Origin of the sequence: Vreelandella azerica (genome assembly GCF_013112225.1) — a bacterium.
Classification (GTDB): domain Bacteria; phylum Pseudomonadota; class Gammaproteobacteria; order Pseudomonadales; family Halomonadaceae; genus Vreelandella; species Vreelandella azerica.
This window is the reverse complement of the sequence record NZ_JABFHI010000001.1, coordinates 634,387-749,729: the sequence shown is the minus strand read 5'-3', so window position 1 is coordinate 749,729 and position 115,343 is coordinate 634,387. Positions and strand designations below refer to the sequence as shown.

Below are 115,343 nucleotides of genomic sequence, written 5' to 3'. Positions count from 1 at the left end.
TCGATCAGCCGCGCCTTGTTCACCTGGTACGGCAGCTCGGTAATGATGATGTGGTCGCGGCCGGTTTTATCGTCGTGCTCAATGGTGTGGCAGGCGCGCACATAGATGCGCCCACGCCCGGTACGATACGCTTCCAGAATACCCGCACGGCCGTTGATGATACCCGCGGTCGGGAAATCAGGCCCGGGAACGTATTCCATCAGGTCATCCACCGTGAGGGTGTAATCGTCAATCAACGCCAGGCAGGCATCGATGACCTCACGCATGTTATGCGGCGGAATATTGGTCGCCATCCCGACGGCAATCCCAGAGGAGCCGTTGATCAGCAGGTTAGGCACCTTGGTGGGCAGAACATCCGGGATGCGCTCTGTGCCATCGTAGTTATCGACCCAGTCAACGGTTTCCTTTTCCAGATCCGCCAGCAGCTCATGCGCGAGGCGCGACATGCGCACCTCGGTGTAACGCATGGCGGCGGCGCTATCACCGTCGATGGAACCAAAGTTGCCCTGGCCGTCGACCAGTACGTGGCGCATGGAGAAATGCTGCGCCATACGCACTATGGTGTCGTAAACGGCGCTGTCACCGTGCGGGTGATACTTACCAATCACATCACCCACGACACGCGCTGATTTCTTGTACGGTTTGTTCCAGTCATTACCCAGTTCATGCATGGCAAACAGTACGCGCCGATGCACTGGCTTCAGGCCGTCGCGCACGTCTGGCAGCGCGCGGCCGATAATGACACTCATCGCATAGTCGAGGTACGACTGCTTGAGCTCGTCTTCAATATTGACGGGCAAGATTTCTCTGGCGATGTCACCCATGAAAGTCAGATCCTTTGCACTGCTTTGGCGCTGCGATAGTTGAAAGCGCTGAAAAAAACCACCTTACTTAACGTTACAAGGTGGTGCGCAAATACCGCTACATCATACCACTGCAGAAGCAGCAAGGGCAGTCAGTGACATCGCTAGGCTGTGATCAGGCGCTAAAGTCTGATTTATCCAGGGTCAGCGCCTCCAACGCCTCACGCACCTGGCCTTCAATGGGCGCGGCTTTGTTAGCATTGATATCCAGCAGCACAAAGGTCAGATCCGCCCGGGCAACCAAAGCGCTATCGCGACGCCGAATCACCTGATGATGACAAACGGCGCTGCGCTCCCCCACGCTGATAATCCCGGTCAGCACCACCAGATCATCACCCTCCAACGCCGCCTTGCAGTAATCAATATTCAGGTTGACCACCACAAAGGCTTTGCCTGCCCGCCGCAGTTCTTTAATCAAGGCGGGATGATCATCAAAGAATCCCCAGCGGCCCTCTTCCATAAACTCAAGGTAGCGGGCGTTGTTGACATGACCATAGCCGTCAAGGTGATAGCCGCGAACCCGTAAAGCGTGGCGTGAAAGTTTGTCGGACATTTTAGTCTCCTGATCTTGGCTTGTTGAAAAGTGAACCATCACTACAAATCAAACACATGTTTGAAAGCCATTCAATCCTCGCATTGCATAACAGACTTTTACATCAGACCTTCGTGAATCGCGCTGGCAGGCAGGCGCTGCTTTCGCCATAATGAGCCACTTTTCATTTGGGTACAGGCGTCATGTGGTTTAAAAACCTGCTGTTATACCGTCTTCACGGCGACCAGGAGCTTTCACAAGAAGCACTGGAAGAAGCGCTACAAGCGCACAAATCCACGCCGCTGGGCAATGCTGATGCCCGCAGACTGGGCTGGACGGCGCCCGCAGGACGCGCTGGCCACGGTCAGTTGCTACATGAAATGCAGGGCCAACGGTTGATTAGCGCCTTACGCCAGGAACGCCTGCTGCCCGCCTCGGTGGTCAAGGAAGAAGTGGATGAACAGGTCGCAGAAATTGAAGCGGCCGAGGGGCGCAAAGTATCTCGCAAGGAAAAGACCGCCTTGAAAGAGCAGGTGACCGAAAACCTGCTGCCCCAGGCCTTTGTGCGCAGCCAGAAAGTGGATGTCTGGTGGGACACTCGCCATCAGTTGATTGGCGTCAATGTCAGTTCACGCACAAAAGCGGAAGATATTCTGGATCTGCTGCGCGAAACCCTGGGCAGCCTGAAAGTCACGCCACTGGCGGCCAAGACCTTGCCGCTGCGCGCCATGACCACTTGGCTGAACGATGCCAGCACCCGCCCCAACGATATGCAGCTGGGCGATCAGGTTGAGCTCAAAGCCAAGGGTGATGACAGCGTACTGCGCGCGCGCCAGGTAGACCTGGATAGCGACGATATCCAGCAGCTGCTGGCCAGTGACCGTCAAGCCAGCAAGCTGGCGTTAAGCATTGAAGGACGACTAAGCTTTGTCTTACATGAAGATTTGGCGATTAAAGGTCTGCGTTTCAGCGATGCCCTAATCGAAGAGGCCGACAATGCCGATGACGCTGACGATGCGCTTGTTCGTCTGGAAACAGATTTTATCCTGATGGCGCAGGCACTGGCCGAAGATACCAAACGCTTGCTGGCATGGCTGGATGGCGAAGCAACAGCGTCACCTCTTGAGACATCACCTCTCAAGGGATAAACACGGTGCCACCGACTGAAGGGAGCGTTTTACGGATCGCATGACTGATTTCAAACCAACATCCAATACAACATCGAATATGACAACAGGCACGGTCGATCATATCAGTCAGGCGGAAGACCCCTGGGCAGATATTCGTCCCTATATGGATCACGAAGTGGCTGATGTGCTGGCGCGCCTTTCCCGAGATAGCGAACTGCTCAACGCCCTGACCCGCTTTCGCCTGCCGCGCCTGGCCCGCTGGGCGCCGCCGCTGGCGCGGGCACTGGCCAGTCATGCGGTGCGTCGCGAAGTAAAGGACGTTTCAACTGTCTACGACTTCCAGATGCGGATTGCCCATTACATGGAGCGCATGATCCGCACCACCACCGACAGCTTCGAGGTATCCGGGCTAGATAAGCTTGATGGCAACAGCGCCTATCTGTTTATCGGCAATCATAGAGATATTTCACTCGACCCGGCCTTCGTCAACTACGCCCTCTACCTGGCAGGCCGCGATACCGTGCGCATTGCGATTGGCGACAATCTGCTTAAAAAGCCCTATGTCACCGACCTGATGCGCTTAAACAAGAGCTTTATCGTGCCGCGTAGCGCACGGGGCAAGCGCGCCATGCTGGCGGCTTATCAGCAGCTTTCGGCCTATATCCGCCACTCGATTACCGAAGACCAGCATTCCATCTGGATGGCCCAGCGCGAAGGACGTGCCAAAAATGGCATTGACCGCACCGAGCCTGCGATTATCAAGATGTTGACCATGGCGCGTCGCAACGCAGAGCGCCAGGCGGCGTTTGGCGATGCGATTGCAGAGCTGAAGCTGGTGCCCGTATCGATCAGCTATGAATACGACCCCTGCGACCTGCAGAAAGCCCAGGAGCTCCACGACGTCGATCACCAGGGCAGCTACGCCAAGAGCGAGTTTGAGGATATCCAGTCGATTGTTGCCGGCATTACCGGTCACAAAGGCCGGGTGCAGCTACGCTTTGGTACACCTATCGGTACCGACATGGCCACCCCTGACGAAGTGGCAGCGGAAATTGATCGTCAGGTCATTGGTGGATATCGGCTGTTTTCAAGCCATTACCTAGCACTCGACACCTTGGGCGATGCCCCTGAACTGGTGGCCCGCAAGGCGATTACCCGCCAGGATAAAGAGCGTTTCCAGGCGCGCCTGGCCGAGGTACCGGAATATCTCAGGCCTTACTGGCTGGCGCAGTACGCCAACCCGGTCAAACATAAAGCAGGGCGCCTGATGGGGTAAGCCCTATTGAGACACGCAAGATTGCTCGCCGTTAGCTGGCGTTTAGATGCCCTGAAAAGTAAAAAATGCTATTGTCGCGCTTATTATCAATGCGCTTTGCGGCACTACAGGCCAGGCCAAACAAGGAGACCTACCATGTCTGCTTCAGAAATCCAGAAAACGCGTATCATCAACGAACTGCAAGGGTTTATCCGCAAACTGCTCCAGGATCCGAAAATCCTCGAACAGTCGCTGGAGGTAGCACGCAAGGAATTTGCCAATGGCAACTCTCAGGATGTCATGGCGCGTATCGCCAATGAAATTTCTGACACCACCAGTGTGCATATTCCTGAAGACCCCGCCGAGCATTCAGAAGCCGATAAGCTGTTTCTGGCCCTGTTACGCGAAGTCATCATGGAAGAGCAGGCTCTTTACTAGCCCTGTTACTGACTGCTTTCACACTGGTTCCCGGCGAAGCATCGGCCTGCTTCGCCGGGCTTATTTCAGCCTGATTTCAACAGAAGTGTCTTAACCTATGTCACATACTGCCACGCGCAATATTCTGGTCACCAGCGCCCTGCCCTACGCCAACGGCGATATTCACCTTGGTCACTTATTGGAATATATCCAGACGGACATCTGGGTGCGTTTTCAGAAAAGCCGTGGCCAGGCGTGCTACTACGTTTGCGCTGACGATGCTCACGGCACCGCCATCATGTTGCGCGCCGAGCAGGAAGGCATCACTTCCGAAGCGTTGATCGAACGGGTTTCCCGCGATCATCAGGCCGACTTTGCCCGCTTTGGCGTTAGTTTTGATAATTACCATTCCACCCACTCTGTAGAAAACCGCTATTTCAGCGAGCTGATCTACACCCGCCTGCGCGATAAAGGCCATATTGCCACCCGCGATATCGAGCAGATGTTTGACCCGCAGAAAGGGCTGTTTCTGGCGGACCGCTTTATCAAAGGCACCTGCCCGAAATGCCACGCTGAGGATCAATACGGCGATAACTGCGAAAAGTGCGGCGCCACCTACACCCCTGCGGAGTTGATTAACCCGGTTTCAGCGATTTCCGGCGCCACACCCGAAGTGCGCAGTTCCACTCACTACTTTTTCAAGCTGCCGGATTTTGCTGAGTTCCTGCAGCAGTGGGTCAATGACGGCCATGTCCAGCCGCAGATTCGCAACAAGCTGATGGAGTGGTTCGAGTCCGGCTTCAACGAGTGGGATATCTCCCGCGACGCGCCCTATTTCGGCTTTGAGATTCCTGACGCGCCGGGTAAATATTTCTACGTCTGGCTGGATGCTCCGATTGGCTATCTAGCCAGCTTCAAGAATCTTTGCGAGCGCGAAGGGATTGATTTCGATGCCTTCTGGCAGCCCGGCTCTGACGCTGAGGTCTACCACTTCATTGGTAAGGACATCGTCTACTTCCACGCGCTTTTCTGGCCCGCCATGCTTCACGGGGCTGATTTCCGCACCCCAACGGCGGTTAACTGCCACGGCTTTGTGACCGTTGACGGCGCCAAGATGTCGAAATCCCGCGGCACCTTCATCAAGGCAGCCACCTACGCGGATTTCCTAAATCCGGAATATCTGCGCTATTACTTTGCTGCCAAACTGACGTCCAAGGTCGATGACCTGGATCTCAACCTGGATGATTTCGCTGCTCGGGTGAATAGTGACCTCGTGGGCAAAGTGGTCAATATTGCCAGCCGCTGCGCCGGGTTTGTGAAAAAGCTGGGGGATAGCCAGCTCTCGGCTAACTGCGCCGAGCCGCAGATGCTGGCGCGCTTTATCGCCGCCGGTGATGAGATTGCTGACGACTACGAAGCCCGTGAGTTCAGCCGCGCCATGCGCCGGATCATGGAACTCGCCGACGAAGCCAACACCTACATCGCCGATGCCGAACCCTGGGTGTTGGCCAAGCAGGAAGGCCGCGAACAGGAAGTGCTGGATATCTGCTCTGTCGGCATTAACCTGTTCCGCCAGCTGATGGTCTACCTTGCCCCTGTGGTACCCGCCATGGCCGAGCAGGCGCAGGTGTTCCTGAACCTTGAAACACTCGATTGGCACAGCCGCCACTCCACCCTGCTGAGCCATACCATCAACAAGTTCAAACCGCTGATGACCCGCGTTGAGCGTGATCGGATTGATGCCATGATTGAAGCCTCAAAGGAAGATCTTGTGGAAGAACAGAAACTCAAGGATGCCGTGAAAGGCCCGCTGGCCGACGACCCGATTGCCGAGCAGATCAGCTTTGATGACTTTATCAAGGTCGACCTGCGCATTGCCCGGATTGCCAAAGCTCAGTATGTGGAAGGCGCAGACAAACTGTTACAGCTGACCCTGGATCTGGGCGGCGAAACCCGCAATGTATTCTCTGGCATTCGCAGCGCCTATGCACCGGAAGCCCTGGAAGGCCGCCTGACTGTGATGGTCGCCAACCTGGCGCCGCGCAAGATGCGCTTTGGCATGTCAGAAGGCATGGTACTGGCCTCAGCTAACGATGATGGCATCTACCTGCTATCGCCGGATACCGGCGCCGAACCCGGCCAGCGGGTCACCTGAGGTCTCGTGGTGACAGACACACTCGCGCTAATCGAAGCCGTTGATGCCCTGCTGCCCCAGACCCAGTGCGGCAAGTGCGGACAGCCAGGGTGTCGTCCCTACGCAGAGGCCATCGCCGCCGGCGAAGCGCTCAACCGCTGCCCGCCCGGTGGCCAGGCCACCGTTGAGCGTCTGGCCGAGCTGACGGGCCGGCCTGCATTGCCTCTTGAGCAGCCCGCCCAGCCGCCACTGGCAGCCTATATTCGCGAGGCTGAGTGCATCGGCTGCACCAAGTGCATTCAAGCTTGCCCGGTGGATGCCATCCTCGGTGCCTCAAAACGCATGCATACGGTGATCATTGACGAATGCACCGGCTGCGAGCTGTGCGTTGCTCCGTGCCCGGTAGACTGCATCGACCTGCTCCCGCATCCACAGTGGCAAGCGGCTGAAAGCCCAGCCGCACAGGATAACTACCTGGCTCGCCGCGCCGCCAAAGGGCGAGCGCGGTTCACCGCCCGCAACCAGCGCCTGGCCCGAGAGCAGCGCGAGAAACGCCGCGAGCGTCAGAAACGCGCAATTCAACAGCACTCGCGTGCATCACGCAGCGCTGTCACTACCGAGCAGCGCCAGCGGCAAATGGCAGTAAAGGCGGCTGAACAGGCCCTCAAGCGGGTGCAACAGCAGCTGGAGAGTGCCCAGCGCCGCGAGGATGCCCAAGCCGAAGCTACCGCACGGGCACAGCTTCCTGATGCCGAGCGAATGCTGGATGAGGCAAGACGCACACTGGAACAGACTGCCAAGGAATAATATGAACGCTGACAAACGCTACCAGATATTTGCACGGTTGCGGGCTGAGAACCCCCACCCGACCACCGAGCTTAACTGGTCATCACCGTTTGAACTGCTGGCAGCGGTTCTGCTCTCGGCCCAGGCGACTGATGTCGGGGTCAATAAAGCCACAGCGCGGCTGTTTCCGGTAGCCAATACGCCACAGGCGATTATTGATCTGGGCATTGATGGTCTGAAAGACCATATCAAGACCATTGGCCTTTACAACACCAAGGCTGAAAACCTGATGAAGACCTGTCACCTGCTGGTCAGTCAGCATGGCGGCGAGGTTCCCAGGACGCGTAAGGCGCTTGAAGCCCTACCCGGCGTTGGACGTAAAACCGCCAACGTGATTCTCAATACCGCCTTTGGCCAGCCGACCATGGCGGTTGATACGCATATTTTCCGGGTATCCAATCGCACCGGCATCGCCAAGGGCAAGGATGTGGTTGAGGTCGAAAAAAGCTGATTCGCCATGTGCCTCGGGAATTCAAGCAGGATGCCCATCACTGGCTGATCCTGCACGGCCGCTATACCTGCGTGGCCCGCAAACCGCGCTGCGGCAGCTGCATCATTGCAGATCTGTGTGAGTTCAAGGAAAAAACTGAGCTAGACGCCTAGCAGCGCCTGATAAGGAGCCTGCCACTGGGGCCATTCCCAGCGCTCGGTGGAAAGCGATGACGGACGTGTTGCCGGGTCCGTCAGCCAGGTCTGCAACCTGTGCTTCAAGCCTTCTACACTGCCGTCATAGCGATACTCGGGCGGATAGAGTTCCGGAAAGCACAACCGATCCGGTACCAGGGGCAATACACCGCGCTGGGCGGCTTCCATAATGGCCAACCCCTGAAATTCATGCCAGGTGGTCGACACGACAATCCCCCTTCATTCAACAGCGCTTTATAGTCACTTTCCGGCTGAGCCCCCAGGCAATGATATGCGTGTCGAGCCGCTCTCTGGCCTGCTCAAACACCTCGGGCGACTGGCGGAACTGCTTCCCCATGACGGCCAGCTCAAAAGGTATATCCTGATCACTAAGGGCGTACAGCGCAGTAAAAAAATCCTGCGGGTTCTTATCGTATTCCCAACGGTGGTTCCAGATAATGCGAGTTGGCTTGTTAATATTAGGCGCCTTGCAAGATAACGGGCAGATCGGCACGGGCAGAATATGCGCGTTGCTCCTCAGCGTTTCCAGACGCGCAGCGGCAGGCAGATTTTCAGGCATCTTTTTCAAAAAGGCGCGCGCACCGTCGACAAAGGAGTCCCGATTATAAACGCTGTTAAATACCACCTCATCCGCCGCCAACGCCGAATAAAGGTTAACCATCCTGGCTTCTACCAAGGACACCTGTTGGGCAGATTCCGGGTAAGCAAACTGATTTTCATGGAAGTACACCACCTTTCTGGCACTGCCCAGGCCAGGGTAAAGGCCGATCAGCGTGGCAAGATCCACCATTGACGTCGCTAACACCAGATCATAGGGCTGATTGAGCCTTGCATGCTCCTTGAGCGCCCAGGTCAGCGGGTTACCACGCACTCGCCAGCTGAAATGTCGCGGCGGCAAGGTAAGCGTCGTCCACTCGGCATCGGTATGCGCCACCACCTGTTCGGCCCAGAATTGATGGCTTACTGCCGCATAGGCAGACAGCAATAACGCACGCATGGGGGATTCTCCCGGGTAATCAGTGCAGCAGTTAGCGATGAGGTGACGGCAGCTACTTTAGCAGCATTCGGCCAAGGTCGTCTTTGCCTTATCTGAGGCTACCCATACACTTGAAGCAAAAGGCGATAGAATCAGCCTGGAGCGCTAACATCAATAACAACGTTACTCAGTATCTCGGGAGAGTCACATGGCCAATATCCTGGTAGTCGATGACGAGCCCAACATTGTTCTGTCGCTGGAATTTCTGATGGAACAGGCAGGCTACAAAGTCACGACGGCAGAGGACGGCGAGCAAGCCCTCGCGTGCGTGGAAAGCACCCCACCAGATTTGATTCTGCTGGATATCAGCCTGCCGGGTATCAGCGGCTTTGACGTCCTTGAGCAGCTTCGCGCTCAGGCGGCAACCGAACGTTTACCCATCATCATGCTGACCGCCCATGGCCGTGAGGTCGAGCGCGAAAAAGGCATGGCCATGGGCGCTGATGACTACGTTACAAAACCTTTTTCCACCCAGGCACTGGTTGAGAAAGTGCGCCAGTTGATTGGCGAGGAGGCCTCATGAATCGGCGCGGGCTGCCCAAGCGCCAGCGCCTGATCGGCCTGTGGCTGTTGCTTAGCGGTATCAGTTTTCTGGGTGGCGCCATTTTTGCGGCCCTGCTGGATGCTCAGCTGGCCCCACAAGGCTGGCAGCGCTGGGTGCTGTGGCTGGGCAGTTTTTCCGGGGGCGCCACCATCTTTCTGGTCGGCCTGTTGCTTGAACGGATGCTCTTTACACCCTTGCGTCACCTACAGGTTCAGCTGGCCAGGCTGGTGGCCAACCCAGATGCCCGCGATGAACACCCGCCGGAAGGCTGGCTGAAAGGCCTCGGGCCCGATCTGCGCCGGGTACACGAAAGCTGGCAGGCTGATCGCAGCCGTTTGGCCACTGCCCACACTGAAGGCGCGCGCAGTGCCGCGCGTATCCGCCAGGAGTTGGAAACTCTGCTGCAGGTACTTGAAACCCCCTTGCTGCTGTGTGACCAGCATCGCCGCGTCATGCTGTTCAACCAGGCCGCCGAAGATTTTTTCCATGATCAGGATGGCCTGGGGTTGGGTAAACGCCTGGAAGCCCTGGTGCCCAGCCCCAGCCTGCAACAGGCCCTGTCTCAACTGCCTCAGGATGGCTCGCCCCGTGAACTACTGGCCCCTTGCGATGAACGCTGGCTGAAAATCTTGCTGCGCCGGGTGCCGGGCAGCGAGGGCGAGACCCTACTAACCTTCACTGATGCCACCGCCTCCTGGTCAAACGAAATGGGCGTGCGCGCCGACCTGGCGGCCATGCTGACGCCCTTGCGCCAGCACACTGCCAGCCTGATCAGTGCCGCCGACGCGCTGATTCAGCTTCGCCAACAGGGCGACCGCAGCGCCGAGCTGTGCGAGCGTCTGGAAGGGGTGATTCAGTCTGAAGGCACCACCCTGGGCGATAACGTCGCCCGTATCGGCCAATTGCTGGATGACATGCAGCATCAGGGCGAGCGCCTGTCACCCATGTGGTCGAACGACTTCTGGCAGGCTCTGGATGAACGGCTTGACCCGGAGCACCGTCTGATCACGCCGATTGGCATGCCCGCCTGGTTCAAGGGCGATGCACCAGCGCTGATTGCCCTGATGGCCTCGCTGATCCAGCACCTCAGCGCCTATTTGCCCGAAAGCGGTTTTGAGGGCGAGGTTTGCCTGGGCAATAAACGGGTCTATCTGGATTTCATCTGGAAAGGTGACCCTCTTCCGGAGCGCGAATTGGCCGAATGGCACCGTCAGCGCCTGGAGGTGCTACCGCTCTCCCCCACTGTTGCTGATGTACTGCGCCAACACGCCAGTGATACCTGGAGCCTCGCCGATGAAGACAGCGGCTATGCGCGCATTCGTTTACCCCTGCCCGCCACCGAGCGGGTTGGTGCGCCCCGTGAGGCGATGCCGCCACGGCCGGAATTCCACGATTTCGGGATTGCTGACCTGCCGCACCCGGATGAAGCACTGGCCAATCGGGCATTGCGCAGCCTGGAGGTGGTTGCCTTTGATACCGAAACTACCGGCCTTGAGCTGCGCCGGGGAGACACTGTCATCAGTGTTGGTGCCTGCCGGGTAGTGAATGCCCGCCTGCTGGCCAGCGAAACCTTCGATTACAAGGTTGATCCCAAACGGCCTATCCCCGCCGCCAGCACGGCCATTCACGGCCTGACCGATGCTGACGTGGCAGGCGCCCCGCCGCTGGATATTATCCTCAACCGCTTCCGCCAGTACGTGGGTGATGCGGTGCTGCTGGCCCATAATGCGTCTTTTGATATGCTGGCGATCAGCCATCACGGCGTCGATTTTGACCTGCCAGTGCTCGACACGCTGCTGATTTCCCGGGCACTCGATGAAGCGATTGACGGCCACGACCTCGACAGTCTGGCCGAGCGCTACCACTTGGCCTTCCCCCGGCACCCGGCATACCGCCCTTGGGGATGCCCGGGTCACCGCAGAACTGTGGCTAGCACTATTGCCACGCCTGGAGGCGCGCGGTATCGATACCCTGGAAAAACTGCTTGCCCTGCAGGCCAATGCCTTTGATAAAGCCGATGGAAGTGCCTGATGAAGCCCTTTGCTCAAAGCTCCCGACGTAATGAGCGCCTTATGGCGTTAACATTGCTGATGGTGGTGCTATTCAGCCCACCGCTGTTGATAGCGGTGGACCGCCTACCCGGCTGGGCCAGCCTTACCCTATACCTTTCATTGCCTGGGCCGGTGTGATTGGCCTGACCGCCTGGCTGATGGAAGGCAGCAAAGGGCACTAACGCCATGCGCACTGACCTTGTCATCCTCGGCGCTGCATTCAGCTATCTCGCACTGCTGTTTGTGGTTGCTGCCTGGGGCGACAGGCGAGCCGAACAAGGTAAGTCTATCATCGGCTCCTCCAGCGTCTATGCCCTTTCAATTGCGGTTTACTGCACCGCCTGGACATTTTACGGCAGCGTTGGGCGGGCAGCGGAGTACGGCCCAAGTTTCCTGCTGATCTACCTGGGGCCCACCCTGGCCATGCTCACCGCTCCCTTTCTGTTGCGCAAGATGGTGCGGATTGCCGCGCGCCAGCGTATCACCTCCATTGCAGACTTTATCAGCGCCCGTTACGGGAAAAGTTCTGTCCTGGGGGCACTGGTCGCCCTGATGGCATTGATTACCATCACGCCGTATATTGCCCTCCAGCTCAAGGCCATCACGGTCAGCCACTGTGCTGATCAACTACCCCAATTCGCCGGACGCCAGCCTGGCGAATGAAGGTTTCTGGTTAGATAAATCACTGTGGGTAGCGCTGGTGCTGGCGGTGTTTATCATCCTGTTTGGCACCCGCCATCTGGACGCCAGCGAACGCCATGAAGGCATGGTGGCAGCGATTGCGCTGGAATCCCTGGTCAAGCTGGTGGCCTTCATGAGTGTCGGCGTTTTTGTGGTGTTTGTACTGTTTGCCGGCCTACAGGATCTGTTTCAACAGGTCGCGCTTAGCCCTGATCTGGCGGATACTCTGCGTCTGGATCAAGTGCCCGGCGGTACCACTGGCTGGGTAGGCATGCTGATTCTGGCCTTTCTGGCGTTTCTTACCCTGCCCCGCCAGTTCCAGGTGCTGGTGGTGGAAAACGTCGATGAACATCACCTAACACGGGCCAGTTGGTTGTTTCCTCTTTACCTGTTGTTGATCAACCTGTTTGTGGTACCGATAGCCTTGGCGGGCCTGCTGCTTGGCGATGTGGCCGACGACCCGGATAGCTTTGTACTGACCCTGCCGCTTTCAGCGGGTGCTGAAGGCTTGCCGCTGTTTGTGTTTATCGGCGGGCTATCAGCCGCCACCGGCATGGTGATTGTCGAAACCATTGCTCTATCTACCATGGTCAGCAACCAACTGATCATGCCGCTGTTGCTGCGTTTCAGGTTTCTGCACGCCAGCCAGCCCGGTCAACTGGCGGGCTGGCTGCTGGGCATTCGCCGGGTTGCCATCGTACTGCTGTTGCTGCTGGGTTATCTGTATCACGCCTTGATGGGGGATGCCTACAGCCTGGTGACCATAGGGCTTGTCTCCTTTGCTGGCGTGGCGCAGTTTGCGCCCGCCTTGCTGATTGGCCTTTACTGGCGCGGTGCCTCACGCCTGGGTGCCATGCTTGGGCTGATCGCTGGGTTTGGCGTCTGGGGGTATACCCTGCTGTTGCCCGGCTTTGCGCAATCCGGCTGGTGGGACATGGCGCTGATTGAACAGGGGCCCTGGGGCATTGAATGGCTCAAGCCCTATGCGCTGTTTGGCCTGCAGGGCTGGGATATCTATACCCATGCGCTGCTGTGGAGCATGCTGGCCAACGTCGGTCTGCTGGTCGGCGCGTCGCTGTTCAGCCGTCCCACGCCGCTGGAACAGACCCAGGCGGCGCTGTTCACCGAAGCCATGCACCCCAACCTGCAAGGCACCACTCTGTGGCGGGGGCAAACCACTCAGGGCGAGCTGCGTGACCTGCTGGCGCGCTATCTGGGCGCAGCGGCCAACCAGCGGGTATTTGCGGATATCGCTGAATCCCAGGACGCTGCCGACCAGATTGCCTCCCACGCGCTGGTGACCCGTGCGGAACAGGCCCTGGCCGGTTCGCTGGGCAGCGCCTCCGCCAGAGTGCTGATCAATTCAGTGGTACGTGGCGAAGCGCTGGATCTTGAAGGGTTACTGAGCATTCTCGACACCACCTCGCAAACCCTGGAATATAACCGCCGCCTGGAACAGAAATCTGATGAGCTGGCGCGCATTGGCGAAGAATTACGCAGTGCCAACGAACGCCTGCGCGAACTTGACCGACTCAAGGATGAATTTGTTGCCATGGTCAGCCATGAACTGCGCACACCGCTGACCTCGATTCGCGCCTTTGCCGAGATACTGCGTGACGGTGACAATCTGCCTGAACACAAACGCCAGCATTTTCTTGGCGTTATCGTCCATGAAAGCCAGCGTCTTTCACGCCTGATAGAGGAAATTCTCGACCTGGCCCGGCTGGAGAGCGGCCGCTTGACGCTCGACCCCAAGCCGCTTGACCTGGCCCAGGTGGCCCAGCGCAGCGTGGATGCCATTTCCCGCCTGCAGGAAAACCGTGGCATCGCCCTCGATAGCGCCATAGACGTTGAACCCGCCATCATTATTGGTGATGAAGACCGTCTGGAGCAGGTCATCATCAATCTGCTCGACAATGCTGGCAAGTTTGCCGATACCGATCAGCCCAAAGTGCGCCTGCGTCTCTATCGCCACAAACGTCATTATCGGCTCAGCGTTGAGGATAACGGTAAAGGGATCAGCGAAGACGAGCGGGAAAGAGTCTTTGAGAAGTTCCACCAGATTCAGGAACAGGGTGAAGTACCCCGTGGCAGGCCCAAAGGCAGCGGCCTGGGTCTCCCCATCAGCCGGGGCATTGTGGCCCATCTGGGCGGGCGGCTATGGGTGGAAGATGCCCCTAACCTGGGCGGCGCCTGCCTGATAATGGAACTGCCCGAAGCGCCTGAGCAGGCCCAGTAGAAAGGTGTTCAGTTTACTCGGCGGCTGCTGCGCACCTGAGTCTGAACCCAATTAACAAAACGCCGAATTGCCTGCAGGTCATACACCAGCATATGCACCTGATCGGCCCGCAGGCGGGCAAGATCCAGCCAGCTGTCTGTCGTCAACCCGATAGCCATCTGGTGGCGCTGCTGATCAAACATCAACTGTTGCAAGCGCTGAAAAGTCGCCAGTACGCTTTCAGCCTCACCAAGACTGAGCGGGCAGTCGGGTGCTACCCCAAGGGTCAGTAATCGGCGGCGAGTTGATACTTCCTTACAACGCTGATGCACCGCCAGCAGACGCACCGCGCTGACCAGCGGCATCAACCCCTGGCGCTTGAGATCAATGGCCTGATCAAAAGGTCCTTCCTGGGTGGAAGTGTTGGCCAGCCGTCCACGGCGATTCAGCGCTACCGGCAACTCATCCAGCAGGGCAGCCATTTCATCCATGAATAGGGCCCGGGTGGGTAGTATCTGCGTCACTGACTTGGCCAGATCATCCGCCAGCCAGCGATCACCGTGAACGGGGTTGAAATCCAGCAGAATATTGGTTTGCTGAACCCGCTTGACCTGCCTGTCCTGTGTCCACAGCTCCAGCTGGGTCTGCCACTCGCTCAGGCGTTTTCGCCACATTGGCCAGCGGGCCATGACGTACCCCTGGCACAGCGGAATACCCGCTTCATCCAAACGTCGGGTAAACCCTTCCCCCAGGGCCTGGAAATAGCCGTCGATATCACGCTGACGGCTGTCCGGATAGTCTTCAATGATCAGGGCATTATCCTGGTCAGGGCCCAACAGGCTTTCATCACGGGCACCGGAACCCAGTACCAGCACACAGTAGCGTACCGGTACAGGGCCCCAGCCCTGGCTGGTCATTTCTTCGAGGGATTCATCAATCGCCCGGCGATACAGCCAGGCATTGTAATCACTGATCAGCTGGCTGATACGCCAGGCAGGAAGGTCATAACGGATCAGTACCTCTACCCACTGGCGTTGCCACTGATAGGCAGAAGATAAATTCGCAGGCGCAGCCGAAAGCACACGCTGCAGAGGTTCCATCAGGCGTTGTTCACCGACCTCAGGGTCAAATGGCGGCTCAAACAGACAGCGCCATGGCGAGGCACGGTGCAACCAGTGCATAAGGGGGTCAGGCGCTCGAGTCGTCCGCCGCTTGCTGGCGGGGGTCGGGTTCAAACATGGCGTCGCCCACTTCCTCGATGTAACGTTTGGCCTTGGTGACCATCATTTCATCGCAGGCATCACGGCTTGGCAGCATATCCGAACGTTCAAAGCGGTGTTCACGCAGTTCACCCTCGTCAAGCCGCTGCTGAATCACACCACTCACCCGATACTGACCGCCCTGCACATCCGGTTCGGATATGATCAGATAGCCCGCATACTCAACCGCCTCGGCAGCTTTTGCTCGGCTGTTGGCTTCACCGTCACCTGCACTGAACAGGCCTGAAAGCAGCTTTTTCAGCATACCGACTCCTTGAATGGCAAGCGGCGGCAGCACACTGCTGCCGCACGCATTGACTGGTTAGCTCTGCTGGCGACCCTTACCGGCCGCAATCCGCAGACGCAGGGCATTCAGCTTGATAAAGCCTTCCGCATCTTTTGGTCGTAAGCCCCCGCATCGTCCTCGAAGGTGGCAATCGATTCATCAAACAGCGATGCGTCCGACTTGCGGCCAACCACGGTGGCGTTACCTTTATAAAGTTTCATGCGTACAACACCGCCGACGTTTTTCTGGGTTTCGTCAATGGCGGCCTGCAGCATGCGACGCTCCGGGCTCCACCAGTAACCGTTATAGATGACTTCGGCGTACTTGGGCATCAGCTGGTCTTTCAGGTGCGCTTCTTCACGATCCAGGGTCAGCGACTCGATCGCACGGTGGGCGCGCAGCATGATGGTGCCCCCGGCGTTTCGTAACAGCCCCGCGACTTCATGCCAACGTAGCGGTTCTCAACGATATCCAGACGGCCAATACCGTTGTCACCACCCATCTTGTTGAGGGTTTCCAGCACTTCATGGGGTTTCATGGCCTGACCGTCAATCGCCACGATGTCGCCCTGATCAAAGGTCAGCTCAACGTAAGTGGGCGTCTCCGGTGCGGCCTCGGGAGACACGCTCCAACGCCACATGTCTTCTTCTGCTTCGGCCCAGGGGTCTTCGAGAATGCCGCCTTCATAGGAGATATGCAGCAGGTTGGCATCCATGGAGTACGGCGATTTTTTCTTCTTGCTGGAAAAATCTACCGGAATATCATGCTCTTCACAGTAGGCCATCAGCTTTTCACGGGAAGTGAGGTCCCACTCACGCCAGGGTGCAATGACCTTGACGCCCGGCTTTAGCGCGTAGCCGCCCAGCTCGAAACGCACCTGATCGTTACCTTTGCCAGTTGCCCCGTGGGAAATGGCATCGGCGCCAGTTTCGTTGGCAATTTCGATCAGCCGCTTGGCAATCAGCGGGCGTGCAATAGAGGTGCCCAACAGATATTCGCCTTCGTAAATCGTATTGGCGCGGAACATTGGGAAGACATAGTCGCGCACAAACTCTTCACGCAGGTCTTCAATATAAATTTCTTTCACACCCAGCGCCTGCGCCTTGGTCCGGGCAGGCTCGACTTCCTCACCTTGGCCGATGTCGGCGGTAAAGGTCACCACCTCGCAGTGGTAGGTTTCTTGTAACCACTTGACAATGACAGATGTATCCAGGCCGCCGGAATAGGCCAGAACCACCTTCTTGACATCGGACATTCTTGACTCCTTGCTGATCAAAAAAACTTACTGATAAAAGCGCAGCGTCTTGGCGTTGCGTTCAAAACACAGAGTATAGCGCTCTGTGCAGTCAACGAATACCCAGGCAGCGACGACTGTCAATGAAAGCTGATAGAATCCGGCTACTCAACAAAGTAACTGACCACACATTTATCAGTGGCACTGAGCACCACTGACTCGCTACCAAGGAGAGCTGCATGAGCGAGGCAATTGCCCGCGATTTGATGGCCCAGCGTTTTCGCAGTTATCTACCGGTTGTGGTGGATCTTGAAACCGGCGGATTCAACGCCGAACGCGATGCGGTATTGGAGATTGCGGCCGTTACCCTGACCATGGACCCGGAAGGTAATCTGCTGCCTGACGCCACCTATGCCTATCACCTCCACCCGTTTGAAGGGGCGAATGTCGAGCAGTCAGCGCTGGATTTCACCGGCATTCGTCTGGATGACCCACTGCGCCGCCAGGTCGCCTTGACCGAAGAGCAAGCCTTGGGGGAAATTTTTCGCCCCATCCGCAAAGCCATCAAGGCACATGGCTGCACCCGGGCGATACTCGTAGGCCACAATGCCGCCTTTGATCATGGCTTTCTGAACGCCGCCTCCAACCGTTGCGGCATCAAGCGCAACCCCTTTCATCCATTTTCCAGCTTTGACACCGCCACCCTCGCTGGGCTGGTCTACGGCCAGACGGTTCTCGCCCGCGCCTGTCGTGCTGCCGGTATCGAGTTCGACAACAAGGCGGCCCATTCGGCCCGCTATGATACCGAGCGCACCGCAGAACTGTTCTGCGCCATGGTTAACCGCTACAAGGACCTTGGCGGCTGGCAGCTGGCCGTGCGCGAACAGGCCATGGATGACAATGAGGATTGAGCCAGATGTATCGAGCGGATGCAGGCTCAGGCCCTTTACGCTAAACTTCGTCAACCGCTGACAGCAGATGCCTGGGAAAACCCACGTTTTCCTCGGTATTCATGCGCATGATGCAGTTCAGTCAAAGCCCCCTTTCAGGAGAGAAAGCGTTTCCATGGCCCAGCACAATGCCTTTTATGCCCAGTCCGGAGGCGTCACCGCCGTCATCAACGCCAGCGCCTGCGGCGTCATTGAAGCCTGCCGTGAAGCTCCCGAGCACATCAACAAGATCTACGCCGGCCATAACGGCATTATCGGTGCCCTGACCGAAGATCTGATTGATGTCACGCAGGAAAGTGAAGAGGCCGTGACGGCCTTGCGTCATACGCCGGGGGTGCCTTTGGCTCCTGCCGTTACAAGCTCAAGGATATCGAAACCCACCGTACCCAGTACGAACGGCTGATCGAAGTCTTCAAGGCCCATGATATTCGTTACTTCTTCTATAACGGTGGCGGCGACAGCGCCGATACCTGCCTGAAGGTGTCTCAGCTTTCCGAAAAACTCGGCTACCCACTGACCGCCATCCATGTGCCCAAGACCGTCGATAATGATCTGCCGATTTCCGACAACAGCCCAGGCTTTGGCAGTGTCGCCAAGTATATTGCCACTTCAACCCTGGAAGCCTCGCTGGATATCGCCTCGATGTGCGCCACCTCCACCAAGGTATTCGTGCTTGAGGTTATGGGCCGCCATGCGGGCTGGATCGCCGCTGCCGGTGGCCTGGCCGGAGAGGGTGAAGGCGAGCCACCTCACCTGATCATCTTCCCGGAAATTGCCTTTGACCGCGCCGCCGTAATGGCGCGGGTGGATAAATGCGTGAAGGATTATGGCTACTGCGTGATTGTCGTTTCCGAAGGCGCGCGCTATGAAGATGGCACCTTCCTGGCTGACGCTGGTAACACCGACGCCTTTGGCCACCGCCAGCTGGGCGGCGTAGCTCCTACTCTGGCGGGTATGGTCAAGCAGGATCTGGGCTACAAATACCACTGGGCTGTGGCCGATTACCTACAGCGCGCAGCGCGCCATCTGGCTTCAAAAACCGACGTTGAACAGGCCTATGCGGTGGGTCGAGAAGCGGTCACCCTGGCATTGGCGGGTAAAAACGCCATGATGCCGGCGATTCGCCGCGTCGCCGAGTCGCCCTATCAGTGGGATGTGATTTCAGCACCGTTGAAAGATATCGCCAATCAGGAAAAATTCATGCCGCGTGACTTCATCAGTGACGACGGTTTTGCCATTACCCAGACCTGCCGCAATTATCTCTCTCCGCTGATTCAGGGCGAGGATTTCCCGCCGTTTGAAAACGGCCTGCCCAAGGTAGCCAAACTCAAGCTGGCTAAGGCCGAAAAACTTCTGCCGGTGTTTACGCTCTAGGGCAGCCGCTTATTTCAGCGACCATAGCAAAGACTAACGGCCGGGCATTTAGCCCGGCCGGTTGATTTAAAGCTTAGCGTCTAGAACTCAGTGTTTCTAACGCAACAGCCAGGAAAGCACCAGCAGCAACAGCAGAATACCCGCCACTCCCTGCCAGAAACGCCGTGAATCCTGGCGATTCTCCCGGCGTACGCGCCCTAAAGGCAAACGCAAGTCACGCAGGAATTCCGACATGCGCCGAAACCTCAGCGCCCGCTGTGGGTCGAGGGCACGACGCAATGCATCGTCAAGATCCACTGAAATTTCCGGGTTAGCCGCTCGGGCACTGCGATAGATAAGCCCTTCCAGATCGGTATGGCTGCGTAGCTTGTCCGGGGTTAGCTGATAAGGTAGCTGGCCGGTCAGCAACCAGTAAGTTGTCGATGCCAGCGAATATTGATCACTACGCCGCCCGACGCTATCACCCAAGGCATATTCGGGCGCGGTATGGGGGCCATAGCCCACCTGGGCAAGCAGTTCGCCGGAATGACGGTGGCCATCCGCCTCGCGCACATGGCAGGCGCTGAAATCTGCCAGCACCAGTTTGCCATGGGGGTCAATCAGGATATTTTCCGGGGCGATCTGCTGATGGAGTACATCGCGATGATGCAGCGCCTGCACCGCCTTGCCCAGCTGATTGGCAATTTCAAGCCGCTGGTTCAGGCTTGCCTGGGGGTGACGTTCCGCCCAGGATTGAAGCGTCTCACCTGCCACATAAGCCATCAGGTAATACAGGTAGCGGCGCGGCCGCGAAGGCTCCATCACCTTGACGACATAGGGGGAATTGACCCGTTCGACGACCCACTGCTGCAGCAGAAAATGCTCCAGATAGGCATTGCGCAGCGATAACTCTGGGCTTGGCGCCTTCATCACCATTTCGCGCTGGCTATGCACATCGCGTACATGGTAGACACGCGATTGCGCCGTGCGCGACAGCACACTGAGTATTTCAAAGCCATCAAAACGCTCGCCGGACGAAAGCTCAGGGGGATAGGCAAATCGCCATACATACGCCCGGGATGATCATTGACTTCATCCGGCAACTCATCAATGCGCACCAGCTGAAAACAGAATTGCTCTCCCCCATAGCCACGCTCCTGAGCGCGTGCCTTGGCTTCATCGGCCAGGCGTTCACAGGCAGCATCCAGATCGCTGGCGTCCTGGCGGATCAGGCGGACATAATCAGAAGGCAACAGGGTGCCGCCGACGGCCTGGGTGGTAAACAGAAAAAGGTCGCCCTGTTTCAGCGCCAGCGGGGTGTAATCAATATCCAGGCTGCCATCCAGGCCGAGTGCCCGCGAGGGGTAGCGGTAACCGCCCAGATCCGTCACATGATCACGGGAAAGCTGCTCGAACTCGGCGCCGCGCAAGCGAAAGACCAGGGTATCACCCATATGGAAAAGATGCCCTTCACGGTGGCGCAGCACCAGTGCCGATAACGACGAAACAAAGCTACCATTACGTACATGCTGGCTTTGACTGTAACACCAACTGTTCAAGGCCCTTAGCACACGGGTAGCGGATACCTTGGTATCCCAATGATCGGGGGTTGAGAAGTAATCAGCCAAAACCACGCACACTCAGGTCTCCAGCCTGCTTGGCGAGGCTGTTGCGCGCCACTGAATCGCTGATAATCGCACAGCCGCCCTTGGCCTGTAGCAAGGGTTCTTCTGGAATGCGCACTGACATGGAGCTGCGATGTTCGCGTCGGTCAGGCGCAACAAAGGCTTGACCATAACTTATCAGCAGTTGAGCTTTGGCCAAGTGCGCCTCCTTGATCGGCTAACCTGAATCATCATCTTCATAAGCGCATGATACACCGCTGATCTTTATACGCCTAAACCCAGGCCACCGACCTAGGTGTAAGAAACCTAGGTCGCATTGGTAATTGCGCGCCCATATTCGTATAATCGCCCACATTAAGTCTTATAGACGTTATAATCCTGCGCGACTCTGTATTACCAAGGAAACCAAGATGAACTTTGATAACATCCCCGCCGGTAAGGATCTGCCCAACGACATTTACGTGGCAATTGAAATCCCGGCCAACCACTCCCCTGTCAAATACGAAATCGACAAGGACATGGGCGCCTTGATGGTTGACCGTTTCATGGCTACCCCAATGTTTTACCCGGCCAACTATGGGTTTATTCCGCACACCCTGGCTGACGATGGTGATCCAATTGACGCACTGGTGGTGACGCCTTACCCGGTAGAACCAGGCAGCATTATCCGTGCTCGCCCGGTGGGTGTTCTCAACATGACCGATGAAGCGGGCGAAGACGCCAAGCTGGTCTGCGTTCCCCATGCCAAGCTGTCCTCCTTGTACGATGATGTGCAGGAAGTGACTGATCTGCCTGAGCTGCTGCGCCAGCAGATTGCGCATTTCTTCGAGAACTACAAGGATCTCGAAAAAGGCAAGTGGGTCAAGGTGGAATCCTGGGAAGGCGCCGACGCCGCCCGCAAAGCGATTGAAAAAGCCTTTGCTGCCCACAAAAAAGCCTGAAGCAGTTTGCTTTTCTGAAAGCTGCCTGTGGTTTGAAAAAACAGGTTGTATCAACGGGTCGCCATAAGGCGACCCGTTTGCGTTCTGATCCGGATTAAGCAGCGATTAACCCCCGCGTCATGAAGGCGCATGCCCCTGCGCGGGGAGTTTTTGCCAGGGTAAGCTGTCACAGCGACACCGACCGCCAAGACTCAAGGACATTCCGTGCCATTTACTCGTCATTTATCACTTCTTATCACTGCCCTGCTCCTGACGGCGCTGACGCTCGGTTTATGGCCCCAGGTCAGCCAGGCGCAATGGTTTTCCTCCAGCGATCAGGGGAGTTCCTGCCTGTGCAGGAGGCCTTCCAACCCAGCGCCTGGCATGATGGCGATACGCTGTATATCGGGATGGAGATCACTGAAGATTACTATCTTTATCGCCATCAGTTTGCTGTTCAAAGTACAGACGAAAACACAACGCTTAACGCCCCGCGGCTGCCTGAGGGGCAGTTTATCACCGACGAGTTTCTCGGCGATGTTTATGTGTTTCGCGACCAACTGGTGTTTGAGGTACCCATTGCAACGCCTCACGGTGGCCCCTTACCTATCAGCCTGACGTATCAGGGCTGTGCCGATGCTGGGCTTTGCTACCCGCCGGAAACCGTTTCCTTACAGGCCGTTCAGTCTCAGGCGCCAGCGGCATTTGCTGACTGGCAACCTCAGCAAGGCGCTATCCAGGAAAACGCATCTCAGCAGGCTACTGGCAGCGCTGCCAATCAAGTTGCTGACACCCTAGGTGCTGTCAGCTCGAACGAAGGGGCAAACGGTTTCAACGGTGCACAAAGTGATGACCGTCGCTTTACGACCCTGCTCAGCGAAGCCAGCCTACCCCTGGCGCTTGGGCTGTTCTTTATTGCCGGGCTAGGGCTGACCTTTACGCCCTGCGTGCTTCCCATGATCCCGATTCTGTCGTCTATCGTGGTCGGCCAGAACCCGACCAAGCCGCGCGCCTTTGTGCTGTCCGCCAGCTATGTGCTCGGCATGGCCCTGACCTATGCGCTGGTCGGCGTGCTGATGGGGCTGTTTGGTGCTGGGCTAAATCTTCAGGCACACCTGCAATCAGCGCCTGTGCTGATTGTGTTTGCGATCCTTTTCAGCCTCTTTGCCCTGGCCATGTTCGGCGCTTTTAACCTCCAGTTATCGCCACGTTTTGCCAGCCGCATTGACCGCTGGCAGGCCCGCGCCCAGCGCAGTGGCCCCCTGGGGCTGGCGGTGGCAGGAGCGCTATCCGTGCTGGTGGTTTCGCCCTGCGTCACCGCTCCCCTGGCGGGCGCTATGGTCTTTATTTCTTCCACCGGAGACGCCTGGCTGGGGGCGCAGTCCTGTTTGCCCTGGGCATGGGCATGGGGCTACCGCTACTGCTGGTAGGTACTTTTGGTGCCACCTTGTTGCCCCGTTCGGGCGGCTGGATGGAAGGCGTCAAAATTGCCTTTGGCCTGCTTTTGCTCGGCGTTGCGATCTGGATGGTTGAGCGCCTGGTGCCCGCATCAGTGGCGCTGCTGCTATGGGCTGCTCTGGCGATCGGCACTGCATTGGCACTGGGTGCGCTCAACTTTAATCAGCCGCAGGGCTGGGGGCGTGCGCGCCAGGCGTTGGGCATCCTGCTGCTTGCCTGGGGCCTTGCGCTGGTCATTGGCGCCGCTCAAGGGGGTAGCAACCCGCTGCGTCCGCTGCAAGTGTCCTCCAGCGCTTCTTCAGGCAGCACTGAGCAGCCAACCCTGGCCTTCCAGAACGTCAACAGCCTGGCCGCTCTCGAAAACGCGATCAGCCAGGCGGACGCCCAAAGCAAACCAGTGTTTGTTCACTTCACCGCCGATTGGTGCATTTCCTGTAAGCAGTTGGAACGTGAGGTCTACCCGACACCTGCAGTGGCTTCTGCCTTAAACGACTATGTACTGATCAAGGCCGATGTTACCCAGACGGATCAGCGCAGCCGTGAACTGCTTGAACATTTTGGCCTGTTCGGCCCGCCCAGCCTGCTGTTTTTCAACCAAGGAGAAGAAGTTGTCGATGCGCGCATTCAGGGTGAGGTCAGTGCTGCTCAGCTGTCTCAGCACCTGGGCGAGCTGAACCGCTGGCTGGCAGGTTAAAGAACCTGCCCTTAAACGCCTGTCACTCAGGGTATATGGCGGTAAGATCATCAAACGTTCAGGTAGAAGCGACCTTTACTGGTTGGGGCTGGCGTTGCTGGACAATGGCGTCGTTTTTCGGCAAACTTTGCGGTCATCAAGATCAAAACTGTCGCATAAATTGACCGACTCTCAAGCAAGATTCATCAACGTGCCGGTTTATGGCGATTTTTGATCCCGGTTTACTACGCCTTATCTGCCTGATTCAAAGCGTTGTGTTGCGCGTCTACCATCAGGCTGAGCAAGGCCATATTTTTCATATTTCGAGTGTAGGACAAGTCAATGGATATCCGTAAAGTCAAGAAACTGATCGAGCTATTGGAAGAATCCGACATCAGCGAGATCGAGATTCAGGAAGGTGAAGAATCGGTTCGCATCAGTCGACATCCTAACGGCATCCCTATGGCTTCTTACCCGATGCCCCAATATGCGCCTCAGGCTCCACAAGCCCCTGCACCGGCAGCAGCCAGCCCCAGCCCGGCCGAGGCTGAGCCGGAAAGCGCCGCGTCTACCTATCGCGGTGTTACCGTCAACTCACCGATGGTAGGCACTTTCTACCGCAGCCCAGCGCCGGGTTCCAAGTCATTCGTTGAAATCGGCGACAGCGTCAAGAAAGGCGATACTATCTGTATCGTTGAAGCCATGAAGATGATGAATCAGATCGAAGCTGATCGCGATGGCGTCATCGAAGCCATTCTTGTCGAGGACGGTGAGCCGGTTGAGTTTGATCAGCCCATGCTTTCCATCGCTTGATCCCCTCTTTCTGACACGGGTGGACTTCCCCATGCTGGACAAGGTACTCATCGCCAATCGCGGCGAAATTGCCCTGCGTATTCTGCGCGCTTGTAAAGAACTGGGCATCAAGACCGTGGCAGTGCACTCCAAAGCTGACCGCGAACTGATGCATGTGCGCCTGGCCGACGAAGCGGTCTGCATTGGCCCGGCATCTTCAGCGCAATCCTATCTCAATATCCCCGCCCTGATCAGCGCCGCAGAAGTCACCGACTGCAGCGCGATTCACCCGGGCTATGGTTTTCTTTCCGAAAACGCCAATTTTGCTGAACAGGTTGAGCGCTCTGGCTTTACCTTTATCGGGCCACGCGCTGACACCATCCGCCTGATGGGTGACAAGGTCTGCGCCATTGAGGCGATGAAGAAAGCCGGCGTGCCGACGGTACCTGGCTCAGATGGCCCCCTTGGTGATGATGAAGACACTCTGCTGGCGACTGCCAAGCGTATTGGTTACCCGGTCATCATCAAGGCTGCCGCCGGTGGCGGCGGGCGCGGGATGCGCGTTGTACACACCGAGGCGCACCTGCTTTCGGCGATCAACGTCACCCGCACCGAGGCGCACTCCTCCTTTGGTGACGGCACGGTTTACATGGAAAAATTCCTTGAAAAGCCGCGTCATGTCGAAGTTCAGGTACTCGCCGATGGTCAGGGCCACGCCATCCATCTGTATGACCGCGATTGCTCATTGCAGCGCCGTCATCAGAAGGTTCTGGAAGAAGCCCCGGCCCCCGACATTGATCCAGAATCCCGCGCCAGGGTACTGGAGGCCTGCCGTCAGGCTTGCCTGACGATCAACTATCGCGGCGCGGGTACTTTTGAATTCCTGTATGAGGATGGTGACTTCTTCTTTATCGAGATGAATACCCGCGTTCAGGTTGAGCACCCCGTCACAGAGATGGTCACCGGCGTGGATATCGTCAAGGAGCAGCTGCTGATTGCTTCCGGGCATCCCCTCTCGATCACCCAGGATGATGTCAAGGTGAGCGGCCATGCCTTTGAGTGCCGGATCAACGCTGAAGATTCACGTACCTTCATGCCATCGCCTGGCAAGGTATCTCTCTACCACTCACCGGGTGGCCTGGGCGTGCGTATGGATTCGCATCTGTATACGGGCTACACCGTACCGCCCCACTACGATTCGCTGATCGGCAAGCTGATCACCTGGGGCGCAGATCGTGATATTGCCTTGACGCGCATGCGCAATGCCCTGGATGAACTGCTGGTGGAAGGTATCAAGACCAATATCGACCTGCAGAAGGATCTGGTGCGCGATAGCTATTTCCGCCAGGGCGGCGTCAATATTCATTACCTGGAAAAAAGCTCAGCTCCTGATTGCAACACCGGACGCTGACCAGCGGGGTGGCCAAGGCTGCCCCGTTTTCTTTCCCAGCATGCCGCCCACCTTTTCAGCCATGATAACGCTGACAAGACAGCGAGCCGCTGCTGAATCCCCTAGCATTCCCCGCTGCGTGGAGACCCTCAATGCCCTGGCTACAACTCAGCGCTCATGTAGCGCCCGAACAGGCAGAATTACTCGAAGACCTGCTGGTGGATGAAGGAGCGACCGCCACCGCCCTGCATGATGCCCACGACGACCCTGTATTTGAACCGGAGCGCGGCACAACGCCGCTGTGGCAGGATACTATCCTGACAGGCCTGTATGATGATCTGGAAGGCATTGATGCCATGCTTGAACGCCTGCAGGCCGCCTGGGCTGAACATTATCCGGAAGAGCCCTGCCCGGCTATCAGCTATGAATTGCTTGCCGACCGTGACTGGGAACGCGAGTGGATGGAAGACTTCAAGCCACTGCAGATGGGTCAGCGGCTATGGATCGTGCCTAGCTGGCATGCGCCGCCCGAACAGGATGCCGTCAATCTGATTCTTGACCCTGGCCTGGCGTTTGGCACCGGCACTCACCCCACCACTGCCCTGTGCCTTGAGTGGCTTGACGGCTTGGCTGTGCAGGGTGAACTGGCCCAGGCCAGGGTGTTAGACGTAGGCTGTGGCTCCGGCATTTTGGCCATTGCCGCTCTGAAACTGGGTGCGGGCCATGCTGATGCGACTGATATCGACCCTCAGGCCTTGCAGGCCAGCCGTGAAATGCCCAGCGTAACGCCATAGAAGAGACACAGCTGGCGCTTTATTATCCAGAGCAACTGCCGGCGGGTGATTACCCCCTGGTAACGGCCAATATCCTGGCTGGCCCGCTGGTCGAACTGGCTGAAATGATTGCCAGCCATGTGGCGCCTGGTGGGCGTATTGCCCTCTCCGGCATTTTGGCCAATCAGGCGGAAGAGGTACGCGACGCCTATCAGGCCCAGGGCTTGCTGATGGACGAACCCACCCTGCGCGAAGGCTGGGTCAGGCTGACAGGTCAACGCTCTTTCGGTTGAGTGGGTGCAAATCAGGCGTATTGTGTTGCCAGTGGCCTTCACCCACGGGGCGAGTCAGCGTATCATACTGACCCCCACGCGCTGCGTATCGGTTAACCCATGAGCTGAATGCTATGCCTCTAACCTCATCACTGCCAACCATTGGCGACTATGAACTGCCTAATCAGGTCATTCTCGCCCCTATGGCGGGCGTTACTGACCAGCCTTTCCGGCAGCTCTGCCGCCGTTTGGGGGCAGGCTGGGTAGTGGGTGAGATGGTCACGTCAGACCCCAGCCTGTGGCATACCCGTAAATCCCAGCAGCGTATGAACCATGCTGGCGAACCATCCCCCAGGTTGTGCAGATTGCCGGGGGCGACACCGAAATACTGGCCCAAGCGGCTCGTCTGAATGCCGACCTTGGCGCCCAGGTGATTGATATCAACATGGGCTGCCCGGCCAAGAAAAGTCTGCAATAAGGCGGCAGGCTCTGCGCTGTTGCGCGATGAACCTCTGGTTGCGCGGATTCTCGAAGCCGTGGTCAAAGCAGTTGATATCCCAGTCACCCTGAAGATCCGCACCGGCTGGTGTGCTGAAAGCAATAACGGACTTACCATCGCCAGGCTCGCCGAGGCATCCGGCATCCAGGCACTGGCCGTACACGGTCGCCACCGCCAGCAGCGCTATAATGGTCAGGCCGAGTACGACACCATTGCCGAGATCAAATCCCGGCTGTCCATACCGGTATTTGCCAATGGCGACATCGACAGCCCGCAAAAAGCCCATGATGTGCTCCGCTACACCCAGGCTGATGCGGTCATGATTGGCCGCGCCGCCCAGGGCAACCCGTGGATTTTCCAGCAAATCAGCCATTATCTTGAACATGGCCATGAGTTGGCGCCCCCGGCGCTCAGCGAACGTGGCCATGTCCTCAGTGAACATCTTGGGGCACTGCATGAATTTTATGGGGCCACCATGGGGCCACGTATTGCCCGCAAGCATCTTGGCTGGTATCTGGACACAGATAAGCGCTTTGATGCGGCTCAGATACGCGAACTGAAACGCCAGTTTAATGCGTTGACCTCGCCCAGCGCTCAGCTGGAATGGATCCACAAGGCGATGGCTGATGATGCTAATGAGCGCCTCTTCGCTAAAGGAAGCCATGCCGCATGAAAGAACCGGCTATTTCAACCAATTCTGCTTTATCGAATACCTTCTCCAGTACGGCATCTGGCACTCACGACGAGGCCAGTGTTAGAACAAGTGATACGCCTCCTCAGCCTCTGCGCGAAGCCGTTGAAGCTTCCATGCAACGCTATTTTGAGCATCTGGATGGCGGCGAGACCAGCGATCTGTACGCCATGGTGATGGCCGAAGTCGAGGCGCCCCTGCTGTCCTCTGTGCTGACTTATACCGATGGCAACCAGACACGCGCAGCTGCCGTGCTGGGGCTGAATCGTGGCACACTGCGTAAAAAACTAAAGCACTACGGTCTTCTTGAAGGTGATGCCCCCTGAATCGGGCCTTGCTGTTTTCTATCCATCGTTTCTGCTTAAGAGCACCCTTAATGGCTGATACAACTGCAACTCCTGTACGCCGCGCTTTACTTAGCGTCTCCGACAAAACCGGTATTGTTGACTTTGCCCGCGGCCTTTGCGAACAAGGCATTGAACTGCTTTCGACGGGCGGCACCTTCCGCCTGCTGCAGGAAAACCAGATCGCGGTCAAGGAAGTCTCCGAGCACACCGGTTTTCCCGAAATCATGGATGGACGCGTCAAGACGCTGCACCCCAAGATTCACGGTGGCATCCTCGGGCGTCGCGGCCAGGACGATGCGGTCATGGCCGACAACGATATCGCCCGATCGACATGGTGGTCGTCAACCTCTACCCCTTTGCCGCAACAGTCGCCAAGCCAAACTGCACGCTGGAAGATGCGATTGAAAATATTGATATCGGCGGCCCTACCATGGTCCGCGCCTGCGCCAAGAACCATGCCTACACCACCATTGTCGTCAACGCCAATGATTATCCGCGTATCCTGGGCGAACTGACTGCACAGGATGGTCAGGTCAGCGCCGCCACGCGCTTTGACCTGGCCGTCAAGGCCTTTGAACACACGGCAGGCTACGATGGCGCCATTGCTGACTTTCTCGGCCGCCAGATCAGCGACGCCGATCAGCAGTTCCCACGCACCTTCAACCTCCAGCTGCATAAGAAGCAGGATATGCGCTACGGTGAAAATCCCCACCAGGCAGCCGCTTTTTATGTCGAGCCCGATGCTGCAGAAGCCAGCGTAGCAACGGCTAAGATGCTGCAGGGCAAGCCGCTATCTTATAATAACGTTGCCGATACTGATGCCGCCTTTGAATGCGTCAAGGCCTTTGATGAAACCGCCTGTGTAATCGTCAAGCATGCCAACCCTTGCGGGGTTGCCGTTGGCGAAAGCGCACTGGATGCCTACGACAAGGCGTTTGCCACCGACCCAACCAGTGCCTTTGGCGGCATTATCGCTTTTAATGTAGCGTTGGATGCAGACACGGCGCGCGCCATTATCGACCGCCAGTTTGTCGAGGTATTGATTGCCCCCGGTATCAGCGCAGAAGCGGCTGCTATCGTGGCTGAAAAGCAGAATATCCGCCTGTTGGATGTCAGTGCCCACTGGCCTGCCAGTCAACAGGCCTCACTGGATTTCAAACGTGTCAACGGTGGTCTGCTGGTTCAACAGGCAGATGATGGTATGGTCGAGCGTGACGAGCTGAGTGTTGTCAGTGCGCGCACCCCAACCGAGCAGGAATTACGCGACCTGGCCTTTGCCTGGCGTGTCGCCAAGTTTGTCAAATCAATGCGATTGTCTACGCCAAGGCTGGCCAGACAATCGGCGTTGGTGCCGGACAGATGAGCCGTGTTTATTCCGCCAAGATTGCTGGCATCAAGGCGGCAGACGAAGGCCTTTCAGTGCCGGGATCGGTCATGGCGTCGGATGCCTTCTTCCCATTCAGGGATGGCATTGATGCCGCCGCTGCTGCTGGCATTACCGCCGTGATCCAGCCTGGTGGTTCCATGCGCGATCAGGAAGTCATCGACGCCGCCAACGAAGCCGGTATCGCCATGGTGTTCACTGGTATGCGCCACTTCCGTCACTAAAACTGATCAGCACAGACACATCCGTAAGGCTCACCCTTGAAAGCATTGATTGAATGAGGCTTTAATGAGGTGAGCCTGGAGGCTCTGGTAGAAAGCAGCCAGGTTATGCAGATGGATGTGTCTTTATAAGGCTAGGCTGTGCTACCGCGATCCAGAGGTAAAGTGCTGTACTTCTTTATCGGCTGAATGGCAACCTTGCTGCGAATATCACTCCTCCCCTCCCCGATAAGCGTAGCAATTGAACGCCATTCCCAGCGTCGATTCAGCTACCATGAGCTGCTTTTCCGTTATACTGCAGTATCTTTAATTTTCAACACACCTTACGACCCTCTGTCTGAGCACCTCATGCCCTTTTCAAAACTAGGCTTATCCCGTCCTCTTGTTCAAGCGATTGCTGAGCTTGGTTACAAAACACCAACGCCCATCCAGGAACAAGCGATTCCTGCCATTCTTTCAGGAAAAGACCTGATCGCCACCGCACAGACCGGAACAGGGAAAACGGCTGCCTTTGTTCTGCCTCTGCTGGAACAATTCAGTCAAGCGGAAACATTGCGCGGCAAACGCATCCGTGCGCTGATTCTGGTGCCAACCCGTGAGCTGGCGGTTCAGGTCGAAGCCAGTGTGGCGCAATATGCGAAACACACGCACTTAACCTCTATGGCCGTCTATGGTGGCGTGGATACCCAGCCTCAAAAAGAGCGCTTGATAGAAGGCGTCGACCTTCTGGTCGCCACACCGGGTAGGCTGTTGGATCTGGCCCATCAGCGTGCGCTGCACTTTGATGAGCTTCAGGTCATGGTGTTGGACGAAGCGGACAGAATGGTCGACATGGGCTTTGTCGATGATATCCACAAAATCATCGTACGCCTGCCTGAAAATCGTCAAAACCTGTTGTTTACCGCCACCATGACCAATGACGTTCGCGCCCTTGCCTACGGTTTTTCAGATAGCAAGATGACCGACCTGGCGGCTGACATCTCAATTTCTCCGAACATCCGCGCCGCTGCTAATATCAAACAGTGGCTAATCACGGTAGACAAAGACACCAAGTCCGCACTGTTAAGCCACTTGATCAGCGAGCAAGCGTGGGATCAGGCCCTTATTTTTGTCGAGAAAAAACACAGTGCAGCCAAGCTGGTTGCCCAGCTGGAAAAACGCGGCATCCGAGCAGATGCCATTCATGGCGGCAGAAGCCAGGCCATGCGCGAGAAGGTGTTGGCTCAGTTCAAAGCAGGCGAACTCAAGTATCTGGTTGCCACGGGAGTGGCCGCCCGGGGTTGGATATTGGTGAACTGAGCCGTGTGGTGAATTACGACTTACCTTATCAACCAGAAGAGTACATCCACCGCATTGGCCGGACTGGCCGTGCAGGTGCCTCAGGTGAAGCCATTTCTCTTGTCGACATCAGTGACTTTAAAAACCTGTGCGCAATTGAAAAGCGTTTGAAAAATACGATTGAGCGCAAAGAAATTGCTGCCTTTCCGGTTAAAAAAGCAGTCCCTGCTTCCAACTTGAATCACGTTAAAAAAACCATCGTTAAGCCTTCACTCAGGCTTTCAGAACACTCAGGCTTTCAGCACATAGCGCAGCGTTTCCACCACCTGATCGGTTGTCGTACACCATGCCTGAGCCTGGGCATCAACTTCCTTCAGGGGATGAACAATCTCTTCGCTGTGCAGGGTGATATAGGGTTTGGCCAGGGCTGCGCAGTAGCCCGCATCAAAAGCGGCGTTCCACTGCTTGTATTTGTCGCCGAAGCGCACCACTACTAAGTCCGCCTGTTCGATCATGGTACGGGTGCGAATGGCGTTGACCTTGGATGACTGATGATCGCGCCAGAAGCCATCGGCCGGCTTGCCCAGGTGGTCGCCTGCAGCATCGCTGGCATCGTGGTCCGTAACCGGCGCGGTGAAGACAATATCCAGCCCGGCGGCCTCTGCGCCCTGCTGAATCTCTTCACGCCAATCGGTGTGAATTTCGCCGGAAAGGTAAACGTAAAAGCTCATAGCAACTCCTGATCATGGTGAGTGTCATGGTTCATTCGCCTATCATAACGCACACACGCTTTATGGAAAAATATTCCATAAATATCAAGACACCTTTCCCAGCGTTTTTTCATACGGAGTGAGACTTACTTAACAGGCACAAAGACGGGCGCGCCGTCGACCTCTACGCTGGCCAGGCGTTGCTGGTAAAGCCGCTCCAAAGCAGATGTCACCAACATTTCGTCCTTTGGACCCCAGCAGGCCTCACCGCCGGGATATAGCAGCAGGATATGGTCACACCAGCGGGCAGCAAGGTTCAGGTCATGCAGGCACATCATCACCGCCGCGCCCTGCGCCGCCTGTTCGGCAAGCAGCGCCATTACTGCACTTTGGTGGTGCAGATCCAGATGGTTGGTGGGCTCATCGGCCAGCCAGATATCCGGCTTCTGGGTGAGTACCGTGGCCATGGCTACCCGCTGACGCTCACCGCCTGACAGCGTACTGGTCAGACGCTTGGCCAGATGAGCCGCATCCAGACGCTGCAAGGCGGCCTCCGCCAGACGGTAATCCTCGGCGCCTTCACGCTGCCAGGCAGAAAAAGAAACGGGTGCCGCCCGATCAGGGCGGTCTCCATCACTGTGGCCGGAAAGTCATCATGGCGCTCCTGAAACACCATGCCCAGACGGCGGGCAATCTGGCCACGCTTTAGCTTCTCAAGGCAGACACCATCAAGAAGCACCCGACCTGAACGCGGCGTTAAAAGCCCGGCCAGGGTATGCAACAAGGTGGTTTTACCCGCACCGTTAGGGCCCAGCACTCCCCACACCTGCCCAGCCTCCAGCTTAAAAGAGAGCGGCACGCCCGGGGCGCGTTGCGGCACCCTGATCACCAGATTGTCGGTTTCCAGACGCGTCATGAACGGCTCCGGTTGAGCAACAGCAGAAACACCGGCACCCCCAGCAGTGCAGTAATTACCCCAACTGGTAGCTGCTCGGGGGCAATCACGCTGCGCGCAAGGGTATCCGCGACAACCAGCAGCAAGCCTCCGCTCAGCGCACAAGCAGGCAGAATCAGGCGTTGATCATTGCCCAGCACAAGGCGCAGCATATGCGGCACCACCAGACCAACAAAGCCAATAGTACCGGCACTGGTGACGGCTGTGGCGGTCAACAGACTAGCGATCAAATAGATTCCCCAGGAAAGCCATCTGACATCTACCCCGAGGGAAGCGGCCTGCATCGGCCCGCGCGCCAGCACATTCAGGTGGCGGCCAAGCGGCATCAACAGTAGGCAAACCAGCAACAGCAGCGTCAATGGCACCCAGGGGGCTCGGGCGTAGGAAAGATCCCCCATCAGCCAGAACAGCATGCCAGGCAAGGCCTGGGTGGGGCTGAGCGATAGCAACAGCGTGATCACAGCGCCCCAACCTGAGGCCACCACAACGCCCGTCAACAGCAGGCGCGAAGGCGTCCAGCTGCCCTCACCCCGTGCTAAAGCAAACACCAGCAGCATGGAGAGCAAGGCACCGCCAAAGGCAGAGCCGGACAGCAGCACACCGCCTAGCCCGGCCAGCATGGCCGCCAGCGCCCCCACCGCAGCACCGCCGGAGATGCCCAGTACATAAGGGTCGGCCAGCGGGTTACGCAAAAGGATCTGCATCAGGGCCCCGGCTACCGCAAGAAGCCCACCCACCGCAAAGGCAGATAGCGCCCTTGGCAGGCGCAGCTCCATCACCAGGGTATGCGCCAGCGGTTCCCCCTGGCCCACAAACACGGCCGCTAACTGCTCCAAGCCCAGGGTGGCACTGCCCACTATCATCGCACCGCCAATCGCCAGCACGGCCAGCAGTGCAAGCACTATCAGTGGAAGCGCAAAGCGGGGCATCACGGGGCTGGCTCTACCAGCGTCGCCTGGCGGACGGTATCGAGTTGTTCGCATAGCAGGCGCGCTCCCTGCGCCAGGCGCGGCGTGGGCCGCTGGATCAAGGAAGGCGGAACAAGAAAGAGATGATCATTGGCAACCGCTGAAAGCTCAGGGTATTGCCGCCAATGCTCGAACCAGTCGCGGTTATCTTCGCCGTTACCCCCGTAACGATGGCGGCCGGGTTCTCTGCGATGGCCACTTCGGGGTTAAGACGCGGCACCTGCCGAGTCTGCTCGCCCATGATATTGTCGCCACCGCACAGGCTAATAATCTGGCCGATAAAGTTTTCGTCATTGACACTCATCAGCGGTGTTTCCCAGACCTGATAGAAAACGGAGACGGGTTCAAGGTCGGCATAGCGCGCTTCCAGCGCTGCCATCTGGTTACGGAAGTCATCCGCCGCCGGGTAGCCCTGTGTTTCACTATCCGTGAGGCTTGCCAAACGCTCAATAGCGCTGGCAATGCCTTCAAAATGCTGCGGTTCCAGGTAGAAAACCGACAAGCCCAGCGCGGCCAGTTTTTCCAGCTGGGCCGGAGGATTACCAGAGACCCAGCCAATCACCAGATCCGGCTGCAGGGAGAGCAAAGCCTCCAGGTCGATACGCTGGTGATCACCCACTGAGGACAGTTTCTCGGCCTCAGGCGGATAATCACTGTGCGCCACCACCGCCACCACCTGCTCACCGGCCCCAGCAGCAAAGGCCAGCTCGGTGGCGCCTGGCGACAGCGCCGCAATACGCTGCGCTGGCGCTTCAAGGCAAAGCTGCTCGCCAAGATCATCAATGGCGCAATAGGACGCATCAGCATTCATCGGCAGGCAGGCGGCCAATAAAAGACCAGCAAGCCCGCTGCACAATGCGCTAGTGAAGGCTTTATTGGCCATAATGAACGCTGAGGAAGCCTGTGCGGCCGGCGTTGATGTAGTCAAACGGCGTCGATGCAAAGGTCACCGGGTCAAACTCCTGTCCTTGGGCGGTGGTAAAGGTTTTATCCAGCACGTTATCCAGAGTCAGACGCACTGACCACTGAGGAGCGAATTCCCAGCCTGCGCGCAGGTTCAACAGCCCATAGCCCGGCAGGCGCTGCTGATTGGCGGCATCGTTGTAACGATGATCTTGGACGACCCAGGAACCGCCTAATAGCACTTCATCAAGCTGGTAATCCACATCCAGCCTTGCTGACTGACTGGCGCGCCGCTGCAGGCGCTTGCCCTGATTATCACCGCTGCGGCTTTGTGGGTCAGTGTAGGTCAAGGCACCAGCAAGCAGCCAGTTTCCAAGCTCGGCGCCCAGGCTCAATTCCGCGCCCTGAATGCGCGCCTTGTCCACATTGATGGGAGTAAAGTTGGCATCCAGCGCAATCAGCTCATCCACCTCTGTCTGGTAGATGGCGGCGTCCCAGAACCAGCGCTCATACTGCCCGCGCACACCCATCTCAAATGTGTCTGAGGATTCGGCGTTGAGATCCGGGTTGCTCGACCCGGCAAACGGGAAATATAGCTCATTAAAGGTCGGCGCCCGAAAGGCCGTACCGTAACTGGCCCGCGCCACATGCTGGTCATCAAAGGCAAAGCCGAATGCCAGGCTACCGGTAACTTCGTCGCCAAAGGCTTCGTTATCATCGTAGCGCAGGCTCAGCTGGGTAGTCAGCGGATGGAAATCCAGCAGCCCCTGGGCAAAAACAGCGCGATTGTAGCGGCTGCTTTCATTGAAGTTCAGGCCTGATGTCTCGCTGTCTCCCAAGTCATCTTCGGCCATTTCAGCGCCAATGATCACTTCATGCAGGCCAAACGCCAGAGTATTCAGCCACTGAGCGGTTCGCGTGCGACTTTCGAAAAGCGACGTATAAGTGGGCGCCTGGGTATCGCGCTCATCACGAGCCTCTGACAGCGTTAACCGGCTTTGCCAGGTATCCGTTACGGGAAGTTCCGCGTATACGCCTGCTACCTGTTGAACAAAATCATCCTCAGCGGGCCCTGGGCCCTCAAATTCACTGTTACCGCGTGAGCGCAGCGCCAGAAAGCCCACTTCAGCGTCGTTATCATAGCGATGCGCAAGCTTGACCAAGCCACTGGTGGCGTCAAAGCCTTTATCTTCCCCATCACGGCGTACCGGCCCACCGTCAGTGTCGAAGCGGCTACCCGCAAAGGTGTAGCGGGTGCCGCCCTGCTGGCCGGAAAGCGATGCGGATACGCGCTGGCTAGCGTGGCTGCCACCGCCGATGGACACCCGAGGGCTGACGCCTTCTGCTTGGCTGTCCAGGGTAAACAGCTGAATCACTCCGCCTACCGCATCAGCGCCATACAGGCTACCGCGCGGGCCACGCACGATTTCAGCGCGCTTAAACAGCTGAGGATCGAGAAATTCCCAGGCGGCGGCACCCGTGGTGGCCGAACGCAAACGGATACCGTCGATCAACAGCACATTGGCATTACTGCCGGTGCCGCGCATGAACAGGCTAGTCTGCTTGCCGTAGGTGCCTTGAGTCGTGATATCAACGCCCGGCTGGGCGCGCAGCATCTCGGTGATGCTGGCCGGATTCTGACGACGCAGGGCCGCTTCGTCGATAACACTGACGGAAGCCAACGACTCATTGGCGGTGCGCGGCGCCAGGGTTGCGGTGACAACCACTGGGTCAAGCGACGCATTCGCAGTATCGCTGGAAGATTGGGCCTGCACGGCCTGAGGAATAGCAGCCAGCGTAAACAGTGCCAGCCCGGTAAAGGTGGAAATGGAGTATGACATCATGGTTCCCTTGCTCTACGTGCTCACCCGCACGGCATTAATAAGTGCCAGAGCGTGAGGGCAAAGGAAGTTTCGAGCGCTAACATCATCAGCACGTCAAGACTTCAAGAACGCCCTCCGCGTCCTGGTAGGTAACGGCTTTTTGCAAGCCTTCATTCGGGCCGGTCTCCGGGCTGACGAGAGAAAGGCTGTTAGGCACTTTCCGAGCGGCCGCCTTCCCATACCGGTTTAGCAGGTACAGTGGCGTTATGGCCGTTCTTGACTCGATCACCGTTGCGGGGGCAGCGTTGGAATCAAGGCGTTGGATGACCCATTACACAGGCCACAAACACCCTCACCAACTTCCCGTTTCACCAGCAGTCCAGATAACTGCCAGCACCCAAATGATGGCGTAAACTAGCAACTTGGCGTGAGCGGGTCAATTTGACAGCTTGTTTTCAAGAACATGAAGTGAGTGATGGAAGAGAAAACCCTCCGACAAAAATTATGTAATAAAACTACAAATAAACCCATATGCACGTATAATGAGCAAAAATAAAGGCTTTAAAGAGTAATAAAACTACAATAGAGTGCCCTATATGCCGCTACATCTATCAACCGCATGTCGCCACTGCGATGGCCAATGGCGCTTTTTGATAGGCTACCCAAGTCAACAACACCTTTATCTCCCGATTCGCGAGGTTTGATATGGCCACTTCATCATCACCGCTCAACCCAACAGTTGCCAAGATCACGCAACGTATCCGCGAGCGCTCTGCCGAGCGGCGTGCCCTGTATGAACAGCGCATGGCCGATCAGCATCGCCAGGGGTTCATCGTGGCACTCTTTCCTGCGGCAACCTGGCCCATGGTTTTGCCGCCTGTAATCCTCAGGACAAAAATGCCCTGAAGTTGATGAACAGTGCCAATCTGGGGATTATTTCGTCCTATAACGATATGCTGTCGGCCCACCAGCCGTTTGAGACCTTCCCGCAAACCATCAAGGCGGCTGCCAGCGCCATGGGATCGACGGCCCAGTTTGCCGGTGGTGTACCCGCCATGTGCGATGGTGTCACCCAGGGCCAGCCAGGGATGGAACTTTCACTGTTTTCCCGCGATGTGATTGCCATGGCCGCCGCCGTTGGGCTTTCTCACAACATGTTTGATGCCGCCTTATATCTGGGTGTCTGCGACAAGATCATCCCGGGGCTGTTTATTGCCGCCGCGCGATTCGGCCATCTGCCGGCCATGTTCGTTCCTGCCGGCCCTATGCCCAGTGGCTTGCCCAACAAAGAAAAAGCGCGCATCCGCCAGCTGTACGCAGAAGGCAAGGCCAGTCGTGAAGACCTGCTGGAAGCCGAGTCAGCCTCTTACCACAGCCCGGGCACCTGCACCTTTTACGGCACCGCCAACTCCAACCAGTTGATGATGGAAGTCATGGGGCTTCACCTGCCGGGTACCTCCTTTGTGAACCCCGGTACACAAATGCGTGAAGCCCTCACCCGCTTCGCCACCGAACAGGCCATTCGCAATACCGAACCCGGTGGTGGCTATCGCCCCTTCTACCAGCAGATTGATGAGCGCGCCATCGTCAATGCCGTGGTCGGCCTGCTCGCCTCTGGCGGTTCCACCAACCACACGATGCACTTGATCGCCATGGCCGCAGCGGCGGGCATTACCCTCAACTGGGACGACTTCACCGATCTGTCTGCCGTTACTCCCAGCCTGATGCAGGTTTATCCCAACGGCCAGGCGGATATCAACCACTTCCAGGCGGCTGGCGGCATGAGCTACCTGTTCCGCGAACTACTCGGTGCTGGCTTGCTGCATGGTGACATTCCGACCGTATTCGGCACCGACCTGACCGCCTATACCCAAGAACCCTTCCTGGAAGATGGCAAGGTGGTCTGGCACGAAGGCCCGCAGCAAAGCCTGGACGAAGAGGTGCTGCGTCCGGTGGCAACACCCTTTGCCCCGACAGGCGGCCTGACGGTGATGAAAGGCAACCTGGGCCGAGGTGTGATCAAGATATCGGCAGTGGCTGAAGAACACCGCATCGTTGAAGCACCGGTTAAGATCTTTGAAGACCAGAACGAGCTTAAAGGCGCGTTCGAAGCAGGAGAGCTGGATCGTGATGTGATCGCGGTCGTACGTTTTCAGGGCCCCAAGGCCAACGGCATGCCTGAACTACACAAGTTGACGCCCTTCCTGGGGGTTCTGCAGGATCGCGGTCACAAGGTGGCTCTGGTGACTGACGGGCGGATGTCCGGTGCCTCCGGCAAGGTACCCGCCGCCATTCACATCAGCCCAGAGGCCCTTGACGGCGGCCCTCTGGCCAAACTGCGCGATGGCGATGTAGTACGCTTGGACGCCAACAGCGGCACGCTGGAAGCCAAGGTCGATGCGGCCACCTGGCAAGCTCGGGAGTGTGTGGTCGGCAACCTGGATCACTACCACGTCGGCCTGGGCCGCGAACTGTTTGGCGGCTTCCGTCATCTGGCCATGCGCGGTGAAGAAGGTGCTGGCGTTTTCGGTGGCTTTGAAGCCGATGACCTGGCCCGTCAGGAGGGTCAGATTTTTGGAGAGGATGCTTGATGCGACCCGCACTGATTGGCGACATCGGCGGTACCAATGCGCGCTTTGCGTTGGTAGCGCCTGGGGAGATGGCGCCCCAAGAGGTTCTCAACCTGCCCTGCGCCGACTACCCGGGCGTTATTGAGGCGATTGAGGATTACCTGAGCCGAGTAGGTACCAGTGCCGCCGAGGCGCCCCGGGAAGCCTGTCTGGCATTTGCCTGCCCGGTTCACACCGAGCGGGTCAAGATGACCAATAACCACTGGGATTTCATGAAAAGCGACGTTCAGCAGGCGTTGAATCTGTCGCTGTTCAAGGTGATCAACGACTTCACCGCCCAGGCGCTCGGCGTACTCCATGTGGATACCGAACATCTGGTCGAAGTGCAGGCGGGAACCGCTCTTCCCCACTCGACCCGGCTGATTATTGGCCCAGGAACAGGGCTTGGCGTGGCCGGCGTTTTTCCCGGCCAGCATGCCTGGATTCCCTTGCCGACGGAAGGTGGCCACGTCACCTTTGCGCCCACTGATAGCACCGAACGCGCCCTGCTGGATATCTTTCTGACTCGCCACTCGCGGGTCAGCGTCGAACGCATCCTATGCGGCCAGGGCCTGCTTGAGCTGTATCAGGCTCACTGTCTTCTGGAAGATAAGACGCCCAGCTGTCAGTCACCCGCTGACGTCACCCAGGCAGCCAACCACGGCGACCCGCTTGCCAACGCAACGGTGCTGCGCTTTTTAAAGATTCTGGGGGATGTGTGCGGTGATGCCACGCTGACCATGGGCGCCAGAGGTGGCGTCTACCTGTGCGGGGGCATTCTGCCCCGCCTGCTGGACTGGCTACCTCGATCGGAACTACGCCAGAGCTTTGCCAACAAAGGCCGCATGGGCGCTTACAACGCCGATATTCCGGTATCCGTTGTCACTCACCCATGGACGGGGTTACTCGGTGCTGCCGAAGCGCTGCATAACGAAGAAGTTTTTTAAACTTATCAGGAATATCCATGCCAGCTCAGACTTTTAATGTGCCCTTTGTTCTCGGCATGATGCGTCTGCATGAAGCCACCTCGCTGACTGGATTGAAGCACGCGGCCACTGCGTCGCATAACAACTGATCAATCTCTGTAATGACCAGGAGAAATTTATGACGCCGGTGATTGCCTTTGGTGAGGCCTTGGTGGATATGCTGTCCAGCCACTTGGGTAATGACACTGGGCAGGAGACGTTTACCCCTTATGCAGGAGGCGCCCCTGCCAACGTGGCAGTTGCCTGCGCGCGCCTGGGAGTGCCCAGCCAGTTTTTAGGCATGGTAGGTGATGATCGTTTTGGCCATTTTCTGGTCAGCGAACTGGCCGCTCATGGGGTGAATACCCAGGGTATGGTGCTGACCAACGAAGCGCGCACGGCGCTGGCGTTTGTTTCCCGGGATGCCAGTGGCGAGCGTACCTTTGATTTTTATCGCCCACCGGCCGCCGACCTGCTTTATCGACTGGAGCATTTGCCCCACGGCGTTTTCGAGCAGCCAGCGATTGTCCATCTGTGCAGTAACAGCCTGACTGACCCAGAAATTGCCGATACCACCCTGGCCATTGCCAACATGGCCAAGCGCACCGGCTGTCTTGTCAGCGTGGACGCCAACCTGCGCCATAACCTGTGGGCCGATGGATCAGCTGATGCGTGGCGAGTGACGGAACTGCTGGATAGCGCCGAACTCGTCAAGGTGTCCCTGGAAGAACTGGATTATCTGCGCGGTAACCACCCTCAGGATACCTGGCTTGCTGAACGCTTGGCAGCAAGTGTCAAGGTCATCGTGATCACCGATGGCCCCAACCAGGTAACGCTTAAAGGCATTGACCTGGATCACACCTTCACGCCACCCCAGGTAACGGCGGTGGACACCACCGCGGGCGGCGATGCCTTTATTGGCGGCCTGCTGGCGGAACTATCCCGCCACGGTATTGAGGACAACTGGCATCAGGATCACGAATTTCTCGTGCGCGCTGTGAATATCGCCTGCCGCTGCGGTGCCCACGCGGTGACTCGCCTAGGCGCCTACGCGGCCCTGCCGACCCATGCCGATATCGAAGCCCTTCGCAACACCTGATCATCACCTCGGCGACTGCCCTTGGCAGCCGCCGCCGTATCAAGATCCCTTGACGATTCACCTTGAACTTCACTGGGTGGCTGCGAAATTCTCGGCTGCTGCTTCCAGTACCGCTCTGGCCGATTCGGCTTCTTCAAACCCAAGCCCTTCCATACCGCCATCAGGCCCTTTGTAGTTGGCGAACCAAAGATCAATGATCTGGCTGACGCCCGGGAACTCGCTGTCCAACTGCGCCATGCTTTCAACATGAGCAAACGGAGAATCCTGGGTAAGCACCGCGATCAGCTTGTCATCCTGCTCACCGTCATCAAGCATTTTTAGAACGCCAATCACGCTGACATCGACAATCTCACCCCGTGGAACGGCCTGCCCCAGCACAATCACGTCGAGCGGATCACCATCGCCGCCCAACTCTTTTGGCAAAGCCGTACCGGGAATAGCGCCGTAATTGCCGGGGTATCCCAGGTAGTTCACTACCCGTGGGTCACCGTTTTTATATTCCCAATACACCGCTTTCGGGTCGTCTTTGCTCACCTCCCACTTCGCAGATGTTCCCGTTGGAATCTCAACGATAGCGTTAACAGAGCCATCTGCATTAATGGCGTCCAGAGACATCAGGTTCTCATTGCCAACAATCGTGTAGGCGTCTTTGACATTCATACTCTGCGCATGCGGCGTTGTTTCAGAAAATGCCAACCCGCCCAATGGCTGCGCCTGAACCGAAGACGCTAAAAGCGCCATGCACGTCATACCTGTGAGTACTAATGGATGTTTCATGCTGCTCTCCTCTGATGGTTCAGGAAAGATTAACAACGAGAAATGACGAGCAAATGACATTCTTAAATGCCAGCAGTAAACATTTAGGCGGGGCGCGTTACGCTTTAGAGCTTATTTCAAAACCCTTGAAATCAAGCATTAATATCCTAAGCTCGATCCATTATGGCTAAGAAAATCGTACCTGATGAGCTCTGGAACATTGTTGAACCGCTTTTACCACCTGAACCGCCCAAGCACGAAGGTGGTAGGCCACGTATTTCTAATCGTGCCGCATTGACAGGCATTCTGTTTGTACTCAAATCAGGCATTCCTTGGGAGATGTTGCCACAGGAAATGGGATGCGGTTCCGGTGTAACCTGTTGGCGACGACTGCGTGATTGGCACGACGCCGGCGTCTGGGAAAAGCTTCACCAGACGTTGCTAAGTCATTTACAGGAAGCCGAACAACTCGACTGGGACCGTGCCTGCATGGACAGTGCTTCCATCAAGGCAAAAAAAAAGGGATCTGCCACTGGGCCAAACCCAACGGATCGCGGACGACCCGGCACAAAGCGGCACCTTCTGACTGACCGACAAGGAACCCCTTTGGCAGTTGTTCTATCAGGTGCCAACATGCATGACAGCATTCCTTTATCTGTTCTATTGGATACGATAAAACCTGTTGCAGGTCGATCTGGTCGCCCACGTCAAAGGCCCACCAAGCTTCACGCCGATAAGGCTTATGACTTTGCACGCTGTCGTCGTGCCTGTCGCCGACGGCATATTCAAGCGCGTATAGCCAGACGTGGTGTAGAAGACACGCAGCGCTTGGGGCGTCATCGCTGGGTAGTTGAGCGCACCTTTGCCTGGTTGGAGCAGATGAGACGACTTGCAACACGGTACGAGCGGCGAACCGATATACACTATGCATTCACGTTAATCGGATGTTCGCTGATTTGTTTTAATCGTCTCAAAAGACAGTTTTGAAATGAGTTCTTAGTGCTCTCCTCTGCACAACATTAGAGGATCAAAAAAAACCCGAGCATGTCACCATGCTCGGGCAAAAGACTTGCACACACGACCCGTAATTAGTGCGGCAAGCCAGGAGAATCGTTCAACAGAGTGCTCGTTCGCGCCGATTCAACGTCTACGCATTAATGATGGAAACGCTCAGCCGCCTGACGCGCCAGCTCGCGGATGCCGTCCCAGTCTTCCGCTTCAATCAACGCCTTAGGCGTCAGCCAGGAGCCGCCGACGCACATCACGTTAGGCAGGCTGAGATAATCGGCCGCATTGTCGACGGTGATGCCGCCCGTGGGGCAAAAACGCGCGCCAGGAATCGGCGCACCGAACGCCTTTAGCGCCTTGGCGCCACCGCTGGATTCTGCCGGGAAGAACTTGAAGCGGCGGTAGCCATACTGCCAGCCGGTCATCAGCTCTGAGATCGTCGATACGCCGGGCAACATCGGCACCGGGCTTTCCACTCCGTAGCGGTAGAGCGCTTCGGTAGCACCGGGGTGACGACAAAATCGGCTTCAACCTGCTCGGCCTGGCGGTACTGTGCCGGGGTCAGCACCGTGCCCACCCCAATGCTGGCGCTGGGCAGTGCTTCGCGCATGCGCTTGACGGCTTCAAGAGCACAGTCGGTACGCAGGGTGACTTCAAGTACCGGCAAGCCCCCTTCCACCAGCGCCCGCCCCAAGGGTACGGCGTCTTCCAGGCGATCAATGGTCAATACCGGGATCACTTCTGCCTTCAGGCAGATGCTGTCCAGCTCGGCGGTGCGGGTCGAGGGAAGCTGCTTATCGATTGTCATGGATGATACTCCTGAAATTTTGGTGGCTCGCCATCAAGGGGCCCAGTAAATAGCCAGGGGGCTGGCCAGAAAAACGCGAATAGGCAATTGGCGGACATCATCGCCCTGCATGGCCTGGGCCAGCACATTGCGTTTATCGTCACCGCTGATGTGCAGGAAATGGCGTTGTGCCTGATGTAACTGCCCGGCTGAAAAGGTGATACGCGGCTGAGGCTGGCTGGGCGTACGCACCGCCACCAGAAGTTCTTCAGTGGTCAGCGCCAGATCCAGCTCCAAGCTATCGGGGAACAGCGATGCGGTATGGCCATCACCGCCCATGCCCAGAATCACCACGCTGGCAGGCCAAGCCAGGCGAGCGGCTTGAGCCGCTACTTCGGCAACACCCTGCTCCGGGGTGCCTGCCGTGGTGGTCAAGGGCAAAAAGTGCGCTGCACTGGCGGGCCCTTGCAACAGGTGCTGGCGTACCAGACGTGCATTGCTGTCGTCGCTTTGCTCGTCCACCCAGCGCTCGTCCGCCAGGGTGATATCAATGCGTTCCCAGGCCAGCGGTTTGGCAGCCAGGGCCTGAAAAAAGGCACCGGCGTGGAGCCACCCGACACCACCAGAAGTACGCGTTCGCGCTGTTTCAGATCGCTGGAAAGCGCTTCTGCCACGGCTTCAGCCAGCTGCGTAGCTAGGTGCTTACGTGCTTCGCTCATATTAATAATCCTCGTACCAGCTGCGGCCATCCTGGGTAATCATGGCAATGGAGGCTACTGGCCCCCATGACCCGGCAGGATAGCGACGCGGTGGGGTATCACGGTTCTGCCAACCTTCAATCAGCTGATCACACCAGCGCCAGGCATATTCCACTTCATCGCGGCGCACAAACAGATACTGCTGCCCTTTCATTACCTCCAGCAGCAGACGTTCGTAGGCATCCGGGATACGCGACTTGGGAAAAGCGCTATTAAAATCCAGGTGCAAGGGGCCAGGGCGCAAACGCATGCCTTTATGCAGGCCGCTATCCTTGGTCAGCACCTGCAGGGCAATACCTTCTTCCGGCTGCAGGCGGATGATCAGCTTGTTGGCGGCGATACCGCGCTGATCCGGATCAAAGATATAGTGGGGCTGCTGGCGAAAGTGAATCACGATCTGGGAAAGCTTTTCCGGCATCCGCTTGCCGGTACGCAGATAGAAAGGCACCCCCGCCCAGCGCCAGTTGGACACTTCGGTTTTCATGGCCACGAAGGTTTCCGTCTGGCTCTGGGTATTGGCGTCGTCTTCCTCAAGATAGCCGGGCACCGGCTGGCCATCCGTGGTACCGGCAATATACTGGCCGCGCACCACATCACGCCCCAGGGCATCGCCGGTAAACGGCTTGAGCGCCTTGAGTACCTTGACCTTTTCATCACGGATGGCATCAGCGTCCAAGTTGGAAGGCGGGTCCATTGCAATCAGGCAAAGCAACTGCAAGAGGTGGTTCTGCACCATGTCACGCAGCTGACCGGCGTCATCAAAGTAGCCCCAGCGCCCTTCTATACCGACTTTTTCCGCGACCGTGATTTCCACATGGGAAATATGGTTCTGGTTCCACTGGGTACCGAACAAGGGGTTGGCAAAACGCAGGGCAATTAGGTTCTGAACCGTTTCCTTACCCAGATAGTGGTCGATACGGTAGATCCGCGATTCTGGAAACACGGCACCAATCGCATCATTGATCTGCTGGGAGGAAACCAGATCAGAGCCAATCGGCTTTTCGACAATCACCCGGGTTTCATCATCCAGGCTGCCGCTGGCCTGCAGGTTATGGCAGATATCGCCGTAAATCTTGGCACCCACCGACAGATAGACCACCATGGGGCGCGGTGCCCCTTCCCGCCAGGCCTTGATGGTTTCAAAACCTTTGGCAGAAGTGAAATTCAGCTGGCGATAATCCAGTCTGCCAAGAAAACGCTTGAGGCTGACCTTATCCTGCTCATCAGCTTTCAGGCGTTTATGCAGAGCGGCTTCGACCTCCTGACGAAACGTCGTCGCATCATGCTCCTGACGTGCCAACCCCATGATGCGGGTGCTTTCCGGCATCAGGCCTTCACGGTCAAGATGGTAAAGTGCCGGAAATAGCTTGCGTAACGCCAGATCGCCCAGCGCACCAAACAGGGCAAGATCAATGGCATGGTTCGGGTTACCCAAAGGGGATGTTGACGCATCACGGGACTGGCTCATGATCGCTCCTTGGTTGGGGTCGGTTTGGCAACAATCGTCCAAACTGGCTTTATTTTAGTTGGATTAGTAAAAATATACCCAACATATGCCATAAAAAGCAATTTACTATGTAATTTTACTACATTTAAATCACTCCTGGCGATGACTATCACGCTACATCAATTCTGCCCCCCAAAGGCAGTTGCCTCCAGGCCTGAATAATAGCGCATACAAAAAAGCCCGCGTGGACGCGGGCAAACCATCAGCGAAACAGTTCTTGATCTATCTACCAGCAAGGAATCTCAAGAGTGGAAACAGCGATTAGAACCAGACTTCTGTCTGGACGCCGAAGCTCCACTGGCCACCTGTGTAGCCCTCATCACCAAAGGCATCGCTGCTGTCGTAGCCGTTAAGCTCGGCGTCCCAATCGGTATAGGAAGCAAACAGGCGAATTTCAGGGCGCTTCCAGAAACCACCTACTTCCGGCTTGAAGGTGGGCGCTATGGTCAGCTTACCGAAATTACCGCTAACGGCGTTGCCATCACCGCGGTCCAGATCCATGTACTGGTAGCTGCCTTCATACTGCATTTCAAAGTTCTGGGTAATCTCATTGGCCAGACGCAGGTTGAACGTCGCCCAGTCGAAACGATCGCCTTTATTGAGTCGATCTTCGCTGGTTTCAGCCAGCACGGAAGGCGCCGCCCGCCAGTTGGGTGCCACATAGGTGGTGCCATACAGGGCTAGGCGCGTTGAGGTCGCGTCTTCAGTCAGGTCACCATTGCTGCCAAGCCCTTTGACTTCAGCACCCAGGCCTTGGCCATGCAGTACTGCGGCCTTGAAGTTGCCTTCACTGCCAAAGAGGTTATCGCCATGGTAGGCCACCATGGTGTGCCAGCCACTGTCAGCCGCCTGCTGACCTGCACCGATATCACGCTCGTCGTTATCGGCTGCCGACATGGCGTTGACCATCACCTGAACATCACCAAAATAGTTGTTCGAGGTCAGCACCAGGTTATCGGTATCGCTGTTCTCGCCGTCCAGGCCAGGGTTTTCACGGTTGACGACCGGGTAGTCACTAAAACTGCGACCATACAGTGAGAAGCTGGATTTCCAGTTATCAGCAAACTGCATATCGTAGATACCGGCACCGGTACCGGCTAGGAAGACCACGTCGCTATCCAGCCAGTGAATGTCAAAATTGTTGCGATCAAAGCGCTTACCTGCCCAAATGGAGGCATCTTCAAACGCACCGGTAAAGCTGGGCAGATCGCTGAACTCGGCGTACACCTGACGCACGTTCAGGTTGGTATCATCGCCCACCCAGTCGTTGCTGGACGTTGTACCGTGAGCCAACATGGTGGTGTAGCGTGCCTTGGCGCCGTTATCAAAGCGCATGCGGTAGTTGAGGATCGCTTCTGAATAAGTATCCGGCTCATTGCCCAGACGTCCGACAGCACCACCCAGGCTACCCGCGGGTGTCACGTAAGGCCCACCGTTGATGCTTTTGCCATCTTCACCAAGTAACAACCCTGAGCGAGCGTAAACATTGAAAGAGAAACCTTCTTCACCGCTGGCCTGACGCTCAACGGCGGCCAGACGCTCTTCAACATCCCGACTGGCCGCAGCAGGCGCACTGGAAGCGGGGGCGCTTTCCAGGTTCTGCTCGGCGATCTCGGCACGCCGTTCGGCGTCAGCAGCGCGCTGCTCAGCTGAGGCAATACGCGCTTCAAGCTCGGCCAGGCGTTCTTCAATGCTGGTATTGGCCATCGCCACACCGCTCAGGCCAACAGAGGCGGCAGCGATGGCAACGGCTAGAGGCGTCTTAAACGTCATTCTAGACATGGCGGTAGAAATGGTTTTGGGCGTTATTGTTTGCATGATTCGACAACCTTGTTGAAGTCGTGGCCGAAGTGGCGTTCTCTTCGATCGACACATTATTATTAATTTAAACTTTCTAAACGGCAGCGGGATCAATTCGCTTGGGTTGACCCACTATGCCCCGCCGCAAAAACTTAATCGATTAAGTCCCTTGAAACCAACCCACAAATGCAAAATATCGACCAATGTCTAATAATGAATCGCTAAAATGTCATATGAACGCAACACGTAATACAAAAGTCTATGTTGAATTTACCTGCCTGAAACAGCTAACTTGTCGATACCGTATCTTAATCGTTTAAGATACGCTGCAATATTGAAGTTAATTACGTTTATCGCGCTTGAATGAGCATGCCACCGCGTCCCGTCCCATAAGCGTCGACAACAACAATCAGAGAGGAATGCACCAATGAAAAAGACCCTGATCTCCACCGCGATTGCACTTGCCAGTGCCACCGGTGCTGTTAGCCAGGCACAGGCAGCCGACCTGACCATCTCCTGTGGTGCCGTCGGTGCTGAGCTGACACTGTGCCAGGAAGGCGTTGCCGCATGGGAAGACAAGACCGGCCACGAAGTTGATATTGTTTCAACGCCGAATTCTTCAACCGAACGTTTATCCTTGTATCAGCAGATCCTGTCAGCCAACTCCAGCGATATTGACGTCATGCAGATCGACGTCGTCTGGCCAGGCCTGCTCGCCAACCATCTGCTCGATCTCAATGAAGCGTTGGGCGAAGATGTCGCCGACGGCCATTTCGAGACCATCGTCACCAATAACACCATCGACGGTCGACTGGTGGCTATGCCGTGGTTTACCGATGCGGGCGTGCTCTACTACCGCAAAGATCTGCTTGAAAAGCATGGCTTTGAAGCGCCGACTACCTGGCAAGAGCTGACCGAGACTGCCAAGACCATCCAGGAAGCGGAACAGGCAGAAGGCAATGACCGCATGCAGGGCTTTGTCTTCCAGGGTCGCGCTTATGAAGGCCTGACGGTCAATGCCTTGGAATGGGTCGCCAGTCACGGCGGCGGTAACATCGTTGAGGCCGACGGTGAAATCAGCATCAACAATGAAAACGCTGCTAAAGCGCTGGACCTGGCCGCCTCCTGGATTGGCGATATCTCCCCCAATGGTGTTCTCAACTACACAGAAGAAGAAGCCCGGGGTGTATTCCAGGGTGGCAATGCCGTCTTTATGCGTAACTGGCCCTACGCTTGGTCACTGGCCCAGAGCGAAGATAGCGATGTGCGCGACAAGGTGGGCGTTGTCCAGCTACCTGCTGGCGGCGAAGATGGCCAGAGCGCGGCAGGCTTGGGCGGCTGGAATCTGGCGGTTTCCCGCTACAGCGAAAACCCGGAACTGGCCGCTGATCTGGTAGCTTATCTGACCGGCCTTGAGGAACAGAAGCGCCGCGCTATCGAAGCGTCCTACAACCCCACCATTGATGCGCTTTATCAGGATGAAGAAGTACTGGAAGCGGTGCCCTTCTTCGGCACTCTGTACGACACCTTCACCAATGCGGTAGCCCGCCCGTCTGCACCCACCGGTGACGCCTATGGCCGAGTGAGCAATGCCTTCTTCAGCGCCTCCCACGATGTTCTATCCGGCAACATGACGGGCGCCGAAGCGGTAGAGAAGCTTGAACGCGACCTGATGCGCCTGAAGCGTCGTAACTGGTAATCGCGAGGTTTCTCATGTCAACGTCACTTAAAGACAGCGCGCCCCAAGGGGCGCGTTTACCCATACGCCAGGGGCGCAGCACCAAGGTGCGCCGCCAGCGGGTAAAAGCCGCCTGGCTGTTTTTGGCGCCCATGCTGATTGCCCTGACGCTGGTCGCGGGCTGGCCGTTATTCAGAACGTTCTTTCTCAGCCTGACCGATGCGTCACTCTCGGACCTGGATGCTGCGAATATAATTGGTTTTGAAAACTATCTGGTCTACGAGAATGGCCTCTGGTTCGGTGTTCTTGCCGATCATGTCTGGTGGCAATCGGTCTGGAATACGGTGTATTTTTCAATCGTTTCCGTTTCCCTGGAAGTGATCTTCGGGGTCATTGTGGCGCTGATTCTCAACGCCGAGTTCAAGGGCCGCACGATAGTTCGCGCTGCCGTGCTGATTCCCTGGGCCATTCCGACCATCGTCTCTGCGCAGATGTGGGCCTGGATGCTTAACGACCAGTTCGGCATCATCAATCACCTGCTGATGATGGCTGGCATCATTGAAAACCCGATCGCCTGGACCGCCAGCGCCACCTACTCCATGTGGGCGGTGATCATGGTCGATGTCTGGAAAACCATTCCCTTCGTGGCCTTGCTGGTGCTTGCCGCCCTGCAGATGCTGCCCAAAGACTGCTACGAAGCCGCCGAAGTCGACGGCATTCATCCGGTACGCGTCTTCTTCAAGGTCACCCTGCCGCTGATTACCCCGGCGCTGATGGTGGCGGTCATCTTCCGCCTGCTGGATGCCTTGCGTGTGTTCGACGTCATCTATGTCCTGACTTCCAACTCGACCAGCACCATGTCGATGTCTGTCTATGCCCGCCAACAGCTGGTTGAGTTCCAGGATGTCGGTTACGGCAGCGCTGCGTCTACCCTGCTGTTTTTGATCATTGCCCTGGCCACGATTGCCTATCTGTATGTCGGGCGCAACAAAATTCAACTGGGAGGTGACTGATGAACCAGCGTCAGCTAGCCAAAATTGCCAAACGCGTCGGTTTCTGGGCGCTGATTGCCGTGATCATGGTGTATGCCGTTTTCCCCTTCTATTACGCCGTGATTACCTCCATCAAACCCTCTAGCGACCTGTTTATGGTCGAGCTGTGGCCGTCCAACTGGAACCTGGATAATTACGCCCAGATTTTCAGCCAGTCGAGCTTTGTACGCGCCATTTTCAACTCCATCATCGTGGCGGTCTCAGTGGTGTTTATTGCCCTTTTGTTAGGGATTACCGCCTCCTATGCGCTGGGCCGCGTGCGCTTTCGCGGGCGCTCTACCATCATGCTGGTCATTCTTGGGGTATCGATGTTTCCTCAGGTTGCCGTTCTGTCTGGGCTGTTTGAGGTGATTCGTGCTCTGAACCTCTACAACAATCCAGCGGGCCTGATTCTCAGCTACACCATTTTCACCCTGCCCTTCACCGTGTGGGTGCTCACCACCTTTATGAAAGAGCTCCCCATGGAACTGGAAGAAGCGGCCATCATGGATGGCGCCACGCCGTGGGTCACGATCACCAAAGTATTTCTGCCGCTGATGTGGCCAGCCATGGCCACCACCGGCCTGCTGGCCTTTATCGCCGCGTGGAATGAATTCCTGTTCGCCCTGACCTTCACCCTGACCGATACCCAGCGTACCGTGCCTGTCGCCATTGCCCTGCTGTCGGGTGGTAGCGCCTACGAGCTGCCCTGGGGGCCGATCATGGCGGCGTCAGTGGTCGTTACCGTTCCTCTGGTGGTACTGGTGATCATTTTCCAGCGCCGTATTGTCTCTGGCCTGACCGCCGGTGCGGTCAAAGGCTGATTTTCCCCTAAATGATGGATTCTTTTATGCATGACACAACTTCCTGGTGGCGCGGCGGTGTGATTTACCAGATCTATCCGCGTAGCTTTATGGACAGCCGCGGCGACGGCATCGGCGACCTCAAGGGCATCACCAACAAGCTGGAGTATGTGGCCTCGTTGAACGTGGACGGCATCTGGCTGTCACCATTTTTACGTCACCCATGCTCGACTTCGGCTATGACATCAGTAATTACCGTGATGTCGACCCGATGTTCGGCACTCTGGAAGACTTCAAGGCACTGCTGGAGAAGGCCCATTCGCTGGGGCTAAAGGTCATGATTGACCAGGTCATCAGCCATACGTCAGATCAGCACCCATGGTTCCAGGAAAGCCGCCAGAACCGTACCAACCCCAAGGCGGACTGGTTTGTATGGGCGGACCCGAAACCCGATGGTACCCCGCCCAATAACTGGCTTTCCATCTTTGGTGGCCCGGCGTGGACCTTTGATTCGCGTCGCCAGCAATATTACCTGCACAACTTCCTGACCAGCCAGCCGGATGTCAACTTCCACAACCCTGAAGCGCGCCAGGCACAGCTGGATAATATGCGTTTCTGGCTGGAACTGGGTGTCGACGGTTTCCGTCTGGATACTGTCAATTTCTACTATCACGACCAGCAGCTGCGCAACAATCCACCTGTACCATCAGGAGAATCCAAAACCCTGGGGGCGCCGGAAACCAATCCCTACACCTGGCAGCGCCACGTGTATGATATCAGCCGTCCGGAAAACCTTGGTTTTCTCAAGGAACTCCGCGCCCTGATGGACGAATTCCCCGGCACTACCACAGTGGGTGAAATTGGCGACGACAATCCGCTGGAACGCATGGCCGAGTACACCGCCGGTGGCGACAAGCTGCATATGGCCTACACCTTTGACTTGCTCAACAAGCCGCACTCCGCCGCCTATCTGCGCGAGGTCATCACCCGCTTCCAGCAGCTGGCTGGCGATGCCTGGCCCTGCTGGGCCACGTCTAATCATGATGTGGTGCGCAGCGCGACCCGCTGGGGTGCGGAGGAAGATCCACGCGCCTATCCCAAGGTAGTCACGGCCATGCTGCTATCACTGCGCGGCAGCGTCTGCCTTTATCAGGGCGAGGAACTGGGCCTGCCGGAAGCGGATGTGTCTTATGACCGCATTCAGGACCCGTACGGCAAGGTGCTCTGGCCAGAGTTCAAGGGACGTGACGGCTGTCGCACACCAATGCCCTGGAACAATGGTCTGCACGCTGGTTTTTCAGTGGTCGAACCCTGGCTTCCGGTTGACCCGCGCCATCTTGGCCTGGCGGTCAGCCATCAGCAGCATGACCCCCAGTCTGTACTTAGCGCTACCGCACAGCTACTGGCTTTCCGCCGTCAGCACCCGGCCCTGTTTGATGGCGATATAGCCCTGGTTGACGTTGGCGAAGATCTGCTGGGCTTCATCCGCCAATCTGCTGGCGAAAAAATACTGTGTGTGTTCAACCTGACCGGTAAACAGCAAAGCGCATCATTGCCTGTCGCCATCAAGGAAGCATTGAGCGGGCATGGCTTTGATATCCAGCTGGATGGGACCGAATTGACACTACCCGCTTACCAGGCCGCTTACCTGCTGACGACCTGAGGTCGGCAATATCTGGCAAACGCAGTTAAGGTAGCCATCTACGACAACAATTGATAAAAAGCCGCCAGCGGTCAGAACGCTGGTGGCCTGGAAGGAGTCACCCATGGCCAGTGTTACGCTTGAAAAAATCAACAAGGTATTTGGACGCGATCACATCATCAAGGATGTGGACCTCACTATTGGTAACGGAGAATTTGTGGTCTTTGTCGGGCCTTCCGGTTGTGGCAAGTCGACCCTGCTACGCCTGATCGCCGGGCTGGAGTCGATTACCGACGGCGACCTGAAAATCGGTGGCGACGTGGTCAACGAACTGCCACCCAGGGAGCGTGGCGTAGGTATGGTCTTTCAGTCCTACGCTCTCTATCCGCATATGACGGTTTACGAAAACATGGCCTTTGGCCTCAAGCTCGCCAAGGAAAATGCCGAGACCGTCGACGGGCGAGTGATGAGCACCGCCAGAATTCTTCAGCTCGAAGAACTTTTGCACCGCAAGCCCAAGGCTCTTTCGGGTGGCCAGCGCCAGCGGGTCGCCATGGGGCGCGCCATGGCCCGAGAGCCCCGCATCCTGCTGTTTGATGAACCGCTTTCCAACCTTGACGCCTCCCTGCGCGTGCAGATGCGAAACGAGATTGCCCGCCTGCATAACCGTCTGGGGTCCACCATGATCTACGTAACCCACGACCAGGTTGAGGCTATGACCCTGGCTGACAAGATTGTCGTGCTTAACGGTGGGCATATCGAGCAGGTAGGCTCACCCCATGAGCTGTACCAGCGCCCGGCTACCCGGTTCGTCGCTGGTTTCATGGGTTCTCCAACCATGAACTTCATGCCAGCCACTCTGGTCAGCAGCGACCATCTGGGCTGTCGTATCAATGCCCCGGGCATTGGTGAAATGGCTCTGCCTCAGGATGCTCAACACCTCAGCAAGGGCGCAGAATTAACGATCGGCGTGCGCCCCGAGCACCTGCGCCTGGCAGAGCCCAGTGCCGATAATCGCTTTGATATCGTCAATGTGGAGTACCTGGGTAATGAAGTCTACGTTTACCTTGATCCGAAAGAAGGCGATACCCTGATCGTCCATCGTAGCGAAGCCCCGAGCCAATGGAAGGAAGGTCAAGCGGTATCCTTGATCCCTGACACCACTCACGTACACGTGTTTGATCAAAACGGCAAGGCACTCCCAGCCACCCAGGCAAGCGCTGCGGCCTAGCACTGGCAGGCGGTTTTACAGGCCCAGCCCGGCACTTGCATACTGGTAGGGATGGCGATAGCTGGGTTGGGCCGTTATCCTTTGACTGTTTTAATTAACCAAGCCAGTGAGCCAGGATAGTTAACTCATCCACTTGAACGGGGTCATCTAGCGATCTCATCAGATGCAATAATGCAGGGTAACCAGGCAATACTGGCGCTATCAATTATTAAGGAAGATTGTGACTCCACCACGCCGAATGACACTCAAGGATCTTGCGCGCGAACTCGGCGTCTCCACCGCCACTATTTCCAATGCCTTCAACCGGCCGGATCAGCTCTCACCTGCCTTGCGCAACAGGGTGCTTGAAAAGGCCCGTCAGCTTGGCTATAGCGGCCCAGATGCCAAGGCGCGCAGCCTGCGCACTGGGCGTTCGCGCATCGTCGCGGTTGTGCTGGCTGAAAGCCTGACCTACAGCCTTAACGACGCCGTTGCCAGTGAGTTTCTGTCTGGTGTTGCCGAAGTACTCGACGCCCACGGCCACACGCTGCTGCTGTTGCCCGGGCGCGGTCATGCCTCGCAGCCACCAGGGTCAGGCAATATTGCTGATGGCTTTATTGTTTACGGTCTGATGCCCAATAATCAGCTAATCAGCGAGCTTCCACCCCAGCGGCCGCTGGTATCGGTGGATTTTGATATCGAAGGCTCTCCAGCCATTCATATCGACGACACCGCCGCCAGCCAGCATATTGCTGAACATGCCCTGCGCCAGCGACCCAAGCGGCCCGCCATCATTAACCTGCGCCTGACAGAACAGCCCTGCAACGGGCGAATCACTCCAGAGCACCGTTTCCTTCCTCACAGCAGCACCATCAGCCGCGCCCGTCTCAATGGCTTTTACACAGCCCTCAAAGCTCAAGGCTTTACGCCTGAACAGGTGCCGATGTGGAATATCGAGGAAAACACCTTTGCGGTCTGCGCGCCGGTGGTTGAGGAAATTCTTGACCAGCCCGAGCATCAGCGCCCTGACCTGCTGCTGTGCATGTCGGATCGCATTGCCTTGACCGTGCTGACCTGTGCCGAGCAGCGCAATATCCGTGTACCGGAGGATCTGCAGATTACCGGCTTTGACGGTATCGCCGAAGGCCAATACCGCGCCCCACGGCTCACCACCGTGCGCCAGGATAGTGTCGAAAAGGGGCGCATCGCCGCCCAGATGATTCTTGGCAAGCTGCCAATGGCCCCTCAGGAACTCACCACCGAGCTGATTATCGGCGAAAGCTGCCCATAAAAGCTCACTAAAAAGCCCGCCGGGGTCAACTCCCGGCGGGCTTTTCTGCTTTCAAGACAACAGGATACCTGAGCGTCAGCCTTTGACAGCCTGCATGGCCAGGGCGGTATCAATCATCCGGTTGGAGAAGCCCCACTCGTTATCATACCAGGCCATGATTTTTACCAGGCGCCCGTTAACCCGGGTGTGATTGGCATCAAAGGTGGATGAGTGAGCATCGTGGTTGAAATCAATTGACACCAGCGGCTGGGCATTCACCGCCAGCACGGCGGATCCCTCTGCGGCTTTTTCAACGATGGCGTTGATCTCTTCCTTGCTGGTATCGCGGCTGGCGTTAAAAGTCAGATCCACCAGGGAAACGTTGATCACCGGTACCCGCACCGCCAGACCATCAAACTTGCCCGCCAACTCTGGCAATACCAGGCCTACGGCAGCGGCTGCCCCGGTTTTGGTAGGAATCATGGAATGGGTAGCACTGCGCGCCCGGTAAGGGTCAGCGTGGTACACATCTGATAGATTCTGATCGTTGGTGTAGGCATGCACCGTGGTCATCAGGCCATTTTCAATGCCTACAGCGTCATTGAGCGCCTTGGCGATCGGCGCCAGGCAGTTGGTGGTACAGGAAGCATTGGAGACCACCTTGTGCTCAGGCTTCAGCACCTGCTCGTTAACACCAAACACGATGGTGGCGTCGGCATCCGGGCTAGGTGCCGAAATCAACACCCGCTCGGCGCCCGCTTCAATATGCTTGGCGGCGGCTTCGCGCTTGGTGAATAGCCCCGTACACTCCATTACCAGATCGACGCCCATTTCTTTCCAGGGCAGCTGGGCTGGATCACGTTCAGACAGGATCGCTATACGCTGGCCATCTACCTGCATGCTCTGTTCGTCATGCTCGACGGAAAACCCGAAATGGCCATGCACCGTATCGTGGCGCAGCAGATGCGCATTCATTGACGGGTCGCCCAGGTCGTTGATAGCCACGACTTCGAGACGGTCCCGGTAACCATTTTCATACACGGCGCGCAACACATTACGGCCAATCCGGCCGAAACCATTAATGGCAATTCTTATTGTCATGAGGTCACCTTTTGTCATTGATGTTGTAAAAAAACAAAAAATTGCTAAACATACCTATAAAATACATCCTAAACCTACATATATGCCCTAAAAAACGCTCTTAAGAGCAAATATACGGCCTTAATGTGGTAAAATTACTACACAAGGGCTATCTTAGTCCACTATTAGATCGTCAACAACGCTTCTCACAACAACACTGATATGAGGTCTACCCCAATGAGTACCGCCACCCAACCCATGCCTTCTTCTGCCCACACGCCCACGCAGGCGCCGCTTGCATTACGCCGTACCAAGATTGTCGCGACCCTTGGCCCTGCCAGCGATCGCCCAGGCGTGTTGGAAGCCATGCTTAAAGCAGGCGTTGATGTAGTAAGGCTGAATTTCTCTCACGGCGCGCCAGACGACCATCGCCGCCGGTTGACGGAAGTACGCCGCCTGGCTGAACAGCTAGGCCGCAGCGTAGCCGCTCTGGGTGACCTGCAAGGCCCGAAAATCCGCATTGCCCGCTTTGCCGAAGGCGCCATTCACCTCAAGGAGGGCCAGCCCTTTGTGCTGGATATGGCGCTGGACGAAAACGCCGGCAGCCTTGAAAGCGTTGGCTGTGATTACAAGACCCTGGCCGAGGATGTCAGCGTCGGTGATCGCCTCTTGCTGGATGATGGCCGCGTAGTGCTTGATGTGACGGCCGTTCAGGGCCAGCAGGTGCATACTCAGGTCCATGTGGGCGGCAAGCTTTCCAACAACAAGGGCATCAATAAGCAGGGAGGCGGACTATCAGCACCGGCCCTGACTGAAAAAGACAAGGCCGACCTGAAAACTGCTGTGGAGATCGGAGTGGATTATCTGGCGGTTTCCTTCCCGCGCTCAGCGGCGGATATGCTGGAAGCGCGGGAATTGCTGGGCGACGCTGGCCGCGAGATTGGCCTGGTCGCCAAACTGGAACGCGCTGAAGCCGTTGCTGACGACGAAACTCTGGATGGCATTATCAACGCTTCTGAAGCGGTTATGGTGGCCCGCGGTGATCTAGGCGTGGAAATTGGCGATGAGGCCTTGATCGGCACCCAGAAGCGCATCATCAAACACGCCAGAACCCTTAACCGCGCGGTGATCACAGCGACCCAGATGATGGAATCGATGATTGAATCACCACTGCCTACCCGCGCTGAAGTGTTTGACGTGGCTAATGCCGTCCTCGATGCCACAGATGCCGTCATGCTGTCGGCCGAAACGGCGGCGGGCGACTACCCGGTTGAAACCGTGGAAGCCATGAACCGGGTCTGTCTTGGCGCCGAGCGAGAGCGGATTGCCCAGGAGTCCGGCCACCGCATCCATGAAGGCTTTGAACGGGTCGACGAAACCATTGCCCTTTCCGCCATGTATGCCGCCAACCACATGGCCGGCGTGGATGCCATTGCCTGCATGACCTCGACAGGCTACACCCCGCTGATTGCCTCACGCATCCGCTCAGGCCTGCCGATTGTCGGCCTGGCCCACAGCCCGATTGCCCAGCGGCGCATGGCGCTTTATCGCGGCGTGGTATCACTGCCCTTTGATACCTCAGACATCGTTGCCAAGGACGTCAACCAAGCAGCGATGCAGCTGCTTGTCAGCCATGGCTTGGCACACCCCGGTAAACACGTCATTCTGACCCGCGGTGATCACATGAATGCCCACGGCGGTACCAACACCATGAAAGTGATGGCCGTAGACGCAGAATAACGACGAACCACTCGGAGAACTTCGCCATGCCTGATATTCGTCCGCCCCGCCAAGCCGTGCGTACCCTGCAGAGTCGCAAGCGTATTGCGCTGATCGCCCATGACGGCAAGAAAACCGAAATGCTTGAATGGGCCACCCGCTGGCAGAAAACGCTCAGCCAGCACAGCCTAATTGGCACCGGCACAACCTCCGGGCGGCTCAAGCAGACGCTGGGCCTGGAAGTCGAAGGCTTGATGAGTGGGCCGCTGGGCGGCGACCAGCAGATTGGCGCCCGGATTGCTGAGCAGCAGCTGGATATCCTGATTTTCTTCTGGGACCCTTTTGCTCCCCAGCCTCACGACCCGGACGTCAAGGCTCTGCTGCGCCTGGCCGCGCTGTGGAATGTCCCGGTTGCCTGTAACGCTGCCAGCGCCGACTTCCTGCTTTCATCGCCCTATCTCAGTGAATGCTACGATATGGCCATTCCTGACGCCGAGGCCTGGGCCCAGGCACGCACATTATAATCCTGGCTAGCTAATGCCAAGATAAGGTAAAGCCAAATTCAGCGTTCATAATGACCGACTGACGAAAGCAACAGGACCGCCTTCTATGTTTCAACTCACTCGCAGCGTGACCTGGCAGGCTCTTGAACGCCTGCACGATACCACCGTAAATGACCGCATTCGTGACTACTTTACCAAGGACCCGCAGCGCTTTGAAAAGATGAGCCTGCGGGTGGGCGGCCTCTTCCTGGATTACTCCAAGCATCACGTCTCGGATGAGGTGCTCAACAAGCTGCTGGAACTGGCCGACCATTCCGCCCTGGTGCAGCGCCGCGCGCAGATGTTTTCAGGCGATATTATCAATGTCACCGAGAACCGCCCGGTACTGCACACTGCGCTGCGTAATTTAAGCGCTGACGCCGTGCACGTCGACGGCCAGGATGTCATGCCAGAAATCAACCGCACCCGGGAACAGATCAAGCAGTTTTCAGAAGCGGTCAGAAGCGGTGAATGGAAAGGCTATAACGGCCAGCGCATCAGGGACGTGGTCAATATCGGTATTGGCGGCTCGGATCTTGGGCCCAACATGGCGGTGCGCGCCCTGCTCAAATATCGCCACCCAGAGCTGCATTTCCACTTTGTTTCCAACGTCGATGGCACTCATATCCAGAAGGTGCTGTCGCGGCTCGACCCGGCCACCACCCTATTCATTGTATCGACCAAGACATTTTCCACCCAAGAGACCCTGCTCAACGCCAAGACGGCGCGGCGCTGGTTCCTGGAAAATGCCGGCGAAGATGCCGACGTCGGCGCCCACTTTATTGCCGCTTCCACCAACCGCAAGGCGGCAATGGAATTCGGCATACGTGAAGAGAACGTGTTCGAGTTCTGGGCCTGGGTGGGCGGGCGCTACTCCATGTGGTCGTCGATTGGCCTGCCGATTGCGCTTTCGGTGGGCTTTGAAGGCTTTATCGAGCTACTGGAAGGCGCCCATGAGATGGATCGCCATTTTATCGAAGCGCCCTTCTCGCAGAATATGCCGGTGCTGATGGCGCTGATCGGGATCTGGTACATCAACTTTGTTGGCGCTGAAACCCAGGCCATCGTGCCCTATGATCAAGCCCTCAACCAGCTACCCGCCTTTCTGCAGCAGCTGGATATGGAATCCAACGGAAAGTCGGTGGACATTTTCGGCCACCCGGTCAACTACAAGACCGGCCCGATTGTCTGGGGACAGACCGGTTCCAACGGCCAGCACGCCTTCTTCCAGCTGCTGCACCAGGGCACCCGCTACGTACCGATTGACTTTATTGCTTCACTGAAACCCGAACCCGGCGTTGAAGACCATCATTTTGCGCTACTCACCAATATGCTCGCCCAGGCCAACGCCTTTATGGAAGGCAGCCAGGGAGACAGTAAAGAGCTGAGCCAGCACGACCCCTATAGTTGCCCCGGCAATCGGCCTTCCAGCACCCTGCTGCTGGATGAGCTTTCGCCAAAAAACCTGGGCGCCCTGATCGCCCTCTACGAACACAAGGTGTTTGTGCAGGGCGTGATCTGGAATATCAATTCCTTTGACCAATGGGGTGTGCAGCTGGGCAAACGGATTGCCGGTGAAATCAGCGAACGGATTGACACCAATGCCGCTGATTTTGATGCTTCCACCCAGGGGCTGCTGGAGCTGGTGCGCGGGCATTTCCCCAGCGGCAGCAGCGAGCAGGCAGGCGCATCAACAAAGCCAGCCAGGAAAACCAACGCTCGCTCTTGAGTTCCTGTTTGAATCAGTCACCTTCGCCTGCCCGACAAATGCACTAAAAAGCAGGCGGAGCACTTGACGCCTCAACGACGCTGAAAGCGTGATAAAATCAGCCGCTTTATTTGGCCGCTTGCAGGTGCCCGATCCGTGCTTTCCAATATTCGCATTATCCTGGTGCAGACCTTTCACCCCGGCAATATCGGCGCCACAGCGCGCGCCATGAAAACCATGGGTTTAACCCGACTGGTGCTGGTTAACCCACGAGCCTTCCCCGACGCCGAAGCCACTCGGCTGGCCGCTGGGGCAAGCGATGTGCTCGACAATGCCCAGGTGGTCAGCTCCCTCGAAGAAGCGGTCAGCGGCTGCGTGCAGGTCGTCGGCGCCAGCGCCCGTTTACGCAGCATGCCACTCCCTCACTTTGATGAGCCAGACGATATGGCCCAAAGCGTGATGGATAACGCCCAGCACCAACCGGTGGCCCTGGTATTTGGCCGCGAGCGTTCGGGGCTGACCAATGCCGAAATCCGCTGCTGCACCCATCAGGTCAGCATTCCGGCCAACCCTGACTACGGCATACTCAACCTGTCTCAAGCGGTGCAGATTCTGGCCTATGAGCTTCACCGCCATTGGCGCCGCCGCACAGACAGCGGTTTTGTCTATCAGACACCCAGCGAAGCCATACCGCCTACCCGCGAGCAGTTCGGACATTTTCAGGTTCACCTCAGCCAGGTAATGCAGCGTAGCGGCTTTCTTACCCAGCCCCACGCCCGCACCGAAGAGCAGCTTCAGGCACTGTTTGCCAGAGCCGAACCCAGCCGCAAGGAGCTTTCCCTGCTGCGCGGCTGGTTAAGCGCCCTGGATGCTCACCTTCCCCAGCAGTCGGATAGCTAATCCACGCTAGCTGAGCCGTAATAGTTGATACAAAAAAGGCAGCCTTGAAGCGCAGGCTGCCTTTTCATTTCTTGCCAAGTCTGTTTTCTAGCAGCTAGAGCATCATAGCCGCCAGCCAACCAAAGCCAATCAACGGCAGGTTGTAGTGTAGAAAGGTCGGAACCACACTATCCCAGATGTGGTCATGTTGACGGTCGACGTTCAGCCCCGAGGTTGGCCCCAGGGTGGAATCCGATGCCGGTGAGCCAGCATCGCCAAGCGCTGCGGCGGTACCCACCAGCACCACAGTCGCCATCGGCGAAAAGCCAAACTGCAGGGCCAGCGGCACAAAAATCGCTGCAATAATCGGTATGGTGGAAAACGACGACCCTATACCTAAAGTTATAAACAGCCCGACCAGCAGCATGATCAACGCCGCCAAACCGCGATTATCGCCAAATACCGCAAAAGCACTTTCCACCAGGGCGTCGATGTCGCCGGTGGTTTTCATAACCTCGGCAAAGCCCGCCGCTGAAATCATGATAAAACCAATCAGCGCCATCATGCGCATGCCGCTGGTAAAAAGGTCATCAGCCTCGCGCCATTTGAAGATGCCGCCCAGCGAGAGCAAGGCCACGCCGACCAAACCACCCAGAATCATCGAGCCGCTATACAGCTGCAGCCCCAGCGCTGCCACGATGGCCACGCCTGACATAATCAGACCCAGCCTATGCGGCTTGGGCGTGCCGGTATGGCGCTCGCCCCCTGCTGTGACTGCTGGCTGGCCACCTCCAATGCCTGATAATGGCGCGGTTTGCGATAGCTCCAGAACAGCGCCACCACAAGCCCTATGGCCATACCGCCCACGGGAATGGCCATGGCCAGCGGCACCATGGAGCGGGTCACTTCCAGCCCCAAAGGCGCCCCGGCGCTGTTCAGGTTAGCCAGCAGGATGTCATTCAGGAAGATGGCTCCAAAGCCCACCGGCAGCAGCATATAGGGTGCGGTCAGCCCGAAAGTGAGCGCGCAGGCAACGGCACGGCGGTCAAGGTTGAGCTGATTCATAACCTTGAGCAAAGGCGGAATCAGGATCGGAATAAAGGCAATATGCACTGGAATCAGGTTCTGGGAAAACACCGCCACCAACAGCACGGCGCTGAGTAGCAGGGTTTTCACCCTCGCCTGCTGGGCGGCATTGGCTTCCTGACCTAACAGGCTAATCAGACGCAGCGCCAGCATATCCGGCAGGCCGGAACGTGAAATAGCCACCGCAAAAGCCCCCAGGGTGGCATAAGCCAAGGCGACCTGCGCGCCACCGCCGACCCCGGTATTAAAGGCATCCAGCGTCTGTTCAAGCGACAAGCCCCCCACCAGACCACCCACCAGCGCCCCGGCCATCAAGGCAAACACCACGGACACCCGGGCGAGCGAAAGTACCACCATCACCAGTACAGCAAGAATAACCGCGTTCATCCCAACTCCAGCAGTGTTAATGAATTATCAAGTTCACAAAAGCCGGAGATTCTATCAGATCAGAACGCCTTCGGTAGTCGAATTTGCTATTCTTTCAGTTCAAGCAGGTTAAGGCAATCAATAGCAATCACCCTTTCTTCATCAGTGGGAATAACCCAGATGCCCGCCCGGCTATCGGCGGATGATATACAAGGAGCGCTTTGCTGATTGGCGCTGTCATCCAGCTGCATGCCCAACCATTCACACTGGGCGACAATCTTGGCCCGCACCTGTGCGGCGTGCTCGCCAACCCCAGCGGTAAACACCAGCTGCTCCACGCCGCCCAGGGCACCGGCCAAACTGGCAATTTCCCGCGCTGCTCGGTAGCAATAGAGCTCTATGGCTTCGCTCGCCTCAGGGGCATCGCTTTCCAGCAGTTCACGCATATCGCTGCTGATGCCGGACACCCCCAGAAGGCCTGAGCGCTTGTACAGCAGAGTGGAAACCTCCTCCAGGCTCATGCCTTCATGGCTGGCAAGATGCAGCACCAACCCAGGATCAAGAGAGCCCGAGCGCGTTCCCATCGGCAAGCCATCCAGGGCAGTAAAGCCCATGGTCGAGGCAACGCTGACACCCTCGCGGATGGCACATGCTGGCGCCGTTGCCAAGATGGGCCACAATCACCTTGGAACGTGGCGCATCAGCGGGCAGCACCTTGGGCAGAGTGCGCTGGATATAATCGTAGGATAGTCCATGGAAGCCGTAGCGCAAAAGCCCTTTGGCGGTCAGCTCACGCGGCAGGGCAAACTGCCGCGCCTGCCAGGGCTGCTGGGCATGGAAGGCGGTATCAAAGCAGGCGACCTGGGGCAGTTCCGGGCGTTGCTCCATCAATACCTTGATCGGCGCCAGGCCATGAGGTTGATGCAGCGGTGCCAGGCTGGTCAACGCTTCCAGACGTTCAACGTCTTCAGCGCTGAGCTTCACTGCTTCATGGTAGGTCTGGCCGCCGTGCACCACACGATGGCCAACTGCCGCCAGAGTGGCTTTATCATCACGTTGATCAAGCCAGGTCATCAACATGGTGATGGCCTGCTCGTGGGTCTCCGCGGGCAACAGACCAAGGGCCTTAAGCGCCTCTGAAGAGTAGGGTTCTGCACCCTGCCCCGCACTCCAATGCGCCAGGGACACCTTGCTTTGCGATGTTGCCAGGCCGGAAAAGTGGCCGCTATAGGTCAGCGTCAAAGCCCCTTCGTCGTTAGCCGCTTCCTGCTGGCTAACCCGGTAAAGTGCAAACTTGACACTGGAAGAACCGCTATTGAGTACCAGAATATCGTCCATGTTCAGGCTCCGTGTGAATCATCAGGCAGGCTGGCTTTCATCTGATGATCTGCCAGCAGCAGAGCCAGCGCACTTGACGCCATGCGCGTCAGGGCGTCGTCAGCACGGCTGGTCAGCATAATTGGCACCCGTGCGCCGACCACCAGGCCCGCGCCGGTAGCATCGGCCAGATGAGTAAGCTGCTTCATCAGCATATTGGCGGCTTCAAGATCCGGCGCGACCAGAATATCCGCATGGCCAGCGACCTTGGAGACAATGCCCTTAGTCTTGGCAGCCGCCTCGGAAACCGCATTGTCAAAGGCCAGAGGGCCATCCAGGTTGCCGCCGGTAATCTGGCCACGTTCAGCCATTTTGCACAGCGCGGCAGCGTCCAGAGTGGAGAAGATTTTCGGATTGATGGTTTCAACCGCCGATAGCAACGCCACATTGGGGTTGGTATTACCCAGCGCATGAGCCAGCTCAATCGCATTCTGAACAATATCGCGCTTTTCCGCCAACTTGGGATAGATATTGATCGCCGCATCGGTAATCAACAGCGGGCGCGGATAGGTCGGCACATCGAAGGCCATCACATGGCTCAGGCAGCGCTCGGTGCGCAGGCCGGTGTCACGCTTGAGCACCTCATGCAGCAGCTCATCGGTATGCAGCGTGCCTTTCATTAGCGCGCCAACCTTACCTTCACGGGCCAGGGCAACGGATTTCTCGGCGGCGGCATGGCTATGGGGCACATCCACCAGCTCAAAGTCACTGATATCCACCTCGGCCTGGTCTGCCGCTGCCTGGATCTTGGCCCTAGGGCCTACCAGAACAGGAATAATCAAGCCCTGGGCAGCCGACTCCACGGCCCCACGAATAGCGCTTTCATCCACCGGGTGAACCACGGCCGTCGACATCGCCGCCGGGTGGTCAGCGGCGGTGAGAATTTCATGCAGCCGCCCGCGCTCGCTCAGGCGCACCTTGGGCAGCAAGGTACGCGGGCGGCTGATTTTCTTGGTCGGCGCCAGCACCCGGGCATCACCTTCAATCACTGTATCGCCGCGCTGGTTTTCACACCGGCAGGCAAAGGTGATCTGGTGGCGCTGGTCGTCTTTTTCCATGGCACGTACCGATACTCGGAGCACGTCACCCAGACGCACCGGCGCCTTGAAGCGCAGCGTCTGACCGAGATACACCGTTCCCGGCCCAGGCAGTTGGGTGCCCAGCACAGTTGAAATCAACGCGCCGCCCCACATGCCATGGGCAATCACTTCCTGAAAGCGGCTGCTCTTGGCGAAATCTTCATCCACGTGAGCGGGGTTAACGTCGCCTGACATCACCGCAAACAGCTTGATGTCCTCGACGGTCAGGCGCTTTTCGAGAAAAGCTTCCTCACCCACTTCAATCTCGTCATAGGTGCGGTTTTCAATCACATTATTTTCAGTTAACTCATATGCAGACATGCCGTGCCTCCTTCAAATAGTCGCGCGTAAGCCAACAGACTCTGAGCTGCTCAGTTATCTAGAAGCGCAGGTGATGGCCAGCGTCCACATAGTGGGTCAAGCCGGTCAGCGCGGCGCCTGCATCTGATGCCAGGTAGACAACGGCGTGACCAACATCCTCCACGGTGGCCAGGCGACGCAGCGGCGAACGTGTTTCGCCGTCGTGGGCCAGTTCCTCAAAATGTTTAAGGCCCGATGCTGCACGGGTGCGAATGGCACCGGGGGATACGCCGTGAACGCGAATCCCTTGAGGGCCAAGCTCGGTGGCGATATAACCGGTAGCGGCTTCCAAAGCGGCCTTGACCGGCCCCATCAGGTTGTAGTTATCAACCACCTTTTCTGCGCCGTAATAGGTCATGTTGAATAGCGTGCCGCCCTCTTGCATCAGGGGTTCAGCACGTTTGGCCATACGAATGAAGGAATGACAGGAAATATCCATCGCTTGGGCAAAGCCATCACGGGAGCAATCAACCACTCGCCCATGCAGGTCTTCCAGCGGGGCGAAGGCAATCGAGTGAACCACAAAGTCGACCCGACCCCAGCGCTCATGGGCACGGGCAAACAGAGCATCGAGCTGGTCATCTTGCTGCACGTCGCACAGCCTCAGTTCAGGGTTGCCCATTTCTTCTAACAAGGGTGTGACAAATTTCTCGGCTTTCGGAGTGGCATAGGTCACCAGGCATTCAGCACCGGCTTCATGTAACGCCTGGGCGCAACCAAAGGCAATGCTGTCATGATTGGCAAGACCCGCTACAATGCCAACTTTGCCAGCCAATGAAAATGGGTTATGAGACATGCGGACTCCTTAGCAGAAAAGAATTAGTGGCAACGAAAAAATCAATACTGTAATAGTAGAACCAGAAAATATATTGCACTGCAACAAAGTTAGCAGTTTTTTACTTTTCATGCTTGCATAACGCCCTGCTGAACAGCGATTAATAATGTTGACGCTTTCTATACCCTACTCTGAGCACGTTACCGTTGTGTTAGCGACCACGCTGGCGGTCATCGTCGCTGTATTGATTCACTATGAGTCATTGATGATCATCTCAAGGTTTATCGACCGGTCTGTACGCCCACACCGTCAAAGAATCCTCGGCATGGCCTTTGGCGTTTTGGTTATTCATATACTGGAAATCTGGCTCTTCGCAGCTACAGGGTGGCTACTCAGTGAATACGCGGGTATAGGATCATTAGAGGGATACGACACGTTTAACTTCCTTGATTACGTGTTTTTTTCTGCGGTTACCTATACCACTGTTGGGTATGGTGATATTTACGCCCTCGGTGCCGTGAGGTTTTTATATGGCACCCTGTCACTCACCGGCTTTGTGCTGATTACCTGGTCAGCCTCGTTCACGTTTCTTGAAATGCAAAAGCACTGGATGAAGGACAAGTAAACCTGGCCACCGTTTACATCACATAAAGGACGCCTCATGTTAGAAGTTATTGCCCTTTCTATTGCCTTTGTCGCTGGCATATTGGCCAGACAGCTTAGCCTGCCACCCCTGGTTGGCTTTCTGGCGGCTGGCTTTGCACTCAATGCCATAGGGCCAAGCATCGGCTTACCCAGCGATGCAAGCCCGGTTCTTGAGCATATAGCCCACCTTGGGGTCTTGCTGCTGCTGTTTACCATTGGCCTGAAACTCAATATCAAAAGCCTGATTCAACCCGCCGTGCTGGGTGGCGCTTTTATACATTTGGCGATTACCAGTGGGATTTTTACCGCTGGTTTTTTGTTCTTTCTGGAACTGAGCTTTGAAAAAGCCCTTCTGCTAGCCATTGCATTGTCTTTTTCAAGCACCGTATTGGCGGCCAAGGTATTGGAAAGCAAGCGGGAATTGCGTGCCTTTCATGGCCGCATCGCGATTGGCATCCTGATTATTCAGGACCTGGTCGCCCTGGCAGTCCTCAGCATCGCCAGCGGTCAGTCGCCTTCCATCTGGGCACTCTGGGTGTTTGCCCTGCCTCTATTAAGGCCGCTTTTCTATTGGCTGATGGACGTTGCCCAACACGACGAACTACTGGTGTTGATGGGCGTGGTACTGGCCATCGCCGTGGGCGGAAAGGGCTTTGAAAGCGTCGGCTTAAGCTCTGAAGTCGGTGCTCTGGTGATGGGACTGATGCTCGCCAAACATCCGCGGGCGCAGGAGCTTTCGAATGCCTTGTGGGGGCTGAAGGAAATGCTGCTGATCAGCTTCTTCCTACAGATCGGCATGTCGGGCCTGCCAAATGCCGAAGCGCTGATCTTCGCCGTAGTGATGGCCTTTATTCTGCCTTTGAAAGGGATACTTTTCTTCGCCCTGCTGATTGCCTTCAGGGTACGCGCCCGCAATGCCTTTCTGGGTGGCCTCAGCCTGACGGCTTATAGCGAATTCGGCTTGATTGTATCCGCTATTGTACTGAATGAATGGCTGGTGCCTTTGGCGATTACGGTGGCGCTTTCATTTGTGATCGCCGCACCGCTGAACCGAATAGCGCACCCACTGTTTGACCGCTGGGAAAACTGGCTCACCCGCTTTGAAATCGATACCGAGCACCCGGACGAACAACCCATTGATCTCGGCAATGCCCAGGTACTGGTGCTGGGCATGGGGCGCACTGGCAGTGCCGCCTATGACTTCTTTGCCGAGCGCCAGCTACCGATTATCGGGATTGATTCCGACCCCAACAAGATGGGCAATAGCCAGCGCTACGTGGTCTATGCCGATGTGGAAGACAGCGGCTTCTGGCATAAACTCAATATTGCCAATCTCAAGGCGATAGCACTGACCACTCCCAACATGGAAAGTCGGCTGTTGGCGGCCACGCAGATACGTAAGGCAGGCTTTACCGGCAAGATTATTGCCGGTATCGATTTCACCGATGAAGAGGAACCTCTCAAGCAGGCAGGTGTGGATCAGACGTACATGGTCAAGTCTGGCGCGGGCATTGGTATTGCCGAGAAAACCTGGGAGTGCATGTCACGTTAATGTCTTGCTTTGGCCAGCGGCACTCTCCAGGACGCCTACGCCATCATGCGCCAACGCCGCCACTGGCGCATGATGACTCCATGTTTGGGCGAAAATAATAGGGCCAGGAAAAACAGGCCGGTGGCCACCAGCACTATGCTGCCGCCGGAGGCAACATCCAGCACCACCGACAGCCACAGACCCAGCACGGCAGAACTCACCCCGACTGCTACTGAGAGCCACAGCATGGTAGCAAAGCGGTCAGTCAGCATATGCGCCGTTGCCCCCGGCGTGATCAGCATGGCCACTACCAGGATGATCCCTACGGTTTCCAGGCTTGCCACTATGGTCAGGGTCAACAGCAGTATCAGCCCGTAATGCACAATGCTGGTATTGAAACCCAGCGCCTGGGCCTGCTGGGGATCGAAGGTGTAAAGCAGCAAGGGGCGATAGGCCAACCAGATGACTAACAGAGTGATGACACTGGCCGCCAGCGTCAGTAGCATATTGGTGGGCTGAACGCCTAACACATTGCCAAACAGGATATGCATCAGATGGGTACTGGTCGCAATCTTGCTGATAATCACTATCCCCAGCGCAAAGGCACCGGTAAACATCAGGCCCATGGCGGCATCCGACTTGATTCGCGTATGGCGCTCGATGGCGCCAATACCTAGCGAGGTCAAGGCACCGGTAATAAAGGCGCCGATGAAAAACGGCCAGCCAAGCAGATAAGCAATTGCCACGCCAGGCAGTACCGCATGGGAAATGGCATCGCCCAGCAGCGACCAGCGTTTGAGCACCACGTAGCAGGACAGCAGGCCACAGATTGCGCCTACCAGCACCGATGTGAGCAAGGCCCGCTGCATGAACGCATATTGAAAGGCGTCCGCTATGCCTGCGGGCAGCAGGTTAACCAGCACCATAAGGGCGCTTATCAGCGGCGCAGTCACTTGATCAGCAATTGCCTGCACGAATTATCTCTCCTCGTTGATTGGTCAGGATCAGTCCTGCAGATCATCATCTGACGACCCGACGGCCAGCGTGGCCAGCCGCGCATCGCTCAGCATATCTTCGGGTGAGCCGGTGCCGCGCACTGTGCGATTGATCAGCACAACGTGATCCACATAGCGGCGAGCACCCGGCATATCATGAGTAACCATGATAACGGTGCGGCCCGCTTTACGTTGGCCAGCCAGCACCTCCAGAATCAGCGCTTCGCTAGGTGGGTCTACCCCTGCCAGAGGCTCATCAAGGAGCAGGATATCCGCCGATTGGGCCAGGCAGCGGGCAAGCAGCACGCGTTTTTTCTGCCCGCCGGAAAGCGCGCTGATATGGCGATCTGCAAAATCCAGCATATCTACATCCGCCAGCGCGGAACGCACCGCTTCAGTATGACGCGAATGCACGAAGCGGCTGGGCGCAAGGCGTTGCCATAACGGATCTTCACGCATATGACCAAAACGACCGGTCATCACGGTATCCCATACAGAAATCGGAAAATCCCACTCAATGGCTTCACGCTGGGCCATATAGGCAATCCGCCCGGCACGGCGAGCATGAAAGATCCGCTCACCAAAGGCGCTGAGCTCGCCTTTCAGCGGTGACATGCTCCCAGTCAGCACGCGAAACAGGGTAGATTTCCCTGCGCCATTCGGCCCGACAATGGCCGTCCAGCGGCCACGCGGGAAATCCAGATTGATATCACTAAGCACTGGCTGACGCTGGTAGGCTGCGTAGACGCCCTCTACCCTGATCGCCGCATGATTGGCTATATCGCTGCTCATATATCGCTGTCCACCGCCAAGTGCTCGCGTAACAGCTCGGCGTTGTGACGCATCATATCGATATAGCTGCTCGCTGGCCCATCAGCCTCACCGAGTGAATCCACATACAGTGGCCCGGCCGCCTCAACCCCGGTATCCCGGGCGATACTGCTGACGTGGCGATCAGAGATGGTGCTTTCCCAGAAAATAGCCCCAGGCTGGCGCTCCATCACCAGGTCGATGACCTCCATCAGCTGGCGCGGCGCACCAGCGGATTCAGCATTGTTGCCCCAGATGCCGGTATGCTCAAAGTTATAGGCCTCTGCAAAGTAGATAAACGCCGCTTCGCTGGTCAGCAGGAAGCGCTGCTCATAGGGAATCGATGATAACGTTTCTGTGATTTCATCGTGCAGCGTCTCAAGCTCTTCTTGCAGCGCCTCAGCGCGGCGATTGAAACCCTCTGCGCTGGACGGCTTAGCCTCTGCCAGAGCATCCGCAATCGCCCCAACATAGGCTGAAGCCGCGCGCGGATCCATCCACAGATGCGGATCGGTATCGCCGCTCAGCTCACCGGTCACGATGCCACGGGTCGGATAGCCGGAGGCTTTTGCCACGCCAACCAGTGGCACGCCGTCACGGGCGGCTGATTCCACCTGCCCCATCCACTGCTCCAGCTGATAACCGTTGTAGAAGATGATATCGGCCCGCTCAATAGCGGCAAAATTACCTGGCGTCAGCTCCCAGTCGTGGACTTCCGCGTTAATCGGCGTTAGTTGGGAAACCTCAGCGTCGTCGCCCGCCACCTGCTCCACCAGATCACCCAGTACCGTAAACGTCACCGCAACGCGTAACGGCGACGTTTCAGATGCCGCTTGTGCAAGCGACGTGACCATTAACAAAAGCCCACCTAGCCAGTATTGGTAGTGTTTGGTCATGATAACCTTCCTTCTACAATTCAGTTGATGCTATGGAAAACAACCTTAGCGCAACAAGAAAGCCTTAGGCAAATAGTTTAGCCTAGGCTAACAATTTTACATTATGATAGGTTACCATGATGGACGTCATCCACTGCCATCGGCATTTTTTTATAAGCAGATGAGTCATGAGTCAGCACACACAACCACCTGAAACGCCTACTGTATTGGATAGCGGCGATGCCTTACCGCCTATTGAGCAACACGCTCGACAGTACGAAACGGTACGCTTTGCCCATGAAACCGAACTGATCGAAGACTATGTTGAACTGATTGGCGATCTTATCGCCCATCGCGGCGAAGCCCGAGCGGCAGATATTGCCAGCCGCATGGGGGTCAGTCAGGCGACAGTTTCCAAGATGATCCGCCGCCTTAATGAGCTGGGCCTGGTCACCAGCCAGCCCTATCGTTCGCTGTTTCTGACCTCAGCTGGCAAAGATATGGCCCAGGTTTCCCGGGCACGCCACGATATTGTGTTGAATTTTCTGCGCGCCCTGGGAGTTAACGATACCACCGCACGCATAGACGCCGAAGGCATGGAACATCACGTCAGCGATGAAACCCTTGCCATCATGCAAGCGTTTATCCGCAAAAATACTAAATAAACATAGCCCTGGACTTCACCAAGGAGAGCCTGCCGACATTTGGCAGGTTATGAGGCTCACGCCTTATAAATGGCCAGGCCACTTCTGCCAGAGCGCTTGATCCGGTACATGCACTGATCTGCCACATCGATCAGCTCGCGTATATCAGCGAAATCACCATCACACAGGCAGGCGATACCCACCGAGATACTGATACAAAGCGGATCACCGTCAATCAGCAGGATGGGCTCAGCTTCCAAGTGTTTGATCAGACGTTCTACAAGAGTGCAGGTGCCGCTGGCTTGCTCATCTGGCAGTACCAGTAGAAATTCCTCACCCCCGTAACGCCCTGGCAGGTCGCCTTCACGAGCCATTGAACTCAATAAGGCGCCAAAGCGCTCCAGTACCTTATCGCCTACCTGATGGCCATACTTATCATTCAACTGCTTGAAATGATCTATATCTATAAAAGCAATTGACATGGTGCGCTGATGCTGTCGGCAAAAAGCAAAGCGCAACTGCAACTGCAACTGCTCTTCCAGCCAGGCGCGATTGGCAAGCCCGGTCAAAGCATCCCGGCGGCTCAACATTTCCAATTCATCCTGACGCTGGCGCAGCAGCTGTAACTCTTGCTGTTGTTGATCAAGACGTGCATGCAGCGACAAAGTCTGCTGGAACAGGTGTTGCTGGGCTTCCTGCAGCATCTGTTGACCATCATGATCTTCGGGCGTTTCAACGGCCAACAAGCTGGCCATATCAGGTAACTGGAGCTGGATGCCATCCAGTAACTCTGCGATGGCAATCGCCTCCAGGTCATCAAGCCGCTTGCATTGACGAACAAGCTGCGCCATTGCTACTGCCATCACCTTATGCCAACAGGACAGCACGGCTCAGCACATTTATAGCAGCTTATCAATCGCGCCCACGACTGCCTGACGATACCCGCCGCCGAAAAGCAGCAGATGGTTAAGGAGCGGATAAAGCTGAAAAAGCGTTTCACGCCTATCCCAATCATCAGGAGCGTCGCCATTCCAATAAGCTTCAAAAAGGCGTCTCCCGGTGCGCCAAACAGTGTCAGCATGGCGAGATCCACCTCTGGGTAATGCCGATAGACGGCCGGGTCAATAATGGCTGGCCCGCGCGAGGTATAAAGCACGTTACCCGACCAGAGATCACCGTGAACGAGGCTTGCGGGCACATCCTCCAGCCAGGTTTCAAGGCTTTCAGCAATCGCTTTCAGGGAAGCTTTCAGGCGCTTGTCTAAAAGACCTTTTGCGTAACAGGCTTGGGCAAGCGGCAACAGACGCCGCTCACGCTGAAAGGCTCGCCCATCAGGCAGTGGCTTATTGGGCTGGGGCGTGCTGCCACAGGCGTTATCCTGGGGCCAGCCGTGAGCACCGCCCGTATTGCCATGCAGCTTGCGCAGACCTTCACCCAGTGCGACCCTACTGCGTTGATGGGCTGGGGCAGTTTCCAGCGCTTCCATCACCAGCCATTCACCCTGCTGGCCCAGCACCTCAGGCACAATCAGGCCGCTATTGGCGTTGGCCAGCGCCTGCAGGCCCTCAGACTCTCCTGCCAAGCGCTCTGGTGAATCTGATTTGACAACGACGTCACCCTAGTCAGTCGCCAGACGGTAAACCGCTGCGATATCGCCACCGCTGAGTGATTGAAGTGAACCTCGTCGGGTCAGCCCTGCTGTTTCCAGCAAAGCGTCAAGAGAATCCGTCATATGGCACTTCCTACTTGGGTGTATAGCTATAAACTATCAAGTATCTTGCCTCTCGATCATCAAGATGTCATTGTTTACAGCAACCTCTATAGCCACTGCCAGACTACGGGAATTCACCTTGTTCATTGCCCAGCAGCGCTCACCCACCTGCCTCGCGAGAGCGCCATCATCTGATTGGTTCAGGCTTGAACGAAAAACGTCTATGCCCTCACAAGCGGCGATGATACTGCCATGAAACCTGAGTCTCTTGCTTTACAGAACCGGTTATTGCCGGGTGTTTCTCGCACCTTTGCCTTGACCATTCCCCAGCTGCCGGAAACCCTTCGTCCGGCCATCACCAACGCCTACCTGCTGTGCCGGATTGCCGACACCGTGGAAGACAGCACCGAGATGGCACCACAGGACAAGGATATTCATTATCAGCGCCTGCTGGCAGGGCTTGGCGATGGGAGTGCTGCACAAACGTTTGCCACCACTTTGCTTGAGTCCGGCCTGATCCACGACCCGCTGGAGCGTGAACTGGTCGCAGAAACGCCCAGCGTGCTGCGCGCCTTTGGTGAACTGCCGCAGGAACAGCAGGCGGCACTGCGCGACTGTCTGCATACCATGTGCCAGGGCATGGCAGATTTTGAACATCTGAAATCCCCTTATGGTCTTGAAAGCAGCAGCTGCATGCGTGACTACTGTTACATTGTGGCGGGCTGCGTAGGTGAAATGCTTACCCGCCTGTTCGCTGACACCCAGCCTCAGATTCATGCCCAGCGGGAAGAGATGCTGCGCCTGTCCGTTGCTTTCGGCCAAGGCCTGCAGATGACCAACATTCTGAAAGACGTCTGGGATGACCAGCAGCGCGGCATCTGCTGGCTGCCACGGGATGTGTTTGCCGCACGAGGCATCGACCTGACACAAGCAGAAAACTGGCAGGATCACCCCGGCTATCGCGAGGGTATTCGTTATCTGGTCGGCGTGGCCCACCACCACCTGCAGTTGGCGCAGGACTATACGCTGCGCATACCGGCGTCAGAAGTCGGCATGCGACGCTTCTGCAGCTGGTCAATCGGCATGGCGCTATCAACGCTACGTAACATTGCGGCCCAACCGGGGTATTCCAGCGGCCAGCAGGTCAAGATATCACGACGGCGCATGCGCCTGATCATCGCTGCCAACAGCCTCTCCGTCAGGAACGACACCCTGCTACGCGGGGTTTTCCTTTTAGGACGCCATCGGCTGCCTTACCTTCAGGCAGCCGATATTGGCCCACTGCAAGCCGTGGCTCGGCGCGACAGATAACCGTCAGCAATGGGTTAGACGCTGCATATCTGGTGCTGGGTGGCTGATCTCGGTTAATCTGTTTGCCATCACTTCAACAACCAAGGATTCGTGTTCATGTTGGGATTCCTGCAGGGGTTTTCCTATGGTCTGTTCATGACCTGTCTGCCCTGGTTGCTGGTAGGGCTTTATAATCCCAGGCTGGCGCTTGCCGTCAGCGCTCCCAACCGTTTGCAGGTCATCTTGCGCTACTGCCTGGGTATTCCCTTTCTGAGCATGCTGCTGTGGCTAACCTCCTTGTGGGGTGGCTTCAGCCCAAGCCTGATGGGCTGGCTGGTAGGCATTGTGGCCATTCCCGTTGCGCTGCCAATTGAACGCAAACTACGTGGCTGGCTGGCACAACGTCGTGAACGGCGTCACCAGCAACAAATGGGCTCAGAGGCACGCAAGCGGCGCGCTCAGCAGGAACGCATGGCGTCTGAAGCCGGTGTCCGAGTGCTTGACCCCGACCACCCGCCTGAAAACGCCGACGAACTGGTGCTGGCCATGTGCCAGGCCAAGCAGCGCCTGCTCGATGTGCAGCGGCCTGACCTGGCGATACTGCCTGACCGCCTGTACAGCCGTTACCGGCATGTTATGGAGGTACTCGGGGAGCGTTTCCACAGCGGTGAACTGGCATTTGAGCGCTCTCGCGGGCTGGTTAGCCAGGTGTGTTATGGCGCCATTGATACCTTGACTAGCATGGCATCCCAGGCGCGTGGCGTGGTCAGCGTGGATGGCCACTATGTGCGCGAACGCCTCTCCCGGGAGGGCCAACGCCTCAGCCATGAAGAACGCACTGCTCTGCAGCGGCGCCTGGATCTGCTCAACGAAACCGAGCAGCGCCTGAAGGGGCTCACCGCGCAGATTGAATCGGCGCTAACCGTGCTAGACGATACCGCCGTTTCCATGGCGCAGATTGAAACAGCTCGCCCGCAGGCCTCAGTGACCACTGAACAAGCACTGGAAGATCTGCGCCGCTTTGTTGAAGGCGCGGATCGCTATGCCCGCAGGGATTAACCCAAGGAGATGCCATGAATCAGCCAGCCGATGACAACCGCCGCCTTTCGCTGCCGCCGGTTGAGGATATTGCCGCCTCTGTGACCTCTGAATCTGCCGATAGTGACCCTGAGCTTGAGGCGATGGCGAAACGCTTTGTCGCGGATATTCTCGCTACAGACGATCAGGACGCACTGGCTCGTCAGCGTCAGGCCGTAGACGACATGGGGCTTGAATTACAGCAGCAGGCAGCCCACCGCAGCGCCATGCTACAAACGCCGCTGCGCCAGCTGGCGCATCAGGGTGATGAAGGCGGCCCGGTGGCCAAGGCGCTCAATGATCTGCGCGGACGCATGGAAGGGCTTGATCCATCCCGCCACCGCCTGGCGCCGAGCGCCTTTGATCGGGTGATTGCCATTATCCCCGGCCTTGATAGCCGACTGCAGCGCTACTTCCGCAAGTTCGAGAACGCCCAGCAGGCGCTCGATGCCATCATTGATGAACTCGAAAGCGGCCGTGACATGCTGTATCGCGATAACCTTACCCTGAATGATGATCAGCAGGCCTTGAACAAGATCCTGTCTGAGCTGAATCGTCAGGTTGCTCTTGGCCGCCTGATCGACCAGCGCCTGCAGGAGGAAATACGCACCCTTGACGACACGGCTTCCCAGCGCCAGTTCATCGAAGAGGAACTGCTCTTCCCTCTCCGTCAGCGCATTGTGGATCTTCAGCAACAGCAGGCAGTCAGCCAACAGGGCGTACTGGCACTGGAAGTGATCATCCGCAATAACCGCGAACTGATACGCGGCGTGGACAGAGCCATTAATGTGACCGTCTCGGCGCTGACCGTGGCCGTCACCGTGGCCATGGGCATGGCCAACCAGCGCCTGGTGCTGGACCGTATTGAAGCGCTGAACACCACTACCTCGCAGATGATTGGCGGCACGGCCAAGGCCTTGCGCCAGCAGGGCGTGGATATCCAGCAGCGCGCTTCATCGGCCATGCTGGATATGCAGGTGCTGGAGGAAGCCTTTGGTGACGTCATGGGAGCCATTGATGATCTCTCGAACTACCGTCAGCAGGCCCTGCCCCAGCTCGATGAGCAGATCGATCGCTTGGCAGCCCTCTCCCGGCAGGGCAATGCCGCTATCGAACGCCTCCAGGAAGGCAACCAGCTGCAGCCAAGCCGCGGGCGCTCTGATGATTGAACCGCCAGAAAAACAACCGCTTCACAGCCCTCAGCCTGACGAATTCCGCGCTCAAGGCGCGGAATTGTAAATTGATCATCGCGGTAGAGCGCTTTATCTGGCAAACTTCGCTGCCGCGAAGATGAACCTTCCTCGCCTTTGAACCTTATGCTCAGCGACAGCGCCACTGCGTGCCTTGCTTGTTGAGCGCTTGCGGAGAACGCATGAGCTTTTCTGAACTTGGTCTGCACGACGATTTACTCCGCGCGGTGACCGCGCAAGGCTATACCCAACCTACCCCTATTCAACAAAAGGCCATTCCGGTTGTCCTGGAAGGCCGTGACATGCTGGCCAGCGCCCAGACGGGCACCGGCAAGACCGCGGGTTTCACGCTGCCGATGCTACAGCGCCTGGCCGGCGGTAAAAAGCCCGGCAAACGCCAGGTAAGAGCCCTGGTACTTACCCCGACCCGCGAGCTTGCCGCTCAGGTAGGCGAAAGCGTCAGCGTATATGGCCAGCATTTATCGCTACGCTCGCACATTATCTTTGGTGGCGTGGGCCAACAGCCCCAGGTGGATGCGCTAAAAGCCGGGCTTGATGTGCTGGTGGCCACCCCGGGCCGGCTGCTTGACCTGCACCAGCAGGGCCATGTGGACCTTTCCAGCGTCGAGATCCTGGTGCTGGATGAAGCCGATCGTATGCTCGACATGGGCTTTATCCACGATATCAAGCGGCTGTTACGCCTGGTGCCCAAAAAGCGTCAGAACCTGCTGTTCTCAGCGACCTTCTCCAATGAGATTCAGGCGTTGGCCCAACAGCTTCTGGATAACCCGGCGCTGATTGAAGTGGCCCCGCGTAATACCACGGCTGAAAAAATCCTGCAGACGGTTTACCGGGTGGATCGCGACCAGAAGCGTCACCTGCTGGCGCATCTGATTCAGCAACACGGCTGGTTCCAGGTGTTGGTGTTTACGCGCACCAAGCATGGTGCCAACCGCCTTGCGGAACAGCTTTCCAAGCAGGATATCCCGGCCATGGCGATTCACGGCAATAAAAGCCAGGGCGCCAGAACCCGTGCCTTGGGTGCGTTCAAAAGCGGTGACCTGCAGGTATTGGTAGCCACGGATATTGCCGCTCGCGGGCTGGATATCAACGAACTGCCCCATGTGGTGAATTTTGACTTGCCCAATGTCGCCGAAGACTATGTTCACCGCATTGGCCGGACAGGCCGTGCCGGCAGCAACGGCGAAGCGGTATCCCTGGTCTGTGTTGATGAGCACGGCCTGCTAAGCGGTATCGAACGCCTGATCAAGCAGAACCTGCCCAAACGCATTGAACCCGGCTTTGAGCCTGACCCAAATGCCAAGCCCGAACCCATCGAGAATGGCCGTCGTGGCCAGCAGCAGCCTCGCGCCAAGCGTAAAACCGACGGCCAGGGCGCAAAAGCTGACGGCCAGCGCCGCCGCGCCCGCCGCTAACACGCCTGATCATGGGGTCGTATCATCTCTGTTGATACGGCCCCTTGCGATTCAGACCGCTAGGCTGTTCAGATCATAAATAAATCCATAAACTTATTGACTGGGTAAGCCTCAAGGCGCGCGGGCTCCTTGCACAGCTCAAAAATCTCATCCGTGCGCCCGTGGGGGAAACGCGTTGCCAGGTTACGCCTGAATTTTTCTCCAGCTCCTTGATCCCTTCAGCACGCCGCCGCCGATGCCCGATGGGATATTCAACCGCAATCTTGTCTGTGGCACTACCATCGTTAAAAAACACTTGGATAGCATTGGCAATCGAACGTTTTTCCGGGTCGTGATAATCTCTCGAATAGCCCTCGTCCTCGACCACTTCCATCTTGTCACGCAACTGATCAATGATCGGATGACTGGTATGGAAATCGTCTTCGTAATGTTCCGCCACCAGGTCGCCAAAGGCTAACGGCACGGCGGTCATATACTGCAGACAGTGATCTCGATCAGCGGGATTGGCCAAGGCGCCCGACTTGGAAATGATACGAATGGCCGAGTCATGGGTCGTCAGCACAATCCGGCTGATATCACTCAGGCGATCTTTCACCTGAGGGTGCAGGGTGACCGCTGCCTCACAGGCCGTCTGGGCGTGAAACTCGGCCGGAAAGGAAATCTTGAACAGAATGTGCTCCATCACATAGCTGCCAAAGTCACGCTGAAAGCTGAACCGGCGCGCTGGCTCGGGTTTCAATGCCAGATCTTTATTGGTCTGACTGAACAGCACATCGTAGAAGCCCCATTGGGGTGCCGTCAGCGCACCTGGAATGCCCATTTCGCCGCGCATGGCAATATCGGCAAGGCGCACGCCTCGGGAAGTCGCATCACCTGCAGCCCAACTCTTGCGAGACCCCGCGTTGGGGGCATGGCGGTAAGTGCGCAGGCTCTGGCCATCCACCCAGGCATGTGAAAGAGCAGACAGTAGCTGCTCACGGTTGGCCCCCATCATTTTGGCCGTCACCGCCGTCGTCGCTACTTTCACCAACACCACATGATCGAGACCCACGCGATTAAAGGAATTATCCAGCGCGAGAATCCCCTGAATTTCATGGGCCATGATCATGGCTTCCAGCACATCGCGCATGGTCAGCGGTTGGTCACCTTCTGCCAGCTTCTTCTGGGAAAGGTGATCCGCCACCGCCAGGATACCGCCCAGGTTATCGGAAGGATGTCCCCACTCTGCCGCCAGCCAGGTGTCGTTATAATCCAGCCAGCGGATGATGGCGCCAATATCCCAGGCGGCTTTTACCGGATCGAGACGAAAGGAAGTGCCAGGAACCCGCGCCCCATGAGGAACCAGGGTTCCCTCCACCAGCGGCCCCAGGTGCTTGGTACATTCCGGAAAACGTAACGCCAGCAGGCCACAGCCCAGGGTGTCCATCAAACAATTGCGGGCAGTATCCCAGGCTTCACTGCTGTTAATCGTGTAGCCAAGCACGTAATCGGCGATTTTCTGCAATTCGTCATCGTAATCCGGACGAAAATTGGTTTCGACAGTCGCGCTCATCCTGTTTACTCCTTAGTATTTACAGTATAGATGTTTGAAATCTAGATGTTTAAAACCTAGGCAGTTGAAAACCTAGGTAGTTGAAAACTAAGCTCCGAAAGTTAACTTTTAATACTTGTTTATCAGCGTAGCATCGTTATTGGCAATGGTCTGTAGCAAGGGGTTCCATGATGGATGAAGTCACCAATCAGTTTATGGCGAACAATCAGACAACGATCGACCTAGCCGTTGCCCTGATGCTGGGGGCCATTATTGGCCTGGAACGAGGCTGGGGTGCCAAGAGGCAGGCCTCTGGCGAGCGGATCGCCGGCATTCGGACCTATGCACTCATTGGCCTGCTGGGTGGCGTTGCCGCCTTGCTGGCCGTGGAGGTCACCGAGTGGACCTTTCCGGTATTGCTGGTCAGCGTCGTCGGTTTTGCGCTTGTCGCTTTCCATGAACGGCTGACTCATATTCGCAATTTCAGCATCACCGGCGCGATCAGTATGGTGCTCACTTTCTGTTATGGCGCCATTGCCGTTGCGATTGACCCGGCAATCGCAACCGCCGCTGCCGTCGTCACGGCGCTGATTCTGGATAACAAGCAGGAAATTCACGGGCTGGTCGACAAGCTGCAGGAACACGAGCTGGATGCGGCGCTGAAGCTGCTGGCCATTTCGGTGGTCATGCTGCCTTTGCTACCCAGTCAGGATCTGGGCCCTGGGGACGTGCTCAACCCGCGTGAAATCTGGTGGATGGTGGTGCTGATCGCCTCGGTGTCTTTCGTCGGCTACTTTGCGATCCGCCTGGCAGGTACTCGCAAGGGGATTCTGTTTACCAGCCTGTTTGCTGGTTTGAGTTCCTCGACCGCCCTGACGCTTCACTATGCCAGACAATCCAGGCTGTCACCCGATATCAACCCGCAGTTTGCCTGCGGTATTCTGATCGCCTGCGGCACCATGTTTCCGCGTATTTTGATCTATTGCGCGTTAATCAGCCCGGCGCTGTTGCCCAGTCTGGTGTGGCCGGTGGTAGTGATGACCCTGCTGCTCTATGTGCCTGCCCTGATTATCTGGAAGCGCTACGCCGGGCGCCTCAACGTCAGCCGGCCGGAACTGACCCAGAACCCGCTGGATCTGAAACCGGCCCTGTTGTTCGGGATTCTCCTGGTGGGAATTCTCCTCCTCGGGGAATTCTTGCAGTCCTGGCTGGGAGAGTTGGGTATTTATATGCTGGCGGCGACATCGGGTATCGCCGACGTCGACGCCATCACCCTCTCTCTTACTCGAATGTCTCAGGAGTCTCTTGCCCAGCAGACGGCTGTCCTGGGTATTGTGATCGCCGCGGCCACCAATAATCTGGTGAAGTCTGGTATTGCCTGGGCGGTCGGCCAGAGAGCACTGGGAATCAAGGTCGCCGGCCCTATGCTGATGTCTATGGCCGCAGGGCTAACGGTGGCCTGGCTTCAAGGCAGCGGTAGTTAGTTGCCAGGGCTCTCGGGGCGCATCTGGCGCTGAATGCCCAACAGGAAATTGCGCAGGATCTGATCTTTGCACTCCCGGTAATTCTTATGGCTGGGTTTACGGAAAAAGGCACTTAGCTCATGGTGACTTAACGGCAAGTCAACCCGTTCAAACACCGCCAGAATATCGTCAGCTTTCAGGTTTAACGCAATCCGCAGCTTCTGGAAGACCATATTGTTGGTCAGATGTGTTTCCGGCTTAGGTGCCGCCCCTTCCCGCTTGCCGCGCTTGAAACTGATAAAGCCGTTAAGAAACGCGGCTAATTCTTTGTCTTTCATGGTAATGAAGTCGTCATCCTCATCTTTTTTCAACCAGGCAGACACCTGGGCTGGCGTCACCTGACTATCGGCAAGCGCGAAGATATCTACCATGGTGTTATCCTTGATATCAAAGGCATAGCGGATACGGCGGAGAATATCATTATTGGTCAAAATTGGGTTCCTGGCCTTGGGTTAACTGATCAAGCAATTCATCTATTTCTGCTTTCAGGTCATTATCTTCGATCTTATGCGCACTGACTTTGGCCTGCTGGAGGCTTTGAATGGCAGCCTCTGGCTGACCTGTTTCTACCTGTAATGTTGCCATGGAAAAACCTATCGAGGCGATATGGTCTTTCGACGGTTTGGCAACGGCTTTGTCCAGCGCTTTCTGGTAGATCAATAGCGCCTCATCCAACGCTTCGGTAAAGTCAGCCAGTGTCTCCCATTGTTCAGGGTGGTCTTTCTCGCTATGTTCATTGGCGAGGCAAAGCGCCTTCAGGTCTGCATAAAGCGCATCAAAAGACGCTCGATCATCCTTGGCAGCGGCTTTCATCAGCTTTTCAGCCAGCTCATACACTGCTTTGTAGATTTTGGTATTAATCATTCATTGCTCTCTATTACACCTTTGCACTTATTGATTTAATCGTGGGCAACCTAGGGTTAGGCCGCTACTTGCGACTCTACAAGGGGGGCCGAATCTGAACCACTCACACAAAGAACGTTAGAATATCAGATGTAAACCGCCAGGACGCCTTCTATCCCTGCTGTCGTTAAGATAATGCTTGGCTATACCTACGCCTGGATAGGCTGTTAATCTATTGATTATCATGATTTAACATCAGGTGAGTTATGCTTTATTCGCTGTTGGCTCTGTTAGTGTCTGTTCTGCTGGTGGCTGTAACGGCCTCGACGGGCGCTCGTTTTCGCCCTGATAGCTGGTACCGACAACTGCAAAAACCCCGCTGGACACCCCCTGATATCGTTTTCCCGATTGCCTGGGGAGTACTTTATTTACTGATGGCCATTGCGGCGTGGCGTATCTATATGGCCGAAGACTCCCCTTTTCGCACCGCAAGCCTGGCCGTGTATGGCCTTCAGCTAGTGGCCAATGCGGCCTGGTCGTGGTTATTCTTTGGACGCAAGCAGGTAGCTGCCGCGCTAATGGATATCGCACTGCTTCTAGGCTTGATAACGCTAGCGATTGTGTTGTTTGCAAACGTCAGCGTACTGGCTGCCTGGCTCATGGTTCCCTATTGGCTTTGGGTACTGCTTGCCTTAACGCTCAATGCCACTATTTTGCGCTTGAACCGTGGTCAGGGACAGAGCTGAATCAATGATCACATCCCACTGGATACTCGGCCCTGGTGCCATTGGCCGCCTGTTGGCGCATTCACTGGCACCTTTGGCCGACATCTGCGTTATAAGCCGCCGCCCTCTTCTTTGTCAGCAAACGCTAACCACGCCCGAAGGCGAGCAAAGGTGCAGCGCCTTGATATCCTCACAGTGACAGAGCTAGCTGAACAAGCGCTCTCTCCACCGGATTTTGTACATATCACTACCAAGGCGATGACAGCAGAGGCCGCGCTGGAAAGCCTGGTCGAGAGCCTGCCTGCCAACCTTCCCTCTACGACGCCGCTGGTGCTGTGGCAGAACGGCTTTCTGGCTCAGCCAAGAATTACCCAGGCATGGGCGGGGCCGGTTTTATGTGCTAGTACTACTCAGGGTGCCTACCTGACTGGTGATGATGGTGTGGTTCACGCCGGACGTGGGCCTACCTTTGTCGGTGACCTGAATAACCAGCACGGTGCACTGGCAAACGTCTTGGCCCAACAGTTGACCCAGGCAGGGTTTGAAACCACCGCTGTGGGCGATATTCACCAGCGCCTATGGCAGAAACTGGCGGTGAATGCGGCGATCAACCCACTGGTGGCGCTGCATGGCATACGCAACGGTGAGCTGAGCAGTTCACCTTATTGCGGCCAGGTCGATGCGGTAATCAAAGAGGTAGCAGCCATCATGCAGACTCAAGGCATTCAGCCGCCAGGCGGCGGGCAAGGTGAAGCGGGCTGGCTGAGACTGGTCTGGCAGGTGGTGGAGAATACCGCCAGCAACAAAGCATCGATGCTGCAGGATCTGGAGGCCAGGCGCCCCACCGAGCGCGGTGCGATTCTTGGCCCTCTGATAGAAAGCGCTGTACAGCATGGGTTGCCTTGCATCCGTCTTGAACAGCTGGATCATAAGTTGGCAAAGCAAGAATCCTCATCGATTAAAGAGGAATGATCTGCATAACTTTTGCAAGTCTACTGGGTGGTAGCCACCCATTCATTCGATGATGGCATTTATATTCAGTGCTGCCTGTCAGCTCTCAGTCTGGCAACATCCTCAACGGGCAGTTGCTCAATCTCGGCAATCAGTTGATCCGACATTTCAGTTAACGCTATCAGCTTACGGACAGCATGATATTTCTCTTCAAGGGCACGCTGCTTGGCTTCTTCACGCCCTTCCTCAAGCCCTTCTTCACGCCCTTCTTTGTGACCTCGGCGTTCAGCATCGTTAATAAAAGAGATTTCGTCGCGCAGGGCGCGTTCACGCACAAACGCCAGTCGCCGGGTTTCTTCATCGGCACTAAGTTCTTTCAGGCGCTCCATGGCTTTTTTGACCGGTTCGTAGCTTGTGTCCATCATTGTCAGCCCCTCTTTCCAGTGCTCCAGAAAATTAACCCAAGCCCGCAAGGGCCTGTCAGACATGCCTAGACGGTCGGCTTTCTTCAATTCGATCAGGTTCATCTGCAGCAGGTTCCCAAGCGATATATGCGGCTGAGTACCATCGCGCATCTCAAAACTCCAGATGGCCTGCTGCCGCTCGCCTGCTGTTGCGTTAAACAGATCAAAATCTAGCAGATGAATGCCAACAGCTGAATTCAGTGCCTGATAATCTTCCCCGGCGCTTAACTGTTTGCTAAGCAGGCTGGCCAGATAGAAAAGCCCACGTTTATGCCAGGCATCGTATCGGCGTACCTATATTTCAACATTATAGCAGTGGCCAGAGTTGTCGCGGGCAAGTACATCCAAGATGATATATTTACCCGACAATTCACTGGACTCAATATTGGGATTGGTGATATCCACTGCGGTGATGGCGGGCAAATCTGGACGCAGATCATTGATCAGCGCCACCAGAAGTTCAGGGGTTTCGCCAAACAGGCGCTTGAAGACGTAATCATTGGTGGGGTCAAGCAAGGTGGTATTCATAAAGCCTTCCTTGGCAGTCATATTATCGCTATCAGCTTGGCACAGCCTGCGTGGCTCACTCGGGCATTCAGGGACGATAATATGCACACTCCATTCTGCAAATCGCTACCGCCAACACCTAGGCTTCATCCTTGTAGAACTCCATCAGGCTGGAGAAATCTTTGCTGCCATTGCCCTTGGCGCGATGCAGGCTGAACAGCGAGCGCGCAGCGGAGCCCATGGGTACCGGTGAGCCGCTGAGCTGGCTGACATCCATGGCAAGCCCCAGATCCTTGAACATCAGGTCAACCATAAAGCCGCCCTGATAGCCATTGGAGGCCGGGGCATTTTCCATCACGCCAGGATAGGGGTTGTAGACATTCAGCGCCCAGTTACCGCCGGAACTCTGCTTCATGATTTCTGACAATACCGCTGGATCAAGACCGTTCTTGACCCCCATATTGATCGCTTCACAGGTGCCTGCCATCAGAATCGACAGCAACATGTTGTTGCAGACCTTGGCCACCTGCCCAGCACCATGATCACCGGCGTGGAAGATATTCTTGCCCATGGCCTCAAGCACCGGCTTGGCCTGGGCAAACTGCGCCTCGCTGCCACCGACGATAAAGGTCAGCGTACCGGCCTTGGCACCGCCAACGCCCCCGGAGACTGGCGCATCTACAAAACCGATGCCTTTCTGTTCGCCTGCGGCGGCCACCTCACGGGCGGTATCGGCGTCGATGGTCGAACAGTCAATCGCCAGTGCGCCCTTCTCCATACCATCAAACAGCGCTGCTTCACCGTCGACATAAAGCCCGCGCACATGCTTGCCTGCAGGCAGCATGGAAATCACCACGTCGGCACCGCTGGCCGCTTCCAAGGCAGAGCCTGCCACCTGGCAACCCTGCTGTTTGGCTATATCCAGAGCCTGATCAGACAGATCAAAGGCGCGCACCTCAAAACCTGCTTTGGCAAGATTGGCCGCCATAGGCCCACCCATGTTACCTAAGCCAATAAATGCAACTGTCGTCATCTTGTTATCCTTGTATGAGTGTCGTTGATTAAAAAAGAGGAAAACTGCTCAGTTCAGGTCATCCAAAGGATTTTCTGCCCAGGGCCGAGTCAGCAAGCCATCAATAAAGCTGTCTTCTACCGAGGCCACATCCGGGTATGTCCACTGTGGCTTGTTATCCTTGTCGACCAGAAGCGCACGAACACCCTCCGGGAATTCGCGGTGGCGGCAGCACTGCACTGAAAGCGCCAGCTCAGCCTGGAAGACCTGAGCCAATGACATGTGCTTCGAACGTTTGAGCTGCTCATCGATCAGCTTGACCGAAACAGGGCTGCCGTGGGCGAGGGTTTTCTGGGCTTTCTGGAACCACTTCTCATCGCTTTCAACCGCCAGAATAGCGGCGACCGCCTGCTCGATGGTGTCATGATCCATCAGCTCGCGAATCAGAGGGCTGAATCTGTGTACTGGCGAGTCGAGCTCGGCAAACGCAGGCTGGGAATCGCGCTCAAGCTGGCGAAGAACGCGATTTACAACACCTTGAGCGTCTATGTGTTCTTCATCGCCCCACTGCGCCTGCGTTAACTGCTCAACCAGAGCGTCGCGTTTGTCGCTGGCAATCAGCCGATCAGCGAGACCCAGATGATGGGCATCCAACGCATTTATCTGGCTACCGGTAATCGCCAGAAAACGTCCAGTACCGTTGGAGAGACGATTAAGAAACCAGCTGGCACCCACATCCGGATAGAGGCCGATGGTGACTTCTGGCATTGCCAGGCGTGAGGTTTCAGTGACAATACGATGATTGCTGCCACTTAACAGGCCCATTCCGCCGCCCATAACGAAACCACTGCCCCAACAGATAATCGGTTTGGAATAGGTATGCAGGCGATAATCCAGACGGTATTCCCGATCAAAGAAGCGCTGGGGAAACTCAGGGTCGCCCTCACCGCTAATCGCCTTGTAAAGGTTGACCACATCGCCACCCGCGCAAAACGCTTTTTCACCGGCGCTATCGAGCAGAATGGCCACCACATGCTCGTTCTTTTCCCACTCATCCAGGCGCGGCAGGATTTCCTCAATCATCTCCAGGGTCAGCGCGTTCAGGCTGCGCTCTGCGTTGAGACATATCTCGGCAACAACATGCCCATCCTGGGTCGGGTGTTCACTAAAAATCACACTGCTCATGTAGCGCTCCTGGTAGCTCAAGAATCGGGTTGATTGACCTTGGTAAGCTTAAAGCTCAGTGGCGTTATCGGCCAACACACGGCGGGAAATAATCAACCGCATGATTTCATTGGTGCCTTCCAGAATGCGATGTACCCGGGTATCACGCACGTAGCGCTCCATCGGGTATTCCTTGATGTAGCCATAGCCGCCATACAGCTGCAGTGCTTCGTCACACACCTTGAAGCCAATATCCGTGGCATAGCGTTTGGCCATGGCGCAGTACACACCGGCATCCGGCGTACCGGCGTCCAGCTTGGCGGCTGCCATGCGTACCATCAGACGCGCCGCTACCAGCTCGGTGACCATGTCAGCGATACGGAACTGCAGGGCCTGGAAATCGGCCAGACGCTTACCGAACTGCTTGCGCTCCAGCATGTGTTCCTTAGCCTTGTTGATCGCCTGCTGCGCGGTGCCGATAGAACAGGTCGCAATATTGATGCGACCGCCATCCAGCCCCTTCATGGCGATCTTGAAGCCGTCACCCTCGTTACCCAGCATATTGATCGCCGGTACGCATACGTCTTCGAAGGTAATCATCCGGGTTGGCTGGCTGTTCCAGCCCATCTTGTCTTCCTTGCGGCCGTAGCTGATGCCCGCGCTCTTGGCATCCACCGCAAAGGCGGAGACACCACCCGGACCTTCGCCGCCGGTGCGTGCCATTACCACCAGAAAATCCGTGCTGCCAGCGCCGGAAATGAACATCTTGCTGCCATTGAGTACAAAGTCGTCGCCGTCACGCTTGGCGGTGGTTTTCAATGAGGCCGCGTCAGAGCCCGCATTGGGCTCGGTCAGGCAGTAGGAACCTAGAAGTTCTCCTGTTGCCAGTTTTTCGCCCCATTGCTCGACCACTTCCGGCTTGCCGAAGTCCGCCAGCATCCAGGTCACCATGTTATGAATGGTCAGGTAGGCGGTGGTTGACGTACAGCCCATGGAAAGCTGCTCAAAGATAATGCTGGCATCCAGCCGCGAGAGGCCCAAGCCACCAACACTTTCTGACGCATATAAAGAGCAGAAACCTAACTCGCCCGCCTTGCGGATCACATCAACAGGAAATATAGCTTCCTGATCCCACTCGGCAGCATGAGGTTCGAGTTCATTAAGCGCGAAGTTGCGCGCCATATCGGCAAAGGCTATCTGATCTTCGTTGAGCTCAAAGTTCATGAGGTTCTCCACTTGGTCAGCCAGGGGCTGATAGCTTGCTGTTATCGTTATTGACTAACTAAAAAGTGGTTGACCGGTCACTGCCGATCAACCAGTTGACGTTTACGTTAACTTACTATCTAACGCCCAAGCAAGCAATGGCTTGGCCAATGCGACTTTTGGCTAGAAAGGATTCAAGTCCCCCCTAAATATTAGCCACAAAAAAGGCGCCCTAAAGCGCCAAGACAACGGACAGACAATCGCAGTGCGCCTATTGACTGACGCTGGATAGAAATGTGCTTACTTGAAATTCTTGTTATACATCCGGGTAATCTCACCCACGATACCGCTGCGGAAACTCAATACGCAGATTACAAAGATAAGCCCCAGGATCACACTCACCCAGTTGCCCAGTGGTGATTGCGACAGGACATGCTGCAGGCTGACCACGATACCGGCTCCCATGACAGGCCCCAATAGCGTGCCGACACCCCCAGCAGCGTCATCAGGATAACCTCGCCGGACATATGCCAGTGAGCATCCGTCAATGACGCCAGCTGAAACACCACCGTCTTGGTGGAACCTGCCAACCCTGCCAGGGCCGCAGAAATCACAAAGGCCACCAGCTTGTACATATCCGTGTTGTAGCCCAGGGAAACAGCGCGAGGTTCATTTTCACGGATGGCTTTCAGCACCTGCCCATAAGGGGAATGCACCGTACGCTGGATCACCGCAAAGCCAAACAGGAAGACCGCGAAGACAAAGTAATACATTGCCAGGTTATCGCGCAGGCTGATAAAGCCCAGCAGCTCACCACGCGGCACACCGTGCAAGCCGTCTTCACCGCCGGTAAAAGGCGCCTGAACGAACACGAAATACACCAGCTGAGCCAGCGCCAGAGTCACCATGGCAAAGTAGATGCCCTGGCGACGGATCGCCAGAATACCGAACAGGGCACCCAATACAATGGCCACCAGCGTACCTGCAATAATGCCAAGTTCCGGCGTCAGGCCCGGGTAGCTTGCCAACAGGTAGCCTGTGATATAGCCGCCCGTGGCCAGAAAAGCCGCGTGACCGAAAGACAGAAGCCCTGCATAGCCCAGCAGAAGATTAAAGGCGCAGGCAAATAAGGCAAAGCACAGCACCTTCATCAGAAAAACGGGGTAGGCCACAAAAGGGGCTACCAAGCCCACAACTATCAGGGCAATGTAAAACAGGTTGCGCCGCATAGTGGCACGCTTCTGACGTTCTATTACCGCCGAAGGTCTTGCTAAGGTTTGAGCGTCTGCCATGGTTATGCCTCCTTACCGAACAGGCCCGCAGGGCGGAACATCAGAACTAGAATCATCACCAGGAAAATTACCGTATTGGCAGCTTCCGGGTAATACACCTTGGTTAAACCTTCGATGATACCCATCGCCAGCCCCGTCATGATGGCCCCAAGAATCGACCCCATACCGCCGATAACCACCACAGCGAACACCACAATCAGCAGGCTGGACCCCATGGTCGGTGAAACGGGATAAAGCGGTGCCGCCAACACTCCGGCAAACGCTGCCAGCCCCACCCCGAACCCGTAGGTCAATGTGATAAGAAGCGGTACGTTAACGCCAAAGGCCTGCATCAACTGGGAGTTCTCGGTACCCGCGCGTAGATAGGCCCCCAAGCGGGTACGTTCAATCATGAACCAGGTAAACAGGCACATCGCCAATGCCGCTACCAGCACCCAGGCACGGTAGGTCGGCAGGAACATGAAGCCCAGATTCAGGCCACCCTGAAACACTTCCGGCGTGGCATAGCGCGCCCCGGATACACCAAAGAAGTTGACCAGAGTACCTTCGAAAATCAGCGCCAAACCAAAGGTCAGCAGCAAGCCATAGAGATGATCCAGGTGACTGATTCTGCGCAGCAGATAACGCTCCAGCAGCATACCAAAAGCACCCACCACCAGCGGCACCAGCAAAAGCGCCAGCCAGTAGTTGATTCCCAGGTACTGAAAGGCCAACAGCGTGGCAAAGGCGCCAAGCATGTACTGCGCACCGTGAGCGAAGTTGACAATTTTCAGCAAACCGAAAATAACTGCCAGCCCAAGGCTCAGTAGCGCATAGAAGGCGCCGTTGACCAGCCCAAGCGTGAGCTGCCCCATAAATACCGCCAGGGGCACGCCAAATATCATCATCATGGTGTAATACTCCTCGCCGTCAAGCGAAGCAGCCGGTCATCACCGACCGCTTCGGTTACTTATCCTGAAAGACTGCTATCCGGCTCAGTTCTGCACCAGATCGCACTGGCTTTCGGATAACGGACGATAAGCCTCGTCGGCAGGAATGGTGCTGAGGATCTTGTAGAGATCCCACTCATTCGTAGACTCTTCCGGGGTTTTCACCTGGGCCAGATACATATCATGCACCATGCGACCATCTTCACGGATCTGGCCGTTGCGGGCGAAGAAATCATTGATCGGTTCAGCCGCCATCTGGGCACGCACCACTTCAGGGTCATCGGTACCCGCTGCTTCAACAGACTTCAGGTAATGCATGGTGCTGGAGTAGATGCCCGCCTGAACCATGGTTGGACGTGCCCCCACTTCTTCGTAATAGCGGTCTGCCCAAGCACGTGCTTCCTCGTCCATATCCCAGTACCAGCCGGTGGTCAGCAGCAGGTTCTGAGTCGCCTGAAGGCCAAGCGCGTGAACATCGTTAAGGAAGATCAGTAGACCGGCAAGCTGCTGACCGCTTTGGGTCAGGCCAAACTGGCTAGCGGTGGTAATGGCGTTAACGGTATCAGCACCGGCATTGGCCAAACCAACAATCTTGGCACCAGAGCCTTGCGCCTGAAGAATATAGGAAGAGAAGTCACTGGTCGGGAAAGGGTGGCGCACACCGCCAACAATTTCGCCGCCGCTTTCTTCAACCACCTTGGTAACGTCGCCTTCCAGCGCATGGCCGAAGGCATAGTCAGCCGTCAGCATGAACCAGCTATCACCGCCCTGATCGACAACAGCCTTAGCCGTACCGTTAGCCAGCGGATAGGTATCATAAACATAGTGGATATGATTGGGCGTGCAATGCTCATTGGTAATGCTGGACGCGGCTGAACCGGAAATAATAGCCAGCTTGTTGTTTTCCTCGACTACCTTGGTAACAGCAATAGAAACCGAAGAGGCTACCAGGCCGCCCACCATATCGACGTTATCCCGATCGATCCATTCGCGTACTGTATTCGCGCCAACGTCCGCGCTGTTACGGTCATCAGCACTGAAAACTTCAATTGGTGCACCGTTAACACTGCCACCGAAATCCTCAATGGCCATCTCCATCGCAGCCAGGCCACCCGGGCCGGCCAGATCACGATAGGTGCCCGACATATCTGCCAGGTAGCCAATACGCACTTCGCCATCGCTGATTTCAGCGTGAGCAGTCGATATGGCCATGCTGGTAGCAGCGGCAACGGCGATACTGGCGGTCAGCGTTTTTTTCATGAAAGTCATGCTCGTCTCCTGGCCCTTGGGCCTTTGTTGTTGTGTTACGACGTACGTTGATGTGATATTTTCAAGTCTGTGTTTGTTGTCTTTATGGCTTACGTTATTAATTTTATATGTGCTTACACCCCCAGCATGCTATTGAGATGTTCTCGGCGCGAAGGTAGCTCGGCCGCGGTGATTTCCTCGACAATCTGGCCGTGATCCATCACAAAGTGACGATCGGCCAGCGGCGCTGCAAAGCGGAAGTTCTGCTCAACCAGCACGATTGTCATGCCTCTTTCTTTTAACTGTTCCAGCACTTCCGCCAATTTCTGGACGATGACCGGCGCCAGGCCTTCAGTAATTTCATCAAGCAGCAGGATACGTGCACCGGTGCGCAGTATGCGCGCCATAGCCAGCATCTGCTGCTCGCCACCTGAAAGCCGCGTCCCCGGGCTGCGGCGACGCTCTCATAGAGATTGGGAAACATGGCGTAGATTTCATCCAGCGACATGCCATCCGAGCGCACCGTGGGCGGCAGCAACAAGTTCTCATGGACATCCAGGCTGGCAAAAATTCCACGCTCTTCCGGACAATAGCCAATCCCAAGGCGTGGGATATGATGAGGCTTCATCTTCAAGGTTTCGTTGCCATTGATCATGATGGAGCCGGTTCGCCGCCCCACCATATTCATGATCGACTTGAGCGTCGTACTGCGACCGGCACCGTTGCGTCAAGCAGTGTCACCAACTCGCCGCGCTTGACGTTAAAGTCAACACCATGAAGGATGTGCGATTCACCGTAGAAGGCATGCAGATCCTGCACTCGGATCATTTCCGCCTGTTGCGGTTGCTGTGTTTCAAGCTGTTCTGCCGTATTCATACCTGTGCCCCCTCTTCTTCCGCTGCCTCACTGCCCATATAAGCCTCACGTACCAGCGGATTGCGGGAAACGCTGTCATAATCGCCTTCAGCCAACACCGCCCCACGGGCGAGTACCGTAATACGATCACACAAACGGCTGACAACACTCAGGTTATGTTCCACCATCAACACAGTGCGCCCTTTGGAAACCCGCTGAATCAACTCGACAATACGATCCACGTCTTCAGCGCCCATGCCTTGGGTTGGCTCATCAAGCAGCATCATGTCTGGCTCAAGGGCTAAGGTCGTCGCCACTTCAAGCGCACGCTTACGCCCATAAGGCATTTCAACTGTCAGAATATCGGCGTATTCGCGCAGGCCTACTTCCTCCAGCAGAGCAAGGGCTCTTTCATTGAGGTGGTTCAACGACTTTTCCGACTTCCAGAAATGAAACGAAGTCCCCAGGTTCCGTTGTAGCGCAACGCGCACATTTTCCAAGGCTGTCATGTGGGCGAATACGGCAGAAATCTGAAACGATCTCACCAGCCCCATTCGAGCGATCTCATTGGATTTCAATTTGGTGATTGGCTTCCCACGATAGAGAATCTCACCATGCGTAGGTGGAAGAAATTTGGTCAGCAAATTGAAGACTGTCGTCTTCCCCGCACCATTAGGGCCGATCAGGGCATGGATGTGCCCTTCCTGAACCTGGAGGTTAACGTCATCAACTGCGGTAAATCCTAGAAATTCTTTGGTCAGGCCGCGGGTTTCAAGCACTATTTCACTGGCCAGAGTTTCGTCTGCACTCATACCGTAACAAGCCTCTTTGTTGTTATTGTGCTGACTGAATCCACCGACCAGAGCAACTTGGTTAGCCGGCGCTCTATCCTTACCTAAACGTAAGATGTAACCTCAAACTAGCAACGCAGATGGGTCTCTGACAATTACAACTTTGGTCTATCCAAGGTATTTTAAGTGCTAAAAATTACCCATATAGACATTTATATCAGACACTTAACCAAAAACACCGCGACAAAATATTAATCAATTTACCCTTTACGTTAACGTGAACTTGTTTTAGCCTCAGTTAAAAGGTTCCATAATGACGTATCCCTGACACCTAACCTCGTCGAGAGAACCTAACAAGAGACATGATGCGATGAGCAAAACATACACCATCAGCGAACTGGCCAGTGAATTCGATGTGACCACACGCAGCATTCGCTTTTATGAAGACCAGGAACTTCTGCACCCCAGCCGTCGTGGGCAGACACGTGTTTATAGCAGCAAGGACCGGGTCCGCCTCAAGCTCACCCTGCGTGGCAAGCGGCTGGGGTTTTCCCTGGCAGAAATTCGTGAGCTGTTTGAACTCTGGGACGAAACCCGCAGCGGCAGCGAAAAGCAGCTGCATCTGATGCTCAGCAAGATTTCCGAGCGCCGCGCCGCGCTGGAGCAACAGATGAAAGACATCACCATGGTGCAGCTGGAACTGGAAAGTGCTGAAATTCGCTGCCGCCAGGCACTGGAAGAGCTTAACGAACGGCAGGACAGCGAGCCTCACAGTGTGAGCAAAAAAACAGCCGCCAAAGAGAGCGGTAAATCTGCCACAGTACATTAAGCATTTAAAGCTACTAGCGATTCTGATTACGTAACTCTTTATAAAAAACGAACTAATCCTAAACAAGACGAGCTAGGGGCAACCCGCCCCGACTATCTCACGGACACGCACAAAGGTGATTGACAATGTTTACCCACTACTCAGAACTGAACTTCGGCCTTGATGATGAACTGAACATGCTGCGTGAACAGGTCAACGCCTTCGCGCGGGATGAAATTGCTCCACGCGCTGCCGAAATAGATGCCAATAATGAGTTCCCCAATGATCTGTGGAAGAAGTTTGGCGATATGGGCCTGCTCGGCATTACCGTCTCAGAAGAAGACGGCGGCAGCGGCATGGGCTATCTGGCCCACTGTATTGCCATGGAAGAAATTTCCCGTGCCAGTGCATCAGTGGCACTTTCCTATGGCGCTCACTCCAACCTGTGCGTCAACCAACTGAAAATCAATGCTTCCCCAGAGCAGAAAGCCAAGTATCTGCCCAAGCTGATCAGCGGCGATCATGTTGGTGCTCTGGCCATGTCCGAGCCGGGTGCAGGCTCTGATGTGGTTTCCATGCAGTTGCGTGCTCGCAAGGAGGGCGATCAGTACATCCTCAACGGCAACAAAATGTGGATCACCAATGGGCCGGATGCCGATGTGCTGGTGGTGTATGCCAAAACTGACCCGGACGCCGGCTCGAAAGGCATTACCGCCTTTATCATCGAAAAAGGCATGCCAGGTTTCACCACCGCTCAGAAGCTCGACAAGCTGGGCATGCGCGGCTCCAACACCTGCGAGCTGGTGTTCCAGGACTGCGCGGTACCGGCAGAAAACATTCTGGGCGATGAAGGCAAAGGCGTTCGCGTATTGATGAGCGGTCTTGATTACGAGCGCGCCGTGCTGGCTGCCGGCCCCATCGGCATCATGCAAGCAGCCATGGATGTGGTGATGCCCTACATCCATGAACGCAAGCAGTTTGGCCAATCAATCGGTGAATTCCAGCTGGTCCAGGGCAAGGTGGCGGATATGTACACCACCATGAATGCCTGTCGCGCCTACCTCTACGCAGTTGCCGGTGCCTGCGACCGGGGCCAGACATCACGCAAGGATGCTGCCGGGGTGATTCTCTACTGCGCCGAGAAAGCCACTCAAGTCGCGCTGGACGCCATTCAGCTGCTTGGCGGCAACGGTTACATCAACGAATACCCCACCGGCCGGCTGCTGCGTGATGCCAAGCTGTATGAAATCGGCGCGGGCACCAGTGAAATCCGTCGCATGCTGATCGGCCGTGAGCTGTTCAGCGAATCGAACTAAACATGGCTTATATCCTGTCATTTTCACTATCAAGCGTTAATGGAGCCGATCAATGGCCATGTTAAAAACCCAGGTCAATCCGCGTAGCGACGCCTTTCAGGCCAATGCAGCCAGCATGCAGGCAGAAGTTGCCAAGCTACATGAACTGACCGCTGCCATCAGCCAGGGCGGCGGTGCAAAAGCCCGCCAGCGGCATGAGTCAAGGGGCAAGCTGTTTGTGCGTGATCGTATTGATCACCTGATCGATGAAGGCTCACCCTTTCTGGAGTTTTCGGCGCTCGCCGCCCACGACGTCTACGAAAGCGCCGTACCGGCAGCGGGTGTCGTCACCGGTATCGGACGGGTTTCCGGGGTGGAATGCGTCATTGTTGCCAACGACGCCACCGTCAAGGGCGGTACCTATTTCCCGCTGACCGTCAAGAAGCATATCCGCGCTCAGGAAATTGCCCGCAAGCACCGCTTGCCGTGTATCTACCTGGTCGATTCCGGCGGTGCTTTCCTGCCCCGCCAGGACGAAGTCTTCCCTGACCGTGATCATTTCGGGCGCATCTTCTACAACCAGGCCACCCTCTCCGCTGAAGGCATTCCGCAGATTGCCGTGGTCATGGGCTCCTGTACTGCCGGCGGCGCCTACGTGCCGGCCATGGCGGATGAATCCATCATCGTTAAGGAACAGGGCACCATCTTCCTGGGTGGCCCGCCGCTGGTAAAAGCGGCCACCGGTGAAAGCATCAGTGCCGAAGACCTGGGCGGTGCCGATGTTCACGCCAAGGTCAGCGGCGTTGCTGACCATTACGCCGAGAACGATGCCCATGCCCTGCAACTGGCCCGCGCCTGCGTATCACGCCTGAACTGGCAGAAACGCGGTCAGCTTGCCATGCAACCGCCCAAGCCGCCGCAGCTTGACCCGGCAGAGCTCTACGGCATTGTCGGCACCGACCTTAAAAAGCCCTTTGACGTGCGTGAAGTGATTGGCCGCATCGTCGATGGCTCTGATTTTGATGAATTCAAGCGCTACTACGGTGACACACTGGTCACCGGCTTTGCGCATATTCACGGCCACCCAGTCGGCATTGTCGCCAATAACGGGGTGCTGTTTTCGGAAAGTGCCGTCAAGGGCGCGCACTTTATCGAGCTATGTGCGCAACGTAAGATTCCGCTGATCTTCCTGCAGAACATCACCGGCTTTATGGTCGGTTCCAAGTACGAGCATGAAGGCATCGCCAAGCACGGCGCCAAACTGGTCACTGCGGTAGCCTGCGCCAAGGTACCCAAATTCACCGTGCTGATTGGCGGCAGCTTCGGTGCGGGCAACTATGGCATGTGTGGTCGCGCCTATGATCCCAACCTACTGTTTATGTGGCCCAATGCACGCATTTCGGTCATGGGTGGCGAGCAGGCTGCCGGGGTGCTTTCCCAGGTCAAGCGCGAACAGTATGAACGTGAAGGCCGCGAATGGACGCCTGAACAAGAAGAGGCGTTCAAGCAACCCACTCGCGAGCAATACGAACACCAGGGTCACCCCTACTACGCCAGCGCCCGGTTGTGGGATGACGGTGTGATCGACCCTGCCCAGACCCGAGATGTGCTGGGCCTGTCCCTGGCAGCAGCAATGAATGCCGAGATTGAAGAAACGCGCTTCGGCGTGTTCCGGATGTAAGGAGCAGACCGTGGCTTATTCCTCACTTGAACTTCACGACAATGGCGTTGCCTGGCTGCTACTCAACCGCCCAGACGTTCACAACGCCTTTGATGACCATCTGATTGCTGAACTCAACGCCCATCTGGAAAAATTACACGCTCTGGCAGAGGCAGGTGACGTGCGGGTCGTCGTACTGGGCTCTGAAGGCAAGAGTTTTTCGGCGGGCGCTGATCTTAACTGGATGAAGCGCATGGTCGATTACTCGTTGGACGATAATCTGGCCGATTCGCGCAAACTGTCTGCCCTTATGCATGGCCTGGATACCCTGCCCTGCCCGACCCTCTGCCGGGTACAAGGCGCGACGTTTGGCGGTGCTGTTGGGCTAGCTGCCTGCTGTGATGTCGTGATTGCCTCCGAAAAGGCCCGATTCTGCCTGTCAGAAGTCAGGATTGGCCTGTCGCCTGCAGTCATCAGCCCCTATGTGCAGCGTGCCCTGGGCGAGCGTCAGATGCGCCGTTATGCGCTGACGGCGGAAGTCATGGATGCCGCCACTGCGCTGAATCTTGGCTTGGCGCATCAGGTAGTGGCTCCTGACGCCCTGAACGATGCCGTCGATAGCATGCTGGAAACCCTGCTCGGCGGATCGCCCCAGGCCCAGCGCGCCACCAAGGCGCTGCTTGCCAGCGTCGCCAAGGCCTCCGATGCTGACACCACCCGAGAACACACCTGCCAGGTCATAGCCCGCCTGCGCGTCAGTAATGAAGGCCAGGAAGGGCTGGCAAGCTTTTTCGACAAGCGCCGCCCGGCCTGGACGGCCTCTCACAACACAATGACAAACGCTGCGGAGCCACGCTCATGACCTCTGAACATTCTCCCGAACAAAAGCCACAACACGTCCGATTCGACACCCTGTTAGTGGCTAACCGCGGCGAGATTGCCTGCCGTGTGATGCGTACCGCTCGTCGTATGGGCCTGAAAACCGTGGCGGTTTATTCGGATGCCGACGCCAACGCCCGCCATGTACGTGAGGCGGATGAAGCGGTGCGTATCGGCCCGGCCGCCGCTCGCGACAGCTACCTGGATGTGAACGCCGTGGTGGAAGCGGCCAAGCGCACCGGCAGCGGTGCGATTCACCCTGGCTACGGCTTCCTTTCGGAAAACGGTGCCTTTGTGGAAGCCCTCGACAAGGCCGATATTACCTTTGTTGGCCCTCCGGCTTCGGCGATTGCCGCCATGGGCGATAAATCTTCCGCCAAGGCGCGTATGCATGCCGCTGGCGTGCCACTGGTGCCGGGCTACCACGGCAATGATCAGGATGACGCCCTGCTCAAAGCCGAAGCCGACAAGATTGGCTATCCGGTGATGCTCAAGGCCAGCGCCGGTGGCGGCGGTAAGGGCATGCGGGTCGTTGAATCCACTGAAGCCTTCCAGGCTGCGCTGGATGGCTGCCGTCGCGAGTCCAAAGCCGCTTTCGGCGATGACCGCATGCTAATTGAGAAATACCTGGTGCAGCCCCGCCATGTAGAAGTGCAGGTGTTCTGCGACAGTCACGGCAATGGGGTGTACCTGTTCGAGCGCGACTGCTCGGTGCAGCGTCGTCACCAGAAGGTCCTCGAAGAAGCCCCAGCGCCTGGCATGACACCCGAATTACGCGCCGCCATGGGCGACGCCGCTGTACGCGCCGCTCAGGAAATCAACTATGTGGGTGCGGGCACCGTCGAATTCCTTCTCGACGCTGACGGCTCTTTCTATTTCATGGAAATGAACACCCGCCTGCAGGTCGAGCATCCGGTCACCGAGATGATCACCGGCCAGGATCTGGTGGAGTGGCAGCTAAGGGTGGCCATGGGCGAGGTACTGCCGCTTTCTCAGGATGCCCTGACCATCACCGGCCACAGCTTTGAAGCCCGCCTTTACGCCGAAGATCCGGAACAGGACTTTCTACCGGCCACTGGCACCCTGACCCGCTTCGCGCTGGATCTGGAAGGCGCTGGGCTGGGCACGGATCAGGTGCGTCTGGACAGCGGTGTGGAAAGCGGCGACGTGGTGTCCATGCATTACGACCCAATGCTTGCCAAGCTGATTGTGCATGGCGTTGACCGCAATGCAGCGCTGGCGACGCTGAACCGCGCCCTGGCGGCGCTGGATGTTCAGGGTGTGGTGACCAACCGGGCATTTCTGCAGCGATTATCCACTCACCCCGGCTTCAAGAACGTTGAGCTTGATACGCGTTTTATCGAGCGTAATGAAGCCACCCTGTTTGCGCCCCGCCAGTACCGGGTAGAGGAATACGCCAGCGCAGCGCTGATTGGTCTGGGCCAGTTGGCCCATGAGTGCGAAAGCGACTCCCCTGGGATCGGCATGACGGCTTTCGTCTGAACGCCCCGCATACCATTCGGATTGCGCTGTGCGACCCGGATCATGCCAAGGACGATACGTCTGACCAGATAGTGGTCGTTGAAGGCACGCGGTCAAGCGGCGCAGCTCCCTGGCAGCTGACATTCAACGGCGGCAATGTCGACGGCCAGACGTTAAAAGCCAGCCTGCAGCAGCTGCAGGTGATGCAGTTGCAGTAACGCTGGATGGTCACCGCCAACGCCTGCAGGCGCGCCTGGTCGGTGATGAACGCAATCTGGTGGTGCTGTCTGACCCGGCAGGTGAAACCCGTCTGTTCTGGCGGCGTATTGATGCCATCGACCACGGCCACCATGAGGCGGAATCCACCCTGATGGCGCCTATGCATGGCACTGTCGTCACTCTGCTGGTAGAGCCCAATCAAGCGGTTGAGAAAGGCATGCCGCTGATGGTAATGGAAGCCATGAAGATGGAACACACCATGACCGCCCCGGCTGATGGCCATGTAGCGGCCTTCCACTTCAGCGCCGGTGATACGGTGGGCCAGGGTGATGTGCTGCTCGAATTTGCGGCTGACGACTGATCTTCCACCATGACCCAGACACAGGAGATTGCCATGTCACTGCCTGATTCAGTCCGGCTGTTTGAAATGTCGCCCAGGGACGGGCTTCAGAACGAGTCCGGTACCCTGGTGCCCACCGCTACCAAGATTTCCCTGATTGAGCGATTGGCGGATGCAGGTATGACGCATATCGAGGCCGCCAGTTTTGTCTCGCCCAAGTGGGTGCCGCAGATGGGCGACGCCAGTGACGTCATGACGGGTATCCGGCGCAAAGAAGGCGTTGTTTACTCTGCCCTGACGCCCAACCTCAAGGGGCTTGAAGGCGCTATTGCGGCCAACGTCGAGGAAGTGGCGGTCTTTGCCGCCGCTTCTGAAGCCTTCTCACAGAAGAATATCAACTGCTCGATTGCTGAATCCCTGCAGCGCTTTGAGCCGGTCATGGCCCGCGCTAGCGAAGCGGGCGTCCGGGTGCGCGGCTATGTGTCCTGCGTTTTGGGCTGCCCCTACGAGGGGGATATCGAGCCGGAGCGCGTGGCTGAGGTGGCCAAGGCGTTATTGGATCTGGGCTGCTATGAAATTTCCCTGGGCGACACCATTGGCGTCGGCACACCGCTGAAAGCCAAGCGCATGCTGGAAGCGGTCAACCGCCAGGTACCGATGGGTCAACTGGCCGCCCACTTTCATGATACCTACGGCCAGGCACTGGCCAACCTGTATGCCGTTCTCGAAGAAGGCATCAGCGTGATTGATGCCTCAACGGCAGGCCTTGGCGGTTGCCCCTACGCTAAGGGCGCCTCGGGCAACGTCGCCACAGAAGACGTTCTCTACCTGCTGGAAGGGCTTGGCATCAACACCGGCATTGATCTGCAGGCCGTGATTGATACCGGCTACTGGATTACTGCTGAACTGGGCCGCACCCCAGGTTCACGGGTAGCGCAGGCAAAAGGCCCTTGCCATGCCTAGCGCCCTCCCCGGCTTCCTATAAAAAAACTGTGCTGGTATTTCGTTCGGACAACAAAAAACATCTCGGAGACACACCCATGGCACCACAACCTTCAGCCCCCATGCTACCCAGCTACACCAGCAGCACGGCCCAAAAGCCGCTGCTGGGCATGACGATTGGCGACAAGTTTGACCAGATTGTTGCCGAGTATCCGGATAACGATGCGCTGATCGTGCTCCATCAGGATATCCACTGGAACTATCGTCAACTACAGGAAGAGGTCAACCGCTGCGCCCGCGCTCTGCTGGCGATTGGCGTTAAACCTGGCGACCGTGTTGCCATCTGGGCGCCCAACTGCAGCGAGTGGACGCTGACCCAGTTTGCCACCGCCAAGGTGGGCGCCATTCTGGTTAACATCAACCCGGCGTACCGTACCCACGAGCTTGAATATGCGCTTAACCAGTCCGGCGCCCGTTTTCTGGTCACCGCCGACAGTTTCAAGTCATCTGACTACCGCGCCATGCTGATGGAGCTGGCACCGGAGCTTGCCGCCAGCGCCGAGGGTAAGCTGAAATCCCAGAAGTTGCCGGAACTGGAGTGCGTGATCAACCTCAGCGCCGACAAGTACGACGGCATGTGGCGCTGGGCGGATTTCATGGAACAGTCAGCTAACATCAGCCAGACCGATGTGAATGACTTGCAGGCCACCCTGCAATTTGATGACCCCATCAATATCCAGTACACCTCAGGCACCACCGGTTTCCCCAAAGGGGCGACCCTTTCCCACCACAACATTCTCAACAACGGCTTTTTCGTTGCTGAAAGCATGGGCTTCACCAGTGACGACCGCCTGGTGATTCCGGTACCGCTCTACCACTGCTTTGGCATGGTGATGGGCAACCTGGGCTGCATGACCCACGGCGCAGCGATGATCTACCCCGGTGAAGGATTTGACCCGGAAGCGGTGCTCAAGGCGGTACATTCACAGCGCGCCACGGCTCTTTACGGCGTACCCACCATGTTTATTGCCGAGCTGGATCACCCTGATTTTGAAAGCTTTGATCTCTCGACCCTGCGTACCGGCATCATGGCAGGCTCTATCTGCCCTGCCGAAGTCATGCGCCAGGTGATCAACAAGATGAACATGAAAGGCGTGCAGATTGCCTACGGCATGACCGAAACCAGCCCGGTCTCTACCCAGACCGGCGCCGATGACAGCATCGAGAAGCGCGTTTCCACCGTTGGCCGTACCCAGCCGCACCTGGAAACCAAGATTGTCGACCCGGGTAGCGGCGGCATCCTGCCACGCGGTGAGATCGGCGAGCTGTGCACCCGGGGTTACAGCGTCATGCTCAAGTACTGGAATAACGACAAGGCTACCCATGAAGCCATTGACGCAGCCGGCTGGATGCACACCGGCGACCTGGCCACCATGGATGAGGAAGGCTATGTGCAGATTGTCGGGCGCATCAAGGATATGGTGATTCGCGGCGGTGAGAACGTCTACCCCAAGGAAATCGAGGAATTCCTGTATACCCACCCGGCGATTTCCGAGGTGCAAGTCACCGGCGTGCCGGACAAGAAATACGGCGAAGAACTGATTGCCTGGGTCAAGCTCAACGGCAGCAACGACGACATCACCAGCGAAGATCTAAGGGAGTTCTGCAAGGGCAAGATCACTCACTTCAAGATTCCGCGCTACTTCAAGTTCGTGGATGACTTCCCGATGACCGTGACCGGCAAGATCCAGAAGTTCAAAATGCGCGAAATCTCTATCCAGGAACTCGGATTGGACGATGGCAAAAAGGACTAGAGCTTATGACGCTTGCCCAGCATTACCAGCAGCATCTCAGCGTTGATAGCGTGCTCGGCCAGGTGGCCGAGCACTACCCCGATGGGCCGACGTTTTTCCAGTTGGCCCCGCTGGATCAACTGCATATCGGCGGCATCAAGGCCTCTGCCCGGCTGATGGGCCTGCTGGACTCGCAAACCCACCCCAGGCTGCTGGATATTGGCGCCGGTGCCGGTGGCTTGATGCGTCAGGCTGCTGAAGCAGGTTTCGAAATGCTCGGGCTGGATATTACCCATGGATTTAACCACTTGAACCAGGGGCTTTCGCAGCTGGCCGGGCTTGAACATCGCGCTCACTGCATTACGGCGGATGCGCTGAACTTACCCCTGGCAGATGCCAGTATGGACGCCGTGCTGTTCCAGCACAGCTTTCTGAACATGCCGGATAGCGCCGCTGTGCTGAATGAATGCCGTCGGGTATTACGCCCTGATGGCAAGCTGGTGATGCATGAAGTTGTCCGCGGCCCCCATGCAAATGCCATGCGCTACCCAGTACCCTGGGCAAGTGACGCCCAGCACTCCCACCTGGAAAGCGCCGACCAGCTACGCCAACAGCTGGAACAGGCCGGGTTTCATATCGATCATTTTATTGACTGGAGTGACGACGCCCTGGCCTGGCGCCAGCGCCAGCGGGCAAAGGAAACCCAGCAAAGCCGTCAAGCCGTGTTATCCCCCAGCTGGTTTTTGGTGAGCGCTTTTTAACCATGGGCAAGAATCTGGTCAGCAACCTGAGCGATGGCGCCATCAAGGTGGTTGAGGTACGTGCGACTGTTTATTAGAAGCTGAACTTATTAGCAGTCCAGTCTATTAACGACTCAACGGGCCAGCAGCACCTTTATTTTTTATGCCGCCTGGGCTTTCCGCTCATGGATTTACCACGACCGCCAGCGGCCTTACCCGCTTTACCCGGCTGGCCTTTTACAGCCGGTTTAGCCGCTTTGGGTTTGGGGGATGCTTACCCGCAGGGTTGCCTTTTGGCCCGCTGGATGACTTACCTGAGGCCTTTTTACCTTTGGCGGCTTTTTTGCCAGGCCCTTTACCAGCACCGCCGTTGTAGTCGGGTCGGGCCGCGTCCGGTCGGGCCGCGCTAGATCGAGCCTTGTTTGGCCGCGCGGGTGATTGTTTATCAGGCGCCGCCTGAGACGTTTCAGTCAGCTGGATAATGGTATCAATTTCTTTGGGCGTCAGATCCCGCCAGTCGCCCAGGGCAATGCCCTTGAGGGAGACATTCATGATGCGGGTACGCACCAGCTGGGTCACTTCATAGCCGAAATACTCGCACATACGGCGAATCTGGCGGTTCAGGCCTTGCACCAGGGTAATGGTAAATACAAAGGTCGATTCCTTGCTGACCCGGCATTTTTTGGTCACCTGGCCAAGAATCGGTACGCCGTTCTGCATGCCTTCAATAAATTCATCGGTAATCGGCTTGTTCACCGTCACCGTATATTCTTTCTCATGATTATTATTGGCGCGCAGGATTTTATTGACCAAATCACCGTTATTAGTCAGCAATATAAGCCCCTGGGAATCCTTGTCCAGCCGCCCTATGGGGAAGATGCGCACGGCATGTTGCACGAAATCGACGATATTGTCTTTTTCCGCCTTTTCAGTGGTGCTGACAATGCCGACCGGTTTATTCAGCGCGATCAGGATCAGGTCTTCTTCTTCCTGAGGCTCGATTTCCTGGCCGTTGACCTTCACCCTATCCCCGGCCGTTACCTGATCGCCCGTCGTCGCGCGGCGACCGTTGATCCAGACGTTGCCCTGTTCCACAAAGCGGTCGGCTTCGCGGCGTGAGCACAAGCCACTTTCGCTGATGTATTTATTGATACGCGTAGTTTTCGCAGGGGCATAAACCATCAACCAGATGTCATCAAACAGAAGTTGCCAGCCCCCGAGGGTAAGGGGCTGGCGCTACATAGAAGCCGGTCAACCGGTATTACGCAGGCCTGCCGCAATACCTGCCATGGTGACCATGAGGGCACGGGAAAGGTCAGCGCTGATCGCACCATCGGCATCACGGTTACGCTGCAGAAGCTCTGCCTGCAGGCCGTGAAGTGGATCGATATAGGGATTACGCACATCAATCGCCTGACGGATCAGCGGGGTATTCTCCAGCAACTCCTCCTGCTGGAGGATCTCCAGCACCACCTCTTCCAGGCGCCCGAAGCGATCACGCAGTTTCTGACCCAGCGCTTTCAGGGAAGGCTCGTCGACCAGGCGATATTCGTAATAGGCAGCAATCGCCACATCGGCCTTGGCCAGCAGCATTTCCAACATATCCAGATAGGTACCAAAGAAGGGCCACTGGGTACGCATTTCCCGCAGCACCTCACGTCCGCCCGGCTCTTCAAGACGGCGTGAAAAGGCTTCTCCACTACCTAACCAGGCAGGCAGCATCAAGCGGATCTGGGTCCAGGCAAAAATCCACGGAATCGCCCGCAGGGTTTCCACTCCGCCGTCCTGACGGCGCTTGGTCGGGCGTGACCCCAGTGGCAGGCGGCCAAGCACGCCTTCCGGCGTGACCGCGCGGAAATAAGGCACAAAGTCCTGGTCTTCACGCACCACGCCGACGTAGGCGGCATGGGCTACTTCAGCCAGGCGATTCATTTCTTCCCGCCAGTGGGGTTCAGGCTCCGGCGGCGGCAACAGTGTCGCCTCAAGCACCGCGCAGGCGTAAATTTCCATGGAGCGCAGGGCAATATCCGGCTGGCCAAACTTGAAACGGATCATTTCGCCCTGTTCGGTCACCCTGAGGCTGCCGTTCACCGAACCGGGAGGCTGGGAAAGAATCGCCGCATGAGCCGGGCCGCCGCCCCGGCCCACCGTGCCACCCCGACCGTGGAACAGGGTCAGATCAACGCCGTGTTTTTCACAGACGTTGACCAGCGATTCCTGGGCGCGGTACTGCGCCCAGGCAGCCGCCAGCTGGCCGGCATCCTTGGCGGAGTCTGAATAGCCGATCATGACTTCTTGGCGCTCATCGGTCAGCGCCCGGTAACCGGGCAGTGCCAGCAGCTGATCAATCACCTCCGCGGCGTGATCCAGGTCATTCAAGGTTTCAAACAGCGGCGCTATCGGCAGCTTGACCTGGCCCCCCACTTCCTTCATCAGCAATGCCACCGCCAGCACGTCCGATGGCTGAGCTGCCATGGAAATAATATAGGTACCCAGGGCTTCCTGATGCTCCTGGGCAATGACCCTGAAGGTATCCAGCACTTCCCGGGTTTCCGCTGAGCATTCCCAGCGGCGCGGAATCAGCGGCCGCTGGGAGGCCAGCTCGGCCAGTAGAAACTCCTGGCGCTGGGTCTCGTTCCAGTCGCCATAGTGGCCAAGCCCCAGGGTCGCGGTCAGCTCTTCCATCACCTGAGCATGGCGGCTGCCTTCCTGACGCAGGTCAAGCTTGGTCAGGGTCACGCCGAATACCGCCACCCGGCGTAGCGTATCCAGCAGGGCACCGTTGGCAATCGTATCCAGCCCGACATCGCACAGCGAGCGGTAGCAGGTTAAAAGAGGCGCATACAGCTGGTCGCGGGTTTCAATAATCGGCCCAGGGTCGATCCGCTCGCCATCCAACTGCGCCTTGGCCCAGTCCCGGGTAGCTTCAACCCTCACCAGCAGGCGCTTGAGTAGTTCACGGTAAGGTTCGGCCACCTCGCCAACGTCTGCTCTCAGGGCGCTGTTGGCCTTCCACATCGAAAGCTCGGTTTTCAACTGCTCCAGATCGCGCAGGTAAAGGTCGGCGGCCATCCAGCGGCCGAGCAGCAGCACTTCACGGGTCACCTTGGCGGTTACATTGGGGTTGCCGTCACGGTCACCGCCCATCCAGGAAGCGTAGCGAATCGGGGCGGCATCCAACGGCAGACGCTCGCCCGCTGTTTCCAGCAGCAGGTTATCCAGGTCGCGGTGAAAATCCGGCACCGCCTGCCACAGCGAGTTTTCAATCACCGCAAAGCCCCACTTGGCTTCATCAACAGGAGTGGGCCTTTCATGACGAATTTCATCGGTATGCCAGGCCTGGCTGATCAACTCCTCCAGGCGCCCCTGGGCACGGGTGCCGCGTTCCGGATAATCATCGCTGCCTTCTATGGCTGTCAGGCAGTCGTCAATGGCATCGTATTTCTGGATCAGAGTGCGGCGGATAACCTCAGTCGGGTGGGCGGTCAGCACCAACTCAACGCGCATATTGGCCAGCGTTTCCACCAGGCTGCGCGGCGAGTTACCGGCTTTTTCCGCTCGCGCCAGCAATTCACCCAACACCGGCTGGCTGCCGGGCTTGTAGTCTTCCACCCGGCGAAAGCGCGCGCGGTAGTGCTGCTCGGCAATATTGGCCAGGTTCAGAAACTGGTTGAAGGCACGGGTGACCGGCAGCAGATCCTGCTCAGGCAGCTTGCGCAGGTAGTCAATCAGCTCCCGCTGATGCAGGCTGTCACCCTGACGCCCCTGCTTGGCGTGGGCGCGTATGGCTTCAATCTTGTTGACGAACGACTGGCCCAGATCGTCTGCAATGGTGCGGCCTAGACTGTCACCGAGAATGCGGACGTTATCGCGCAGCGACTCATGTAGGTCATGGCTCATGGCGTGGCCTCCTGGCGGGATCGCATGGGTCGTTAGGTTTTTTGAGAATCATTGTCAAACGCCTGTATCTTGCATGCTGCCTTTTCCTTTGCCTTGGCAGTCTGCCAATGGGTCTCCATGTCATCCAGCGAGGCCTCGGCCAGTGGCTGCCCAGCGGCTGCAAGGGCTTCCTCGACATAACGAAAGCGGCGTTCAAATTTGCCATTAGTAGCGCGCAGGCACTGCTCCGGGTCAGCCTTTAACGTGCGTGCCAGATTGGTGACGGCAAACAGCAGATCCCCGACTTCTTCACGGACATGCGCCTCATCACCGGCCTCAAGCGCTTCCTCCACTTCGGCCAATTCCTCACGTATCTTGGCCAGCACACCTCGGCTGTCGGGCCAGTCAAACCCGACCCGGGCAGCCCGTTTGGTCAGCTTGTTGGCACGGCTCAGCGCCGGCAGTGTTCGCGGCACGTCATCAAGCACCGACGGTGGCTGCTCGGCCCTGTCGGCTCTTTCCTCGGCCTTGAGCGCTTCCCAGCGAGAATTGACCTGCCGGGTCTGAACGTCTTCAGCGCTAACCCCCGGTGGGCGGCGAGATGCCAGGGTACCGTCGGGAAACACATGTGGGTGACGACGCAGCATCTTGGCGGTCAGCGTATCGACCACCGTATGGAAATCGAAACGCTTTTCCTCAGCCCCGAACTGGGCGTAATACACCACCTGAAACAGCAGGTCTCCCAGTTCACCGGGTAGCTCATCGAAGGCACGCCGTTCGATCGCATCGGCCACTTCATAGGCTTCTTCCAGGGTGTGGGGAATGATGCTGTCCCAATCCTGCTTGATATCCCAGGGGCAACCTTGCTCGGCGTCCCGCAACACTGCCATCAGGGTCAACAGGTCTTCCAGTTGATAGCGCATTCAGACACCTCCCAGGCGGGAAGACTTGCTAGGGTTGGCATCGCGCAAGCGGCGCACTTCGGTGACATTTGGCAGCTGCTGAATACGCGAGAACAAGCGGCCCAGGGCTTCAAGCCCTTCCACCTCAAGGATGATACGCAGCCGGGCAATACCTTCATCGGTATCGGTCAGAGTATTCACCGCCAGTACGTTGACCTTTTCATTGCCCAGAAGGCCAGTCACATCGCGCAGCAAGCCGGAGCGATCCCAGGCCTGGATTTCAATGGTGACCGGATAGCGGGTCTGCGCCTGCTCACCCCATTCCACTTCAATGATGCGCTGGGGTTCGTCGACCCGTAACTGCAGAATGTTCGGGCAATCTGACGGTGCACGGTGACGCCACGCCCCTGGGTGATGAAGCCGACGATCGGCTCATTGGGCACCGGGCTGCAACAATTGGCCATACTGGTCTTGAGATTACCTACCCCCAGCACGGTGATATTGCTCTTGTTGGCCTTACTCGGCTGGCGGCGGGGTTTGGCCAACAGGCGGTCAAGCTGTTCCTGGTCGTCGTGTTCACCAAACAGCTGCTGGGCCTGGTGAAGTACCTGACCAATCCGCAGGTCACCGGCGCCAAGGGCCGCGTACATATCCTCTGCTGATACGTAGTTAACCGCTTTTGCCAGCGGCTTGAGATCAAGACCTTCCACATCCAGGCGGCGCATTTCACGCTCAAACAGGGCACGGCCTTCCTCAACATTCTGATCGCGGGCCTGATACTTGAACCAGGCCTGGATCTTGGCCCGCGCCCGGGAAGTACGCACATAGCCGAGGTTCGGGTTCAGCCAGTCGCGGCTCGGCCCGCCCTTGCTGGCGGTCAGAATCTCGACCTGTTGACCGGTCTTGAGCGTGTAGGTCAGCGGGACAATCCGCCCATTGACCTTGGCGCCCCGGCAGCGGTGGCCAATCTCGGTATGCACCCGATAAGCAAAGTCGATAGGCGTGGCGATACGCGGCAGGTCAATGACGTGGCCATCCGGAGTGAAAACATAGATGCGGTCAGGGGCAACATCGCTGCTGAGCCCCTCGCGCAGGTCGCTGAAGTCGCCCACTTCGTCTTGCCACTCAAGCACCTGACGCAGCCAGGCAATTTTCTCTTCATAGCTGCGGCTTTTAGCGTTGGTATCGTGGCCCTTGTAGCGCCAATGAGCGCAGACCCCCAGTTCGGCTTCGTCATGCATAGCAAAGGTGCGAATCTGGATTTCCAGCACCTTGCTCTCCGGGCCGAATACCGCCGTATGCAGTGACTGATAGCCGTTCTTCTTGGGGTTGGCAATATAATCGTCAAACTCGTTAGGCACGTGATGCCAGCGTGAATGCACAATCCCCAACACGGTGTAGCAGTCGGTCACTTCAGGCACCAGGATGCGCACCGCACGAATATCATGAACCTGGGAAAAATCGATCTTCTTACGCTGCATCTTGCGCCAGATCGAATAGATATGCTTGGCACGACCGCTGACATCATAGTGATGGATATGCTGGGCTTCCATCAGCTGCTTGAGGGTATCCATCACCTCGGTGATATAGCGGTCACGATCAAGGCGCTTTTCGGCGAGCAGCTTGGCAATCGCCTTGTAATCGTCTTCATGAAGGTAGCGAAACGACAGATCTTCCAGCTCCCACTTGATCTGCCCAATACCCAGACGATGCGCCAGGGGGCATAAATGTCCGAGACTTCCCGGGCAACCTGCAGGCTTTTTCCAGCGGCGCGTCCTTGACCTGGCGCAATGCGCAGGTGCGTTCGGCAATCTTGATCAGCGCCACACGCACATCATCGACCATATTGACCAACATCTTGCGCAGGTTTTCCTGCTGATTGTGCTGATTCATGGTGTTATTGGGCGTATAAGGCTGACTGATGGCTGCCATCTGCAGCACACCATCAATCAGACCGGCAACCTCGCTGCCGAAGCGCTTTTCAACGGCTTCCAGGGTAATCAGCGCTTCACGCACCGAACGATACAGAACGGCGGCTTCAAGCGCCGTCTGATCAAGCTTGAGTTCACCCAGGATATCGGCCATTTCCAGCCCCATCCGGAAACTCGATCCTGGCCCTGAGCGCACTCTATGGGTATCAGGTGCCTCGCTTTCCAGCCTCTGGGCCCACTCGCAGGCCTGCGCTAACCGGTCAGGGTCACGCAACCGTACATCCTCTTGCAGACGTGCCAGCCATTGCTGAATATCTACGTTTCCGCTCGAGGTGAGCGGCTGGTCTTCACGCACTTTGACCATCTTGTTTACTCACCTTTATCCAGGCCACCGTCAATGACGATGCGTCTTGAATTGGAGCTGACTGAACGATCTAGACTTCCAGCAGCATCACGGTTTCCATATGGGCCGTGTGTACAAACATATCGGCCACCGCGACCTGTTTGATGCGATAACCGCCATGCACAAGGTGTGCCGTATCTCGCGCCAGGGTCGCCGGATCGCAGGAAATATACGCCACCCTTGGCCGCTGCTCGCCCGCGCGGCCAACTTACCGAGCGCCTGACAGACCGTTTCAGCGCCATTGCGCGGCGGGTCGAGAATCACTGCATCCGGGCGCAGCGTTTCAAGCAATTCAGCAACACTGCCCGCGTCGTTCAGATCCGCCTGCTGGCCGCTGACCGGCAACTGATGGTGACGGGCATTCGCTGCAATGCGTGCCACCATGGCAGAGTTACCTTCCACGGCGTGCACACTGGCACCCGACATGGCAACCGGTAAACTAAAGTTACCAATACCGGCAAACAAGTCCAGTATTTGTTCACTTTCAACCGGCGCCAGCCATTCGATTACCTGCGCCACCATGCGCTGGTTGACGTCTGCATTGACCTGAATAAAATCGCCCGCCGCAAACGACAACGCCAAAGCCCCCGTTGTCGGCAAGGTCAGGAGGTCTACCAGCGTCGGCTCCGCACCATGCCAGTGCATCTTTACGCCCCGAGTAGCAATTTTTCCCGCCCGACGAGCATGCCCAGCGCCAGTTGATGCTCTTCAGCAAAGGCCTGCCAACGCTGCTCATCGGCTGGCCGTGCGTTCAACTGGCGGACTATCACCACGCATTGCGCTGGCGTTGCCAGCAGTTCAATGTGGCCCACGTCTCTGGGAGCGTCCAGGCTGTTCAAAAGCGTTCGTAACGGCGCCAGCAGTGTTTGCAATGCGGGCACCAGCACATGGCAGTGTTCAACATCTACTAGGCGATGGCTACGCTGGGCACGAAACCCCATCAGCACATGGCCGTCGCGATCCACGTTGACGCCCAACCGGGCGCGCCGACGGTAGGCAGTTTGGTCAGTGGCCAGGCAGCCTGTTTCGCCCGTCCATTCAAGCCCCTGGCGCGCCAACAACTCAGCCACTACATGACGTTTGTGCTCGCGCTGGGCGGCAAGCGCCATATGCTGTAAATCACAGCCGCCACACTGCCCGAAATGGGCACAGGGCGGTGTCACCCGCTGGGATGATGGGTCATGAAGTTCACGCACATGGGCTTCGTCAAAACGTTTACGGGTGCAATGTATCGCGACGTCGACGCTTTCTCCCGGCAAAGCCTGATCCACAAACACGGCCTTGCCTGAAGGCCAGTGCGCTACGCCTCGGCCATCATGGGCGAGGCGTTCGATAATCAAGCGGCTGTCATCGCTTTCCACCTTGGCGGTGTGAGATTTTTCCTGGCGCGCCAGCCCCGACTTTCCCGATGCAGGCCTGGCGGGACGACGTTTACCGAGCATTGCCATTATAGCTCCGGCGCAAAGAGGCCAGTGGAAAGATAGCGGTCACCACGGTCACAAACAATAAAGGCGATCACCGCGTTTTCACTCTGCTCGGCAATGCGCAGGGCACCTGCCAGGCCGCCACCAGCAGACACACCGGCGAGAATGCCTTCTTCCCTGGCCAGGCGGCGCATGTGTTCTTCCGCTTCCTGCTGACTGATATCCAGAGTGATATCCACCCGTGGCGGTTCAAAAATACTCGGTAAATAGGCTTCTGGCCAGCGGCGGATACCCGGAATACTGGCCCCGTCCGCTGGTTGCAAACCGACAATCTGGATATTGGGGTTTTGCTCCTTGAGAAAGCGCGATACCCCCATGATGGTGCCGGTGGTGCCCATGGAGCTGACAAAATGCGTCACTTCGCCCCCGTCTGGCGCCATATTTCCGGGCCTGTAGTGCGATAATGGGCCAGAGGGTTATCCGGGTTCGCGAACTGATCCAAGCGCTTACCCTCGCCGCGGGAAATCATCGCATTAGCGATGTCCCGAGCTTCTTCCATTCCGCCTGACTGGGAGGCCGAAATCAGTTTGGCACCATAGGCAGCCATGGCCTGCTTGCGCTCGGCAGAGGCATTTTCCGGCATCACCAGCACCATCTTGTAACCTTTGAGGGCGGCTGCCATGGCCAGAGCGATTCCCGTATTGCCTGAGGTTGCCTCGATCAAGGTATCACCGGGCTGAATTTCTCCACGGGCTTCTGCTTCAACCAGCATGGACAGCGCCGGACGATCCTTGACAGAGCCTGCCGGGTTGTTGCCCTCAAGCTTGCCAAGTAGCGTATTGTTACGCCCCGCCGTGATACGCTTGAGGCGAACCAGTGGCGTATTGCCGACCACATCTTCTAGCGTGGGATAATCCATCATGCATTCCTTATCTTGACCGTTATGCGGCATTATATCGGTGCGAGCCTGGGCTGGACAGGTAACCACACTGAATTACTGAGCGCTTTTCATGTCTTTGAGCACCCGCCTTCTTGTTACATTAATGGGTATTCCATTAGTCGTTTACGCCGCTATGGCGTTGCTGTTTGTGGTTCACAATGATGACAAATCCTACCGCCTGCTGAACGAGCGCCTGTCAAACAGCAGTGAAGTAGCCGCTCCTTTGCTTTCCCAGGCGCTGGCTGATAGCGATGCGGCCACCCTTGATCAGGTGGCACGGCGTTTTTTCGAGCAGTTGGGGCTACGCTCGATGATCCTGTATGACAATCAGGGTAACCATCTGATTTCCCTGGGCCGCTCACCCTTATCAACCTCTCTTGACGCACCTGAAGAAGATTTCCGGCTAAATGATCAGGCGCCTATCTGGCAACTGACCAGAGCGTTGCCCGCGCTACAGGCAGACGACACATCTCCTGGCTGGATCAGCGCAGAAATGGATACCCGCATTCTGCGCCTTGAACAATATCGCTGGATTGCGATCTTCAGCCTGGGTGGCATGGTGCTGGGGCTTGGCCTGTTCCTGATTGCCTTCACCGTGAGCCGCTTTGTCGCCCATCCGCTGGAAGAAGCCAACCAGGCACTCTACCGACTTTCCCGGGGAGATTACCGTTTTGCACTGACCCCACCCGCCACTGCCGAACACCGTGAGCTGGCCGACAATATCAACACTCTGGCTGACAATATGCAAAGGGCCCAACAGGATATGCAGGCCCAGATTGAACAGGCGACCAGTGAACTGCAGGAATCGATGGAAACCATCGAAGAACAGAATATCAAACTTGATCTGGCCCATCGCAGTGCCCTGCGCGCCAATGCGGTGAAGTCAGAGTTCCTGGCCAACATGAGCCATGAAATCCGCACACCCTTGAACGGTATTATCGGCTTTTGCCGTTTGCTAGGGCGTTCAAGACTGGAAGAGCGCCAACAGGAATGGCTACAGCACGTGCATCGCGCCTGCGACAACCTCTTGATGCTGGTCAATGACGTCCTCGATTTTTCCAAGCTTGAAGCCAATCGGCTAACGCTTGAAAAAACCAATATTGACATGGTGAAGCTTGTTGAGGAAGTGATCGGCCTGCACGCACCGGAGGCACAGCGCAAACAGCTGCAGATTCTTGGCATGGTCTATGACGATGTACCTACACATCTTCAGGGCGATCCGCTGCGTATCCGTCAGGTGCTCAGCAATCTGGTCAGCAATGCCGTCAAGTTTACCCACCAGGGTGATGTGATTGTGCGGGTTATGCTGGATGATTCAGTGGATGCGTTACAGGATACCCACCGCGCCGTGCTGCGCATCAGCGTTACCGACACCGGTATCGGTTTGAGTGAAAACCAGCAGCAACAGCTGTTCAGAGCGTTCACCCAGGCCGAGCCCAGCCACAGCCGTGAGT

The 115,343-nt window shown here is 56.8% G+C and carries 75 protein-coding genes, 30 pseudogenes and 1 riboswitch (2 of these 106 only partly in view); of the genes and pseudogenes, 57 read left to right on the top strand and 48 right to left on the bottom strand.

The features are described from left to right. Together gyrA and HLB35_RS03565 are read right to left on the bottom strand one after the other, a co-directional pair. Positions 1-824: the beginning of a DNA gyrase subunit A gene (gyrA, locus tag HLB35_RS03570; RefSeq protein ID WP_171701495.1), read on the bottom strand. The gene continues 1,897 nt to the left of window position 1, outside the view; only the first 824 of its 2,721 coding nucleotides appear in the window; its start codon is at positions 822-824; its stop codon lies off the left edge, out of view. Positions 825-978: 154 nt separating this feature from the next. Continuing rightward, on the bottom strand, positions 979-1,416 hold the full coding sequence (locus HLB35_RS03565) for an acyl-CoA thioesterase (protein ID WP_171701494.1): 438 nt from the start codon (positions 1,414-1,416) through the stop codon (positions 979-981). Between the two features lie 182 nt (positions 1,417-1,598). Here HLB35_RS03565 and HLB35_RS03560 point away from each other — a divergent pair, with 182 nt between their 5' ends. From HLB35_RS03560 to nth, 6 genes and pseudogenes are all read left to right on the top strand, one after another. Further along, the gene (locus HLB35_RS03560; RefSeq protein ID WP_171701493.1) at positions 1,599-2,543 is read left to right on the top strand and encodes a recombination-associated protein RdgC; all 945 of its coding nucleotides are present in this window, start codon (positions 1,599-1,601) and stop codon (positions 2,541-2,543) included. A 79-nt stretch (positions 2,544-2,622) separates the two neighbouring features. Next, on the top strand, positions 2,623-3,801 hold the full coding sequence (locus HLB35_RS03555; protein ID WP_235936955.1) for a 1-acyl-sn-glycerol-3-phosphate acyltransferase: 1,179 nt from the start codon (positions 2,623-2,625) through the stop codon (positions 3,799-3,801). A 135-nt stretch (positions 3,802-3,936) separates the two neighbouring features. Then, entirely contained in the window at positions 3,937-4,218 is a 282-nt protein-coding gene (locus HLB35_RS03550) for a hypothetical protein (RefSeq protein ID WP_171701491.1), read from the top strand. Positions 4,219-4,315: 97 nt separating this feature from the next. Then, entirely contained in the window at positions 4,316-6,352 is a 2,037-nt protein-coding gene (gene metG / locus HLB35_RS03545; protein ID WP_171701490.1) for a methionine--tRNA ligase, read from the top strand. A gap of 9 nt (positions 6,353-6,361) precedes the next feature. Continuing rightward, positions 6,362-7,138: an RnfABCDGE type electron transport complex subunit B gene (locus tag HLB35_RS03540; protein ID WP_171701489.1), complete on the top strand. Its 777-nt coding sequence runs from the start codon at positions 6,362-6,364 to the stop codon at positions 7,136-7,138. A gap of 1 nt (position 7,139) precedes the next feature. Continuing rightward, positions 7,140-7,780, top strand: a pseudogene (nth, locus tag HLB35_RS03535) (endonuclease III). On the opposite strand, the gene HLB35_RS16890 reads toward nth, so the two are convergent. Both HLB35_RS16890 and HLB35_RS03530 read right to left on the bottom strand, forming a co-directional pair. Then, positions 7,769-8,029, bottom strand: a complete 261-nt coding sequence (locus HLB35_RS16890; protein WP_235936954.1) for a glycosyltransferase — start codon at positions 8,027-8,029, stop codon at positions 7,769-7,771. The pseudogene nth and the gene HLB35_RS16890 sit on opposite strands and share 12 nt — an antisense overlap. Before the next feature lie 16 nt (positions 8,030-8,045). Next, the gene (locus HLB35_RS03530; protein WP_235936953.1) at positions 8,046-8,819 is read right to left on the bottom strand and encodes a tRNA-queuosine alpha-mannosyltransferase domain-containing protein; all 774 of its coding nucleotides are present in this window, start codon (positions 8,817-8,819) and stop codon (positions 8,046-8,048) included. 187 nt (positions 8,820-9,006) lie between these two features. Between HLB35_RS03530 and HLB35_RS03525 the strand changes: the two genes are divergently transcribed. The 4 genes and pseudogenes from HLB35_RS03525 (at position 9,007) to HLB35_RS03510 (ending at position 14,373) form a co-directional block, all read left to right on the top strand. Further along, positions 9,007-9,381 carry a response regulator transcription factor gene (locus HLB35_RS03525; RefSeq protein WP_171701488.1) on the top strand — a complete coding sequence of 125 codons (375 nt, stop codon included), beginning with the start codon at positions 9,007-9,009 and terminating at the stop codon, positions 9,379-9,381. Then, positions 9,378-11,433 (top strand): annotated as a pseudogene (locus HLB35_RS03520) (3'-5' exonuclease). Before HLB35_RS03525 ends, HLB35_RS03520 begins: the two are co-directional and overlap by 4 nt. Continuing rightward, positions 11,433-11,591 carry a hypothetical protein gene (locus HLB35_RS03515; RefSeq protein WP_328730921.1) on the top strand — a complete coding sequence of 53 codons (159 nt, stop codon included), beginning with the start codon at positions 11,433-11,435 and terminating at the stop codon, positions 11,589-11,591. The pseudogene HLB35_RS03520 and the gene HLB35_RS03515 overlap by 1 nt, the downstream one beginning before the upstream one ends. Before the next feature lie 48 nt (positions 11,592-11,639). Continuing rightward, a pseudogene (locus HLB35_RS03510) lies at positions 11,640-14,373 on the top strand (ATP-binding protein). Positions 14,374-14,381: 8 nt separating this feature from the next. Here HLB35_RS03510 and HLB35_RS03505 read toward each other — a convergent pair. From HLB35_RS03505 to HLB35_RS03495, 3 genes and pseudogenes are all read right to left on the bottom strand, one after another. Continuing rightward, positions 14,382-15,533: a DUF294 nucleotidyltransferase-like domain-containing protein gene (locus HLB35_RS03505; protein ID WP_171701487.1), complete on the bottom strand. Its 1,152-nt coding sequence runs from the start codon at positions 15,531-15,533 to the stop codon at positions 14,382-14,384. 7 nt (positions 15,534-15,540) lie between these two features. Then, entirely contained in the window at positions 15,541-15,876 is a 336-nt protein-coding gene (locus tag HLB35_RS03500) for an HlyU family transcriptional regulator (RefSeq protein WP_171701486.1), read from the bottom strand. Between the two features lie 57 nt (positions 15,877-15,933). After that, positions 15,934-17,152 (bottom strand): annotated as a pseudogene (locus HLB35_RS03495) (argininosuccinate synthase). A 218-nt stretch (positions 17,153-17,370) separates the two neighbouring features. Here HLB35_RS03495 and rnt point away from each other — a divergent pair. Together rnt and HLB35_RS03485 are read left to right on the top strand one after the other, a co-directional pair. Continuing rightward, the gene (gene rnt, locus HLB35_RS03490) at positions 17,371-18,042 is read left to right on the top strand and encodes a ribonuclease T (protein WP_171701485.1); all 672 of its coding nucleotides are present in this window, start codon (positions 17,371-17,373) and stop codon (positions 18,040-18,042) included. Between the two features lie 154 nt (positions 18,043-18,196). Then, positions 18,197-19,455: pseudogene (locus HLB35_RS03485) on the top strand (6-phosphofructokinase). Positions 19,456-19,551: 96 nt separating this feature from the next. Here HLB35_RS03485 and HLB35_RS03480 read toward each other — a convergent pair. After that, a pseudogene (locus HLB35_RS03480) lies at positions 19,552-21,258 on the bottom strand (bifunctional protein-serine/threonine kinase/phosphatase). A gap of 211 nt (positions 21,259-21,469) precedes the next feature. On the opposite strand from HLB35_RS03480, the gene ppa reads away from it, so the two are divergent. The 11 genes and pseudogenes from ppa to HLB35_RS03435 form a co-directional block, all read left to right on the top strand. Next, positions 21,470-22,000, top strand: a complete 531-nt coding sequence (gene ppa / locus HLB35_RS03475) for an inorganic diphosphatase (RefSeq protein WP_171701484.1) — start codon at positions 21,470-21,472, stop codon at positions 21,998-22,000. Positions 22,001-22,119: 119 nt separating this feature from the next. Then, a pseudogene (gene dsbD / locus HLB35_RS19095) lies at positions 22,120-23,462 on the top strand (protein-disulfide reductase DsbD); the annotation flags it as partial. After that, positions 23,451-24,131, top strand: a complete 681-nt coding sequence (locus tag HLB35_RS19090; RefSeq protein WP_479694261.1) for a thioredoxin family protein — start codon at positions 23,451-23,453, stop codon at positions 24,129-24,131. The pseudogene dsbD and the gene HLB35_RS19090, both read left to right, overlap by 12 nt. A gap of 321 nt (positions 24,132-24,452) precedes the next feature. Beyond that, positions 24,453-24,923: an acetyl-CoA carboxylase biotin carboxyl carrier protein gene (gene accB, locus HLB35_RS03465; RefSeq protein ID WP_171701483.1), complete on the top strand. Its 471-nt coding sequence runs from the start codon at positions 24,453-24,455 to the stop codon at positions 24,921-24,923. A gap of 31 nt (positions 24,924-24,954) precedes the next feature. Continuing rightward, entirely contained in the window at positions 24,955-26,313 is a 1,359-nt protein-coding gene (accC, locus tag HLB35_RS03460; RefSeq protein ID WP_171701604.1) for an acetyl-CoA carboxylase biotin carboxylase subunit, read from the top strand. A 131-nt stretch (positions 26,314-26,444) separates the two neighbouring features. Continuing rightward, positions 26,445-27,358, top strand: a pseudogene (gene prmA, locus HLB35_RS03455) (50S ribosomal protein L11 methyltransferase). A gap of 113 nt (positions 27,359-27,471) precedes the next feature. Further along, a pseudogene (locus HLB35_RS18750) lies at positions 27,472-27,815 on the top strand (tRNA-dihydrouridine synthase). Beyond that, on the top strand, positions 27,772-28,509 hold the full coding sequence (locus HLB35_RS03450) for a tRNA dihydrouridine synthase (RefSeq protein WP_422822412.1): 738 nt from the start codon (positions 27,772-27,774) through the stop codon (positions 28,507-28,509). The pseudogene HLB35_RS18750 and the gene HLB35_RS03450 overlap by 44 nt, the downstream one beginning before the upstream one ends. Next, positions 28,506-28,853, top strand: coding sequence for a DNA-binding transcriptional regulator Fis (gene fis, locus HLB35_RS03445; RefSeq protein WP_171701482.1), 348 nt, complete (start codon positions 28,506-28,508; stop codon positions 28,851-28,853). Before HLB35_RS03450 ends, fis begins: the two co-directional genes overlap by 4 nt. 50 nt (positions 28,854-28,903) lie before the next feature. After that, positions 28,904-30,482, top strand: a pseudogene (purH, locus tag HLB35_RS03440) (bifunctional phosphoribosylaminoimidazolecarboxamide formyltransferase/IMP cyclohydrolase). Between the two features lie 345 nt (positions 30,483-30,827). Next, positions 30,828-32,014: pseudogene (locus HLB35_RS03435) on the top strand (DEAD/DEAH box helicase); the annotation flags it as partial. 33 nt (positions 32,015-32,047) lie between these two features. Here HLB35_RS03435 and HLB35_RS03430 read toward each other — a convergent pair. The 5 genes and pseudogenes from HLB35_RS03430 to HLB35_RS03410 all read right to left on the bottom strand — a co-directional run bounded on the left by HLB35_RS03430 (position 32,048) and on the right by HLB35_RS03410 (position 37,134). Beyond that, positions 32,048-32,488 (bottom strand): YtoQ family protein, encoded by a 441-nt coding sequence (locus HLB35_RS03430; RefSeq protein WP_171701481.1) that lies wholly within the window; start codon positions 32,486-32,488, stop codon positions 32,048-32,050. A 125-nt stretch (positions 32,489-32,613) separates the two neighbouring features. Further along, a pseudogene (locus HLB35_RS03425) lies at positions 32,614-33,383 on the bottom strand (ABC transporter ATP-binding protein). After that, on the bottom strand, positions 33,380-34,351 hold the full coding sequence (locus tag HLB35_RS03420) for a FecCD family ABC transporter permease (protein WP_216601390.1): 972 nt from the start codon (positions 34,349-34,351) through the stop codon (positions 33,380-33,382). The pseudogene HLB35_RS03425 and the gene HLB35_RS03420 overlap by 4 nt, the downstream one beginning before the upstream one ends. A 97-nt stretch (positions 34,352-34,448) precedes the next feature. Beyond that, the gene (locus HLB35_RS03415; protein WP_328730918.1) at positions 34,449-35,273 is read right to left on the bottom strand and encodes a helical backbone metal receptor; all 825 of its coding nucleotides are present in this window, start codon (positions 35,271-35,273) and stop codon (positions 34,449-34,451) included. Further along, a complete protein-coding gene (locus HLB35_RS03410; protein ID WP_171701479.1) occupies positions 35,263-37,134 on the bottom strand; it encodes a TonB-dependent receptor domain-containing protein in 1,872 nt (623 codons plus the stop codon). The genes HLB35_RS03415 and HLB35_RS03410 overlap by 11 nt, the downstream gene beginning before the upstream one ends. A gap of 142 nt (positions 37,135-37,276) precedes the next feature. Beyond that, positions 37,277-37,532, bottom strand: a riboswitch (cobalamin riboswitch). Between the two features lie 289 nt (positions 37,533-37,821). Here HLB35_RS03410 and edd point away from each other — a divergent pair. The 3 genes and pseudogenes from edd (at position 37,822) to HLB35_RS03390 (ending at position 41,789) form a co-directional block, all read left to right on the top strand. Further along, positions 37,822-39,707: pseudogene (gene edd / locus HLB35_RS03405) on the top strand (phosphogluconate dehydratase). Further along, the gene (glk, locus tag HLB35_RS03400) at positions 39,707-40,672 is read left to right on the top strand and encodes a glucokinase (protein WP_171701478.1); all 966 of its coding nucleotides are present in this window, start codon (positions 39,707-39,709) and stop codon (positions 40,670-40,672) included. Before edd ends, glk begins: the two are co-directional and overlap by 1 nt. Before the next feature lie 157 nt (positions 40,673-40,829). Beyond that, positions 40,830-41,789, top strand: a complete 960-nt coding sequence (locus tag HLB35_RS03390) for a carbohydrate kinase family protein (RefSeq protein WP_171701477.1) — start codon at positions 40,830-40,832, stop codon at positions 41,787-41,789. 69 nt (positions 41,790-41,858) lie between these two features. Here HLB35_RS03390 and HLB35_RS03385 read toward each other — a convergent pair whose 3' ends face one another. Then, positions 41,859-42,566, bottom strand: coding sequence for an inorganic diphosphatase (locus HLB35_RS03385; RefSeq protein ID WP_171701476.1), 708 nt, complete (start codon positions 42,564-42,566; stop codon positions 41,859-41,861). A gap of 162 nt (positions 42,567-42,728) precedes the next feature. Between HLB35_RS03385 and HLB35_RS03380 the strand changes: the two genes are divergently transcribed. Continuing rightward, positions 42,729-43,532 carry an IS5 family transposase gene (locus tag HLB35_RS03380; RefSeq protein WP_171701475.1) on the top strand — a complete coding sequence of 268 codons (804 nt, stop codon included), beginning with the start codon at positions 42,729-42,731 and terminating at the stop codon, positions 43,530-43,532. A gap of 167 nt (positions 43,533-43,699) precedes the next feature. Here the strand turns inward: HLB35_RS03380 and HLB35_RS03375 are convergent. From HLB35_RS03375 to HLB35_RS03360, 4 genes and pseudogenes are all read right to left on the bottom strand, one after another. Further along, a pseudogene (locus HLB35_RS03375) lies at positions 43,700-44,361 on the bottom strand (bifunctional 4-hydroxy-2-oxoglutarate aldolase/2-dehydro-3-deoxy-phosphogluconate aldolase). A gap of 33 nt (positions 44,362-44,394) precedes the next feature. After that, positions 44,395-44,987: pseudogene (gene pgl, locus HLB35_RS03370) on the bottom strand (6-phosphogluconolactonase); the annotation flags it as partial. Positions 44,988-45,060: 73 nt separating this feature from the next. Beyond that, complete coding sequence (gene zwf, locus HLB35_RS03365; protein ID WP_171701474.1) at positions 45,061-46,566, bottom strand: glucose-6-phosphate dehydrogenase; 1,506 nt, start codon at positions 46,564-46,566, stop codon at positions 45,061-45,063. Between the two features lie 300 nt (positions 46,567-46,866). Then, on the bottom strand, positions 46,867-48,387 hold the full coding sequence (locus HLB35_RS03360; protein WP_171701603.1) for a carbohydrate porin: 1,521 nt from the start codon (positions 48,385-48,387) through the stop codon (positions 46,867-46,869). A gap of 445 nt (positions 48,388-48,832) precedes the next feature. On the opposite strand from HLB35_RS03360, the gene HLB35_RS03355 reads away from it, so the two are divergent. The 7 genes and pseudogenes from HLB35_RS03355 to HLB35_RS03330 all read left to right on the top strand — a co-directional run bounded on the left by HLB35_RS03355 (position 48,833) and on the right by HLB35_RS03330 (position 56,060). Continuing rightward, positions 48,833-50,104, top strand: coding sequence for an ABC transporter substrate-binding protein (locus HLB35_RS03355; protein WP_171701473.1), 1,272 nt, complete (start codon positions 48,833-48,835; stop codon positions 50,102-50,104). Positions 50,105-50,118: 14 nt separating this feature from the next. Then, the gene (locus tag HLB35_RS03350) at positions 50,119-51,096 is read left to right on the top strand and encodes a carbohydrate ABC transporter permease (RefSeq protein WP_171701472.1); all 978 of its coding nucleotides are present in this window, start codon (positions 50,119-50,121) and stop codon (positions 51,094-51,096) included. Then, a complete protein-coding gene (locus HLB35_RS03345) occupies positions 51,096-51,938 on the top strand; it encodes a carbohydrate ABC transporter permease (RefSeq protein ID WP_171701471.1) in 843 nt (280 codons plus the stop codon). Before HLB35_RS03350 ends, HLB35_RS03345 begins: the two co-directional genes overlap by 1 nt. 11 nt (positions 51,939-51,949) lie before the next feature. Next, positions 51,950-53,298: pseudogene (locus HLB35_RS18745) on the top strand (alpha-amylase family glycosyl hydrolase); the annotation flags it as partial. A 135-nt stretch (positions 53,299-53,433) separates the two neighbouring features. Then, positions 53,434-53,580 (top strand): hypothetical protein, encoded by a 147-nt coding sequence (locus tag HLB35_RS19085; protein WP_479694260.1) that lies wholly within the window; start codon positions 53,434-53,436, stop codon positions 53,578-53,580. 103 nt (positions 53,581-53,683) lie between these two features. Continuing rightward, positions 53,684-54,790 carry an ABC transporter ATP-binding protein gene (locus HLB35_RS03335; protein ID WP_171701470.1) on the top strand — a complete coding sequence of 369 codons (1,107 nt, stop codon included), beginning with the start codon at positions 53,684-53,686 and terminating at the stop codon, positions 54,788-54,790. Positions 54,791-55,010: 220 nt separating this feature from the next. After that, positions 55,011-56,060, top strand: coding sequence for a LacI family DNA-binding transcriptional regulator (locus HLB35_RS03330; RefSeq protein ID WP_328730914.1), 1,050 nt, complete (start codon positions 55,011-55,013; stop codon positions 56,058-56,060). A gap of 75 nt (positions 56,061-56,135) precedes the next feature. On the opposite strand, the gene gap is transcribed toward HLB35_RS03330, so the two are convergent. Next, positions 56,136-57,140: a type I glyceraldehyde-3-phosphate dehydrogenase gene (gap, locus tag HLB35_RS03325; protein ID WP_171701469.1), complete on the bottom strand. Its 1,005-nt coding sequence runs from the start codon at positions 57,138-57,140 to the stop codon at positions 56,136-56,138. 216 nt (positions 57,141-57,356) lie between these two features. Between gap and pyk the strand changes: the two genes are divergently transcribed. The 4 genes from pyk (at position 57,357) to HLB35_RS03305 (ending at position 61,988) form a co-directional block, all read left to right on the top strand. Beyond that, a complete protein-coding gene (gene pyk / locus HLB35_RS03320; RefSeq protein ID WP_422822411.1) occupies positions 57,357-58,859 on the top strand; it encodes a pyruvate kinase in 1,503 nt (500 codons plus the stop codon). Between the two features lie 26 nt (positions 58,860-58,885). Beyond that, a complete protein-coding gene (locus tag HLB35_RS03315; protein WP_171701468.1) occupies positions 58,886-59,362 on the top strand; it encodes a methylglyoxal synthase in 477 nt (158 codons plus the stop codon). Positions 59,363-59,447: 85 nt separating this feature from the next. Further along, positions 59,448-61,109: a glucose-6-phosphate isomerase gene (gene pgi / locus HLB35_RS03310; RefSeq protein ID WP_171701467.1), complete on the top strand. Its 1,662-nt coding sequence runs from the start codon at positions 59,448-59,450 to the stop codon at positions 61,107-61,109. 135 nt (positions 61,110-61,244) lie between these two features. Further along, a complete protein-coding gene (locus HLB35_RS03305) occupies positions 61,245-61,988 on the top strand; it encodes an RNA methyltransferase (protein ID WP_171701466.1) in 744 nt (247 codons plus the stop codon). 94 nt (positions 61,989-62,082) lie between these two features. Here the strand turns inward: HLB35_RS03305 and HLB35_RS18735 are convergent. The 4 genes and pseudogenes from HLB35_RS18735 to fabI all read right to left on the bottom strand — a co-directional run bounded on the left by HLB35_RS18735 (position 62,083) and on the right by fabI (position 67,031). Continuing rightward, a pseudogene (locus tag HLB35_RS18735) lies at positions 62,083-63,440 on the bottom strand (Na+/H+ antiporter family protein). Between the two features lie 86 nt (positions 63,441-63,526). Further along, positions 63,527-64,757 (bottom strand): annotated as a pseudogene (locus HLB35_RS03295) (acetate/propionate family kinase). Positions 64,758-64,759: 2 nt separating this feature from the next. After that, the gene (locus HLB35_RS03290; protein ID WP_171701465.1) at positions 64,760-66,196 is read right to left on the bottom strand and encodes a bifunctional enoyl-CoA hydratase/phosphate acetyltransferase; all 1,437 of its coding nucleotides are present in this window, start codon (positions 66,194-66,196) and stop codon (positions 64,760-64,762) included. Between the two features lie 58 nt (positions 66,197-66,254). After that, entirely contained in the window at positions 66,255-67,031 is a 777-nt protein-coding gene (gene fabI / locus HLB35_RS03285; protein ID WP_171701464.1) for an enoyl-ACP reductase FabI, read from the bottom strand. A 145-nt stretch (positions 67,032-67,176) separates the two neighbouring features. Here fabI and HLB35_RS03280 point away from each other — a divergent pair, with 145 nt between their 5' ends. Both HLB35_RS03280 and HLB35_RS03275 read left to right on the top strand, forming a co-directional pair. Then, positions 67,177-67,635 (top strand): ion channel, encoded by a 459-nt coding sequence (locus HLB35_RS03280; protein ID WP_171701463.1) that lies wholly within the window; start codon positions 67,177-67,179, stop codon positions 67,633-67,635. 36 nt (positions 67,636-67,671) lie between these two features. Next, on the top strand, positions 67,672-69,207 hold the full coding sequence (locus tag HLB35_RS03275) for a cation:proton antiporter family protein (protein ID WP_171701462.1): 1,536 nt from the start codon (positions 67,672-67,674) through the stop codon (positions 69,205-69,207). Positions 69,208-69,242: 35 nt separating this feature from the next. On the opposite strand, the gene HLB35_RS03270 is transcribed toward HLB35_RS03275, so the two are convergent. The 3 genes from HLB35_RS03270 to HLB35_RS03260 form a co-directional block, all read right to left on the bottom strand. Next, positions 69,243-70,112 carry a metal ABC transporter permease gene (locus HLB35_RS03270; protein WP_171701600.1) on the bottom strand — a complete coding sequence of 290 codons (870 nt, stop codon included), beginning with the start codon at positions 70,110-70,112 and terminating at the stop codon, positions 69,243-69,245. Positions 70,113-70,190: 78 nt separating this feature from the next. Beyond that, on the bottom strand, positions 70,191-70,973 hold the full coding sequence (locus HLB35_RS03265; protein WP_171701461.1) for a metal ABC transporter ATP-binding protein: 783 nt from the start codon (positions 70,971-70,973) through the stop codon (positions 70,191-70,193). Beyond that, positions 70,970-71,887, bottom strand: a complete 918-nt coding sequence (locus tag HLB35_RS03260) for a metal ABC transporter solute-binding protein, Zn/Mn family (protein WP_171701460.1) — start codon at positions 71,885-71,887, stop codon at positions 70,970-70,972. The genes HLB35_RS03265 and HLB35_RS03260 overlap by 4 nt, the downstream gene beginning before the upstream one ends. A gap of 167 nt (positions 71,888-72,054) precedes the next feature. On the opposite strand from HLB35_RS03260, the gene mntR reads away from it, so the two are divergent. Beyond that, positions 72,055-72,531 carry a manganese-binding transcriptional regulator MntR gene (gene mntR / locus HLB35_RS03255; protein WP_171701459.1) on the top strand — a complete coding sequence of 159 codons (477 nt, stop codon included), beginning with the start codon at positions 72,055-72,057 and terminating at the stop codon, positions 72,529-72,531. A gap of 56 nt (positions 72,532-72,587) precedes the next feature. On the opposite strand, the gene HLB35_RS03250 is transcribed toward mntR, so the two are convergent. Both HLB35_RS03250 and HLB35_RS03245 read right to left on the bottom strand, forming a co-directional pair. Next, positions 72,588-73,361: a GGDEF domain-containing protein gene (locus tag HLB35_RS03250; protein WP_171701458.1), complete on the bottom strand. Its 774-nt coding sequence runs from the start codon at positions 73,359-73,361 to the stop codon at positions 72,588-72,590. Between the two features lie 48 nt (positions 73,362-73,409). Then, positions 73,410-74,242: pseudogene (locus HLB35_RS03245) on the bottom strand (fructosamine kinase family protein). A gap of 231 nt (positions 74,243-74,473) precedes the next feature. Between HLB35_RS03245 and HLB35_RS03240 the strand changes: the two are divergent. The 4 genes from HLB35_RS03240 (at position 74,474) to HLB35_RS03225 (ending at position 79,214) form a co-directional block, all read left to right on the top strand. Beyond that, positions 74,474-75,532: a phytoene/squalene synthase family protein gene (locus tag HLB35_RS03240; RefSeq protein WP_171701457.1), complete on the top strand. Its 1,059-nt coding sequence runs from the start codon at positions 74,474-74,476 to the stop codon at positions 75,530-75,532. A 96-nt stretch (positions 75,533-75,628) separates the two neighbouring features. Continuing rightward, on the top strand, positions 75,629-76,570 hold the full coding sequence (locus tag HLB35_RS03235) for a cobyrinic acid a,c-diamide synthase (protein ID WP_171701456.1): 942 nt from the start codon (positions 75,629-75,631) through the stop codon (positions 76,568-76,570). A 14-nt stretch (positions 76,571-76,584) separates the two neighbouring features. Further along, a complete protein-coding gene (locus tag HLB35_RS03230; RefSeq protein ID WP_171701455.1) occupies positions 76,585-77,757 on the top strand; it encodes a toxic anion resistance protein in 1,173 nt (390 codons plus the stop codon). A gap of 203 nt (positions 77,758-77,960) precedes the next feature. Beyond that, positions 77,961-79,214, top strand: coding sequence for a DEAD/DEAH box helicase (locus tag HLB35_RS03225; RefSeq protein WP_171701454.1), 1,254 nt, complete (start codon positions 77,961-77,963; stop codon positions 79,212-79,214). 68 nt (positions 79,215-79,282) lie between these two features. On the opposite strand, the pseudogene prpD reads toward HLB35_RS03225, so the two are convergent. Further along, positions 79,283-80,766: pseudogene (prpD, locus tag HLB35_RS03220) on the bottom strand (2-methylcitrate dehydratase). A gap of 170 nt (positions 80,767-80,936) precedes the next feature. On the opposite strand from prpD, the gene HLB35_RS03215 reads away from it, so the two are divergent. Further along, the gene (locus HLB35_RS03215; RefSeq protein ID WP_171701453.1) at positions 80,937-82,229 is read left to right on the top strand and encodes an MgtC/SapB family protein; all 1,293 of its coding nucleotides are present in this window, start codon (positions 80,937-80,939) and stop codon (positions 82,227-82,229) included. On the opposite strand, the gene HLB35_RS03210 is transcribed toward HLB35_RS03215, so the two are convergent. Next, a complete protein-coding gene (locus HLB35_RS03210; RefSeq protein ID WP_171701452.1) occupies positions 82,226-82,699 on the bottom strand; it encodes a YehS family protein in 474 nt (157 codons plus the stop codon). The genes HLB35_RS03215 and HLB35_RS03210 overlap by 4 nt on opposite strands. Then, positions 82,689-83,132, bottom strand: a complete 444-nt coding sequence (locus tag HLB35_RS03205; RefSeq protein WP_171701451.1) for a tetratricopeptide repeat protein — start codon at positions 83,130-83,132, stop codon at positions 82,689-82,691. Before HLB35_RS03205 ends, HLB35_RS03210 begins: the two co-directional genes overlap by 11 nt. A gap of 245 nt (positions 83,133-83,377) precedes the next feature. Between HLB35_RS03205 and HLB35_RS03200 the strand changes: the two genes are divergently transcribed. Both HLB35_RS03200 and HLB35_RS03195 read left to right on the top strand, forming a co-directional pair. Next, a complete protein-coding gene (locus HLB35_RS03200; protein WP_171701450.1) occupies positions 83,378-83,857 on the top strand; it encodes a TspO/MBR family protein in 480 nt (159 codons plus the stop codon). A gap of 4 nt (positions 83,858-83,861) precedes the next feature. Beyond that, positions 83,862-84,808: pseudogene (locus HLB35_RS03195) on the top strand (ketopantoate reductase family protein). Positions 84,809-84,873: 65 nt separating this feature from the next. Here HLB35_RS03195 and HLB35_RS03190 read toward each other — a convergent pair. From HLB35_RS03190 to HLB35_RS03150, 9 genes and pseudogenes are all read right to left on the bottom strand, one after another. Then, positions 84,874-85,779: pseudogene (locus HLB35_RS03190) on the bottom strand (Rpn family recombination-promoting nuclease/putative transposase). A gap of 118 nt (positions 85,780-85,897) precedes the next feature. Continuing rightward, a pseudogene (gene mmsB, locus HLB35_RS03185) lies at positions 85,898-86,803 on the bottom strand (3-hydroxyisobutyrate dehydrogenase); the annotation flags it as partial. 36 nt (positions 86,804-86,839) lie between these two features. Next, entirely contained in the window at positions 86,840-87,955 is a 1,116-nt protein-coding gene (locus HLB35_RS03180; protein ID WP_171701448.1) for an enoyl-CoA hydratase/isomerase family protein, read from the bottom strand. Positions 87,956-88,003: 48 nt separating this feature from the next. Continuing rightward, complete coding sequence (locus HLB35_RS03175; RefSeq protein WP_171701447.1) at positions 88,004-89,158, bottom strand: acyl-CoA dehydrogenase family protein; 1,155 nt, start codon at positions 89,156-89,158, stop codon at positions 88,004-88,006. A gap of 279 nt (positions 89,159-89,437) precedes the next feature. Next, a pseudogene (locus HLB35_RS03170) lies at positions 89,438-90,429 on the bottom strand (branched-chain amino acid ABC transporter permease). Positions 90,430-90,431: 2 nt separating this feature from the next. Then, positions 90,432-91,319, bottom strand: coding sequence for a branched-chain amino acid ABC transporter permease (locus HLB35_RS03165; RefSeq protein WP_171701446.1), 888 nt, complete (start codon positions 91,317-91,319; stop codon positions 90,432-90,434). A gap of 84 nt (positions 91,320-91,403) precedes the next feature. After that, positions 91,404-92,627, bottom strand: a complete 1,224-nt coding sequence (locus tag HLB35_RS03160) for an ABC transporter substrate-binding protein (protein WP_171701445.1) — start codon at positions 92,625-92,627, stop codon at positions 91,404-91,406. A gap of 113 nt (positions 92,628-92,740) precedes the next feature. Continuing rightward, positions 92,741-93,482: pseudogene (locus tag HLB35_RS03155) on the bottom strand (ABC transporter ATP-binding protein). Further along, positions 93,479-94,273, bottom strand: coding sequence for an ABC transporter ATP-binding protein (locus HLB35_RS03150; RefSeq protein WP_216601356.1), 795 nt, complete (start codon positions 94,271-94,273; stop codon positions 93,479-93,481). Before HLB35_RS03150 ends, HLB35_RS03155 begins: the two are co-directional and overlap by 4 nt. Before the next feature lie 349 nt (positions 94,274-94,622). Here HLB35_RS03150 and HLB35_RS03145 point away from each other — a divergent pair, with 349 nt between their 5' ends. The 8 genes and pseudogenes from HLB35_RS03145 to HLB35_RS03110 all read left to right on the top strand — a co-directional run bounded on the left by HLB35_RS03145 (position 94,623) and on the right by HLB35_RS03110 (position 104,431). Beyond that, positions 94,623-95,081, top strand: a complete 459-nt coding sequence (locus HLB35_RS03145) for a MerR family transcriptional regulator (RefSeq protein WP_171701444.1) — start codon at positions 94,623-94,625, stop codon at positions 95,079-95,081. Between the two features lie 125 nt (positions 95,082-95,206). Further along, complete coding sequence (locus HLB35_RS03140) at positions 95,207-96,376, top strand: isovaleryl-CoA dehydrogenase (RefSeq protein ID WP_171701443.1); 1,170 nt, start codon at positions 95,207-95,209, stop codon at positions 96,374-96,376. Positions 96,377-96,428: 52 nt separating this feature from the next. Next, positions 96,429-98,036 (top strand): carboxyl transferase domain-containing protein, encoded by a 1,608-nt coding sequence (locus HLB35_RS03135; protein ID WP_171701442.1) that lies wholly within the window; start codon positions 96,429-96,431, stop codon positions 98,034-98,036. A 10-nt stretch (positions 98,037-98,046) separates the two neighbouring features. Further along, positions 98,047-98,877: an enoyl-CoA hydratase-related protein gene (locus HLB35_RS03130; RefSeq protein WP_171701441.1), complete on the top strand. Its 831-nt coding sequence runs from the start codon at positions 98,047-98,049 to the stop codon at positions 98,875-98,877. After that, positions 98,874-100,956: pseudogene (locus tag HLB35_RS03125) on the top strand (acetyl/propionyl/methylcrotonyl-CoA carboxylase subunit alpha). Before HLB35_RS03130 ends, HLB35_RS03125 begins: the two are co-directional and overlap by 4 nt. 33 nt (positions 100,957-100,989) lie before the next feature. Next, on the top strand, positions 100,990-101,898 hold the full coding sequence (locus HLB35_RS03120) for a hydroxymethylglutaryl-CoA lyase (protein WP_171701440.1): 909 nt from the start codon (positions 100,990-100,992) through the stop codon (positions 101,896-101,898). A gap of 77 nt (positions 101,899-101,975) precedes the next feature. Beyond that, entirely contained in the window at positions 101,976-103,691 is a 1,716-nt protein-coding gene (locus tag HLB35_RS03115; RefSeq protein WP_171701439.1) for an AMP-binding protein, read from the top strand. 5 nt (positions 103,692-103,696) lie between these two features. Continuing rightward, positions 103,697-104,431 (top strand): class I SAM-dependent methyltransferase, encoded by a 735-nt coding sequence (locus HLB35_RS03110; RefSeq protein ID WP_328730894.1) that lies wholly within the window; start codon positions 103,697-103,699, stop codon positions 104,429-104,431. A gap of 133 nt (positions 104,432-104,564) precedes the next feature. Here the strand turns inward: HLB35_RS03110 and rluF are convergent. The 8 genes and pseudogenes from rluF to cysM form a co-directional block, all read right to left on the bottom strand. Then, a pseudogene (gene rluF / locus HLB35_RS03105) lies at positions 104,565-105,592 on the bottom strand (23S rRNA pseudouridine(2604) synthase RluF). Positions 105,593-105,661: 69 nt separating this feature from the next. Further along, positions 105,662-108,310, bottom strand: a complete 2,649-nt coding sequence (ppc, locus tag HLB35_RS03100) for a phosphoenolpyruvate carboxylase (RefSeq protein ID WP_171701438.1) — start codon at positions 108,308-108,310, stop codon at positions 105,662-105,664. 32 nt (positions 108,311-108,342) lie between these two features. Next, a complete protein-coding gene (gene mazG / locus HLB35_RS03095; RefSeq protein WP_171701437.1) occupies positions 108,343-109,212 on the bottom strand; it encodes a nucleoside triphosphate pyrophosphohydrolase in 870 nt (289 codons plus the stop codon). Then, a pseudogene (relA, locus tag HLB35_RS03090) lies at positions 109,213-111,486 on the bottom strand (GTP diphosphokinase). It lies immediately after the preceding gene. A 70-nt stretch (positions 111,487-111,556) separates the two neighbouring features. After that, positions 111,557-111,649: a hypothetical protein gene (locus HLB35_RS18145; RefSeq protein WP_328730892.1), complete on the bottom strand. Its 93-nt coding sequence runs from the start codon at positions 111,647-111,649 to the stop codon at positions 111,557-111,559. A 140-nt stretch (positions 111,650-111,789) separates the two neighbouring features. Continuing rightward, a pseudogene (locus HLB35_RS18140) lies at positions 111,790-112,047 on the bottom strand (23S rRNA (uracil(1939)-C(5))-methyltransferase); the annotation flags it as partial. A 125-nt stretch (positions 112,048-112,172) separates the two neighbouring features. After that, positions 112,173-112,973, bottom strand: a complete 801-nt coding sequence (locus HLB35_RS18135; RefSeq protein WP_328730890.1) for a TRAM domain-containing protein — start codon at positions 112,971-112,973, stop codon at positions 112,173-112,175. Further along, positions 112,973-113,868, bottom strand: a pseudogene (gene cysM, locus HLB35_RS03080) (cysteine synthase CysM). The gene HLB35_RS18135 and the pseudogene cysM overlap by 1 nt, the downstream one beginning before the upstream one ends. 91 nt (positions 113,869-113,959) lie before the next feature. On the opposite strand from cysM, the gene HLB35_RS03075 reads away from it, so the two are divergent. Then, on the top strand, positions 113,960-115,343 hold the 5' portion of the coding sequence (locus HLB35_RS03075; protein WP_171701436.1) for an ATP-binding protein. The gene runs 1,319 nt beyond the window's last position; only the first 1,384 of its 2,703 coding nucleotides appear in the window; its start codon is at positions 113,960-113,962; the stop codon falls past the right edge of the window.

Bases quoted from the DNA above. Each gene is read 5' to 3' on its own strand.
- HLB35_RS03565 (WP_171701494.1), bottom strand. From the start codon at position 1,416: ATGTCCGACAAACTTTCACGCCACGCTTTACGGGTTCGCGGCTATCAC.
- HLB35_RS03560 (WP_171701493.1), top strand. From the start codon at position 1,599: ATGTGGTTTAAAAACCTGCTGTTATACCGTCTTCACGGCGACCAGGAG.
- HLB35_RS03555 (WP_235936955.1), top strand. From the start codon at position 2,623: ATGACAACAGGCACGGTCGATCATATCAGTCAGGCGGAAGACCCCTGG.
- HLB35_RS03550 (WP_171701491.1), top strand. From the start codon at position 3,937: ATGTCTGCTTCAGAAATCCAGAAAACGCGTATCATCAACGAACTGCAA.
- metG (WP_171701490.1), top strand. From the start codon at position 4,316: ATGTCACATACTGCCACGCGCAATATTCTGGTCACCAGCGCCCTGCCC.
- HLB35_RS03530 (WP_235936953.1), bottom strand. From the start codon at position 8,819: ATGCGTGCGTTATTGCTGTCTGCCTATGCGGCAGTAAGCCATCAATTC.
- HLB35_RS03525 (WP_171701488.1), top strand. From the start codon at position 9,007: ATGGCCAATATCCTGGTAGTCGATGACGAGCCCAACATTGTTCTGTCG.
- HLB35_RS03515 (WP_328730921.1), top strand. From the start codon at position 11,433: ATGAAGCCCTTTGCTCAAAGCTCCCGACGTAATGAGCGCCTTATGGCG.
- HLB35_RS03505 (WP_171701487.1), bottom strand. From the start codon at position 15,533: ATGCACTGGTTGCACCGTGCCTCGCCATGGCGCTGTCTGTTTGAGCCG.
- HLB35_RS03500 (WP_171701486.1), bottom strand. From the start codon at position 15,876: ATGCTGAAAAAGCTGCTTTCAGGCCTGTTCAGTGCAGGTGACGGTGAA.
- rnt (WP_171701485.1), top strand. From the start codon at position 17,371: ATGAGCGAGGCAATTGCCCGCGATTTGATGGCCCAGCGTTTTCGCAGT.
- ppa (WP_171701484.1), top strand. From the start codon at position 21,470: ATGAACTTTGATAACATCCCCGCCGGTAAGGATCTGCCCAACGACATT.
- HLB35_RS19090 (WP_479694261.1), top strand. From the start codon at position 23,451: ATGGAAGGCGTCAAAATTGCCTTTGGCCTGCTTTTGCTCGGCGTTGCG.
- accB (WP_171701483.1), top strand. From the start codon at position 24,453: ATGGATATCCGTAAAGTCAAGAAACTGATCGAGCTATTGGAAGAATCC.
- accC (WP_171701604.1), top strand. From the start codon at position 24,955: ATGCTGGACAAGGTACTCATCGCCAATCGCGGCGAAATTGCCCTGCGT.
- fis (WP_171701482.1), top strand. From the start codon at position 28,506: ATGAAAGAACCGGCTATTTCAACCAATTCTGCTTTATCGAATACCTTC.
- HLB35_RS03430 (WP_171701481.1), bottom strand. From the start codon at position 32,488: ATGAGCTTTTACGTTTACCTTTCCGGCGAAATTCACACCGATTGGCGT.
- HLB35_RS03420 (WP_216601390.1), bottom strand. From the start codon at position 34,351: ATGCCCCGCTTTGCGCTTCCACTGATAGTGCTTGCACTGCTGGCCGTG.
- HLB35_RS03415 (WP_328730918.1), bottom strand. From the start codon at position 35,273: ATGGCCAATAAAGCCTTCACTAGCGCATTGTGCAGCGGGCTTGCTGGT.
- HLB35_RS03410 (WP_171701479.1), bottom strand. From the start codon at position 37,134: ATGTCATACTCCATTTCCACCTTTACCGGGCTGGCACTGTTTACGCTG.
- glk (WP_171701478.1), top strand. From the start codon at position 39,707: ATGCGACCCGCACTGATTGGCGACATCGGCGGTACCAATGCGCGCTTT.
- HLB35_RS03390 (WP_171701477.1), top strand. From the start codon at position 40,830: ATGACGCCGGTGATTGCCTTTGGTGAGGCCTTGGTGGATATGCTGTCC.
- HLB35_RS03385 (WP_171701476.1), bottom strand. From the start codon at position 42,566: ATGAAACATCCATTAGTACTCACAGGTATGACGTGCATGGCGCTTTTA.
- HLB35_RS03380 (WP_171701475.1), top strand. From the start codon at position 42,729: ATGGCTAAGAAAATCGTACCTGATGAGCTCTGGAACATTGTTGAACCG.
- zwf (WP_171701474.1), bottom strand. From the start codon at position 46,566: ATGAGCCAGTCCCGTGATGCGTCAACATCCCCTTTGGGTAACCCGAAC.
- HLB35_RS03360 (WP_171701603.1), bottom strand. From the start codon at position 48,387: ATGTCTAGAATGACGTTTAAGACGCCTCTAGCCGTTGCCATCGCTGCC.
- HLB35_RS03355 (WP_171701473.1), top strand. From the start codon at position 48,833: ATGAAAAAGACCCTGATCTCCACCGCGATTGCACTTGCCAGTGCCACC.
- HLB35_RS03350 (WP_171701472.1), top strand. From the start codon at position 50,119: ATGTCAACGTCACTTAAAGACAGCGCGCCCCAAGGGGCGCGTTTACCC.
- HLB35_RS03345 (WP_171701471.1), top strand. From the start codon at position 51,096: ATGAACCAGCGTCAGCTAGCCAAAATTGCCAAACGCGTCGGTTTCTGG.
- HLB35_RS03335 (WP_171701470.1), top strand. From the start codon at position 53,684: ATGGCCAGTGTTACGCTTGAAAAAATCAACAAGGTATTTGGACGCGAT.
- gap (WP_171701469.1), bottom strand. From the start codon at position 57,140: ATGACAATAAGAATTGCCATTAATGGTTTCGGCCGGATTGGCCGTAAT.
- pyk (WP_422822411.1), top strand. From the start codon at position 57,357: ATGAGTACCGCCACCCAACCCATGCCTTCTTCTGCCCACACGCCCACG.
- HLB35_RS03315 (WP_171701468.1), top strand. From the start codon at position 58,886: ATGCCTGATATTCGTCCGCCCCGCCAAGCCGTGCGTACCCTGCAGAGT.
- pgi (WP_171701467.1), top strand. From the start codon at position 59,448: ATGTTTCAACTCACTCGCAGCGTGACCTGGCAGGCTCTTGAACGCCTG.
- HLB35_RS03290 (WP_171701465.1), bottom strand. From the start codon at position 66,196: ATGTCTGCATATGAGTTAACTGAAAATAATGTGATTGAAAACCGCACC.
- fabI (WP_171701464.1), bottom strand. From the start codon at position 67,031: ATGTCTCATAACCCATTTTCATTGGCTGGCAAAGTTGGCATTGTAGCG.
- HLB35_RS03280 (WP_171701463.1), top strand. From the start codon at position 67,177: ATGTTGACGCTTTCTATACCCTACTCTGAGCACGTTACCGTTGTGTTA.
- HLB35_RS03275 (WP_171701462.1), top strand. From the start codon at position 67,672: ATGTTAGAAGTTATTGCCCTTTCTATTGCCTTTGTCGCTGGCATATTG.
- HLB35_RS03270 (WP_171701600.1), bottom strand. From the start codon at position 70,112: ATGGTGCTGGTTAACCTGCTGCCCGCAGGCATAGCGGACGCCTTTCAA.
- HLB35_RS03265 (WP_171701461.1), bottom strand. From the start codon at position 70,973: ATGAGCAGCGATATAGCCAATCATGCGGCGATCAGGGTAGAGGGCGTC.
- HLB35_RS03260 (WP_171701460.1), bottom strand. From the start codon at position 71,887: ATGACCAAACACTACCAATACTGGCTAGGTGGGCTTTTGTTAATGGTC.
- mntR (WP_171701459.1), top strand. From the start codon at position 72,055: ATGAGTCAGCACACACAACCACCTGAAACGCCTACTGTATTGGATAGC.
- HLB35_RS03250 (WP_171701458.1), bottom strand. From the start codon at position 73,361: ATGGCGCAGCTTGTTCGTCAATGCAAGCGGCTTGATGACCTGGAGGCG.
- HLB35_RS03240 (WP_171701457.1), top strand. From the start codon at position 74,474: ATGAAACCTGAGTCTCTTGCTTTACAGAACCGGTTATTGCCGGGTGTT.
- HLB35_RS03235 (WP_171701456.1), top strand. From the start codon at position 75,629: ATGTTGGGATTCCTGCAGGGGTTTTCCTATGGTCTGTTCATGACCTGT.
- HLB35_RS03230 (WP_171701455.1), top strand. From the start codon at position 76,585: ATGAATCAGCCAGCCGATGACAACCGCCGCCTTTCGCTGCCGCCGGTT.
- HLB35_RS03225 (WP_171701454.1), top strand. From the start codon at position 77,961: ATGAGCTTTTCTGAACTTGGTCTGCACGACGATTTACTCCGCGCGGTG.
- HLB35_RS03215 (WP_171701453.1), top strand. From the start codon at position 80,937: ATGGATGAAGTCACCAATCAGTTTATGGCGAACAATCAGACAACGATC.
- HLB35_RS03205 (WP_171701451.1), bottom strand. From the start codon at position 83,132: ATGATTAATACCAAAATCTACAAAGCAGTGTATGAGCTGGCTGAAAAG.
- HLB35_RS03200 (WP_171701450.1), top strand. From the start codon at position 83,378: ATGCTTTATTCGCTGTTGGCTCTGTTAGTGTCTGTTCTGCTGGTGGCT.
- HLB35_RS03180 (WP_171701448.1), bottom strand. From the start codon at position 87,955: ATGAGCAGTGTGATTTTTAGTGAACACCCGACCCAGGATGGGCATGTT.
- HLB35_RS03175 (WP_171701447.1), bottom strand. From the start codon at position 89,158: ATGAACTTTGAGCTCAACGAAGATCAGATAGCCTTTGCCGATATGGCG.
- HLB35_RS03165 (WP_171701446.1), bottom strand. From the start codon at position 91,319: ATGATGATGATATTTGGCGTGCCCCTGGCGGTATTTATGGGGCAGCTC.
- HLB35_RS03160 (WP_171701445.1), bottom strand. From the start codon at position 92,627: ATGACTTTCATGAAAAAAACGCTGACCGCCAGTATCGCCGTTGCCGCT.
- HLB35_RS03150 (WP_216601356.1), bottom strand. From the start codon at position 94,273: ATGAGTGCAGACGAAACTCTGGCCAGTGAAATAGTGCTTGAAACCCGC.
- HLB35_RS03145 (WP_171701444.1), top strand. From the start codon at position 94,623: ATGAGCAAAACATACACCATCAGCGAACTGGCCAGTGAATTCGATGTG.
- HLB35_RS03140 (WP_171701443.1), top strand. From the start codon at position 95,207: ATGTTTACCCACTACTCAGAACTGAACTTCGGCCTTGATGATGAACTG.
- HLB35_RS03135 (WP_171701442.1), top strand. From the start codon at position 96,429: ATGGCCATGTTAAAAACCCAGGTCAATCCGCGTAGCGACGCCTTTCAG.
- HLB35_RS03120 (WP_171701440.1), top strand. From the start codon at position 100,990: ATGTCACTGCCTGATTCAGTCCGGCTGTTTGAAATGTCGCCCAGGGAC.
- HLB35_RS03115 (WP_171701439.1), top strand. From the start codon at position 101,976: ATGGCACCACAACCTTCAGCCCCCATGCTACCCAGCTACACCAGCAGC.
- HLB35_RS03110 (WP_328730894.1), top strand. From the start codon at position 103,697: ATGACGCTTGCCCAGCATTACCAGCAGCATCTCAGCGTTGATAGCGTG.
- ppc (WP_171701438.1), bottom strand. From the start codon at position 108,310: ATGAGCCATGACCTACATGAGTCGCTGCGCGATAACGTCCGCATTCTC.
- mazG (WP_171701437.1), bottom strand. From the start codon at position 109,212: ATGCGCTATCAACTGGAAGACCTGTTGACCCTGATGGCAGTGTTGCGG.
- HLB35_RS18135 (WP_328730890.1), bottom strand. From the start codon at position 112,973: ATGGCAATGCTCGGTAAACGTCGTCCCGCCAGGCCTGCATCGGGAAAG.